This is a genomic window from Pseudoalteromonas sp. A22 (assembly GCF_018141345.1).
GTDB lineage: Bacteria > Pseudomonadota > Gammaproteobacteria > Enterobacterales > Alteromonadaceae > Pseudoalteromonas > Pseudoalteromonas maricaloris.
Window position 1 is genome coordinate 3,628,187 of the sequence record NZ_CP047238.1, and the last position, 81,814, is coordinate 3,710,000.

Here is an 81,814-nt window from a genome sequence, read left to right on the forward strand (position 1 = left end):
GTTAGATCATCAGTGTTCATTTTTAGTGTACTCAAAATAGCCGTTCACTTCATTGCCTACAAACGGATGTTATAGCCCTTCAAAATTCTAAACTAGCCATTTAAGATCAAAGCCTTAGACTTAAAACAGGCACTTCTATTATGACTAAACAAATCGGATACATTCGTGTTAGCTCAGTTGATCAAAACACAGCTCGCCAATTAGTCGACATCAAGCTTGATAAAACCTTCGTTGACAAGTGCAGCGGCAAAGATACTAACAGGCCAGCCCTCAAGCAGTTAATTGAATATGCTCGCGAAGGCGATGTAGTTCATTGCCATGACATAAGCCGTATGGCACGTAATACTGAAGATCTTCTGAGATTAGTCCGCCTATTCACCGAGCAAGGTATTAGTTTGAAGTTCTATAAGGAACACCTTGATTTTGCAGGCACCAATAACCCAACTCAAGAATTGATGCTTACACTATTGGGCGCAATCTACCAATTCGAGCGGTCTATGATACTTGAGCGTCAGCGTGAAGGCATAGCTATTGCTAAAGCTAACGGTAAGTACAAAGGTAAAGGCATTAACAAGGAACTACACGAGCGTATCAGACAGATGCATGCTGAAGGCATGAATAAAATGCAGATAGCAAAAGCCCTAGGCTGTGCTAGAGCTACTGTTTATAAAGCTCTAGCAAAAAGTTAATATTTTCCACCCTCCAAAGGGATTTTTATGTAGAGGTGATCTTTATCTTCGTATTGACCGGGTTCAATAGTGTTTCCATCAAACTCACAGCATGGATTTAAAAACTTAGATTCAATGAAACCAATCTCGCTCAAAACAAATAGGTTGTCGAACACCGTACTTTTGGGCACTCCTATTATATCTACAAAAGTAGAAAAATATTCTGAGAAGTCTTGATATGATTCAACAAGAAATTCAGCCTGACCTTCTTCAAACTGCTCTTTGGTTAACTGAAAGATCAAGTAAAGACCGATTTGATAAGCAAGTAACGGCATATTTACGTGTGACGATAAAGAATTTAACTTAAACACCAAAGGAAGATAATACTCATCAAACAACCTACGGTGAGCTTGACTGCATTGAACCAAATTACCATCATACTCATCACGCAGTGACTTCAAATCAATGTACATTGTCAGGTAAGGCTTCTTCTTCAACTCTAAAACTTCTAACTCCTCTTCATTTGGACGAACAGACTGATGCATCACTACTGCCGCTTTTTCCAACTGATTTAACGCAGACTTTAAAGATGTTCTTGAGCGCACAGATTGCTTGCAATCAAACTGTTTGAAGGCATTCAAAAAGTCAGTAGAAGACTCATATTCGACCAAAAGTTCAGGTTTACTATGTAAGTATTGGGGTAGTGTTTCCAGTAGGAGAAACAAAGCTATCTTATATGCCAGCAGACTTTCTACATCCATCACAGTGAATCGATGGTTTATGTGCCTAATCAATATTTCTCTAATATCTTCCATCTTGCCTCCCAGCTTTTTCGAGACTAAAGCTACCAGAATTCGGTGAATCCATTCAACCAGAATAAATGGTACGAACATTCGGACAAGCCCTCTCCCTCTTGGTCATCCATTAGACAATTGCTTTATCGAATCTAAGCAGCCAGATGCGGTTTCACAGGTTCGTATACCAAGATTACGGGGTGATCAGATAAACGAAAAACGATTCCGCGTATCTGTCTAAAGCCATTTTTAAAATATGAGGATTTATCCCATGAAAAAGAAAGAAAAAGCCAAGAAACTACAGCAAGCGATATTCCGAGCAACTAAAGCAACCCAAAAGCCAGTTTATGAGTTGTGGAAATGCGAGGGGTTTAAGGCATTAGGTTATAACAGCTTCAAGGACTGGGCCAAAGCTAATCAGGATAAGTTCAATCGAAGCTATGACAGTATCAATAATGATCTTCATACAGCCATTATTACAGTAGATATGTGTGGAGAAGAAAGTATTGGAAAGTTCAACACGTACGCTTTGCTTCCTATGAAAAACTTGAGTAAACAAGATCGCAGAGCCCTATATGAGCATGCATTGTCCAAGTTAGAAGTGTCCAAACTAAAAGGCTGTCAGTTGACTCGTAAACGGGTTGAGAAGTATTTGAAAGAACTAAATTTATCAACAAAAAAGGAACAGGAGGATAATGAGCAAACCAACACTAATGCACAAACACCTAAATGCCCGTTGAATTCGGGAGAGCTAAAACTTAGGAAACAGTTCAACGAAGCTCTCAACAACAAAGAAAACCGTCACTTTGCAAAACGTGTTTGTTTAGCTATTTCTGACGCAATTCCTAAAAAGTCTACGTTGTTGATATGCCGTGTTCTCTTAAAAAAACATGACTGTAAAGATGCTGTTCAAGAAGTAAAAAAAGCCCTCAAACAGCTTGAAAGCAAATAGCCAACAAGGCGCATTTGCGCCTTCTACCCACTTTTAGGAGATCATTACTATGAATAAATTTATCAAATCATGCAAAGTTGATTACATGCGTTTATCACTGGACATAACAGATGAAGAGCATCAAGAACTAATAAAGCTAAATATAGAAGATTTGGCCTGCCGCATAGCGAATAAAACAACCGCAGGATTAAAACAGATTATACATCCAAGGTTGGGTTATGCACGTTATACCCGAGTACCATTGTTTGATCCACAATTTAGCTACTCTGCTAGTAACAGAGAAATACCACACCTAGCAATAATGTGCGATCCTTATTCACCTTGCCGAAAGTTTCTGGCTATAGAACTTAAAGGGCACAAGTACACCAAATCACAATGGTATTGTGCGAGGCTCTTTTTAGAGCACATCCTGACGCCAGAACTTTATCTTGATTACTGGCAAGAACTTACGGTTACAAAAGTAGATATAGCATTGGGTAGTGATATACCACTCTCTGAATTGCTTTTTGATAAGCTCCACGCACGCAAGGCCGGTATCTATTTTAATAGTGACGGCGATAATGAGCTTTTCTACTTTCAGCCTAAAAACAGAAGGCAAGAAATCGCTGTATACGATAGAAAGGCTAAGGAAAAGAACTTTGGTTATAAGTTTCAAGCCAATGAATCTACCAGAACCGAATTAAGGCTTGGTAAGCTCAAAATACCGCTGAATAAGTTTCTTACCGAGCATGACTACTTGAAAAAGTTTAATAGTATTAAGTCATATGACTTAAACAAAATAAAGGATACTGGCTGCTTAGGTCGCTACGAATTAATGGCCATTCAAGTAATGGGAATGACACCATTTTTGCGAAAACACAACAAGTATGAGAGAACCAAGTTCAGAAAAGCAATTAAACCGTACCTAGTACCAGTAATTAACATGGATGCAATAAAATCTAAGTGGTTAAAGCAGGTAGATAGCATCTCTACAATGGATCCCTTTACTAACCTAAGTACTAGCCAAAAAACCAAGTACAAGGAGAAGTTTAACCGTACATATATGTAAGTGGTGTAGTTAATAGCTATGTAGCAGTGTAGTAGTTGTTTACCAGTTACCCATCATACTAGCTCAAACCGAAGAGTTGAGACTCTCAACTCTTTCTTTTCACTGTTTCTCACACCAAAAGCCGTTAAAACAGTCAATTTAGCTGCCTACACACGGCCAAGGCTCACCCTAAAACCGTTTAAGCGTTCCTGATACCTTGAATTAAAAGAAACAGGGTATCAACTATGCTAATCATACACTTACAGCAATGCTGTCTTCAGTTGATGGAGGCAGTATGACACGAACATACAACAAACTACTGCCCTCAAATATGTATCAGTCGTACGCCACAGGCTATACATATCGGGCGATGACCTCTGGCTTTATCGATTCTACTGACTTAATGGCGGTCAAAGGTGCCACCATTAAAAGTATCTGTGGTACTTCCTTTAAGTTCACGGGGCAAAATGAAGACTTCGATAACCTAGTCCACCACCTACACCAAAGATTATCTGTGACCAAAGGCTGCGACCTAGGCCATAACTGCCGTGTGTTTGAACATGGCTTGCAGCTACCCGCCAACAGCTGGAAGGTGATTAAGTTAATGGTGGTGCTTAAGGTAAACGGTGGCTTTTATGAGTGGATACACTGCTGTCTTCCTTCGGACATTCATATCAACTCGATGCTTTCTCATATGATTGGTATCACTGAAGAGGCGCTAATTAACATCAACCTTGCCTTGGTGGAAACTGGCCTAGTACAGGGGTCACACTACCTTCAGCTAGACCAATCAGGTATCCCTCATGCCTTGGTGGAAAAGTTAGTAGGTGAAAAGGTTGCAAGTTATACCGAGTTAATTGAACCATTAGTACAGATGCAACCACCATCCACCTTGAAGTTAAGTGACTTTAAGCACCTTGAATTGGAGGACTTAATCGCCTTCCTTGATGTGGCGTTAAATAATTCCATCCAAGGTTGTAACGTGCTTTTGTGGGGCGAGCCTGGCACGGGCAAAACTCAACTAAGTCGCTTTTTGGCTGATATCTTAGGCGCCTCGCTTATTGCCATTAAAGCCTTTGGCTCTGATGTCCACCAGCGGGAGGTGGATTATGACCAAGAGAGATTAAGTTCAAACCTTAGGCTTCAGCACCACCATTTGGTACAGCGAATAGTTAGCCATGACGAGAAGTCTTTTCTTATGTTAGACGAGGCCGAGGATATATTAGTCCAACAGGTGTTTAACCACCGTGCTTCAGGTGGCAAAGATAACCTACATGCCACACTTGAAGCCAACACCGTACCGTGTATTTGGGTGGTTAATTCGGTAGAAAATATTCCTGCCAGTGTCCTAAGGCGGTTCAATTTCGTTAAGCACATTTTCGTACCAGACAACCGTGTTATGGAAGGCATTATCGCCAAAACCACCAAAGGCCTGAGGCTGAGTAAACCATTTAAGGTGCAGCTCGCCACCAAGGACAATGTTACCCCAGCCAATATCGCCAATGCCGCCTTCGTATGCCATACCATAGGCCACCAAGGTAAGCAGGCTGAAGCCTTGGTAGACAGCCTAATTACCGAAGTCCACCAAGCTTGTGGCTTTAAAACGACTACAGCCACCTACAAACCACAAATGGCGTTTTCACTCGATAACCTAAATATCAAAGGTGGCAATAAAGCTTTGGCGGATATTGAGCGCGCTATGAAGAAGCATGGTGGTATACGCGCCCTATTTACGGGGCCAAGTGGCACGGGGAAATCAGCATTAGCCAACCACCTAGCCAAAACAACCAATCAAGAACTTATCACCATCCGTTGCAGTGACGTCCTCGATAAGTATGTGGGTGGCTCTGAGAAGAATATAGCCAACCTGTTTGCCAATGCCACTGAGCAAGGGGCTGCCCTGTTCATTGATGAAGTGGATAGCCTGTTGGCCGATAGGTCTGGGGCATCCCAAAATTTTGAAATACAGCAAGTTAATGAGCTGCTTACTCAGATTGATTGTTTCGAATATCCACTGTTCTTTGCAACAAACTTCGAGAAGCACTTAGATTCAGCTCTAATGAGACGCACAGACTATAAATTAGCTTTTGAGTATCTGACATCAGAACAGCTAAAACGGCTCTTCAAAGAAGCGTGTGGACGCTCTCAGATAACAGATTCCCAGCTTCAGCAGCTCGCAAATCTTAAAAACATAGCTGTCGGCGATTTTGCGATTATCAAACGCAGACAACAATTTTCGACGACTAAGCTATCCGCCCAAGACTGCTTAGACATTCTCATTACTGAATCCAATCACAAGCAAACCACAAGGCCCATCGGCTTTGTAAAGTAACCACAAACCAAAAGGTAAATACCATGACTAAATCAATATTGAGTACGCTCAAGGCCGTTTCACGCCCAGAGAAAAGCACCACACCTGAGGCTAAACGCCGTGACAAGCTAATCAACCGCCTTCAAATCCAATTGGAAATGGCAACAGCATTGATTAACGGTGAATCCTACACCTGTTACAAAGAAAAGTGGCAGAAGAGTGAAGAGACAGGACAACAGGAGAAAGTGAAGGTAGCCAAGAAAGTGAGCCCTTGGTTCTACGCAAAAGACGGCAAGTATTACCTTGAAGTTCGATATGCTAATAAGCCATTGGAGTTGTCCAAAGGACATCATGCTATTGAGGTGGGTGATAAAGAACACCTACCGAAGGTGATTCAGACCGTGATTGATGCCACCACCATTGGTGAACTGGATAAGTCTATAGAGTTGGTTTCCAACAACTTACCAATTAACAAAGCCTAACCCAACTCTCTACGCCAAGGTCGCTTATGACCTTGGCAGCATTGAAGCTCAACCTTACAGAAATAGGGATTGCCCATTTTCACTTCGCCACCATTAGTAATGGTTAAAATAAAGCAAAACCATGTCGTCTAGATACGTGACGCAGATATTAGTAATCTAAATCATTCACGTTGCAGGCACCAATCATTCCTTCTAGTTGGAACTCTCGATTTTATAACGTACAGGGCGATTCAGTTTTTTCACAACCCCTTCATCTTCAGCTCGCTTCAACCAAGCTGTAAGTTGTGACTTATGAAGCTGTGTTTGCTCGATCAAATCTTCTAGCTTAATTGGTTCTTGAGCCAACCTATTAAGCTCTTCAATGAATAATTGATAAAAATCAGTAGGACCAGATTTGGACTCTGAACTACCAGAAACCGTTTCGTTTGAAGAATTGCATTGCTCTTCTACTGCGAGCACTTTTTCTTCTGAAGCATGCTCAGCTTCGAGTTGAACTTGAGCTATTGGAGCCTTGATTTCTGGTTCATCTAGCAACCCAGGCTGCTCAGGCATAGAAAAGAGATCCGCCTGTTCTACTGAGGATTGATCTACATGCTTACTTACAATGTTAAATAAATCTGCGACGGCAAAGTTAGGATATTCCTCTAACCAACGGCCACCTTTACCAACCAAATCAGCATTTGCAGCATCTTTGTCGTTAGTTTGTTTTACCCAAAGTGGCACCCATGCTTTTTTTAAATTTTCTTCAGCCCCATTTAGTGTGCCACCTTTTTTTCCTGAGTGTATAACCAAGGAACTATCAGCCAAGCAATAGATATATTTGTTTCTTGCCATGGCATTGCCAGCACTAAATCCGGCTTCAGGGTAAAAGGGTGATACCAAAACAGCATGACCATCCATCAAACCTCTTCGCCATTTGCTACTTGTGGCTGCTTTTAGAAGGCTATCCGCCATAACGCCAATAACAGCTCCACCAATTCGAATTGCGCCCAACATAGCAGTTTCATCAACACCACGAGCCCCTCCTGATACAATTGCAATATTCTCAAAGGCTGCTTTTGCACCAACTTCATCGGTGAATGCTAACTCACTTTCACTCGCATTACGCGAACCGATAACGGCCAAGCCACCCGCATTTAATAAATCTTTATTACCGCAACCAAATAGGACTGGGGGAGAATCAGTCTTCAAACGTTGTTTAAGCCGTCTTGGGTATTCCGGATCAGAGCGTGTAACCACCCATAAACCTGCACGCTGCCACTTTTCCATTGCAAGAGCTAAGCTGTGGCCTCGATTCAGCAGCTCAATTATGCGCTCCGCACTAATTCGAGAGTCAAACCAACCTTGCAATAAAGGTGCTGGGTCTTGCACCAACAAATCCGCTGGAGTAATGGACTTTTCTTTAAGCCATAAAGCAAATCTACCCCACTCTGCATTTGTCAGCGGTTTAGTTTTTTCACTGCTCGCTTTCGAGAAGTAGCTGGTCAATAACAGCGTTGCTTGCGCTGTTGATGACAACGTTGTGGAAATATTCATGAATCTTTTACCGATGATGAAGCTAAAGCAATCGGATAAACCAAACCACTACCAGCTTGTTGTAATAATGCAGCTACCACTGTTAATGTCCACCCTGAGTCAACTATGTCATCCACTAATAACACAGGTTGACCTTTATAAAGTTGTGTCACTTGAAACGCACCATCTAAGTTACGACACTGGTGAAACCGGTTTTGCTGCCCTTTTTGTTGTTGATTATCTTTAACTTTGCTAACCGCATCTACAAAAGGTAAACCTAATCTTGCGGCTAGCCGTTGAGCAAAGTCTGGAACCAATTCAGGATGGTTCCTAGAAGGTACGCAGCATACCCATTGAGGTGCAGGGTTAGGTTGCCAGCGTTGTTGGATCATTTCAGCCATTGCCGCAACTAACTCATCGCAGAATCGACCTTCATGCTTGTTATCTGCAACCGTTCGCCCCCATCCTGCGTCGCCCCAGCGAGATAAAACACGCCCTTCTTGTGCTCTAATTTGCTGTGGAAGATTTCCTCTGAACCCATATTCTTCAAACGCATTTGCCGCGACCTGAACGTTTGGCTTAATGACCATTTCAGCATGTTTTAAAAATGTACCAGCTCGATGCACTAGAGCTGGTTCAACCGCAACATCGATAACAGCTTGTTCAAGACAAGTAGCACACTTACCGCAAGGAGTAGGATCAAGATCATCTAATGCACGGCGTAAAAATGTCATCTTACAACCAGCATCTTGAATATACGATTGCACTTCTTGCCACTCTTGAACTCTTTGTCCGGTTAAATGAGCAATTCTGGCATGATCCATTTGGTAGCGAATAGGTGTTCTGAACCAGCGACTACCTTCTTTAATTACTGGCGCGGGGTTTTCGACACTAAGCAACTTGAGCACTTTTTCAATCTGGCCATGGCGCAAATTAGTTTGCTCTTCAATATTACGAAGTGAAAGTCCATCACTCTGTTCAAGTACGTTTAATATTTCGTCAACCTGATGGCCTGTAGGGAAGGCTGAATCTCTAAAGAATGCATGAATATCTTGGTCTTCAACTCCCGACATAAGCACGCCTAACGCGTGTTCTATACCACGACCAGCACGCCCAACTTGTTGATAATAAGCAACAATGGAGCCCGGTGCTTGATAATGAATAACGAAGCTTAAATCTGGTTTGTCATAACCCATACCCAAAGCCGTCGTTGCAACAAGTACCTTCAAATCGTTATGTAAGAGTAACTCCTCAAGGTGCTGCCGGTACAAGTTACTATTTTCAAACCCTTCAGCTTCAACGCTACCATGATAAGCTTTTGCATCTATACCATTTTCACACAGCCAATTCGCAACTTGCTCTGCGTCTCGCACCGTTAGGGTATAAACAATACCAGTGCCAGGTAAAGTAGGAATCACTTGTGCAAGCCATGCTAAACGAGATGCTTGATCAGGAAGTGTCATTGCTTGTAACGCTAAACTTTCTCGTATTAACGTGCCTCGGTGGATTTGAATATCACCAAGCTGCGTTTGTATATCTTCAACGACTCTATCATTTGCTGTAGCAGTAGTACCTAACACAGGGGTGTTGGCCGGTAGCTGGCGTAAGATATTAACAATGCGCCTATAATCCGGACGGAAATCGTGACCCCAATCCGATATACAGTGGGCTTCATCAATCACCATCAAGGCGATACGGTCAGCAATCGGTTGCAAAACTGTTTCAATAAAGTTGTCGTTCGCTAATCGCTCTGGTGATATTAATAAACAATCAATCTGATTATTCAGGATACGCTGGGTTACCGCCTGCCAGTCGTTTTGATTGGTAGAGTTCATGGTTTCAGCGACAATACCCAATCGCTGCGCCGACTCAATCTGGTTGCGCATTAAAGCCAGTAAGGGCGAGACAATAATCGTTGGCCCCATACCGCGATCACGAAAGATTTTAGTGCTGATAAAATAAACCGAACTTTTACCCCAACCTGTTCGCTGGACTACTAAGAGTTTCTGACGATAGTTTACGAGTGCGTCAATGGCTTCCCATTGCCCATTACGAAATTCAGCCGTTGGATTTGCTAAAGCTGTTTGCAGTAATTGTTGTGCTTGTGCTCGGTTCATTTTCATTCCCTGATTTATATAGTTAATTGCCGCTCAATGATTTAGAAAACTGTAAACCCCACGTCCTAACAAGCTTATCGTTGTAATACTGCAATTTTTTGCTCTTGTGTAGGTTCATCCTTAGATAAAAATTTCTGGAGATTTTTGCTTTCTGGGTTAAGGATTTATCAGCTACACGCTGCACCTTAGTTTAACCCTTTAAATAGGGTGCCAACTTGCATTTTGCATGTTGGTAGAGATTTTATCAACACCACCCTCCCGCTCTTACCGTATGATACAGGACTCTATTCGGGTCAACGGGCTACTTATTGCCAATTTTATACATATCAACCACCTCAACTAAATTCTTAATACTCGTTGCCTTATGGGTGTAGTTACTAGTGATACCAAACGAGCTAATCTCATGCCCCACAACCTGTTGTAGGTTGTTCACTGGTACGCCGTCATTCATCAACTTGGTAATGAAGGTGTGGCGGAAACTGTGGAACGAGCGTTTATGACCTAGTTCGTTGAAGGTTGGTACACCAATGGATTCCATTAACCTAGGCATCCAACCTGTTACGCGTACCGACTTATCTAATTCATTAAATAGCTTTTCATCACATATGGCTACAAAATCGAGAAAGCCACCAGCAACCAAGGCTGTGTGCATTGGGATCTTGCGCTTGGCATTTTCGGTTTTTAACTTCTGATCTTTGTGTTCGTCGGTGATTAGGATGTAATGACGTTTGGTTTCCTCATCAAAACGAATATCCGACTTTCTCAACTGCACCAACTCACCTAGGCGTGCACCTGTATATATGCCAAGTCGAATAATCCACTGTTTCCACAAGGTACTTTCACCTTTGGCCGCATTAAGAAATTGCACGAGTTCCAGATCAGAAAATGCGCCTCGGGTGTTTGAGGTAAAGTCGCGCTTGATGGAACATGGACTTGAGCTAATGTAGTCCACCGTATCTTTCTTAGCGTAAGCAAAGATGCTTTGCAGCCACTTATAATAGCCTTGAACCGACTTAGGTGAAGTCACATCTTCCTCAGGTACTTCACAATCCAATCGTTCCTGCCATGTCATTTTGTTGTAAGGTGCAATGTTCATGCGTGGGAGTTCAAAACACCTATCAATAAACCGCCCTATGTCCTTAGGCTTGTATTGGTCGATAGGCTTATCATCCATCAATAGCTGCCATATGGTGTAGAACCGTTCATAGTCAGCTTGAATTTTCTCGGTGAGTTTTTCCTTCTTGATTTTAAATTCAAGGAATTCGGAATAGACCTCAGAAAACAGTGGGCTTGTGGGCTCATTATCCACATCGGCAATCGGTGTGTGAAACACAGGTTCAGAAGCACTCACTAATAAGCCTTGGACTTCTCGCTCTCCTAGGAAGTCTTCATTGAAAATGGACGCTAATAACTCATCCCTAACGGCATTACTGGTCTTGAGCTTACTCAGTAGGACTCGGTAAGGCAGGCTTTTTGGCTCAATAGCATAACCATGTTCTGCCAGTAGTTCATTTGCCTGTTGTGGTAGCCCTTCACCTTCTGCCTGATTGATCTCAATTCTTGTAAACAGCTTTATCACCGAGGACATGGATTCTAGGAAAGACCACCTTTCACCTTCAGGCAAACCTTTAATAATCTCAGCAAATCGGTTTATCCGCTCTTCATTTGAGTCTGTATCCGCCATGTGAGTGAACAATTCTTTGAATCGGCTATCCAGTTCCAATATCGATTTATCACCCAAGGCATTAACAGCATGGCCACCATCGCTAAAGCCTTGCTCTAGTTTGGCTATCAATGGATCTATGTCGGCTATGGTTAATTGCTTTTGCATGGCGTTTTTTATCTGCTTTAGCTGTTGGCTTATTAAGCTAGTGTCTAATGTCCTTGAATGAATGACAAGCCCCTTTAGCTGTATTATTAATGGCTTAAGACGCTGCAATATCACCAAGGCGACTTCTAATACTTCCGTTCTTAAACACAACCTGACTTCCCTTACGCCAAGGCGTTTGGGTATTTTAACCCGAAGGTAATACGTGGCCTTACGGCGGTATAAATATTGGCAACCAACTACGGCTCGCATATTCACCTCATTAACCATTGAAGATTCAAGCACCGTGTACCAAAGCCATGTACCACAAAAATTGCGCTTATGAATTGTAAAATCAAACTGTTAGTGAAAAGTGTATCAGGCGAAAAGAAGCACCTAAATCAATATCTTAGGAATTTTTAGCAAGTTGAAATTTGTATTGTGATTTGAGTTTTGAGGCAAAAACTGTGTACCAAACGATACATGGAAATGTGATTTGATGGTGGACAATTTTAGTGTACCGCTTGATCTACATAAGCAAATCAAGCGGTTACTAAAATTAATGAGACAGCCTATAAGCCGGGTTCTGTTCACTCCCGAAGGAGATCGATAATCATTCGTCTAGGCCTAGGATCGCTCCTAGGCTCGAGCAACCTACCCGGTTCCGATGCGGGCCACACCATAAGGAACCCTATTTGGTCTTGCTCCGGGTGGAGTTTACCTTGCAACCAACTGTTACCAGTGGCCCGGTGCGCTCTTACCGCACCCTTTCACCCTTACCGGTCCCGAAGGACTTAGGCGGTCTTCTCTCTGCTGCACTTGTCGTAGGCTCACGCCCCCCAGCCGTTAGCTGGCACCCTGCCCATTGGAGCCCGGACTTTCCTCCCCCTGATCATTTTCGTCACAGGCAGCGATTATCCGGCTGACTCAGGCGGGCGATTATACGCACTTTAATGCAATAACGCACGCGATAAATTGCGTGTATTACGCTTCTCGCTCAGCAATGATAGCCTTATACAAGGCGTTCTTTTTTAGCCCTAAATATTCAGCTGCCACGCCGCAGGCCTTTTTCAATGGCATTTCTGGCTCTAGTAACTCAATCAGCTTTTTCGCTTCTGGCGTTAATGCTTGCTCATCTCTTTGTTCACCGGGTAGCATCAGCACCAGTTCACCTTTTTGCTTTTCAGGTGTTGCGGTTAAAAACTCAATAAGCTCTGTAACCGTGCCACTGAAAAAGGTTTCGTAGGTTTTGGTCAGTTCTTTAGCAAAAACAACTTGTTGTGTTTCGCCCAGCGCGATTTTCATATCTTCTAGACTTGCCATAATGCGGTGGGTGCTTTCGTACAAGATACTGGTGATACCAGAGGCAACTGCATCTTTAAAAAACTGCTGACGTGCTTGGCTTTTTGCAGGTGAAAATCCCACGAATTGGAATTTATCTGTCGGTAAGCCTGAACAACTCACCGCAGCAATGGCGGCACACGCGCCAGGAACGGGAGTCACTGTGGCACCTGCTTCACGGCACAGGTTTACCACGGCATAGCCTGGATCGCTGATAAGCGGCGTACCCGCATCAGACACTAACGCGATGTCTTTACCTTCGTTTAAGCAATCTAAAATTTGCTGCGCTTTTTGCTTCTCGTTGTGATCATGCAGTGCAAAAGTTTTTGCTTTAATGCTAAAGTGGCTCAATAATTTGCCAGTGTGGCGCGTATCTTCGGCAGCGATTAAATCGACCTGACTTAACACTTTCAGTGCACGTTCACTGATGTCATCTAAATTACCTATTGGTGTCGCTACAATATGTAGGGTGCCGATTTTGTTTTCGTTGTGAAGATTAGCCATTGAGCTCTCCAATATCAGTCAGTAAGATATCCACTCAGTCGTGAAAAAGAAGGTTTGCCTGTGCAGTTTAAAAAGATAGCGCTTTTAGTTGCCATATTGTCGGGGTTATCCGCTTGTAGTACAAGCACAAATGTCACCAAATCCGCCCAAGAAACTAAAACAACTAAAGCCTTTAGCCAATCGGATGACAATGCCGCGTCGTTATTTGCAAAGGCGCAGACTAAAGAAGGCGTTGCCAAAATCCAATTGCTATATGCAGCCAGAGACGCTGCTATCTTAGAAAAAGACTGGCAAATATTAGAGCAAATTGGTTTAGCGATGGAAGCTAAAGCCAGTGTTGATCATATTCAAAACAAATTATACATCGCACTTGCTCGCAAAGAATTATCGCAGTATGCCAATGCGTTAGCCATACTAAACACGCTAGAGGGCCGACTCAACACCCCTGAACACCAAGCTTGGTATGAGTATTTACTGGGTAGTATTTATGCCTCTCAGCAACTACCAAAAAAAGCATTGGTTGAATACTTTAAAGCGGCCGATATTGCCAATGAACATAACTTAGCGGTGGCGGGGCTAAACGAAGAGATTTGGCTCGCGCTACAGCAGCTATCAAGTTACGCCCTAGAGCGCTTTGATTCTGGCTCTGTTTTACAGCGTGGTTGGGTGACACTAGCTAAATATCAACAAATTTATTTGGGTTCGAGCGTCCAGCTCGACCAAGCCATGAATAATTGGCGTCGTCGTTTTACTAATCACCCTGCGGTTGCTTTGCTGCCTAAAGATTTGCAAGGCGCTGTTGCGCTTGAACCTTACCAAGTTAAAAGACTTGCGGTGTTATTACCACAATCTGGTGCGAGCGAGCGACTCGGCACAGCCTTGAAAAATGGTTTCTTGGCTGCTACTGACGAAGGGGCGATTGAAAAGGTCTTCTTCATTGATGAAATGGCATCCGAATCTGAAATCGTAACGCAACTTGCTGAGGCAAATGTCGATTTTGTCATTGGTCCATTATTAAAATCCAACGTTGAAAAACTACTCGCAGATAAAGGTTTTGCGGCTTACCCCACCTTATTTTTAAATGCTCGCGAAACCCTTACGCCTAGCAGCAGTGAACAGTACTTTTTTGCGCTTAACCCTGAGCATGAAGTCGAGCAAGCAATGAAGCACTTTCTTGCTAAAGGCTATAAAAAACCCATGTTACTGGCTCCAGCGAACGCCTCTGGTAAGCGTTTAATTGAGTATTTTGATCAAGGTTGGAAACGCTACAGTGAGACCGCACCAGAAGTGGGTTATTATACCAATAGTACCAACATGGCGGATGTCATCACGGATATTTTAGAGGTCGATGCATCCAAAGCACGCACTAGCGTCATCAAAAGTCTATTTCGCAAAGAGGTCAAAAGCGAAACACGCTCTAGACGCGACATTGATGCCATCTATATTTTAGGTGATGCAATGGAAACTAGACTGCTCAAACCTTATTTAGACGTCAATGTCAGTACATTTGCCGATAGGATCCCTTTATATGCAAGCTCTCGCAGTTATAGTAAACAAATTGATGTCACTGATAAGGGCGATTTAGAAGGGCTTTATTTTACCGAGCAGCCCTGGATGCTACCGGGTGCTGTTGAAAAAGCACCGCTTCGAGATGCCTATCAATCTTTATGGCCTGAGCAGGCCGACTTGGAGCAGCGCCTGTTTGCAATGGCATATGACGCCACGAATTTAGTCCCCGAGCTGCGCCAATTGGCTTGGCTCTCGGGGAAAAGTTTTGATGGCTTAACCGGCCAGCTCAGCATCCGCGGTGGCAGTGATGTTGTGCGAAAGCTCAGTTGGGCACAGTATCATAATAAACAAATTCGTTTGGTGAGCTTAGATGAACAGCCTCCACTACCATTATTTATGCAACAAGAGAAACCTGCGGGAGACTCTTTGATCAGATAGGATATCTGGATGTTTAAAGGACTATTTAGCAACACACGGAGTAAAGGCGAGCATTTTGAGGTGATTGCGGAGCAATTCTTGGTAAAACAAGGATTAACCCCCGTTACCAGAAACTATCTCTGTAAATACGGAGAGATAGATCTCATTATGCGAGAGTCGCAAACCTTAGTGTTTATTGAAGTAAAGTATCGCGATAGCAGCCACTTTGGTGGCGCAATTAACGCACTATCAAAAACTAAGCTTCAAAGATTAAAGCGTAGTATTTATAATTATTTAGCACAGCAAAATTTGCATAACACGCAACTTAGAGTCGACTTTGTTGCCATTCAAGGGGCCGATCCCCCTGAAATAAACTGGATTAGAAATATTTTTTAGCATGCAAGAATCTATAAAGTCTATATTTACAGAGTCAATTCAAGCGCAGATAGCGGCAGGCGAAGTATTGCCTAAAGCGCTAGAAACCGCAGCGATGACCATGGCTCAGAGCCTGATCAATGGCAATAAAATCATCTGCTGCGGCGCGCCAAGTAATCATATGTTGGCGCACCACTTCGCAACCATCTTAAGCAACTTTTACGAAACCGAACGCCCGTGTCTGCCGGCGATTGCACTAACGAATGAGCAATATAATTTGGCATCACCAGAAAATGGCAAAGCCAGAGAGCGCTTTGCCAAGCAAATACGCGCATTTGCGCAGCAAGGAGATTTGCTGGTGGCGTATGCCATAAACGGGCAAGAAAAGGCGGTTATTGGCGCAGTGGAAGCAGCCCTTACTAGAGATATGAAAGTCATCGCATTAGTTGGTGATGATGGTGGTGAAATTACCGGTCTGTTGGGCCCACAGGATGTAGAGATCCGGATCCCAAGTAAACGCCCAAGCCGGATAATCGAGTCACAACTATTCAATACTCACTGTTTAAGTGAGCTAATCGACGCAATTTTATTCCCTCAGGACGAAGTATGATGATGAGAATAACCTCTTTACTTGCCGCCATCTTGTTACTACAAGGGTGCGCTGCTGCGGTAGTTGCTGGTACAGCCGGTGCGGTGTCAGCAGCAAATGATAGACGCACTATCGGTGCACAAATTGACGATAACAATATCGAGATCAAAGGCACGCTTGCCATCAAAGAGATTAAGCGCCTTGCTGATCATGCCAATATCACGCTGGTGAGTGTTAATGGCGTAGTATTAATGATTGGTCAGGTCACTAATCAAGAAATGAAAACGGAAGCTGAGCGTGCGCTACAGAACGTTGCAGGGATTAAGCAAGTACATAATCAGTTGAGAATAAGCTCAAACATCGGCATCACGACGCAAACACATGATACGTGGCTGACCTCCAAAGTTAAAACCAAACTGCTGACGGCCGACGAAGTCAATGGCGCAAATATTAAGGTAGTTACCGAGAATGCCGAAGTGTTCTTGATGGGCTTAGTCTCTAAGCAAGAAGCAAACTCAGCGGTAGAAATCGCCAGAAATATTAATGGTGTAAAACGTGTGATCAAAGCCTTTGAGTACATATAAACAATAACGTATAGCCATAAAAAAACCTGCATTCGCAGGTTTTTTTATTTTATCACTCGAAGGTGAGAACCTTTTTTCTTTTCAGGTTCTGGCTTAGTCTCTGGAGATTGTGGGACTTCCGTCTCTTCTACCAAATCAAACTCTTCATCTTCAAAGATTTCTTCTTCAGGTGTAAATACCGTGCCTTCACCATTTTCTCTTGCATAGATAGCCAATACTGCACCATTAGGCACATATACCTGCATCGGTTGGCCACCAAACCGGGCGTTAAAGCTCAGCGCTTGATTATCCATTGAGAAATTCGTCACAGCAGACGGGCTTACGTTCAACACAATTTGCCCTTCTTGCACAAATTGTGTTGGAACCTGTACCGAGGGAAAGTCTGCGTTCACCACTAAATGCGGTGTACATTCGTTATCGACAATCCACTCGTAAAACGCGCGTAGTAAGTAAGGACGATTAGACGTCATTACGATCTGATCTCACGCTCTGCATCCGTTAGCGATGCTTGGAATGAGTCACGCTCAAATAAACGCAGCATGTATTCTTTTAGCTCTTTGCTACCAGCACCATTCAGCTCAATACCAAGCTGTGGTAAACGCCAAAGTAGTGGAGCTAAATAACAATCAACTAAGCTGAACTCTTCACTCATGAAGTAAGGTGCTTCATTAAAGATAGGTGCTACAGCTAGCAGCGCTTCAGTTAACTCTTTACGAGCTTGAGCCGCTTCATCACCACCCGCAGTGATCTTTTCAGCAAGTGAGTACCAGTCAGTTTCAATGCGGTGCATCATTAAACGACTACGACCACGCATTACTGGATATACAGGCATCAGAGGAGGATGCGGGAAGCGCTCGTCTAGATACTCCATAATGATATTCGCTTGGTACAAGCCAAGCTCACGATCGATTAGCGTAGGAACAGTGCCATACGGGTTAATCTCGTGTAGAGCTTCTGGTAAGTTGTCCTTTTCAGCCTGATGAATATCAACACTTACACCTTTCTCAGCAAGTACAATACGTACCTGGTGACTGTACATACAGTTTGACCCAGAAAAAAGTGTCATTACAGGGCGCTTATTGGCAGCAACGGCCATGCCTACCTCCATTAAAAAACTAAAAGTAATTAAATCACTTTAAACAGCAAAAGGGGCGAACGCCCCTATTGCAAAAATTACCTTTGAATATTCAAATTAATGAACATCTCTCCAGTATTCTTTCTTCAAGAAGAATGCCAGGATGAAGAAGATAACTAAGAAACCAATAACCTTAATACCAATAGCTTCTGATTCTAGGCGAGAAGGCTCACCTACATAAGCTAAGAAGTTTGTCAGGTCACGTGCTGCTTGGTCATATTCATCAACACTCATCTCACCGGTACCATCTGTTTCAGTGCCGACAACTTTAGTCACTGTGTGACCATGTTCTTCCACTTCTTCAGTGATCGGTGTTGGCAAGCCTTGTAACTCTTGTAGTACGTGAGGCATACCCACCAATGGGAAAACAACGTTGTTCACACCAAATGGGCGAGACTCATCTTTATAGAATGACTTCAAGTAAGTATAGATGTAGTCCGGAGACTTAACACGAGAGATAAGTGTTAAGTCCGGTGGCGCAGCACCAAACCATTTTGCAGCATCATCTTTAGCCATAGAATTTTTAATATGGCTACCTACTTTTGAACCATCGAAAATAAGCGTTTCTTGACCAATTTCAGTTGGAATACCGATGTCACGGAAAGTACGCTCATAACGCTGATATTGCATTTGGTGACAGCCAAGGCAGTAGTTCATAAATAACTTAGCGCCACGCTGTAGAGATGCTTTATCAGTTAAGTCATTGTTTGCTTCCATCAAAGGCACTGATGGGCCCGCTGCCATCGATAACGTTGGCAACAATGCGAATAAACCGATTACTAGCTTTTTCATCATTTCGTCAACCTCGTTGGTAGTGGCTTCGTCTTCTCGTTTTTACTGTAGAAGAATAGCAACACGAAGAACATAAAATAAGTTACTGTCGTGATTTGCGACAATAGCGTTTTAAAGTCAGTTTGCGGTGTTGCACCAATCCAGCCAAGGATAACGAATGTGACAACAAACTGAGCAATGTTCAACTTATGGAAACCACAACGGTAGCGAATTGAACGAACCGAACCACGGTCAATCCAAGGCAGTAGTGCCAATGCTACGATTGAAGCGCCCATTGCAATTACACCAATTAACTTATCAGGGATAGCACGAAGGATCGCGTAGAATGGCGTAAAGTACCAAACTGGGAAAATGTGCTCTGGTGTTTTAAGCGGGTTTGCCGCTTCAAAGTTTGGTGCTTCAAGGAAGAAACCATTCATTTCCGGTGCAAAGAACACAATGGCACAGAAGAAAATTAAGAAGCCAGCAACACCTAAGACATCTTTTACTGTGTAGTAAGGGTGGAATGGAATTGCATCCACAATATCTTTTTTATCAGTGTAGTATTCATGGAATTTAAACTTAGGTTTGTCTTCCTCAGCTACAGAGCCTTTCTTGCGCTTGATCTCAACACCGTCAGGGTTGTTTGAGCCTACTTCGTGCAGTGCAACGATATGAAGGAATACTAAGATAACCAGTACTAATGGTAGGGCAATAACGTGTAGTGCAAAGAAGCGGTTAAGCGTTGCACCAGAAATAACGTAGTCACCACGGATCCAAAGTGTTAAGTCATCACCAATTACAGGGATTGCACCGAATAATGAAATGATTACCTGAGCACCCCAGAAAGACATCTGACCCCATGGTAATAAGTAACCCATGAAAGCTTCAGCCATTAGCGCTAAGAAGATAAACATACCGAATAACCACAGTAATTCACGTGGCTTTTGATAAGAACCGTAGATCATACCGCGGAACATGTGAAGATAGACCACGATAAAGAATGCGGATGCGCCGGTAGAGTGCAGGTATCGCAATAACCAACCGTATTCAACATCACGCATGATGTATTCAACTGATGCAAATGCACCTTCAGCAGAAGGTACAAAGTTCATAGTCAGCCAGATACCCGTTACAATCTGGTTTACCAGTACTAGAATGGCGAGTGAACCAAACAAGTACCAGAAGTTAAAGTTTTTTGGCGCTGGGTATTGAGCAATGTGCATATTCCAGACGCGAGTCATCGGAATACGAGCATCGATCCAATCAACAACTTTGCCCACAACGCCCGTATTTGCTGCTTTATCTACATTAACAGACATTATGCAACCCCTTCTTCTTCACCTACCAAAATGGTAGTGTCGTCAATAAAGGTATACGGAGGGATCTCTAAGTTTAGAGGTGCAGGTACGTTTTGGAATACGCGCCCCGCCATATCAAACTTCGAACCGTGACAAGGACAGAAGAAACCACTATCAGTGCCTTCTACTTTTTCACCAAAGCTTCCGTTAAGGAAAGATGGTGAACACCCTAAGTGAGTACAAATCCCAACCGCGACGAAAAGCTCAGGTCGCTTAGAACGGTAACCGTTCTGCGCTGATGCCAACTGCTGTGGCTCTTCAGAGTTAGGATCACGAAGTTTGTCTTCGTGTTGCTTCATTTGTTCTAGCATTTTTGGTGTACGATTAACAATCCAAACTGGTTTGCCTCGCCACTCAACACGAATAAGTTGTCCAGACTCAAGCTTGCTGATATCTACTTCTACAGGCGCACCTGCAGATTTAGCTCGCTCACTTGGATTCCAGGACGCAATAAAAGGAACAGCAGCTCCAACCGCACCAACGCCACCTACAACAGAGGTAGCGATAGTTAAAAAGCGACGTCGGCTGTTGTCTACAGGCGCATTGCTCATCCACTTATCTCCACTTGATTCCCAACACTTGCTATATTGAGAACATCAGTTACAGCAGGTTAATTTAAGAAATTACAAAATAGACGCGATCATAAATAAATACCTTGATTAAAACAAGGTTATTCCAGATCCATGCCCGAATAAACCCGCAGAAAATCATCTATGATTACTTCGAGCATGAAACCGAGTATTTATGATATCGCATCTGACACAACAATATACTGACTAAGATCAACCCCCGACTAAGGATACGCACCAAATCGCGTGACTGGATCTCAGGTCTTTCTACTTGCTTCGCCAATTGTAGCAAAAAAAACCGCCAAGTTACCGCTCGAATTGCACTAATTATTATATTTATTGAACTTTTTTAACTCGACGCGATATTTTTGAGCAAATAAGTAGGACAAAACGAATGAGATACCTCGTAAATACGAGAGATTGATGTGCATAGGAGATGCTAAAAACAAAAAACCCAGCATAAGCTGGGTTTTTGAATTCTTGAAACGTAATAAATTAACGCTTAGAGAACTGTGTCTTCTTACGTGCTTTCTTAAGACCAACTTTCTTACGCTCAACTTTACGAGCATCGCGAGTAACAAAGCCAGCTTTACGTAGAGCTGGACGTAGAGACTCGTCAAACTCCATTAGTGCACGTGTGATACCGTGACGGATAGCACCCGCTTGACCAGTTGTACCACCACCTGCAACAGTGATGTATAGGTCAAACTTTTCTGTCATTTCAACTAGCTCTAAAGGCTGACGAACAACCATGCGAGAAGTTTCACGACCGAAGAACTCTTCTAAAGAGCGCTTATTGATTACGATGTTGCCAGTGCCTGGGCGTAGGAATACGCGAGCACTTGAACTTTTACGACGACCTGTACCGTAGTATTGATTTGCCATGATAGTGCTCCTTAAATGTCTAGAACCTGAGGCTGCTGTGCAGCGTGGTTGTGCTCGTTACCAGCGTAAACTTTAAGTTTACGGAACATTTCACGACCTAGAGGACCGCGAGGTAACATGCCTTTAACCGCTTTCTCGATGATCATTTCAGGCTTTTTAGCTTGAAGTTTCTCAAAGTTGATAGACTTAAGGCCACCTGGGTAACCAGAGTGAGCATAGTACATTTTGTCCTGAGTTTTGTTACCAGTTACAGTAACTTTCTCAGCGTTGATTACGATGATGTAGTCACCAGTGTCAACGTGTGGAGTATACTCAGCTTTGTGCTTACCGCGAAGGCGACGAGCGATTTCAGTAGCGATGCGACCTAAAGTTTTACCTTCAGCGTCAACTACGTACCAGTCACGTTTTACAGTTTCTGGTTTAGCAACAAACGTTTTCATTATAAAAATCCAAAGTTTTCAATTTTAAAACCACAGGCAGTCCTTGGACTACCGCTCTACTTGTATTTGCTTTAACCCCTTCGAGTTTAAGACTTTTATGCCGCTCAAGTCAGTGGCTAAGCCGACGAGGGCAATAGAACGCAACGTGGCAGGCCGCGGATTATAGCAAGCCTTCTGGGTGAAAACCAGCGCTTGGTGCTTTTTTCTACAAGAAAATCTGAAGAATTTCGAAAAAAATAGAAAAGGCAAAAAATCCAACGAAATGACGACGTGTGCGTGACAAGGACTCGTTCAAATAGGATATTTACAAACACCCACACCGAACAAGTCCTCTTAACAAAAAAGTAATTGCCGTTAGGCTAAATGCTCTCTTGCTAAATATTCATGGGATTGCATTTCTTGCAAGCGGCTAATGCAGCGTTTGAACTCAAAATTCAATGTACCTTCGGTATAAAGTTCAGTAATAGGCGCTGCAGCCGAGATGATAAGCGTCACATTGCGCTCATAAAACTCATCGACGAGCGCAATAAAGCGCCTTGCCGCATCATCGTTTTGCTGACCCATTTGCTTCACATTAGATAGGATCACTGTGTTATATAAGCGACTGATCTCCATGTAATCCACTTGCGAACGAGCGGTTTCACATAGCGCTGGGAAATCAAACATAACAATACAATCAGACACCATTCGAGTTTGGATCATCCGACCTTCAATCTCAATCGCCTGTTCGGCTTTACCTGGCTCCGGAGAGAGTTTGTTAAAGTAGTCGAATAAGTTTTCATCCGCTTGTTTATCAAGTGGGCTGTGAAAAATTTCCGCTTGTTCCAGCGTGCGCAAGCGATAGTCAATGCCCGAGTCCACATTAACGACCTCAGTATTGGCTTTTACCAATTCAATAGCAGGTAAGAATCGCGCACGCTGCAAGCCATTTTTATACAAATCATCAGGCACAATATTCGATGTGGCCACTAACACGATACCGCGCGCAAACAGCGCCTGCATTAATCCACCCAGTAACATGGCATCAGTGATATCTTGAACGAAAAATTCATCGAAGCAAATAATGTCAGTTTCAGATTTGAAGGTATCAGCGATGCTTTCCAGAGGATTTTTCACTTCATTAAGCTTTTTTAGCTCTGCGTGAACACGATGCATAAAGCGGTGAAAATGCACCCGCATTTTGCGCTCCGTCGGCAACGCATCGAAAAAGGTATCAACCAGATAAGTTTTACCGCGCCCTACTCCTCCCCAAAAGTACAACCCTTTCACTTTTGGCGGCTCAGCTTTACCAAACAAGCGCGAGAGAAAGTTTTGTTTGACCGGGGGCTGATTGATAAGGTCGTCATACAATCGCTGTAAATGCTTTACGGCATTTTCTTGCGCGCTGTCATATTGAAAATCATCACGTTGTAGATCTTGCTGATATTTTTCCCAAGGCGTCATCGACTTAAATATTTTTTTACGATTTGTTTGTAGGTTATATTAACACGACTGTATTCACAGCGTATATTTAACTCTAACAGAGTTTTAATTTTATTTGCCGTTGAGGCACACAGGGAGAAACCTATGACTACCGTTACTTGGCTTGGATTACTGATCATTGTTGCCATTGCTGCATTCTTTTTAGGTGGCTTTGTAACGAAAAAGCAGTTCAAACACGATGAACTGGAAGTGCAAGCACAACAAGCTAAACACGACCTTGAGCAATATCGCCAAGACGTATCAGATCATCTTGCTAGCACCAAAAAACTAGTAAATAAAATGCAGGATAGCTATCAGCAACTGCTTACCCATGTGGAAGAAACCAACCAACTACTGACACAGGATCGTCCATCTCATCCTGCGGATCCTTTTTTCTCGAAAGAAACCACAGAACAACTACAAGCTTCTCTTCAAGCACGCCCAGAGAGAAGACGTAAACAAGATCCAAGTTTTGAGGCTCCACCTAGTGACTATGCCGAAGGTGAAACTGGGTTATTTTCTGGTCAAAAAAAAGAAAGTGAGCAAATTAAAGCCTCTTGATGAAACTTTTTGTTGACCCCATAGTCTTTAAAAGAAGTTATTGATTCTAGGGCCTATTGATCTTTCGAATTTGCTTTTGCAGCAGTTTGATTGGTATTTATACAAGGCAGAGCCTGTGTAGCATAGTTTGTCTATGTAAGTCAGGCGATAACACAGTAGAAATGCCAATCAAACGCTGCCCTTTGGGTTCCCCTGAGTGCGCTTTGTTCATTGTTGCTCAACTTTTGCTTAGATTACTAGGCGGCAAGTCGAGCGCCGCGACCAAAACCCTCTCAGGGGAACAAAAGTCAAACAGCAAAGGTCAACAGGCCCTAATAAGAGGCTAGTTATCAGCCCCTTATGACTTATATTAACGCTAATAGCGGAGTACTTCACGACTATGAAATTTAAACTATCTTTGTTATCGGCCGCTTTACTTTCTTCTAGCTTATTGCTGTTACCGCAGCAAAGCATGGCCAAACTTCCTGTTGCCGTAGACGGCCAACAACTACCAACGCTAGCACCTATGCTCGAAAAGGTAGCCCCGGGCGTTGTTAGTATCCAAGTAAAAGGTGCTAAAGAAGTGCGTCGCCGTGTCGACCCTTTCGACTTTTTCTTTGGACAACCGCAGCCTCGCAGCCAAAAGCGCCCTTTTAGTGGCCTCGGCTCAGGTGTCATCATCGATGCAGATAAAGGCTATGTCGTTACAAACAATCACGTTATTGATGATGCAGACGAGATGCTGGTCACTTTAAAGGATGGCAGAGAGTTTGAGGCCAAATTAATCGGTAGCGACGCCGAATCTGATATCGCATTGCTACAAATCGACGGCGAAGACCTAACAGAAATCAAACTCGCTAATTCAGACAAGTTGAGAGTGGGTGATTTTTCCGTTGCTATTGGTAATCCATTTGGATTAAGTCATACCGTCACCTCAGGCATCATCAGTGCACTAGGCCGTAGCGGCTTAAATATCGAAGGCTATGAAGACTTTATCCAAACAGATGCGGCAATCAACCAAGGTAATTCAGGTGGTGCGCTAGTTAACTTAAACGGCGAACTTATTGGTATCAACACTGCTATTTTAGGCGCGTCTGGCGGTAATGTCGGGATCGGCTTTGCTATTCCGTCAAACATGATGAAAAACCTAGTAGATCAAATTGTTGAGTACGGAGAAGTTCGTCGCGGTTCATTGGGTATATTGGGTCGTACCTTAGATGCTGGTCTTGCTAAAGCACAAGGCTTTGATGTTAAACGTGGTGCTTATGTCATGCGCGTAGTGGAAGATTCTGCAGCGGACAAAGCCGGGCTGAAAGCCAATGATGTTATTGTCAGCCTAAACGGCGACGACATTGAAAGCTTTAATGAACTCCACGGTAAAGTGGCTACCATGGGTGAAGGTCGTGAGGTACGACTTGGTGTCTACCGTGATGGCAAAACCAAGTTTATCGACGTAGAGCTTGGTGGTAAGCAAGAAGAACAGGCGAATGCAGAGGATGTACATCCAAACCTACGAGGCGCAGTACTAGAGAGTGGCGAGCGCAATGGCAATGAAGGTGTCGTCATTACCTCAGTAGAACCTCGCTCACCAGCTGCACGTGTTGGCCTTGAAGAAGGCGATGTGATCATGCAAGTGAATCGCCAACGTGTCACGAGTGTTAAAGATATGTCTAAACTAATTAATGGTATTAAAGGTAATATCGTACTTGGGATTAAACGCGATCGCGAGACGGTTTTCTACCTCATTCAGTAACGAAATAGACAAATATTAAAAATGAAACACAGCGAAACTTGTCGCTGTGTTTTTTTTTGTGTCATTATTAGCAGTATTAGATAACGATAAATATAAGCTCTTGTGTTCAAATTAATTAAATTCATTTTTCCACCGCTGCTTGCCGGACTTGGGATCGCTTTTATCATCATTTGGTTTAATCCTGAGCTAAGGGATAACTTGCCAAAACTTGAGGCCCCACATATTCAGGCCCATCATATGAGTTTTGCTGATGCTGTAGAAAAAACAGCTCCAGCGGTCGTGACGATTTTTTCCGAGGGCTTTAGCAATCAGCCAAGATATCAGCGCCAAAGCACGGTTAGAGAACTTGGCTCTGGCGTAATCATGAGCCGAGATGGCTACATACTGACAAACTATCATGTGGTGAACAATGCCGACCAAATCATTGTCCTTCTTCCTGATGGCCGCCAGTATAGCGATACGCAACTGATAGGCTTTGACACGATTACGGACTTAGCTTTATTAAAAATTCCAGCTGAGAATTTGCCTGTCATTCCTATCGATCATGACTACTCACCACGTGTTGGGGATGTGGTGCTCGCAATTGGTAACCCATTGAACATTGGACAAACCATTACGCAAGGCATTATCAGTGCAACAGGCAAACAGACTCTCACAGAAAGCCAGTTCAACAATTTGCTGCAAATGGATGCCGCGATTAATGTTGGTAATTCAGGTGGTGCCGTTGTCAATTCTAATGGCGCGCTAGTTGGCATTACCTCTGCGCAATTTCGCACGCGTTTGAATATTGATATCCAAGGTATCTCTTTTGCGATCCCTTATGATCTTGCAATGGACGTCATGCATAAACTCATTATGGATGGCAGAGTGATCCGAGGCTACCTCGGCTTTAGAGGCACGCCAGTTGACAATACAGGTAAAAGCGTAACGGATCTCTACACACCAATTGTCGGCCTTGCTGTGAGCGAATTAGACCCGCTAGGTCCCGCCTGGCAAGCTGGCATGAAAGAGCATGATATTGTGGTTAAAGTAGGTGGAGAGCCTGTGACTAATCCGCAAAGGACACTGAAGACGATTGGCAATACCGCGCCTGGTACTAAACTCGAGTTTGAAGTACTCAGAGGTGGTCAGCGCCTCACTATTACGGTGGAAGTCGCTGAACTCGAAACAGGACTGTATTAAGCAAAGCAAAAAGCGTCCAGAGGGACGCTTTTTTGTTTTTTACCAATTCGCTTAATTAAGCTCAGGTTTTACGGCGTTTTATATTTGCACCTAACCGACTTAGCTTATCTTCTATCTTCTGATAGCCCCTATCAACGTGATAGATGCGATCGACTATGGTTTCGCCTGTTGCCACAATACCCGTTAGGATAAGACTCGCTGAAGCGCGTAAATCGGTTGCCATTACCTGCGCACCAGATAACGACTCAGTCTCACCACAGATTGCAGTGTTGCCTTCTAAACGAATATTCGCGCCCATACGCTGTAGCTCTGGTACGTGCATAAAACGGTTTTCAAAGATAGTCTCTGTGATTGTCGCGCTCCCTTCAGCCACCACATTTAATGCGGTAAACTGAGCTTGCATGTCTGTTGGAAAACCAGGATGTGGCATAGTTTTGATATTAACGGCTTTCAAAGCGCGTTGACGCATATCCACGTAAATACTGTCTTCACTTACCTCCACAATCGCATTGGCGGCGCGTAGCTTTTCAAGCACAGGTTCAAGGCTATGATAATCCGTGTTTTTACACAGCACTTCGCCTTTTGCCATTGCCGCAGCAACCAAAAAGGTCCCTGTTTCGATGCGATCAGGAAGGATTTTATGCTCACAACCATTAAGACGCTCAACGCCTTCTATCTCAATTCGGCTCGAACCTGCACCGCTGATCTTGGCACCCATGGCAACTAAGCATTCCGCTAAGTTAATAATCTCTGGCTCTCGCGCAGCATTATCTATCACAGTTTTACCATCGGCGAGGGTTGCAGCCATCAGTAAGTTTTCAGTAGCACCAACGCTGACGGTTTCCATAAAGATCTCGGCGCCACGAAGACGACCCTCGGTTACCGCATGGATATAACCATTCTCAACTTTGATCTTAGCGCCCATTTTCTCAAGGCCTGAAATATGCAGATCGACTGGACGAGCACCAATAGCACAGCCTCCCGGTAGGGATACTTGCGCTTGACCAAATCTTGCAACTAATGGGCCTAACGCCAGTACCGACGCACGCATTTGCTTAACGAGCTCATAAGGTGCAAGCACGCTATTTACCGTTGCACCATTGATTTCTAAGATATCGCCATCCCACTCAACTTCAGCGCCCAGTGTTTTTAATAAGGCTTCAGTGGTACCTATATCGCGTAAGTGCGGTACATTAGAAAAACGACTTTTACCATCGCCAAGCAGAGCGGCGAATAAAATAGGTAGGGCTGCATTTTTAGCCCCTGAAATAGTGACTTCACCGGCTAAAGTGGTGCCACCTTGGATAACAAACTGATCCATTGCGGCACTCCGTTATTGTGGAAGAATAAATTTGCGCTCTTTTTGCCATTCATCAGGTGTGAATGCACGAATACTAACAGCATGGATGGTGCCGTCTTTAATAGTATCCATCAGTGGGCCGTAGATCAGCTGTTCTCTTTTCAGCCTTCTTAATCCGTCAAAACACGTTCCAACAGCAATGACTTCGTAGTGACTACCATTAGCTTTGACGATGATCTCGTCAAGCGATAGTGCATCTCTCAATAAAGTTTCGACTTGATTTGTTTCCATTAGACTCACTCAAATAGGGTTGTCACCTGCCCCAACTCCATTAAATTTTGCAGTTGCTCAGGCGTATTTTTCAGCTCGAGACGAATGTCGCGCTGTTTCAATTGACCTAAAGAGTGAATTAACCAAGCTAAGCCCGCGGTGTCAACCCTTGTCACCTCAGAAAGGTTAAAATAGACGGTTGATTGTGCATTTTTCAGCACTTGAACGATGGTCGACTGTTTCAGTGCGCTTGGTAAACTCGCTCTCGTAAGTTCACCAGTTAACACGATTTCACCTTTACTTTCGGTGAATGAAATACTAGGCGTCACCATCATCCCCTCTAAATTGCACCGGAAGCTTGCTCTTCTTATCTAACAGTTGGATCACATGTTCAATACCCTGCTGGCGTAAAATACCATGTAGCTCCGATTGTTTGGCATCGAGTAAACTAATGCCTTCCGCCATCATGTCAAAAGCACGCCAGTCACCGTCTTGACCGCGTCTAACTTTGAAATCAATTTTGATATCAGGCTTACCAGGCTCTACAATTTTGGTCTTAACAACCACCACACCTTCATTTTCAAATGGGCGATGCTCACCAAACTCTACCTTTTGGTCTTTATATTGAGTAAATACACCAGCATAAGTCGCTACCAAGTAATTTTTGAATACCTCAATAAACTCTCTAATATGCTCGACAGCAGCAGCTTTCTCCTCTTTACTTTCGATGTTGCGAACCTTTTGAATATAAGAACCTAATACACGATACGCAGCATATTTGTAATCAATGTAAGGCAAGAGCTCTTCTTCTACGATAACGCGTAAGTGTTCTTTGTCTTCTTCAATGATGTTTTGCTCTTTCGTAACACGCTGAAAAGTTTGCGCCGCAACTTGCTCAACCATTTTATAAGGATCACTTGAGTCCACTTCTTTCGCCTGAACCAATGCGGTAGCCATCAATGCTACAAGCAAAGTCAGACATTTTGCATAGATGTTTTTTAACATATTTACTCGCTCCCTTGATTAAATAGGAACTGACCAATTAGCTCTTCTAATACCAGTGCCGATTTTGTATCTGTGATCATGTCACCGTCTTTTAGCGCTTTTGTTTCCACACCAAAAAGAGACTCAAGATCAACGCTATCTTCACTCGTTACCTCCTGACCAAGACATTTTTGCTTCGCAGATTCAGCAGCAATAACGGGAGAAATACCTAAGTATTGCTCTCCCAAAATGCCCGAAGTCAAAATCGAAACCGACGACGTATCGGAAAACTGACACTCGTAGTTTTTATCTAAACTCATTGAAACTACCGGCACGAACTCTTGTGGATGGATGTGAATTCCATCAACACGACCAATCACAACCCCACCCACCTTAATTGGGGCGCGGGTTTTCAACGAGCCTATATTTTCGAACTTAGCATGCAAAGTGTAAGTTTCACCATTGCCGCTTAAGCCTGAATTAGCTACCTTTAGCGCCAACATAACAAATGCAGCAATGCCCAATGCCACGAACAACCCAACTAAAATTTCTATTTTCCGTGTATTCATTTTTAAAACCTTTTAACTTGAGAACATAACCGCTGTTAATACAAAGTCAAAGCCAAGTACAGCCAGTGAAGAATGTACTACCGTCTCTGTCGTCGCTTTACTTATTCCTTCAGAAGTGGGAATACAGTCATAGCCTTTGTATAGCGCGATCCAAGTTACTAATAGTGCAAATACGAAACTCTTAATAAGACCATTTAAGATGTCTTGTTGAAACGACACTTGCGATTGCATAATTGACCAGAAGCTACCTGAATCTACGCCTAACCAATCAACCCCCACCAAGTGTGCGCCTAAAATAGCGATCGCAGAGAATATCAATGCGAGTAACGGCATACTAATAAAACCGGCCCAGAAACGAGGAGCAACCACGCGTTTAAGCGGGTCTATCGCCATCATTTCTAAACTAGATAATTGTTCCGTAGCCTTCATCAAACCGATTTCAGCAGTTAACGCACTGCCTGCACGTCCTGCAAATAAGAGTGCGGTTACCACAGGGCCCAGCTCTCTAAGTAAACTCAAAGCAACCAAAGGTCCAAGGCTATCTTCAGCGCCATACCCAACTAACACGGTATAGCCTTGTAATGCCAATACCATGCCGATAAATAAACCAGACACCATGATAATCAACAATGATTGATGGCCAACCATGTAAAGTTGCTTAATCAACAGCGGCGTGCCTTTTCGGAAATTAGGTAAGCTACATAGCGCACCAAAAAGCATTGTTGTGGCACGGCCAAGTGCAGCAAAACGGCTGAGGGTTTTGTGGCCTAGTTTTTGTAAAAAGTCGACCATACTCACTCTCCTTGCAACAGCGCTTGCTGATAATCAGGCGCTTTAAAGTGGAATGGCACAGGCCCATCCGCAAGGCCCTGTAAGAACTGCTGCACTAATGGCGATTCATGTTCAAGCATCTGCTCAGGGGTTCCTGTACCAATCACACCTTGCTCAGCAATAATAACGACGTGATCGGCAATGCTCAGCACTTCAGTAACGTCATGAGTGACTATCAGCGACGATAATCCCAACACTTCATTAAGGGACTTAATCAAGCGAACTAGAACACCCATGGAGATAGGGTCCTGACCTGCAAACGGTTCATCGTACATAATTAATTCAGGATCAAGTGCGATAGAACGCGCTAAAGCCGCGCGTCTTGCCATACCGCCAGAGAGCTCTGCCGGCATTAAATCTTTTGCACCACGAAGACCAACCGCTTGAAGCTTCATTAGCACCACTAAACGGATTAGTTCTTCAGATAATTCGGTATGCTCGCGTAGAGGAAATGCCACATTGTCGAACACGCTCATATCGGTAAACAAAGCACCGCTTTGAAATAACATACTCATGCGCGTTCGAGCTTGATACAAAGCTGCTCGTGACATGTTAGGGATACTGTTTCCAGCAAAAAGAATATCACCGCTATCAGGCTTAAGCTGACCACCGATTAAACGCAGCATGGTGGTTTTACCAATACCACTCGGTCCCATTATTGCGGTAATTTTGCCCTTTGGTACAGAAAAGCTCATGTTTTTGTAGATGATCCTTTCACCCCGAGAGAAGGTTACATCCTTGATTTCTACAATTGACTGCGACAAGTCGCTCTCCAGATCCAGACTATATTCATCCAAGTATGATACTTTTTTTTCAAACAAGATGGAAAATCGTTTTGGTAAAATTTTGTAAGTAGTGAAATGTAACGGTTTGCTTATACTTTCCAGAGCGCTTTTGGTAGTATCTATCGAAATTTTAATCCTATTGGCTAGAGGTTCATGGTTTTATCGTTTGTTATTCTCATTCTTGGCTTTATTGCACTGGTTTGGAGTGCTGACCGCTTTGTTTTTGGTGCGGCCGCTCTTGCACGAAACTTTGGTGTGCCAACATTAATTGTTGGTTTAACTATCGTGGCCATGGGTTCTTCAGCACCAGAAATGATGGTTGCTGCGCAAGCCGCTCTTGCAGATAAAACAGACACCGCCGTAGGCAATGCCATAGGTTCTAACATCGCTAATATCTTACTCGTTTTGGGTCTCACTGCGTTATTAAGGCCACTCTCCGTAGGCTCTGGTATTTTGCGCCGCGAAATGCCGCTGTTAGTCATCGTTTCATTGGCTGCTTGGTATATCGTTAGTGATAACCACTTTAGTTTCGTAGAAGGTGTTTTGTTATTAGTCGGTTTCGCCGCTTTTCTTCTTGCACTTATCATTATCACCAAGCGTGGTGGTGGAGATAATGATGACCCATTTGTCAGTGAAGCCTGTGAAGAAGTGCCAAATAATATTCCAACTCAAAAAGCCGTTTTCTGGTTAATCGTGGGTATGATTTTACTGCCTATTAGCGCGGACTATCTCGTTGGCGCTGCGGTTGACATCGCCAAATATTTTGGCATGAGTGACCTGCTAATAGGATTAACCATTATCGCCGTTGGTACTAGTTTACCCGAGCTTGCGGCATGTGTTGCTGGCGTACTTAAAAAAGAAGACGATCTAGCGCTTGGCAATATTATTGGCTCGAACATCTTTAATATATTGGCAGTGCTATCTATTGCTGGGATTATCAACCCATCTGTCCTCGACGCCAATATTGCGTCACGTGATATCTTTATTATGCTTGGCGCGACACTGCTGCTTATCCTAATGAGCCTCAGCCTAACAGGTCAGCGCCGCATCAACCGCTTGGAAGGTGGCATACTTGTCGCTAGCTTCGTCGGTTATATTTACTACATCATTTAAGGAAGCCTTGTGACAACGAACCCATTTATTGATTCTGCAAATCAAGTTTTTGCTACCGAACTTGCAGCAATAGAAGAAGTGCAACAGTTTGTTGATCAACAATTTGTAAAAGCCTGTGAAATTATGTTTGGCTGCCAAGGTCGCATCATCGTGATTGGCATGGGTAAATCAGGCCACATTGGTAACAAAATCGCAGCGACACTCGCAAGTACTGGCAGCCCCGCATTTTTTGTTCATCCAGGTGAAGCAAGTCACGGCGACTTGGGTATGATCACCAAAGATGATGTGGTTTTGATGATCTCCAACTCAGGGGAAACCCAAGAGGTGATCTCAATCCTGCCTGTGATAAAGCGTTTAGGAGCCCCCGTTATTTCCATGACAGGCAACCCGAGCTCTACAATGGCTCGTAATGCGACGGTTCACCTTTGTGTTAAAGTATCAAAAGAAGCCTGCCCATTAGGACTTGCACCCACGGCTAGCACCACAGCTACACTAGTGATGGGTGATGCGCTCGCGGTTGCGCTACTTGAAGCCAGAGGCTTTACGGCTGATGATTTTGCGCTTTCTCATCCTGGCGGTAGTTTAGGAAGGCGTCTACTACTAACCGTTGCTGATGTCATGCATCAAGGGGATGCAATCCCTATGGTCAATAGTCATTGCACAGTTAAAGAAGCTTTATTTGAAATGTCAGCTAAAAGTTTAGGTATGACGGCAATCGTAGATGAAAGCTCGCAATTACAAGGTATTTTTACCGATGGTGACTTGCGGCGTATTATCGAACAAAAGGTCGATATTCATACCACCCCAATCACGCAAGTAATGACGGCTAAAAGTACGACGGCACGCGCCGATATGCTCGCAGCTGAGGTACTCAATATCATGGAAACCAAACGAATTAATGGCTTGATTGTGGTAAACGAAAACAACATACCGGTTGGCGCCTTGAATACGCAAGATTTACTTAGAGCGGGGGTGCTGTAATGCAATTTGAAGATTTATATCAGACGATTTCACCTGAAGCTTGGGAAAAAGCAAAACAAATCAAATTATTGATTTGCGATATTGATGGCGTATTCTCAGATGGACGTATATACCTTGGTAATAATGGAGAAGAACTGAAAGCATTTAATACCAAAGATGGGTTTGGTATTAAGGCCTTGATTGATAGTGGTATCGAAGTCGCCGTTATCACAGGTAGGCATTCACAAATAGTTCAGCAACGCATGACTAGTTTAAATGTAACTTATATTTACCAAGGCCAAGAAAACAAGTTAGTGGCATATGATGAACTGAAGACTAAGCTCAACCTTAGTGATGACGAAATTGCGTATATTGGTGATGATGGCCCAGATCTACCCGTAATGGAGCGAGTCGGTTTTGCCGTTGCCGTCAATGATGCACATCCTCTTGTTAAACATATCGCCCATTACACGACCTTGATGCCTGGTGGTTTTGGTGCCGTGAGAGAGTTGACTGATCTTCTAATGCTCAGCCAAAATCACTTATTGACTTCCAAAGGATCAAGTACATGACCGTATTACGTGTCATCTTACTCATTGTTTTCGCTTCTTTAATGGTATGGATGTGGTCGCCCATGTTTAATCCATCAGAGGCGGACTCAGCAAAAGAAGATGAACCGTTAGCTAAGCCCGATTATGTTGCAACCACGCTTCAGCAAACGACCTATAGTGAAAATGGCTTATTAAACTATCAGGTAACTGCTGATAAGATGGAGTTGTATCAAGATCTTGGCTTTAGTCACTTTGAAAAGCCTATTTTCACCTTATATAACGGTGAGCAGAATTGGCAAATAAGTGCATTAGAAGCAACACTGTACGAAAACAATACCTTGATATTAGAAGGCAATGTACTGGCAAAGAATTTAACGCCTAACGCCATGATCACCAATATCAATGCCGATAATGTAAGAGTTGAAATTAAGCAAAAATTGATGAAATCGGAACACCCTGTCGTTATCACCGGTCCTAGTCTTAGGATCACGGGTAAAGGGCTGCATGCGGATCTACAAAAGCAAGTGATCGAACTCATCAACCACACAAAGACAATTTATTATGACCAGTAAAATCATTAACAAACTAGTTTTCATCGGCTTGCTTGCAAGTTCTACTTTAGCAAATGCTGCAGAACAAAATGAAGTCATTATTGATGCTGGCCGTCAGCAAGCTCAACTGCAAAGCAACATCGGTATTTTTGAACAGAATGTTGTTATTATTCATGGCAACAGAAAAATAAATGCCGATCGCCTAGAAGTCCACCGCCGCGCGGAGCTTGGTACTAACAAGCAACTGCTTGTTGCAACTGGCAGCCCAGCTATTTTCAGCGAACGTCAACCTGATGGTAATTTGCTAGAAGCCAAAGCAAACGAAATTCGTTACGACGTTGCGAAAGGCACCTTAGTCATTTCTGGCGATGCGGAAATCAATCAAACTGGGCAAAAAATCAATGCGCAAGTCATCACCTATGACATTGAAAAGCAATTGATCAGTGCTGAGCGCTCAGACCAAGAAGATTCTCGGGTAAGAACCATCCTTGTTCCTGTTGATGACAAAAAAAACGCAAAAGATAAAAAAGCGCAGGAAGAAGGTAACAATTAATGAGCGAGCTCAAAGCAACTGGTCTAGCAAAGAGTTATAAAGGTCGTGAAGTCGTCAAAAATGTTGGCTTAAGTGTTAAGGCTGGCAGCATTGTAGGCTTATTAGGACCAAATGGTGCAGGTAAAACCACTACGTTCTACATGATTGTAGGGTTAGTACCAAGCGACAAAGGTTTTATTCAGATTGATGATGAAGATATCACTTTGCTACCGATGCACAGCCGCGCGCGACTTGGTATTGGCTATCTACCGCAAGAGTCTTCAATCTTTAGAAAACTCACGGTCTATCAAAATTTGATGGCGATTTTAGAAACTCGAAAAGACTTATCTAAAGTTGAGAGAGAAGCTGAACTCAATGAGTTACTGGATGAGTTTAATATTCAACACATCCGTGACTCACAGGGCATGGCATTATCGGGAGGCGAAAGAAGACGCGTAGAGATTGCTCGCGCTTTAGCCGCTAATCCTAAGTTTATCCTGTTAGATGAACCTTTTGCTGGTGTTGATCCTATTTCGGTGTTAGATATAAAGACAATCATAGAGCACCTAAAAAACCGCGGTATCGGTGTGCTAATCACCGATCATAACGTTAGAGAAACACTGGACGTATGTGAAAAAGCCTACATCGTTTCACATGGTGAGTTAATCGCTGCAGGCACGCCAGAACATGTTTTGGCAGATCAAACCGTAAGAGATGTCTACCTAGGCGAACAATTCAAGCTATAGTTAAGACGTAGTATTAATAACTGTTAAAAAGGATTGTTAGAGATACATGAGGCAATCATTACAGCTGCGCATGGGGCAGCAACTTACAATGACTCCACAACTGCAACAAGCCATTCGCTTGCTGCAGCTTAGTACATTGGATCTGCAACAAGAAATACAAGAAGCATTAGACAGCAATCCATTGTTGGAAGTGGAAGAAGGTGATAATACTGACGGCGAAAACGCTGACCAACACAGCCAAGAAAAAAGTAGTGCTGACGACAATCAAGATTCAAGCGATGAAGCGCAGGTTAGTGACTATGAAATAGACTCAGATACCGCCATGAGCAAAGACACTGTCAGTGATGACCTTGCCATGGATGTCACTTGGGATGAATATATGAGCGCAGCACCCGCTGCAAGTTCAGGCCCACTTCCTGATGACGATAATGTTTATCAAGGGGAAACCTCTGAATCTCTCCACGACTATCTCATGTGGCAACTTGAGCTGACACCATTTAGTCCAACAGATAGAGCGATTGCGATTGCGATTATTGAAGCGGTCGACCTGTCAGGCATTTTAACACTGTCTTGCGAAGACATTTTAGAAAGCATTAATGACGAGAGTAGCGAAGAGCCTATTGAGCTGGATGAAGTCGAAGCCGTGCTCAAACGTATTCAACTTTTCGATCCTGTCGGTATCGCAGCGCGTAGTTTACAAGAATGCTTGTGTATTCAGCTAAATCAGTTCGCTCCGGATACGCCATGGATTGCCGAAACAAAAATGATTCTGACAGAGCATATCGACTTGCTTGCCAGCCGTGACTATCGAACTTTGGCAAAGAAAACGCGCCTTAAAGAAGCCGATCTCAAAGAGGTCATGACGTTAATTCATAGCCTTAACCCAAAACCAGCGGCAAGCATTATTCATGAAGAGCCTGAATATGTGATCCCTGACGTATCGGTGAAAAAAGTAAAAGGTCGTTGGGTCGTAGAGCTAAATCCTGATGCTATGCCTAAAATAAGAGTAAACGACCATTACGCTGCGATGTCTAGAACAGCGAAATCCAGTACGGATAGTCAGTTTATTCGCTCACATTTACAAGAAGCAAAGTGGTTTATTAAAAGCTTAGAAAGCCGAAATGATACATTATTAAAAGTTACCAATTGCATTGTGCAACAACAACAGGCATTCTTTGAACATGGCCCCGAAGCAATGCGCCCTATGGTGCTAAATGATGTTGCTGAAATGGTTGAGATGCATGAGTCCACAATTTCCCGTGTGACAACACAAAAATACATGCATACACCTCGGGGAATATTTGAGCTGAAGTATTTCTTCTCTAGCCATGTAAGTACAGAAAATGGAGGTGAGTGCTCCTCTACAGCAATTAGAGCACTTATCAAAAAGCTGATAGCTGCAGAAAATACCGCTAAGCCATTGAGTGACAGCAAAATTGCAGATATTTTAGCTGAGCAAGGAATTAAGGTAGCGAGACGCACGATTGCAAAATATCGTGAATCCCTAGCCATTCCACCGTCAAATCAGCGTAAAAGCTTGATATAAGACGTAAAACCCAAGAAGGAAAAATGCTTATGCAACTAAATCTAACTGGTCGCCATGTAGAAATTACTGACTCATTAAGAGACTATGTCACCAACAAGTTTGCGAAGCTAGAAAGGCACTTTGATCATATCAATAACGTGCATGTGATCCTTGATGTCGAGAAACTAGTACAAAAAGCAGAAGCAACATTACACGTAAACGGCGGCGAGCTATTTGCATCAACAGAGCATCAAGATATGTATGCCGCAATTGATGGCCTTATCGACAAGCTAGATCGTCAAGTTATTAAACACAAAGAGAAGCTCACTCGACACTAAGATGAAATTAAGTGAATTAGTGAACAAGGACTGCAGTAAAGCTGCGGTCCTTTTTAATAGCAAAAAACGTATTTTAGAATACATCAGCGAACTGGCTCATAGCCAAATTCCAAATACCAGTCAGCATGCTATCTTGGACGCTTTAATGGCGCGAGAGAAATTAGGCAGCACAGGGATCGGTAAAGGCATTGCCATTCCCCATGGTCGACTTGAAGGTTTGGATAAAATCCTTGCAATGGTGCTTGTCAGCGAGCAAGGGATCCAGTTTGAAGCCATAGATAAGCAGCCTGTCGATATTTTTGTCGCGTTCATCGTACCCGAAGGTGATAATCAACAGCACCTGAAGACCTTAGCGGCGATTGCTGATACACTCAAAGACAAGTCTTTTTGCAAAATGCTTAGACAAGCAAAAAGTGACGATGAGTTATATGCAGTGATCCAAGGTGAACTTGATGAGTGATGAAGAAAAAGGACTCGAGCTTATCATTATCAGTGGCCGCTCAGGCTCTGGTAAATCTGTAGCGCTTCGAGTATTGGAAGACTTAGGCTACTATTGTGTAGATAACATTCCGGTCAATTTGCTGCCGTCTTTAGTCCGCAGCGTTTCGGACAATTATAATAAAATAGCAGTCAGTATTGATGTCAGAAACTTACCTAAAGAACAGGACGAGTTTAATGACATTCTTGAATACTTACCAGGCTTTGCCAAACCTACCCTGTTTTATTTAGACAGTGACGATCAAACCCTGATAAAACGCTTCTCAGAAACACGCCGTTTGCACCCTCTTTCACTGCATAATCTTCCACTAGATGTTGCAATAAAGAAAGAACGGGAATTGTTAGACGTATTGATCACTCGCGCCGATTTTCTCATTGATACTACAGGCCTGAGCGTTCATCAACTTGCAGAAGATATCCGCGAAAAAATCTTAGGTAAAAAAGACAAACAACTCATTATTACCTTTGAATCTTTCGGCTTTAAACACGGTATCCCAAAACAAGCGGATTACGTTTTTGATGCGCGCTTTTTGCCCAACCCACATTGGGAGCCTGAGCTTAAGCCGCTAACTGGCCTAGATCAGCCAGTCAAAGACTATTTGTCGAGTCACAGCATCGTGCAAAAGTTTACTTGGCAGATCCAAACCTTTGTACAAACTTGGTTACCACACTTAGAGCGTAACAATCGCAGTTATCTAACGATTGCAATAGGATGTACAGGTGGGCAACATCGCTCGGTATATTTAGCGCAAACCATTGGTGAGCGTTTTGCTAAAACCCATCCCAACGTCAAAATTCGCCACCGTGAGCAAGAGGGTTAAATGTTAGAAGATACGTTTTTAATCCAGAACAAGCTTGGTCTGCACGCTAGAGCAGCGACGGTTCTTGCACAATTAGCAACCCAATTTGATGCCGAAGTGACCTTATATCAAGGAGACAAAAGTGCAGCTGCTGACAGCGTACTAGCGCTGTTGTTACTTGAAAGCAGCCAAGGGAAAGAAGTCCGAGTGGTTTGTGAAGGTCCTGATGCTCAGTATGCACTAGACGCCATTGGCGGACTAATAGAAAATAAATTTAATGAATCCGAGTAACTTGGGCTACTAGCACCAAAATAGCACTAAGGTCTGATTCATTTAGTCCCTGCTAATCTCCCCCTCCGTAACCAGACTGGTCTAATACCAATTAGTCTTAATACTTACTCAATTTGAAGGAGCAAACCTGACGCTAACTGTGTTAAAAATTTCTCATTTAGAACAACTAAATAGCAAAATTTTCGCCGTGTTATCGACAAGGTTTTCTCGCTTAAAAATAGATCACTTAATTAATCGAATTGGTATAATAAGTCTCTCATAATTAAGCGTAAACCTTGGTAGTTCCCAATAAACTGAGTTACACTGTAATACCAATTTAGGTTTCTCTCGTGCAGTAAAGCGAGTTGCCGAGAAAATCCTACTTTATCGTTGCGTACACCTTTAACGTGTATTAACGATAACAACCCACCAGCAGAAACAACACGAATAAAATTCAAATTAAGAAATTGATTTCTGCGATAAAATAAATGAATAGGGTTAACTTAATCACGTTAGCCAACACTATTATCAAAAAGGATGCCTATGCCTGAAGTATTTGAACAAGACTACACACTGGAACAACTCCAAAAGGTAACTAAAGCCTTAAACAGTGGTCAGTTTGTTCAAGTTAGGCGTATGCTCGCAGAAACAGCTCCTTGTGATACAGCACTGCTTTTAGAATCATCCCCTCATAAAGTTCGCTCTATGCTGTGGCAGCTCGTTGACCCAGATATCCAAGGGGATGTCTTAGAGGAACTGTCAGAGGACGTAAGACTTGGGATCATCGCCCAGATGGAGCCGGAGCTAATTGCTGCCGCTACAGAAGACATGGACGACGATGACCTTGGTGATGTCCTAAGAAGCCTGCCTGATACCGTCTACCAAGACGTTATCGGTGCGATGGATAGCCAAGATAGAGAACGTGCGACACAAGCATTGTCCTACAAGGAACACTCGGCCGGTGCGCTAATGAGCACCGACACGGTCACTATTCGACCCGATGTTACCTTAGAAGTTGTATTTAGATATCTACGTCTTAAAGGCGAATTGCCAGACGGTACGGACGAGTTGTATGTAGTTGATAAAGACAACTGCTTTTTAGGCACGCTGCCTGTCAATACCTTATTAACTAAGTCTCCTGACAGTATGGTTCGAGACTTGATGGATGAAGATAAGGAAACGATCCCTATCTCCATGGATGAGTCTGAAGTGGCGCAGCTTTTTGAGCGTCACAACTGGATCTCGGCTCCTGTAGTTGACGATAACGCCCATTTGCTTGGTCGTGTCACCATTGATGACGTTGTTGACGTCATCCGTGAAGATGCTGAGCACAGCTTGTTAAGTATGGCAGGTCTTGAAGATGAAGAAGACACCTTTGCGCCAGTTCTAAAAAGTAGCCAGCGCCGCTCTATTTGGCTTGGAATTAACCTGTTAACCGCCTTAATGGCAGCGTTTGTTGCAAGCTTCTTCGAAGGTACTCTGGATATTTTACCTATTCTCGCGGTGTTAAATGGCATAGTACCAAGTATGGGCGGCGTTGCCGGTAGCCAAACGCTAACCCTAGTGATTCGTGGTATTGCCCTTGGCCATATTAACCAGACTAACCAAAAGTTTTTAATGGGTAAAGAGCTGGCGATCGGCGCCTTAAACGGCGTGCTGTGGTCAGTATTGATCGCTGGGGTTATTGCTGTATGGCAATGGGACTTCACACTCGGTGCAGTTATTGCCTTCGCAATGTTTATGAACTTAGTCGCAGCAGGTATCGCGGGTGCCAGTATTCCAATTATGCTAAAGAGAATGAATATCGACCCAGCACTAGCTGGTAGTGTGGTACTAACAACGGTTACCGATATTGTCGGGATCTTTGCATTCCTTGGCACCGCAACTTGGTTATTAGTGTAACAGTAAGAGTGTCGAAATGGCGGGAAATGCTGGTCAAAACCAGCATTTCTTGAGCTGATGAAGGGAGTTATTCGCCCGCTATTTGCATATTATTGAGTAGTATAGAGCCGGTTTGTACTGCGCCTCGGCATTCAATATCACCGCCAACGCCTTCAATCCCCATAAACATATCTTTTAAATTACCAGCGATAGTAATTTCACTTACAGGATATTGAAGTTCTCCATTTTCGACCCAAAAACCAGCAGCTCCTCTTGAGTAGTCACCAGTTACCGTATTAACACCTTGCCCCATAAGTTCAGTGACTAATAAGCCAGTGCCCATCGACGCAAGTAGGCTGGTTAAATCGTCGTGTGTTGGTTTTACTAACCAGTTATGGATCCCACCTGCGTGACCTGTCGCTTGCATATTCATTCTGCGTGCGGCATAGCTTGCCAATAAGTAAGTATTAAGCACGCCATCTGTGATAATTTCACGGTCGATGGTTTTTACACCTTCGCTATCGAAAGGACTCGAAGCAAGCCCTCTTAGTAAGTGTGGCTTCTCTTCAATGTTTACGCAGCGATTAAAAATTTGTGTGTCTAAAGAGTCCAACAAGAAGCTAGACTTACGATATAGCGCGCCGCCGCCAATACCTGACACTAAGTGCCCAAATAAGCTGTTCGCGATATCCGCTCGAAAAATAACAGGCACTTTACGCGTCGATAATTTGCGACTGCCTAATTTTGCTAGCGTAGATTGCGCTGCTTCTAAACCAACTTCTTCAGGGGATTTTAGCTCTGTGTGTACGCGAGATAAGGCATATGCTGAGTCCCGCTGCATTTGCTCACCTTCTTTACCAATCACCATGGTGCTTAGGCTGTGTCTGGTACGTGGGAACCCTGCAATTAAGCCATGGCTATTGCCATATACACGGATCCCTTGGTGGCTCGATAAGCTCGCGCCATCAGAATTGACGATTCGAGGGTCGAATTCTAACGCGGCCTTTTCAGCAGCAATACATTGCTCAATGGCTTCATCGGGAGAAACTTGCCAAGGGTGGAAAAGATCTAAATCTGTTGGTGACATCTCTAGCAAGGCTTTATCAGCCACACCATTACAGGGGTCATCCGAGGTAAATCGAGCAATATCTACGGCCTTTTCAACCACAGAGCGTAAGGCGTCAGGACTCAGATCCGCGGTTGATGCTGAGCCTTTATGATTACCCACATACACGCTGATACCAAGACCACCGTCTTGATTAAACTCAATGGTTTCAACCTCTCCCATTCGTGTACTTACAGACAGACCTGAGGTGCTAGACATCGCCGCTTCTGCCGAGGTTGCACCTAGTTTTTTAGCATGCGCTAACACATCGGCAACTGCATTTTTCACATCATCAATTTGATTATATATAGGGTGTTGTTGAGGTTGAGTCATAGATACCTTATCCGCTCGCTCGTCTAACTAAAACATATTAGTTAATATGCTATCACAGCTACTAACTATTGTAGTGATCAATTGTGGTATACTCTAATGTTAGAGACCTTAATATTTACTAGTATAGACAAGAGCAATGGCTAAACACGAGCAAACGACCGAAGAAGAGATTATTTACGTTTCAAAAAGCGAGCTTAAGCGCGAGGCGCTAGAGTTGCATGAACTAGGCTGTGAAATTGCAGGGCTTGCCAAGAAGCAGCGTGAGAAGTTACCTCTAACGGACGAGCTTAAAGAGGCCATGACTGTTGCGGATAGGATCCGTGCTAAAACAGATGCTTACCGTCGTCATATGAACTACATTGCCAAGACATTGCGTAGTACTCCAAATGTCGAAGAGATTCAGGCTGCGATGGATTTGATGCTAAATAAGAACAATAAAGCAGACGTATTGCTGAACAAGATTGAGCTTATTCGCGATGAAGTGATTGCCAAAGGAGATAGCAAGATTAATGAGCTATTGGATAAGTATCCTGAACTTGAGCGTCAAAAAATGCGCCAGATGGCGCGCCAAGCAAGTAAAGAAGTAAAAGCTGAGAAGCCAGGCAAAGCCTACAAAGAGCTGTTCCAGTATTTAAAAGAAGCAATTATGCCGTAACGCTATATTGTGCTCTGATACAATACAAAAAGGCGCTGATGCGCCTTTTTGCTTATGAATAGTTATCGCAGGTAGTATTACGCTGTACCACCGACAGTAATTTCGTCAATCTTCAAACTCGGTTGACCGACTCCCACAGGGACGCTTTGACCATCTTTACCACATACTCCAACGCCTTTATCAAGCGCAAGGTCATTACCTACCATAGAGACCTTTTTCATCACCTCTGGACCATTGCCAATAAGCGTTGCGCCTTTAATTGGTTGGGTTATCTTACCATTCTCTATTAGGTATGCTTCAGATGCTGAGAATACAAATTTGCCGGAGGTAATATCCACTTGACCACCGCCAAAGTTACTAGCAAAAATGCCTTTATCTACGCTACGAATGATCTCTTCTTGACTGTGCTCACCCGCAAGCATGTAGGTATTTGTCATTCTCGGCATCGGTAAATGGGCATAAGACTCACGACGCGCATTACCTGTAGGCGCCAAACCCATTAAGCTCGCGTTTTGCTTGTCTTGCATATAGCCTTTCAAAATACCGTTTTCAATCAGTACATTGTATGCCGCTGGCGTACCTTCATCGTCCACATTCAAAGAGCCGCGACGGTCGGCTATCGTGCCATCATCCACCACAGTACAAAGACTCGAAGCGACTTGTTCACCTATTTTGCCACTGAATGCAGAGGCTCCTTTACGATTAAAATCACCTTCTAGGCCATGTCCAACAGCTTCGTGTAACAAAACGCCCGGCCAACCAGAACCAAGCACCACAGGCATCGCACCTGCTGGTGCATCGATGGCTTCAAGATTCACACGTGCTTGGCGCACAGCTTCTTTGGCAAACTGCATCCATCTCGGTGCACCGTCTACTAATTCTTTAAAGTAACCATAGTCTAAACGCGCACCACCACCGGCACTGCCACGCTCTCTGCGACCATTTTTCTCAAGCAGTACCGAGCAATTTAAACGTATTAACGGGCGAATGTCGGTTGCAAATGTGCCGTCGCTTGCGGCAATTAACACTTCTTCATATACCGCAGACAGCGAACTGACTACTTGCTGCGCCTCAGGTGCTAAATCGCGAATGCACTGTTCAATCTCTCTTAGTAAAGCCACTTTATCCGCATCACTCATGCTGGTAATTGGCTGTGCTGGTTGAAATTGAATGGGTGCTTTTACATCGCTAAATACTTGGACTTTACTGCTTTCGCCAGCTTGCGCGATGCTACGCGCAGCTTCTGCTGCTTTGGTTAACGCTTCAATATTGATGGCATCAGAATAACTAAAGCCAGTCTTCTCACCACTCACTGCACGCACACCAACACCACGTTCGATGTTGTAGCTGCCATCTTTGACTATGCCGTCTTCCAGCACCCAAGTTTCATGGTAGCTTGATTGAAAGTACAGATCGGCATAATTTACTTTGTGCTGATGAATATACTCGAGAGCTTGTGATAATTGCTCACGTGTCAGCTGGCTATTGGTCAGTAAATTCTGCTCTACATTACTCATAAAAACTCACTTTTAAATCGGTTATGATCCGCAACCGGCATTTTTTGCCGGATCGAATCAAGAAACGCGCTATCTAGCTGCTGTGAAATGGGTTCTAAACTCTCACCAGAGTCAATTAAGACTTCACCCCAAGGCGATACAATTAAACTGTGTCCATAGGTTTCTCGGCCATTTTCATGACGACCTACTTGCGCGGCTGCAACTACATAGCATTGGTTTTCTATCGCCCTCGCCTGTAATAATGGCTGCCAGTGTGCCTTGCCCGTTGCACAGGTAAAAGCACTTGGGACTAAAAATAGCTCAGCTCCCTTCGCTCTCATCATTTGGAACAAACCAGGAAAGCGCAGATCATAACACACGCTTAATCCAATTCTGCCAAATGGACTATCCACTACCACGACATCCTGTCCACGCTCTGTTCGCTCAGACTCTCGATATTGTTTAGTTTTGTCACTCACATCGGCGTCAAACAGGTGGATCTTATTATAGCGTGCTACGATTTCGCCACTCGAATTAAATAAGTAACTCGCAGCCAAATATTTATCGTTCTGACTTGGTATCGCGATGGTACCTGCCGCCAACCAAATGTTATGTTGTTGACAAAGCGCTGAGAGCTCTCCAAGCAGCGCTTCATTATACTGCGCGTATTCCCAACTCTGTTGCGCATTGTCGCAAAATGCCAGCCAAGTTTCAGGTAAACAAACTAAGGTTGGCTCTTCAACCACTAACTTAGCCAGCTGGTTTTTAAGGTACTCTATATTTGTTTGGGGTGCTTTAGCCGAGCACATTGGCAATGCAATCACCTTAGCCATTACCACTTTCCTTATTTTGCGACACAAGAGGTTGCTCACTTTGCTTAAGTGTAGCACTTGGATGTGATTCTGAATTCAATGCTGGTGCTTCTTTACTTGTATTCTTATCAGCTCCATCTGGCGTCGCTTCATCACTAGGAGGCACAACCGGTTTAGGTAACTCAATTTCTTTACTCTTACGATCAACCTCGGTAACCACTGGCTCTTGCATCGTTCCGGTGATTTTAAAATTAATCTCAGAGATCACTCGCGCGGAGTGGATAACCTTATCTAATGCTAGTGCAGCTAATCCCGTCACAGGGTTCACCGCCCATGCCATAATCACAGGTAAACTCGACGTGACTTGTGGTGCTACGGCCAAATCATAATTAATTTCGTGAGTATTGAGGTCAGCATAGCCACGTATCGTTAGATCTGCAGGCACGCCATCGAGCTTTGAATCTTCAGTGATCGCAATACCATTCGTTAGTTGTACCGAACCACTCATACTGTTATAGAAAAAGCCTTTAGAAAACACATCTCTAAAGTCCAAGCGTAGCTTTCTGATCAAAGAGTCCAAACTCAGTAGAGAAAAGACGCGTGCCCCTTTATCACTTATTTCTGCCAAATGACCTTCACCTAAGCGCCAAGTCAACTCGCCTCCTAGGCTAGGTAAATCCATTTCGTATGGCGCACCTTGCCAATTGAGGGAAAAATCAATGTTGGCGCGGGAATCTTTGATAGTCGAAGTAATATCAAACTCATCCGTTAGTTCACCAAAATCATCGCTGTTTAACGCGCCACTTAGCGTCGTTTTACCTTGCTCAAAGCGGCCACTGGCATTGAGTTTATGATCTTTTTTGTCAATCACTAACTCTGAGATATTGAGTCTATTACCATCTCCAAACAACGACATATTGACCTGATCTAACTGATATTCACCGACTTTACAGTCACTGCATACAAATTCGGTTGCAGGTAAGCTCAACAACCAATCTAATGAGTGAACGTCTTTTTCCACTGTCTCTTGCGCTTGCGGCTCTGTCTTAGGTAAATTTAGACGTAAATAATCACTATTAATGTGAATAGGCCGGCTTGAGTTTGACGCTGGAATAGCCACTTGTGAGCGCATTTCTTTACTATTGATTTTAAGCTGCATCGCGCCGTCAATCGCGGCCATAGTAAAGTCAACATCATGGAAAGGGATCTCTGAGAACGTTACTTTTGAGAAAGAGCCATTTACCTGATTCAGTGCTGGTAGAAATGTAGGGTCGGAACCTGAACTTGGCGCTTTGATAATGCGGTTGATCAGTGGTAACCAAGGCAGCAGCTCGACTTCTTGTTGTTTGATTGTGATATCAAAACCGGATGTATTTAAGCCTTCATCTTTACTGCCAATTATCAGGTGTGCATTACGCATCGCACCGGATCCATTATCAATGATGCCATTAAAATACAATTGATTATCTAGGCTTGCCGTAACAAGATTCGAAATATCATCCCCTAATACAGTGCCACTTAGCAGTTTAGCTTGATCAGCGGGTTTAGCGAATTGATCGGGTAAGTGACTTGCAATCCCCCGTAAATCACTCGCAAATTTGGCTTTATAGTTAAATCCGGCATCGGAAAAATTAAGGATAAGCTCAGTGCTCAGCACGCTATTGCCTTCAAAGTAGCCGTCAATAATTCCATTTGCGTGCGGTTGCAGTTGCTCAATCCCTGCTTCAAGACTGACCTTGGTCGTTACTTGATAATTTTGCTTATTTCCGCTCCCTGATAAGTCTAACGAAAGGGGCATGTCCAGCCACTTAGCAGACAAATTATTCACTTTGATAGTGTCATCATCGAAGCTAACCACACCTTTCACTTGCTGTAATTGCATCCCAGGCTTTGCCAAAAAAACAGGATTGTTGTCTAGGTAGATGTCACCTTTAGCATGTACGGCACCTGAGTGCAGGTCGACGGCCAATTGCACATCCCCTTTTGCATCACCTTTACCTTGAACAATATCTAATATATTCGCGAGCGGATCTGCGAGCGGTGTTGCCGCAAAGAAAGGCTGTAACGTGCTCGCTTCTGTGGTGTGCTTAATATCAACAATCAGCACATCAGCGTGATTTAAATCCGCAATACTCACAATGACACCCTCATCAATACTTTGATTAACAAGTTCCCCACGGTGTGCGTAGATATCCATTCTTTCGTTTTCGAAGTGTAGTGTGACATCACCTGAAGTAACGCTAGGCCAATCCGGCGCAAAACCAAAAGTAACCTCATTCAAACGTGATTTAACTTCAAACTGACCTTGCTTATCAGCGAATGGAAATTGTGAAAGCGCTCCACTCAGTAAGACTTGAGTCTGCAAGTGCTGACCACCTTGGATCCCTGCTTCTAAATAATCGACTAAGCTTTTACGCATAATACTGACAGGAAAGTACTGTGAAGCGATTTCACCACGCCCACCGAGTAGCTCCGCATATAAATCAAGCCGAGGGTCATCTGATAACTGCAAGGAAAATTCTGTGGCTAACGCTACGTCTTGATTACTAAGCCAAAAGTTGGGACTGGAAACTTGCCAGCCTTGCGTTTGTTGATTGCGAATATAGACATCACCACTGAGCTGCTGGAGCTTAATATTATCTTTGAAAGTCTCTTTTGATAGCAATTCAGTTTGTTCAGCACTTAAATTGAGCCTAACTTGCTCATCAGTCGCACTCACCTCTAATCGAGTACCATAAATTCCAGGGATCCCATGAAATGGCTCAAAAGCTATCTCCTCAATGACCCCCCATGCCGCAAAAGCATTATTAGTACCTAGACTGAATTTCGCTGCGCTCAGTTGACCATTGGGATTCATACCATACAACAAATCTCGTCCAGGGAATTTAGCAAGTTGTGCTAACTCAGCTAAAAAGTTGGCGTTAATATCCTTTAGCCAAAAGGTCTTGTTATCTTTATGCCATTTCGCTTCAAATAAAATAGGAGCAAGCGCTTCTTGATTGCGACTAAACTGGATACCACTACTTTGCACCCACCAACCTTGCTGATCTGGCTTTAACAGAAATTGCGCATCATCTAATGCTAACGTGCGCTGATTTTCATCTTCTTGCCAAGTCAACGTACTGGGTTTGATATCCACGGTGATATCTTGCAATGTACCTTGATCAAAGCCTAACCATAGCTGAGCATTGATGTCTGCTTTTAGGTCTGGATGCGCTAAGGTGATAAGCTCTTCTAGCCAATCAACCGGATTAACCTTATCCGCAGATACATAGATATTCCCCGCCAATTCACGTAGCTTTCGCCCTGATAAAGAAAGACGAGCGTTAAACTGACCTTGAGAAAACCCGGGTAATGCGATTTCTCCCGCCCCCTCATGTAATGCGCTAGAATTTTGCCACACTAAATCTTTCAATAGTAAACTGTGGGTCTTACCACTAGAAAAGGTGATATTTAGACGACTGTTTTGCACCGCAAAATGCCCAACATCGCCTAAGAAAAGGCTTTCAATTAATGCTTGCTGCTCAAAAGCACCTTGATCTTGAGCCGCGTTTAACTTGCTCAGATCTATATCGGCTTCAAACCCTTCCAGTACAAAATAGTTAGATGCGATCTGCATTTGCCGTACAGACTCAAATACATTGAGCTGCAACGAGGTTTTGGCAATATTAATGGAAATTGGCGAGTCTTTATTATCTTTAAAAGAGAGCGATTCCAACACCAGAGCAGGCCCATTGCCCTCCCAACTCGCACTGATCTGGCCAATACTAATATCAACATTCAGTTGCTTTTGGATCAGCGCTTCGATGTTACTTCTATAATCATTTGCATAGGGCAAGGCGTACTTCAGCGCAGACACCAGCACCGCGAGTGTCACTAAAGTGATCGCAAAGATTTGCCACGCTTTACGCAGGCAGAAAAAACAGACGGCCTTAGCCTGCATGTACAGCTACCCTTTACATCATTACTACGTCAAACTGCTCTTGGCTATATAAGCTCTCAGTTTGAATGCTAACCTGCTTACCAATAAATAATTCAAGCTCAGCTAAATTATGATACTCATCGTTGATCAAGGCTTCGCTCACCGCTGGCGAGGCATAAACCATAAACTTGTCGGCATCATAAGCACGATTCACACGCACGATCTCCCGTAGGATCTCATAGCAAACGGTTTCGACCGTTTTTAGTGAACCACGACCGGAGCAAGATGGACACACATCACAAAGAATATGTTCTAGGCTCTCGCGCGTGCGCTTACGGGTCATTTCTACAAGCCCAAGTGCAGAGAGTCCATTGATATTGGCTTTCGCTCGGTCTTTAGACAACGCGGTTTCTAAAGAGTGCAATACTCGGCGTTTATGCTCGTCAGATACCATGTCAATAAAGTCGATAATAATGATACCACCAAGGTTTCGTAACCTTAGTTGCCTCGCAATTGCTGACGTCGCTTCAACATTGGTATTAAAAATCGTCTCTTCGAGATTACGATGGCCAACAAACGCGCCGGTATTAACATCAACCGTTGTCATTGCTTCCGTTTGGTCAATGATAAGGTAGCCACCAGACTTTAACTCAACCTTGCGATGTAGTGCTTTTTGGATCTCAGTTTCAACATCAAACAAGTCAAAAATAGGGCGTTCACCGGGGTAATACTCAAGTGCACTTGCGAGTTGGGGAACAAACTCTTCAGTGAAAAGCTTTAGCTCTTGGTAAGTTAACTTTGAGTCAACACGGATACGTTCCATGTCCTCACCAACATAATCACGCAAGGTGCGAAATGCTAAGGTAAGATCCTCGTGCAAAATTTTTGCTTTGCTCGTTTTACGGCGGCGAGTCACAATTTTTTGCCAAAGCTTTTTCAAAAACTCCGCATCATGCTGTAACTCTGCTTCCGAAGCGCCTTCAGCAGCGGTACGAACGATAAAACCACCGTTTTCGTCATTATATTGTGCGACAATTTCTTTTAATCGGTCGCGCTCTTGTTCGGTTTCAATACGCTGACTCACACCCACATGCGTCGCGTCAGGCATAAACACCAAATAACGTGAAGGAATAGTGATGTCCGTTGTCAGTCTAGCGCCTTTTGTGCCAAGCGGATCTTTGACCACTTGTACCATAATGAACTGGCCTTGTTTAACCAGCTCACGAATATCCTGCACTTTCTTAACTGGGGACTCGGCCACCCCCTCTTCGATGGAAGCACTGTTCACGATATCTGACGCATGTAGAAACGCCGCTTTTTCCAAGCCGATATCCACAAAAGCAGCCTGCATACCAGGAAGAACTCGGCTTACTTTGCCAAGATAAATATTACCAACGATGCCGAGGTTACCGATCCGTTCAACTTGAACTTCTTGCAGCACCCCATTTTCGATTAAGGCTACGCGACTTTCACTTGGGGTGACATTGATTAGTAGTTCGCTACTCATATTTTATTTTAAAAACCGTTGAATTAATTCGTCTGTCTCATATAAAGGTAAGCCGACAACTGCAAAATAGCTACCTTGGATCTCAGTTACAAAGCGTCCACCTACCCCTTGGATCCCGTAACCACCCGCTTTATCTTGCGGCTCGTTGGTGTCCCAGTAGGCATCAATTTCGGTTTCGCTGAGCGTTTTAAAAGTCACATTGGTCACAATCACATCGCTCAGTACTTTGCTTGTATCTGCAAGTGCAATCGCCGTCATCACCTGATGCGTATGACCAGAAAGGCGCTGCATCATCGCTTTGAAATCCGCTTTATCACGAGGCTTACCAAGCGCTTCTCCGTCAATGACAACCACAGTGTCACTGCCAAGAACCGGCTTATCGGTATACCCTAGCGCCACACCTGATTGCGCTTTTAAACACGCTAAACGCTCCACAAGCTGTAATGCGCTTTCATCGTCTAGCGGACTTTCATCAGCATCAACACTAAATTGCTCGAACGAATAGCCAAGCTGAGAAAGCAGCGCTTTGCGACGCGGAGAAGCCGAAGCTAAATATAAAGAAATAGACATTATCTGATCCTAAACTGTCTACGATATTTTCTCAGCAGTGGGAATATCCACAGCCAGCACACCATGCCCGTAACTGCAGGCCAGAGATAATGCGGGTTAAAGTAGATATCAAGCAAGAAATGATTAAGCCAAAATTGTAACAAATGATAGAGCGCGAGAAATAGCCCGATCAGCACTGCTTGCTGCCAGATGGAGAAATTACGAATTTTCTGAAAGTTACTGGCGGTAATATAAATACAAATGGAATAGGTCAACGAGTTCACCCCGAGCGGCGCGCCCATCGCTAAATCAATTATTAGGCCAGTCATCCAAGCCCAACCAATATTCACACGGTGAGGAACGGCCAAAGACCAGTACATCAACACCAACAATACCCAGTCAGGACGAAATGGTTCAAGTGAAAAAGGCAATGGCATAAGTGCCATGATTAACGCAACAAAGACACTTAATGCAATCAATAAGTTGCTATGTTTACTCATGATTAATTGCCTCTTGGCTACGTTTACCTAACACCACGAGTAAGCGAATGCGATCTAGTTGTGCAATCGGCTCTGCCTGTACTTGTGCAAACGGTAGGCCTTCGTCTCTATCTATTTCAGTAACTACAGCCACCGGATAGCCTTCAGGGAAAGTACCACCAAGCCCGGAAGTGACCAACACATCACCAATGCGAATATCCATGCTATGCGGTACATGAGCAAGGCGAACATTATTGATTTTACCCGTCCCCTCTACCACAGTGCGAACGTCATTACGCAATATTCTGACCGGTGTCGCATGGGTGGTATCAGTCATAAGCAGCACTCTTGAGGTCGTTGTACCGACTTGAGTGAGCTGCCCAACAATGCCCATTTCGTCAATAACAGCCTGCCCTTCGCTGATCCCATCAATAGTACCGCGATTAATCACCACCTGATGGCTATAAGGGTTAGAATGAACAGACAACACTTGAGATATTAAACGTTGATTGGTTTCCCTAGCTGAAGCACCTAATAAAGCGCGCAACTCTTGATTTTCTTTTTGCAAAAACTGAAGTTGCTGTAATTGCTCACTCTGTATTAATTGTTTTTCTCTGAGTGCTTGGTTTTCTTGTTGTAGCTTTTCTCTGGTATTAAGGCTTTTCAGGCCCAAGTTGAACGCTTCATAGGGAATATTAGCGACGTACAGTAGCGGACTGACCAAAGTGTTTAAACTGGTTCGCACCATAGTCCCACCAACCGTGTAGCGGTCACCAATGATCAGAATAATACTAAGCACAACTGCGACAGTAAGTCGCAGTTGTAAAGGAACGGTTCGGCCAAATAATAAATTCATCAGTCGTAACTAAATACGTCACCACCGTGCATGTCTATCATCTCTAACGCTTTACCACCACCTCTTGCCACACAAGTTAATGGGTCATCGGCAACCACCACTGGAATACCAGTTTCTTCCATCAACAAACGGTCTAAGTCTTTGAGTAATGCGCCACCACCTGTTAATACCATGCCATGGGCAGAAATATCAGAGGCAAGCTCTGGTGGCGACTGCTCTAGCGCAACCATTACTGCACTTACAATCCCCATCAAAGGTTCTTGTAACGCTTCTAAGATTTCATGTGAGTTGAGTGTGAAAGAGCGCGGCACCCCTTCAGCTAAGTTACGGCCGCGAACCTCAATCTCAATCGGTGTTTCACTCTTAAACGCTGAGCCAATTTCATGTTTGATATGCTCAGCCGTCGCTTCACCAATCAGGCTTCCGAAGTTGCGACGTACATAGTTAATAATCGCTTCATCAAACTTATCACCACCGATACGTACTGAAGACGAATAAACAACACCATTTAGTGAGATAATCGCCACTTCCGTCGTACCACCACCTATATCAACAACCATTGAACCCGTTGCTTCAGATACTGGTAAGCCAGCACCAATTGCAGCAGCCATTGGCTCTTCAATTAAGTACACTTCACGTGCACCAGCACCCATTGCGGATTCACGGATAGCACGCTTTTCAACTTGCGTTGCACCACAAGGTACGCAAATAAGTACACGAGGGCTTGGACGCATGAAGTTATTATTGTGCACCTGTTTGATAAAGTGCTGTAACATTTTTTCTGTTACATAGAAGTCTGCAATCACCCCGTCTTTCATCGGGCGAATAGCTTTGATGTTACCCGGCGTTCGACCTAGCATTTGCTTAGCCGCAGTACCTACTGATGCAACGCTTTTTGGGCCACCAGCTCGCTCCTGACGAATTGCCACCACCGATGGCTCATTCAGTACGATGCCTTCTTCTTTTACATAAATAAGTGTGTTTGCCGTCCCTAAATCGATAGAGAGATCGTTAGAAAATAATCCGCGTAATTTTTTAAACATGAGGCTGGGTGACCTTTCAGAATTCTGTCAAACAAAGCAGCATCACCTGCTGCTCTTAATTTACTACTTATCGCTCTCGAACAAGTCGAAAACCTATATAATTCGCTCTAAAATCTGGCGCTAACGCTAAGCGAGTTGACACTCGAGCCAAACTCGGCGCGAAGTTCCATGCACCGCCACGCACTGTAACATCGCTCTGAGAAGCACGCTTTTGCGTCCACTCCCAGACGTTTCCTACAGTATCATATAAGCCATAGCTATTCGGTGAAAATTGGGCAACTGGTGAAGGACTTTTATTAGACCACTCACTGCCACACCAACCACAATTAGCTAGGTTTCTTCCGATTTCATTACCCCATGGGTACTCAGATGCAGTGCCTGCACGCGCCGCATATTCCCATTCAACTTCATTGGGTAATCTAAATTGTTGTCCTTTTTCGCCAGATAACCAGTTGGCATACGCTTTGGCATCATCATAAGCAACACACACAACGGGAAAATTATCTGATTGCTCGTAACCGGGGTTTTCCCAATTATATTCAAGCTCCCAAACCGGTTCGCCATTTTTATAGTACGCGCAGCCTTTACCTTGTTCGGCTAAGGTTTTATATCCAGTGCTTTGTGCAAAACGGCGAAAAGCCGCCACTGTAACCTCAGTGCTCTGCATGGCATATGAATGACTCAACACTTTTTCAACAATGGGACGCTCATTTGGTAAGCCATTACCCGTCAGGTCGCCCATTTTAAAAGTGCCTGCAGGGATAATAGCTAGCTCATTTTCGGTGGTTGCTACGGCGACCACTTGTGCTTGTTGCGCTTCAGGCTCAGGCTTTTTCGTTACAACAGACGTTACCGATTGGCGTTTCTTCACCAATTTCGCATTAATAGTTTGTGCCGCTCGTAGGTTAATGCGCGCTTTATAAGGTTCATAACCTAATTTTCGGATCTCAACATCATAAAATCCGGCAGGAATTGCTACTGTCGTTTTTGTCGCGCCGTAGCTGACTCCATTAATAAATACTTCGTCGTCGTAAACATTTGATCTTAAAGTTAACTCGACTGTTTTATCAGCCGTTTGTGACTTTTTTACAAGAGGGGTCTCCACGACTGGCTGCTTTGTAATAGTCGCAACTTCAACCGGATCACTTTGCTCGTCCGAAAAAGTCAGTTGATTATCACTGTAGACTGTCGAGTAGTTCGACTGGTAATTTACGGCAAGCGGAGTGCCATACTCAGCACAATAACGATTGTCTAAGCTCAGCAGGTTACATAAGCGGCTGCTATTTACATCACCACGCATCGTCACGCTGAGATTAACGTTGTAGTTGCCTTGTCCACTAAATCCACTATTTACAACATGGCTGCTCACCACTTGAACCTGCGCGCCAGCCATATTGCGTTTTGGCTCGACAACACGGCTCTCGGTTAGGTTAGCAAAAATCTGATCAATAAAGCGCTTAGTTGCTTTTTGAAGCCCCATTTGCTGACCACGCTGTTCGCAAGCCGCCAAGGTTTCTGTGCGCTTACAGTTAATCGTGTGGTCTACCTCTAGCGTACCTTCACGAGTAAACTCATTACGTAGTCGCTCTACTCGCGCTGTGCCAAGCTGATCTTTTAAGTTTTCAAGCGTATTTACTAAGGTGTGCTTAGTTACACGGACCTGCTCAATATCTTTACGCTGTGATGCAATCGCCGCAATCTGCATCGCAATGTCTTCTTTATTCTGCTTGTGATCTGCCACTGCTTGCTGATAACGCGTTTGCGCAGAAGAAATATCAATGGAAGGATCATCAATTAGCCGACGATACAACTCATTCATTGCATCTAAGGCCTGATTTTTTTCTTTGTCTAACTCACCTGAACGTTTTCTCAATAACTCAAGTTGAGACTGCAGACGCGTTTCCTCAGCTAGGTGTTTTTCTAAAACGACCGAGTATCTGTCTAATTCGCTTTGCTTATTAGACAATTCAGACTCGATGGCAGTGACCGTCGCAGTATCTTGCGCCATAGCGCTTTGAGCAACAGTACCCATGGCCAGGATCGAGGCCGAGACAATAAAAGTTAAAGGAGCAATTCGCATATGTTCCATTCCCAACAGCGGCAATTGTTTGGTCTTGTTATTTCTTATAGTTAGGGCTCTATGCTATGTACTTACAAAGTAAAACACAAGCTTTGCACAATTAATATCTGAGTTTACAACTATTAACCAGCGTCTTGCCAGTTTTTAGCTGAGATTTTGTCTATTTTTCTCTAACATCGCGATGTGTTACTAATTCGAGTCCAAAATAGAAGATAGGTAATCAAGGATGTATGATAACCTCTGGAGTGAAACGCTCGGGTTATTTATTATAGTGTGCAAAATATCAGACTGATTTCATCATGCAAACCATCACCAATATCGCCGAGTCACCAATCCAAACTATCCACCACCCGACATTGGATAAATACGGTTTAACGTTGCAGGTTAAGCGTGATGATTTGCTCCATCCTGTGATCCAAGGAAACAAATGGCGTAAGCTAAAATACAACATACTCCACCTAAAGCAAGCTGGCCTTGAAGAGTTAGTCACTTTTGGCGGGGCGTTTTCCAATCACTTATATGCTACTAGCATGGCGTGCAAACTTTTCGCAATCAAAGGTCACTTAATTGTTAGAGGCCCAGAGATTGACCGGCACAACCCAACGCTAAAAATGGCAAGCGCTTGCGGGCTAACACTTCATCCAGTGAGTCGAGTCGAATATCGACAAAGAAATCAACCTGAATACATTCAAACTCTGCAAGCCAAGTTTATTAATGCTTATCTCATACCAGAAGGCGGCACTAATGCACTTGCACTGCAAGGCGTTGAAGAGCTAGCGCATTCCTTGCCTCAAAGTGATTATGTCATGACTGCAGTGGGTAGTGGCGGCACAGTGGCAGGACTAATCTCGGGATTGCCTAACCACACGCAGGTTTTAGGTGTTACGGTACTAAAAGGTGCTGAATACCTAGCACAGGAAATACATGAATTAATCACAATTCAGCGCCGTGCGCCATGGCAGCTACTCCATGATTTTCACCACGGAGGTTACGCCAATACTACACCTGAATTGCTGAGTTTTTGTCATGAAATGAAGGTAAAATATCGTTTGCCTCTTGAGCCTATTTACACTGGTAAACTGTTTTACGCCATTTTCACTTTGGCTCAACAAGGATACTTCAAAAGAGGCAGTGTGATCACCGCAATCCATACCGGCGGCTTACAAGGATTAGATGGTTTGAGATATCTGGCAAATAAAAAGTAGACCTAATCAGCTCATGCGGTTAGCGTTTTAGTGAATATCAGCGAGCTGTTGTAACGGTGCGGAGAAATAATGACCTTGGGCCCCTTTCACTCCAAGCCCTTTGATGCAACTCAGTTCAGCAACGGTTTCAATCCCCACTGCATACACGGGAATACCCAAGCTTCTTGCTTGAGCGACTATTTGCTTTACTGTGCGTTTACGATACGCAGACTTTTCAATGCCGTGTACCAGCTCATAGCTAAGCTTGACAGCTTTTACCAACTCGGCAAGCGGTGAGCGCCCTAGCGTCAGAGCCTGCGTAACATTATCCAAATAAATATCGCACCCAAGTCGGTTCAACCTATCAAAAGCTGCTAGCAATCGCTCTCCATGTTGATAGACCTCTTCTATGCTAAGTTCAAACCCAATTGCCGCACCACTATGAGACGCAATGAGCTGCCCCTCTAGCCAATCAATAAACTGGCTATCCACCCAACTCGAAATATGTAAGTTAATACTTACCTTTCCAAAATTCCTTTCCTGCTCATAAACAGACAACACCTGTTTAACTATCGCTCTATCCAGAAACTGAAATTGCTCTGGGGTATAGAGGTGTTGCATCACCTGCTTGGCCGAAATTCGCCCCATTTCTTTGTGAGTCACTCTTAGTAGCGCTTCGCTTACAATTACGTCTTCGGCTAAAAAGTCGAACAACGGCTGGAAGAATAAGGAAAACTGTCCGGCTTTCAGATAACTCAGCAAAGCCTCACCATCTTCGTTAAGGCGTTTTGCCAATAACTCTGTGAGATGAACTAAATGAGTATGTTGCCACACTTGATTTTGCGCGATCGAAAGCGCTGATTTTGCGCTCTGATAAACCTGTGTCTGTTGTTTATTTTCCTGATAAAAACAAGCGCCAAGTTTCACTTTGCTGCGAGATAAATCCCCCCGAAACTCTAACAGCACTCGATAAACGATTTCGTGCATTTGCTTTACCAAATCCATACCTTTAGTCGCCCCAATCTGCTTTACTGTCACGGCTAATGCCCCAGAAGCTAGATATTTAACTGCCACCGTCCCAAACTCTCCAACGCCTTTAACCAGCGCAAGCTGAAAATGTAACTGCAGATCAACTTCTTTAGGCGTACTGCACTGCCAATGGATTAACGCAAATAGTGCGTACTGCCCTTCAGGAGCGGGGGCTGGTAAAGCCACAGGCTTTTGCGCATGTGAGGTAGACTCAGCCTTACCGTATAAAAACCACCACCGGTGTACGAATAACACCAGCCCAATTGACAACAAATTGAAAAATATCAATATATATCCATGACTTATCCATATAGATTCATGGTACAAGGTAACGGTTTGATCATCGGCAACAAATTGATGTTCTTCTGCATTCGCAATAGGTAACGACGAAAAACCATACTTCGTAGCTATTTCACTTACTCCCATAGCAAAAGCTTCAGCTGATAGCTGCGAAATTTCAGCCGCGGCTTCTTCTCCTTGTGTGTGAACTTGAAGGTGCAATAAATGATTAAGAAGGAAATTTAGACACAACAACACCGCCAAACTTACCGCGACTAGCTTTTTTTGATACTGACGACTAAATCCATCTAACAGCTGAATTGGCATAATGTTTTTATTGGGTGGAAAGATAACTGAAGTGTTGTTCAAAATAGTGCAAAACTCAAGCGAGATGCGGCTTTTAATTGTACAGAAAGGATAAGCAACTGAGCCAAAACTAGAAATGCGTTAAGTTTATTAATCGTACAAGATGGTAAGCTCTATCTAAGCTTACTTGTCACCATTTTCTTAGAGATATTTATACCAGTAAAAAACAAAAACCCCAGCATGATGCTAGGGTTTTCGTAGATGCTACACCAGAAATTAGAACGGAATATCATCATCAAAGTCAATTGGTGGCTCCATAGGATTTGAGCTACCACCTGATTGACCATTGTTTTGGTTCTGTTGTGGTGCAAAACCACCTTGAGACTGGCCACCGAATCCAGAAGACTGCTGAGAATTCTGTTGCGATTGCTGTGGTGCGAATCCACCTTGCTGTTGGTTTGACTGGCTTTGCTGTGGCTGCGAATATTGCTGCTGAGGCGCTTGATTATAGCTTTGCTGGCCATAATTATTTTGCTGCTGTTGACCACCTTGGTACTGGCCGCCACCTTGACCCTGCTGCTCGCCACGGCCACCTAGCATTTGCATTTGGCCACCCATGTCCACCACGATTTCCGTTGTGTACTTTTCTTGGCCGCTTTGATCTGTCCACTTACGAGTCTGTAGACGACCTTCAATGTAAACCTGCGAGCCTTTTCTTAAATACTCACCCGCAACTTCCGCAAGTTTGCCAAACAACACCACACGGTGCCATTCTGTACGCTCTTGCAATTGACCGGTGTTTTTATCTTTCCAGCTATCCGTAGTTGCAATGCTGATGTTAGCCACGCCGTTACCGTTTGGCATATAGCGAACTTCAGGATCTTGGCCCAGATTACCTACCAAAATTACTTTATTAACACCACGTGCCATGGCATTGTCTCCTCACACTATGACAAGCCCAGCACTTGCTTGGCTTGCTTCAAATCAAAAATTTTATCATCTACTTTTAGGTAGCTACGATTCTCATCTCTCACTACCGTGGCCTCAAGTACCCCAGGTAATGAAACCAATTGGTCTGCCAATTCCGTCGCTTGTTGCTCATTTTCTACAGCAGAAACTAAGCTGATCGCTTTGCTCTTAGGTGGCACTTGCATGCCCCATGCGATAACAAACCATATTACCCCAATAATGGCCGTTGCGGCAAATATCGTATCGACCGCAAAATTTTGTGCCAAGATACCACCCAAAGCTCCACCTATAAATGCGCCAAGAAACTGGCCAGATGAAAATACTCCCATCGCCGATCCCTTTTGGTTGGCTGGAGCTATGCGAGAAACCAACGCAGGCATAGTTGCTTCGAGAAAATTAAAGGCAATAAAATAGACCAGCATTGCACCTGCGATCACCCAAAGTGAATCTACAAAGCAATACAAAGTAACCGAGCTTACTACTAGCATTGCAATAGACAACAAGAATGTCTGCTTTTCTTTTTGTTTGCGGATCGCCACTATCATCATCGGTGCCATCAAAATGAAGGCGAGTAAAAATACCGGAATGTAGAGTTGCCAATGCCTATCTGCTGCAAGGCCGTCACGGATCAACTGACCTGGCAAGGCTACAAAAATTGTAGTCAGCGTCAAATGCAATAGCAATACCCCAAGATCAAGCCTCAGTAACTGTGGGTTTTGCACCAAGCGACGAGTATCTGCAAAGCTTGCAATTGTGTCGCCTTTTGGGGCTTTATTTACCGCATTTGGCACCATAAAGGTAATGATAGCGATACCTACAATTGCCAATACCGCCGTCAGCCAGAAGATCCCTGCGATACCAAAAGACGCTGCAATCATTGGTCCTAATAACATGGCTACAGCAAAGCTCATACCAATGCACATGCCGATGACCGCCATAACCTTGGGACGCTGCTCGTCACGGCTCAAATCCGCAGCAAGCGCAAGTAAAGCACTTGCAATCGCGCCCATCCCCTGCAGGGCTCTACCAAATGTCACCCAATAGATTGAATCCGCTAATGCCGCGATAACGGATCCTAATGCAAATACCAACAACCCACCAATGATGATTGGCTTGCGGCCGAACTTATCAGACAACCAACCCATGGGTATCTGGAGTACAGCTTGAGTCAAACCATAAGCACCAATAGCCAAACCAATCCACAGTGGCGAGACATCCTGTAAAGACTGGCCGTAAACAGCTAACACAGGCATCAGCATGAACAAACCAAGCATGCGGAAAGCGAAAACGCCAGCAAGAGAAATCGCGGCGCGCTTTTCAGTTGGATTTAAAGAGTCATTAGACATAAGGCGGTATTCATCACTATCGAAAATCACGCGCAAGTTTAACAAACTCTTTTCTTAACTTACACTAGCGCGAACGGATCTTTGCAATGCGATTGTTACCATCGTGAATTTGAGTGGCTTACTTCGAGAGAGAAAAGCGCTAGTTGACGCCGTACTTGGCCGTGATCTGATCTAATTTTCCGCTACGTTTAACCCGTTCAAATGCTTGACTCAAACGCTGCAAACGCTCGCTCGAGGTGCGTGCCTTGCTAAAGGCAAAATATACTGGGTTTTCGTTAATAACCAACGGGCTAATCGCAAACTTTTCAAAATCAGGGTTATTTTTACTTTGATACAGGATGTTGAATTTTTCTTCTAAAAACCCTGCGATCCGTCCTTTTTTGAGCAAATTCAATTTTACCTGATTGTCGGGTACATAAATAAATTGTGTTTCACTGTCGGTACGACGCGCAAGGCGAGCTGTAAACGCCTCACCGTAATAAGCATTACGCTGAATAGCGATGGGCTTTGACAGATGAAATAACGACTCAAGTGAGTCAAGCTGATGAGGCTCCCCTGAGTTCATAGCAAAAACAATGGTTTCCATGCGTTGGGGACCAATAAAATACGCAAATTGTTCACGTACTGGTGTTTTTGTGACGCTCAAAATAAGATCGATATCACCCTCCTCTAAAAGCTTCAGCGCCCGACCCCAAGGAATACTCACGAAACGATAGCTACACCCAGCTTCATCTAACAAGGCTTTAGCGAAATCAACGTCCATACCGTGCCAAACAAGGTCGTCATTTAACTTAGACTGCGCCGCATAATTCTCAAACCGCACCACCAGCTCACAGGCGAAGACATTTTGGCAAAGCAGCGCCAAAAGCAATAAAAGTCGATACAAAATCAATATCCCAAGTTGATCGGTTTAATAAGTTTAGTTCGTTTAGCAGAGATAACTTAATTTTGTATTCGGGATGCGGTAATCTGTTCACTTCACATCATGCTTTGACTGATCCAGGTTTCAATTTAGTGGATTAGTATCGCGTACTCAGTACAGCGCACGAAAAAACACAAGGGTCGTATGGATAAAATAGAAGTTAGGGGTGCCCGCACCCACAATTTAAAAGACATTTCACTCACTATTCCAAGAGACAAGTTGATAGTGATCACGGGTCTTTCTGGCTCAGGGAAGTCGTCTTTAGCATTTGACACCTTATACGCAGAAGGCCAGCGTCGTTATGTTGAGTCTTTGTCTGCGTACGCGAGGCAGTTTTTATCGCTGATGGAAAAACCAGATGTGGATCACATTGAGGGCTTGTCTCCCGCGATTTCCATTGAGCAGAAGTCGACTTCTCACAACCCTCGCTCAACCGTGGGAACCATTACCGAAATATACGACTATTTAAGGTTACTCTTTGCTCGAGTGGGTGAACCGAGATGCCCTACGCATGATTTACCGTTAGCCGCACAAACTATCAGCCAAATGGTTGATACTGTATTGGCACTCCCAGAGGGTAGCAAACTCATGCTACTTGCACCGGTGGTGAAAAACCGTAAAGGTGAGCACGTAAAACTGTTAGAAGAGCTTGCGAGCCAAGGTTTTATTCGTGCGCGTATTGATGGCGAGGTATGCGATCTCTCAGATCCACCCACGCTAGAGTTACAGAAAAAACATACCATAGAAGTCGTGGTGGATCGTTTCAAAGTCAAAGCAGGGCTTGAGCAGCGGTTAGCCGAATCTTTTGAAACCGCGCTTGATTTGGCTGATGGCATTGCGCAAATCGCCTATATGGATGATAGCGAGGCAGACGAACTGATCTTCTCAGCCAACTTTGCCTGTCCAACTTGTGGCTATGCCATGAGCGAACTTGAACCACGATTGTTTTCTTTCAATAACCCCGCAGGTGCGTGCCAAAGCTGTGATGGTTTGGGGGTAAAGCAGTATTTTGATCCCAAACGTGTGGTGCAAAACCCAGAACTAAGCTTGTCTGGCGGTGCAATCAAAGGGTGGGATAAACGCAGTTTTTACTATTTTCAGATGTTAAGCTCGGTTGCTGAGCAATATGGATTTGACTTAGAAACGCCATTTCAGGATCTGCCGAGTAAGTTTCAAAAAGTGGTATTAGAAGGCTCAGGCAAAACTAAAATCGCGTTTAAGTATCGTAATGACAGAGGCGATCTTATCACTCGCAATCACGAGTTCGAAGGCGTGTTAAACAATATGAATCGCCGTTATCGGGAAACGGAGTCAAGTTCAGTAAGAGAAGAGCTCGCCAAATATCAAACCAGCCAAGCGTGTCCAAGTTGCCATGGCTCACGCCTGCGCGAGGAAGCTCGCCATGTGTTTATCGGCTCGACCAACCTGCCAACCGTAACAACGATGAGTATCGGCGAAGCCAGTCAATTTTTTATCGACTTAGCACTCACAGGCCAAAAAGCACAAATTGCGGACAAAATACTCAAAGAGATCCGCGACCGTTTATCTTTCTTGATCAATGTAGGCCTAAACTACCTCTCTTTGGAGCGTAGTGCTGATACTTTATCTGGCGGTGAAGCTCAGCGGATCCGTCTTGCAAGCCAAATTGGCGCCGGCCTCGTGGGGGTAATGTACGTACTGGATGAGCCTTCAATTGGTCTACATCAGCGCGATAACGACCGTTTACTTAAAACACTCACGCACCTAAGAGATCTTGGCAACACCGTGATTGTGGTAGAGCACGACGAAGATGCCATTCGTGCAGCCGATCACATCATCGATATCGGTCCAGGCGCAGGCGTACACGGCGGCTATGTCGTCGCTGAGGGAACTCGCGATGAGATAATGCAAAGTAAAGACTCATTAACGGGTCAATATCTCAGTGGCGAGAAATGCATTGAAGTTCCAGCGCAACGTCATCAATGTGATGACAAGTGGCTTGAACTTAAAGGTGCAACGGGCAACAACCTAAAAAGTGTCGACTTAAAAGTGCCTGTTGGTCTCATGACCTGCGTAACTGGAGTATCTGGTTCGGGTAAATCTACCCTCATTAATGACACCCTATTCAAGCTTGCCCATCAGGAATTAAACGGTGCAACAACGCAAGAAGCTGCACCATATGAATCAGTTCATGGGCTAGATCACTTTGATAAAGTTATCGATATTGATCAAAGTCCTATCGGTCGCACACCACGTTCAAACCCAGCAACTTATACCGGGATCTTTACTGCTATCCGTGAACTATTTGCGGGGACACAAGAGTCGCGTTCACGCGGTTATAAGGTTGGCCGCTTTAGTTTTAATGTTAAAGGCGGTCGCTGTGAGGCCTGTCAAGGCGATGGGGTTATCAAGGTTGAGATGCACTTCCTACCGGATGTCTATGTTCCTTGCGATGTCTGTACTGGTAAGCGCTATAACCGTGAAACACTGGAAGTGCTGTATAAAGGTAAAAATATCCACGAAGTGTTGGAAATGACCGTTGAGGACGCTCGAGAATTTTTTGATAAAATTCCCGCAATCAATCGCAAACTACAAACCTTAATGGACGTTGGCCTCTCCTACATTCGCTTGGGGCAAGCCGCCACGACCTTGTCCGGTGGTGAAGCGCAGCGTGTTAAGCTCGCTCGTGAACTATCAAAACGAGATACCGGTAAAACACTCTACATTCTCGATGAGCCAACCACAGGTCTACACTTCCATGATATTCAGCAGCTACTCGCGGTATTACACCGTCTACGCGATCATGGTAATACGGTGCTGGTTATCGAGCATAATCTAGATGTCATCAAAACCGCGGACTGGATTGTAGACTTAGGTCCAGAGGGAGGAGCAGGAGGTGGTCAAATACTCGTCTCAGGTACGCCTGAAACGGTGGCTGACTTTGCGGCTTCGCATACGGGTAAGTACCTTAAGCCCTTATTGTCTTAATTTCTAAAAGTCTCTATTATTGGTGCATAATAATTACAAATTCATTTATTATGCACCAACTTCTCGCGCCAAAAAACTTAACCGCATACCTAGCAAGGTTGCGCTTTTCCATCGGCCAATTTTGGCAAAGCCTAACGCTGGCTCAACGCTATTATTTGGTCAGTTTTATCATTTTTATGTTCAGCTTGAGTGAAACTGAAGATAATAACTTCACTGCTTTTTTGATCTTAATAACCACAGTAACGGCGCTATGTTATGAATTCTGGCCAAGGATCATGACCTTTTGGGAAAGTGTGCCTGGTAAAGCACTAATACTGTTATTTTATGCCTTTATCGCCAACTTTGTGTTAGTGCAAGCTGATGGCCGTATCAATGATTTAACTGGGGTCAACACAGATAATTTCCCTTACACACATAATTTGAGTGTGTTGCTGTCGTTACCTACTTGGTTTTTTATTACCAGTACCTTCTTGTTAATTCTCGCGCAACTCTTTATGACCTGCTATGTCGTTGTGCTTTTCCTACTTAAACCATTACGAATAAAGCCTTTTTGGCATCAGAATCACTATCGTTATCCGGCAACAACAGCAATCATCAGGTTGATCATGTGTTTTGTTTTATTGGCTTTTTTGGTGCTTGGCATTGCTAAATCAGGTGCTTCAACCGCATTTACTGAGTTTTCTTCTGATTTCAAAATAGATGAGGACGGAATTTCTTTCCAAGCCAACGCGAAAGAATCGCGCTCTGCAGACTCCACAGAAGAAAACGAAGGAGCATCGGAAACTCAGCCACAAGTGGCCGACATGAGTGGCGATACTCCACAACAAGATGAAGCAAAGTCCACAGCAGATGAGCCGGAGTCGTTAACGGTATCTATTAATAACGATCCCAACCCCGATTTGCACGAGCAAGGCAAAAACTATAACGATGTGCTTAACCAAATACTGGCTTACTTTATCTTTCGCTTTGAGTCTGACGGAAACTCACGTTGTGAACATAGCGAAGGCAGTAATATTGTTGAATTAAACGATTATGAGATCTTAGAGATCATGCCGGATAACGCCGCAGAATACGGCTACACCTATACAGTAAAGCCTTGTATTTCAGCGGCAATTGGTCATCAGTTTAAGCCGCAGCAACCATAAAGGTGCCTAGCGCATCGCGCTCTTGCTGACTCAGCGGTTGAGATTGCTTAACCGCAAAGTCATATCGCACCATAATGGTTTTACCTTCAGCACAGCATTCTCCATGCTGCCAAGCCTGCTGCAAAATGACAAATGAGCTGTTGCCGATATGTTCAACAGCCGTTTTTATTTCGACCTCTTGACCATAAAATAGCTCCCCTTTAAAAGTGACTTCGACTTTAGCAACAATCAATTTCCACTCTTTTGGATTTAAATCTGGTGTAAATATTTTGAAAATAGGTGTGCGCGCGGCTTCAAACCATACAGGGAGTACGGTATTGTTGATATGTCCAAGCACATCTGTGTCGCAAAAACGCGGCATAAGCTTTTCAGACAGCATAATAACTCCAATAAAAACTAGGGAAAAACATGAGTGATTTTATTCGCGTTTACGATAACGCACTCAGTTCAGACTTTTGCGATGAATTCGTAAAGACCTTCGATCAAAGCCCACATTTAAAACAGGGGACTACATCTGGTGGTGTCGACTTGAGTAAAAAAGTCAGTCACGACCTTTATCTAAATTCCTATCCTGACTATGCCAAACAGTTACAACACATTCAACAGGTTACGGCAAAGCACTTATTTGAATATCTTGAAGAACATTTCTTTATGATCATCGGTGCATTTGGGCTTAAAGTGTATCACCCCAAAACTGGTGAGCCTGTCGACCTCACTGTGGATAACTTTGAAGAAGTCGGCAAGCCACAACTCCCGGTCCTTGCTCAGCAGCTATTTCGTTTAGGTGCTATCCAAGCCCAGCGCTATCAAATAAATAAAGGCGGCTACCCCTACTGGCACAGCGAAGTCTACCCTCAACATGACCATAATGAAGCCTTACACCGAGTGCTGTTATTTATGTTCTACCTTAATGATGTCGAGGAAGGTGGCGAGACCGAGTTTTATTATCAGCAGCGTAAAATTGCCCCAGTAAAAGGTTCTATGGTGATAGCACCAGGGTATTTTACACATACACATAGAGGCAATATTCCGGTTTCTAATGATAAGTATATACTCACTTCGTGGGTGTTATTTAATAGAGCAGAGCAACTCTATGGTACGCCCAAATAAGCTATCTCTATACTTCAGGGGCTGTTGAACTCAAGCATGCAAGATCAGCAGACCCCACAGAACTTATTTAGCTTTGGTAAATTCGGCCCACTCTACCAGCATGGGTAAAAAATCTTCATAGCCACACACCGCCATCATACCCGATTCATCTAAAGCCAGCGCGTCTTCTTGATATTGTGCTATGTCATCACTTTCATGAAACAGAGCGTGGCTTTCAAATAATGCTTCTTGCGGCGTGAACGTGGCGCGGATCTCTTTTCCAGCCAACACAAGCTCTTCTTTTTGATTTGGCAGGTTTTCAAGCTGTGTCAGCAGGCTGACAATACACTCATGTGCAAGCTCTTCGCTCAGCCACCGACCTATCAACGCATGCTCGTCATTTAAGCGAGCTCGAAACCCAGAAAGTGGGTCACGAATAAACTGGTATTCCATCTTTACTTCTTAACTAAATCACCTTCTTTTATTATACCTAAGTGGCGTCCGCTAAGCATTCATTGATAGAATTACCTTTTAACCACTCGATTATTGGTCAACGCATGTCGCCTGTTGAGATCTTATTTCCTCTCATCTTTATCGTTATTGCTGGGTTTTTGAGTGCAAAGATAAGCTTTATTGCCATCAATCAGCTTGATGGCTTGCGTACTTTTATCTTTAATTTATGTATTCCTGTGCTGTTATTTAGCAGTATGGTGCAAGCAGATCTGGAAAGCCTTGCGACGGGTCCCTTGTTATTATCCTTTTATCTCCCAGTCGCTCTGACTTATGCAGGCTTATACCTATTTCTCTTTAAAGCGCAACATCGCTCAAAAGCAGACAGTGCAGCATTAGCATTAAGTGGCACCTACTCTAATACCGTGTTAGTCGGATTACCGATTATCCTAATGGCACTCGGTGAGCAAGCCGCTGCCATGGTATTTATGATTATTACATTCCACAGTGCGATGCTGTTTTTTATGACTTTTTTACTGGCAGCAAGACACAAAAATAAGGTAGATATTGTCAAACCCCTGCTGTTAAACCCAATAGTGATAAGTATTACGAGTGGTTTGATATTAAACGTTGTTGGGTTAAAGCTACCAAGCTTAATACTTGAAAGCTTTAGCTGGTTGGCAAAACCTGCCATTCCAGGGGCGCTATTTATTCTGGGTGCGAGCTTGGTACAGTACGGCGTGCGAGGAAAGTTACACGGTGCAATATGGCTAAGTGCAGTAAAACTGACGCTACTACCAGGATTGGTTTATCTCTTTGCCACTTATTTAGGATTGGCAACTCAGCAAGTTCAGGTGGTGACTTTAATGAGTGCCTCTCCTTTAGGAGTCAATGCTTATCTTGTTGCTAGACAGCTCGACAGCCAACAAGCAACGCTTGCGGCTACCGTTGTGCTGTCTACTGTGCTGAGTATGGTCAGCCTGACTGGGTGGTTATACTTTTTGGTATAACCGTTAATACCTAGGCGGCGTATACTTAGCAGCATCAATAATAGCCCACAAATGGAAAACGGCTGCAATCACAGGTGGAACCAATAAAAACCACAGTGCATACCCACCTACAACAACAATTGCGAAGATTAAAGCCGCCAATATACGACCTTGAACCAACTGACCAAGGCCAGGGAAAAAGACGTTACAAATCGCTGCAATTACATTACCACCAGAACCTTGTCCAGACATAGTTACCTCTCTTAGTTACTTAAAGTCTTTCTTTTTAATATATCAGATTTCATGCCAACCCTAATACTTTGATTTTAAAGGAAACCAATGAAACTCATTATTTTCTGTTCACTATAAGTTAGCCTAAACCACTAACTTTTAGCTTAAAGTTTAGCTATATTATGATGCGTAATTCAATCACTTTGATTTGCATAAAATAATAATGAAAACAGGATGTCTTATGCTTGGCAAGTTTACTACCCCGCTAACAAAATTAGTCGACAAGTATCTACCCGATCCATTTGTGATTGTGCTTTTACTCACTTTTTTGGTGATGGTACTCGCTACATTGTTTACTCCAGCAACACCTGTCATGGTGCTTGAGGCATGGGGTAATGGCTTTTGGAAGCTGCTTACTTTTGCGATGCAAATGTTGTTAGTTTTATTATGTGGTCACATGCTTGCTGTTACCCCTCCAATAGCGAAAGCGCTAGACCGTATCGCAGGCCTAGCTAAAACTCCTTCTCAAGCAATTATACTCACCACCTGTGTTGCGATGAGCGCCAGCTGGATAAATTGGGGGTTTGGCTTAGTAGTCGGAGCTTTGTTCGCAAAGGCCATCGCTCGAAAAGTGAAAGTTGATTATCGCCTGTTAGTGGCAAGTGCTTACTCTGGTTTTGTTGTTTGGCACGCAGGCCTATCAGGCTCAGTCCCCCTGACTATCGCAACTCCGGGGCACTTTAGTGAAAAGAACATAGGTATTATTACCACTTCAGAGACAATCTTTGCACCATTTAACCTACTCATCGTACTTAGTATTTTTATCGTTTTACCACTTATAAATAAACTAATGCTTCCCAAAGATGATGACGCAGTTATTGTTGATAAAGAAAAGCTCATTGAACAAAGTAATGATATCAGTACCCGCAATACTCCGGCTGCAAAATTAGAAAATGCCTCATGGCTTGGTATGTTAGGAGGAGCAATCGGTCTTAGCTACTTGGGCTTTTACTTTATATTTAATGCAGGCACATTGACATTGAATATCGTCATAGCCCTGTTTTTGTTCTTAGCCATGCTGCTACACAAAACCCCTGCAAATATTCTCAATAGCCTACAACAAGCAATTCAAGGTGGTGCCGGTATCGTGATCCAGTTTCCTTTTTATGCTGGGATCATGGCTATGATGGTTGAAACAGGACTAGCACAACAAATATCTCAAGGATTTGTTTCTATTAGCAGTCAATGGACATTACCGCTGTGGAGCTTTTTAAGTGCAGGCCTTGTAAATATATTCGTGCCTTCAGGCGGCGGTCAGTGGGCGGTACAAGCACCAATTATTATTCCCGCAGCAGAAACGCTTAATGCGGACATAGCCAGAGTCGCGATGGCAGTTGCATGGGGTGATGCTTGGACTAACCTGATCCAGCCATTTTGGGCACTCCCGGTACTTGCAATTGCAGGTCTTAAAGCCAAAGATATTATGGGATTTTGCCTAGTACAATTGCTGGTAACGGGTGTAATTATCGCAACTTTATTGTTGCTGCCTCTGTAAGAAGGTGCGTAACGCACCTTCTTACACAGATTAACTTGATAAAATTTTCATTGGTAAGCTTAGGATTGGATTCTCTGAATCAGCAAAATGCATCATTACCGCAACATGACCTGTAATAACAACTATATACATAATGGCGCTGACCACTTGCCCATATCGGTCAAGGGGTAATAAGTGACTGTAATTACGGCCACGCCACTCAATCAGGATTTCAAAACTACCAATCAATATGAATATCACCAATAGGATTAAGCCAAAGGTGTAACTTATCCAAAGGCCGAATAATACTCCTGCCATACACGCTAATAACCCCACCCAAGAGCGCATTGAAAAGCTTATACTTTTTAGAACATGCCCACCATCTAACGGCAAAATGGGTAGTAAATTGAATAAGTTCAACAGCGCACTTAATACTGCAACACCAGCAAAGATTTCCATCTCTGTCGCGTAATACAACACCACTCCAAGGATTGAGGTTATCAAACCAAAGGCCGGTCCCATCAACGAAATAACTACATCTTGCCAGCGGGTCGTGATCTTATCGTCACTTACAGCCAGGCCACCAACGAAAGGGATCAAATAGATGCCTTTTGTTTTAATTCCAAAATAGCGCATCGCGCGGACGTGGCCATATTCATGAACGACTAAGCAAGCCACAAGCATAAGCGCAAACTGCCAAGAAAATAGCCATGCGTACCCTGCCACGGATGCGCCAGCCAACGCAGCTTTGACCACCTTGGCACTTTTAAATAACTTTAAGCCCAATGCTGCCAAACCAAATAAGCTGCGTTTTTCTTTAGGTGTCTCGGTGCTCACTTCGAGCCACCGAAGCTCAGATCCATTTACTGCAATACCAAGTAACCCCTGAGGTAACTGCTCTGTATTTACCGCCAGTGCTTGTCCATCAATGGTCGCGAAAATGCCATTATGTTGCTCTTCAAAGGTAATCGCTTGTTGCTCGACAAAAAGCTGTACTACTTGTTGTTGGTTAAAAAAGATAGATACCGCTTTGTCCGCTAGCGAAAGCTCGACTCTATTCATATTCAGATCCAAAGGTCATTTAGGGCATTATCGCTAAAAGCGCCCGCTTCATAAAGTGCTGCCGAAATCTGAATTAGAAAAATGCAGGCAAAGTGTCATTATTGCGCTTCAAATTGAGTAAAAATCACCTTTTAAAGCGTTTTGAGATTTGAGCACTTTAAATTATTTGTACTAGACTTTAAGGAGGTAAGGTATACGAAGGAATTGTTAATGTCATTAGCAAAACATCGGATAATGGTAGTAGATGATTCACCCGCGATCCTCGTCGTAATGCAAGCTATTATGACTGAGCTTGGTATTGAGCATGTCACAACCTGCTCAAGTGCGGTGAATGCTGTAGAAAAAATACGGCAGACTCCTCATCAATTTGACGCCATTTTTACAGATCTCAATATGCCCGAAATGGATGGCATGGAGTTTATTCGCCAACTAGGAGAGCTAAGGTTCTCTGGCGGCATTATTATTATTTCCGAAATGGACGAAAAGATTATTGATCTAGCAACCAACCTTGCCAGACAGTCCAATGCACATCTTATCGGCAATATTTCCAAGCCCGTACAATTGGTTGATGTCGAGCGCATGCTCAAAAAAATGGAGACGTATACCACTGTTAAACGTAGCCGTATTGAAAAGGTGACCGAAAGCGATCTTTTGCACGCCATTAGTCACAATGAAATTACGCCTTACTATCAGCCAAAGGTTCACCGTGGTGACAAAAAGATAAAAAGTGTCGAAGTGCTTGCCCGTATTGTGTCTAAAAATACCGAGCAGGTCATTTTACCAGACCATTTCATTGGCGTGGCCGAAGATACCGATCTAATCAACATCATTACTTTCCAGCTTTTTGAAAAGGCAACGGACGAGTTTAAAGCAATCAAATCTGAACTCAATTATCCGATTAAACTGGCTTTTAATTTATCACCTGTGCAATTAAATGATTTAAGCTGTCCAGATAAATTGGCACTGATTCTAGAAATAAACCGTTTAAAGCCTAGTGATATCATTTTAGAAATTACCGAAAACCAACCGATGAATCAGTCTATTCAACTGGAAACAATGAACCGGTTACGGATCCGGGGGTTTGATATTTCGTTAGACGACTTTGGTACTGGATTTACCAATATTCAGCAATTAAAGTCTTTGCCGTTTACCGAGATCAAAATCGACCGCTCTTTAATAACCCATGTGGAATCCGATCGCTTTTCACAGGTACTTATCGACAGCTTAATCGACATCGCACAAAATCAACAGTTAGACATAGTAGCTGAAGGTATAGAGCGGATTGAAGAGCTACAATACCTTGACCGCTACAAGCATAGCCTGTTAATGCAGGGCTTTTTAATCAGTAAACCTAAACCACTAACAGACCTAGTCGGGTGGATACACTCTTGGCAGCGTATGATTAATTCGAACCCTTAACCTCTGGAGAGGCAGTTTCCTCTCCATCGCTTTGCGTTTCAGACGCTTCTTCAGCTTCGTCGCTGTCTTCAATCAAATTATCATGATTATCAACGCGCTCTCGCCACTTTTGCTTAGCAGCAGCTTGCATATTGGTAGTTTGCTCTCGCTCATCAACAATATCCATTCCCATTAATGATTCAAGCAAATCTTCTAATGTCACTATGCCTTGTACATCGCCATATTCGTCAATGACAAGCGCAATGTGTAGACGCTTTGCCAGTAACGCTTTGAATAGCTCTGGCGCAGCTAGCGTCTCTGGTACGGTATAAAGAGGGCGAGATAGCTTACCAATTTTATATTCTTCTCCAAGTCTATGATAAGCCAGCATAATGTCATTCTTGTGTACAAAGCCGATGATGTCATCTGTGTTTTTATCGAATACCAACACCCGAGAAAAGGCAACTGAACCATGCTCAGACAAATACTCGTGTACTGTCATATCTTTATGCACTTTAAATAGCACCGTTCTTGGTGTCATGATGCTTTCGAGTTTGGCGTGGCGAAAGCGCAACAAGCTGCGAATAGTTTCAGTTTCATCTTGGTGCAACGCGCCTGCTTCAGAGCCTATCTCCGCCATTGCTTCGATTTCTTGACGAATATAGTGAGCCTCATCTTCTTTACGACCTATCACTTTTGTAAGTTGGTCAGACATCCACACAAATGGCTTCAATATTCGAACTAGCCATACCAACACACTGGAAACGATAGGCGTTAATCCGCGCCAATAAGTCGCCCCTAAGGTCTTCGGAATGATTTCTGATAGCACCAAAACCAGTAGCGTCATCACCGCTGACGCAATACCGACAGCTGCATCTGAAAATACCACAGCAGCTTGCGCGCCAACCCCTGCAGCACCGGCGGTATGCGCAACGGTGTTTAACGTTAGAATGGCAGATAAAGGCTGATCAATATTATCTTTAAGGCGTTGAACTCGCGATGCTAGTGCATCATTGTCTTGCTTTAAGATCCCTATATGACTTGGCGTAATACTAAGTAGCACCGCTTCCATCACCGAACAGATAAAAGAGATAGCTATTGCCAAAAACATGTAGGTTAATAATAAAACCAAGTAAGTTCTCCTCTTTATTCAACGCTAAGTGTTTGCTCAACCACATACGTTATGTTGCTCATCAACACAGACTATTAAATTTAGGACGTCTATCGCAGCAATACAACCGGTTCAAAATACTATGATATAGTTTTATCGTATAATTACCTACAATAGGCGCACATAAATGAAACTACGTACAGCTGTCACTCTACTATTTACGGCAGTCTCAACACAACTTTCAGCAAGCCCATTAGACGAATCAAAAATACAATTTTTGGGTCCCATCGCAGGCGAATCAACAATAAAGCCAGTGGATACAGCTCATCGTGATGCAATTATTGAAAACCTGCTACCATCATTACAACAAGACGCTAAACAGGTAACGCTATTCAATAATGAAAGCAAATGGCAGCCTCTAAACAAAACAACACAATTAACAATACCTGGACTGCAGGCTCTAAAGTTTAATTTCACTACTGAACGTTTTGTTTCAGGTAAACTCAAGCTTGAGGGCGTCGAGAAAGCCAAAGTATTTCTAAATGGAGAGCCAGTCGCCGGTGTTAAAGAAGTTCAGCTTGATGTAGTCAAGGGCGATCATCAAATCCTCGTAATCGCTGAGCAGGTAAATGACTGGAATAAAGTTGATCTTAGCTTTGAAGGTGAAGCAGCGCATGACGTTATCACGCTAACAGAAAAACAAACCAAAGCGCTGTCTGCAAAGCAATTGTTTGATGCTCCAACAGTGAGTGCTATCTCACTTGCACCTAACGGCGAATATTACATTTCTACCGTACGCCACTATGATGATGAAAAAGGCAACGCAGCAATCACCGAAACAGCTTTATACAATGAAGATGGTGACATGCTTTACAGTTTCGATGGCATGACTGCAACTGGCTTTGCATGGCGTGATGACAGCAGCAAACTCACCTATTTAGAAGACAATAAAGCTTACGTCCTAGATGTAAAAACCTTTAAACGTACTCAAGTTGCTACTAAGCTCAATGGCGCGAATAGTATAGAGTTTTTTGATAATGACACGCTTATTTTTACTTGGACCAACAGCGGCAAAGAAGAAGGCAAACTGACTAAACATTATCAAGGTTTAGAAGATAGATGGTCATATGCTCGCACCCAATCGCAAATCTTCTTACTCGATATCAAAAGTGGGCTACTTAATCCTGTGACCGTTGGCGCACAAAGCCACAGCTTGGCCGACTTTGACGCACAAGCAAACACGGTTTTAGCAACGCGTAATAAGCAAGACTACGCGCAACCTCCTCACATGTTGACAGAGCTAATAGAAATCGATCTAACAAACAATCAGCAAAGTGTCATTGGCCAGTATCGTACATTTAGTGGCGCGCAATACACTAAAAATGGTATTTATGTAACTGCAGGTCCTGATTTTGCCGAAGGTGCGGGGCGCAACTTACCTGAAGGTATGCTCGCGAATAACTATGATGGCCAACTTTATTGGATAGATCGCAAAGGCCACAATGTAAAAGCACTGAGTAAAAACTTTGATCCAGCCATAAGCAGCTTTACCGTACTCAGTAATGGCGATGTGGTACTGAAAGCGACTGACCAAGATCGTCAACAGCTTTTCTTCTTCGACGAAAGTAAGTCCACTTTCAAACGCTTAAATACCGGACTGGATGTTGTCACGAATTATTCAGTGTCTAGTGAACGTAATCCAGAGATCTTATTCACAGGAACTACTGCGTCAACTCCACAGCAGTTAAAAACCATGTCTGCCTCAGATAAGCGAGCTGACACGCTCTGGGACTCAACAAATATCGCATACCAGAATGCGGAAATTGCCAACCTAGAAGAGTTTAATTTTACTAATACTGAAGGCGTGGAGATTAAAGGCCGCGTGTATCTACCACACGATTTAGACAAAGCTAAAAAATACCCAGCTCTCGTTTATTACTACGGTGGCACTTCTCCAGTGACTCGTGGCTTTACAGGGCGTTACCCATTTAACTTATGGGCAGCAAAAGGCTATGTTGTTTATGTCTTGCAACCAACTGGTGCGACAGGTTTCGGTCAGAAATTCTCAGCAGAACACGTTAATGCTTGGGGTGAACACACCGCTAACGATATCATCATGGGTACCAAAGAGTTTGTGAAAGCCTACCCTTTCGTTGATGACAAGCGTTTAGGTAATTTAGGTGCTTCTTACGGCGGCTTCATGACTATGCTGCTGACAACAAAAACTGATTTATTCTCAGCTTCTATCTCACATGCTGGTATTTCTAATATTACTTCATACTGGGGCCAAGGCTGGTGGGGTTATTTGTATTCTGGCGAGGCCTCAAAAGGAAGTTTCCCCTGGAACAATCCAACGCTTTACTCACAACATAGCCCGGTATTTAATGCAGACAAAGTAACAACGCCATTATTGTTAATTCACGGTGACGCGGATACCAATGTGCCGCCAGGTGAAAGTCACAATATGTATACCGCATTGAAGATCCTTGGCCAAGATGTTGAATTGGTCGAATACAAAGGCGCAGATCATCAAATTTTGGCTCGCGACCAGCGTTTCCATTGGTGGAACACCATGCTGGCTTATTTCGACAAACATTTAAAGCAAGAGCCACAATGGTGGGAACATCTATACGGTAAGTAATCAACGCTAGGCGGCACTCTGTGTCGCCTTTTTGTTTAGCGAAGCAGCAATCAAACACATCATTGTATATAATTTAATAATAAAGCTTGATTTCCCCTTGATCGAACTAGGTTGTCAGGTTAACGTGCCAGATACAGAGTTGTAAGAATTCGTTTCATGCACTTCCAAGCAGCGATCTCTCAGTGTTATATTAACGACAATTAAACAACAATTAACAGTGAAAACATGAGCATAAAGGTTTTATTAGTTGAAGATGATGAACTCTTAGCAAAGCGACTGTGTAGTCACTTTGAAAATACCGAGTTCAGTATCACTGTAGACAATACGGGTGCTACTGCGCTTGAGCTTATTCAAGCTCAAACCCAAAACCCATTTGCACTTGCTATTGTTGATGTTGTTTTACCCGCCACTGATGGCCTGCAACTTGCGAAAGAAATTAATACCTTATCAGACCTTGGTGTCATCATGCTTTCCAGTCGAGACTCTCAAGCCGACAGAATCGCAGGTCTTGCGCAAGGTGCTGATGACTACGTCTGTAAGCCTGTTGATACGCTTGAGCTTGAACTGCGTATGCGTGCCTTATACAAACGTTTAGTTGGTAATAAAGACGATGAATCGGAAGAGTTTATCGAATATGCTGACTTTAAACTACACCCTGATAACCGTACCTTAATCAATCAACATGGTATTGAGTCTCGACTTACCGAAGCAGAGCATAAAGTATTGATTTGTCTTATTTCCAATGCTGGAAGGGCAACATCCAGAGAGCGTATTTCAGAAGACATTGGGCAACCTGATTGGAGCCCAAGTGACAGAACGGTTGATGTATTAGTTGGCCGACTACGCAAAAAACTCGGCGATGAAAAAGAGCAAAAACGCATTGTGACGGTTCGTGGTAAAGGTTATATGTTGTCAGCTTAATCTTTACCAATAATACGCCCCCTCTCTATTGAAATGCCGCTGGCTACTACTGTGTTAACTGAGCTAACAGCCTCTCCAACGCGCGATAACTAAGCGCTTCCTTTAAATGTGATAAGCCAATATTAGGTGTAGAGCTCAGATCTGCAATGGTACGTGCAACCTTGATTATTCGATGATATGAACGTGGTGATAGCTTTAGTTTTTCTGCAGCCTTTGCTAGAAATAAACGTTCAGCATCAGCAAGATAGCAGATATGATTTAGCTCTTTTACACTCAATTGGTCATTACACTTTCCCTGACGTGCTAAAGCTGTTTTATAGGCCTGCTCCACTCTAGCCCTTATTGTCGCGCTAGACTCTCCATCACTCTGGGATTGTAGCTCTTCCGTTTTTAGACGAGGTAATTCTACTTGTAGATCTATTCGGTCTAAAAATGGACCTGAAATCTTAGCCAAATAGCGCAATACTTGATCTGGAGACGCTCTTTTGTCAGTGTAGCAACCTGTTGGACTGGGATTTAATGCTGCGATCAGTTGAAAGTTTGCAGGGTAATCAACTTGCCGAGCTGCGCGCGAAATCGTTACCATGCCCGTTTCCATCGGCTCACGTAATGAGTCCAGTACCTTCCTATCAAATTCTGGCAACTCGTCCAAAAATAGAACGCCATTATTTGACAATGATATCTCCCCAGGCTTTGGGTTCGACGAGCCTCCAACCAAGGCTACCGCAGAGCAAGTATGATGTGGAGCTCTAAAAGGCCTTGTTTTCCAGTTTGATTGGCTGATTGTTTTTCCCAGTATGGAATAGATAGAAGCTGTTTCTAATGCCTGATTATCAGTCATTAATGGCATTATCGTGGGTAGGCGCTGAGCAAGCATCGATTTTCCAGTGCCAGGAGGACCAAGAAATAAAACGTTATGCCCACCTGCCGCGGCTATTTCTAGTACTCGCTTCGCCCCCTCTTGCCCTTTCACCTCAGCCATATCCAGCAAGCTCCCACCTGAAGCTTCAATATTTAAATTATCTGGGTAGAGTTGATTAAACCTGAGTGATTGCTGGCCGCTTAAGCCTAACCAAGCTGTACGCAAGCAGCTTATGGCAACACGATTGGCATCAGCGGCGAGGCTCGCAACTGCATCGTTACCAATTGGTAGGTAAGCAGTTCGCCCCTCCTTCGCTGCTGCAATAACAGATGGCAAAATCGCTGTGACCGTCCTCAGCTCACCATTTAACGCAAGCTCACCATAAAACTCTTTATCAGCAATAGCATGGCTATCTAACTGCCCTGATGCGACGAGAACACCGAGTGCGATTGCAAAGTCAAAGCGGCCACCGTCTTTGGGTAGATCTGCTGGTGCTAAGTTTACTGTAATACGCTGTTCTGGAAATAAAAAGCCAGCATTCACAAGCGCACTACGAACGCGTTCTTTGGCTTCTTTAACTGAGGTTTCGGGTAATCCAACAATACTAAAGGCAGGTAAACCATTGCTAAGGTGTACCTCAACAATTACCTCGGGTGCGGTAATACCAACTTGTGCTCGAGTGAAGACTCTTGCTAAAGACATCCATGTCTCCTGCTTACTTAATATTTATAGTTAAATACGTGTAACACCAAGTGGTATCGCATAGCCGCTAATCTCAATAACAAGGTTGCCGCCATGGACAATACCATTACGTATTCTGTTGCCATGCCCAATTTAATTGCTTGAGTATAGACTACCCCGCCAAAAATGCAGGTGATCGCGTATAACTCTCCTTTTAGAAGAAGTGGGATTTCTCGGGCCAATACGTCTCTGATGACTCCACCAAAACACCCAGTCAATACGCCCATGATCACAGCTGTAGTGTCAGGCATCCCAATACTTAAAGCCTTTTGTACTCCCATTACAGCGAAAAAAGCAAGCCCAATAGCATCAGCAACCTGCAGTACAGTTCTTGGAATATTTTGATGCTGATTTAGCCACCATATACTCACAGCGACAGCAAATAAAATAGCGTAAATATAGCTAGTATCATGAAGCCAAAAAACGGGTTGATCTAAAATCAAATCTCGTAATGTTCCCCCTCCGATACCAGTCACCGTCGCAAGGACAATCACACCAAAGCCATCCATATGTTTACTATGCGCAATTAAGGTTCCCGAGATTGCAAAAACCATAACACCCAAGAGATCAAACCAATGATAGAGTTCTGACATTTCGTAATTAGTTGTGAAACAAAAGCAAAATCATAACGAAGATCTCACACAAAAGGTAGTAGCATCGCCGATATTTACAGCTATCAATGTGGTGAGAAAATTGACTTTATGAAATGTTTAGGATGAATGCTTGCGGATAAACGATCTACCATGTTGCACTATGATTATACTATGGTGGGAGCGAGTTCACCTCGCGATGTGTTGATTGGCTTGCGAGGGTTTTATATCTTATACCAATTGCACTAAGTCTCCAATCAATTTGAAGGGTGAAATACCATATTAGCGTCGTTAAAAATTTCTCATTTAGAACAACTAAATAGCAAAATTTTTGCCTAGCTACTAAAGCTATTTCTCCGCTTCAAATAGCTCATTTACCTAATACAATTGGTATTAAATCTCTATACCCCAAACAGCAAAAAACTATCACATTGCTGAAACAGATTTTGATGTACATGGTTTTTTTGCCGAAACTTACATTGCAACCTATCGGCGGGTAAACCAGCTCCTACCATGTTGCACTGTGCTGATACTGTGGTGGGAGTAGGAGCGAGTTTACCTCGCGAGGTTTTCAAATCACACATAGCAAAAAACCCGCTGCATTACTGCAACGGGTTTCTCTTATTTGTCCCTGGCGATGTTCTACTTTCACATGGGTAATCCACACTATCATCGACGCTGTTTTGTTTCACTTCTGAGTTCGGCATGGGGTCAGGTGGGTCCAAAACGCTATAGTCACCAGGAAATTCTGTTCATCAATGAAGTCTCCCTCATCAATGTAAATCCGGAAAAAGCTATTAAATTCTTTGTCTACTTTAGTCTATTAACTTCTGTCGCTTATAAACCACTTTGGCGTTGTATGGTTAAGCCTCACGGGTAATTAGTACGAGTTAGCTTAATGCCTCACAGCACTTCCACATCTCGCCTATCAACGTTGTAGTCTTCAACGGCCCTTCAGTTGACTCTAAGTCAAAGTGAGAACTCATCTCGAGGCCTGCTTCCCGCTTAGATGCTTTCAGCGGTTATCAGTTCCGAACGTAGCTACCGGGCAATGCAATTGGCATCACAACCCGAACACCAGCGGTTCGTCCACTCCGGTCCTCTCGTACTAGGAGCAGCCCCTCTCAATTCTCAAACGCCCACGGCAGATAGGGACCGAACTGTCTCACGACGTTCTAAACCCAGCTCGCGTACCACTTTAAATGGCGAACAGCCATACCCTTGGGACCGACTTCAGCCCCAGGATGTGATGAGCCGACATCGAGGTGCCAAACACCGCCGTCGATATGAACTCTTGGGCGGTATCAGCCTGTTATCCCCGGAGTACCTTTTATCCGTTGAGCGATGGCCCTTCCATTCAGAACCACCGGATCACTATGACCTACTTTCGTACCTGCTCGACGTGTCTGTCTCGCAGTTAAGCTTGCTTCTACCATTACACTAACCGTACGATGTCCGACCGTACTTAGCAAACCTTCGTGCTCCTCCGTTACTCTTTGGGAGGAGACCGCCCCAGTCAAACTACCCACCAGGCACTGTCCTCAACCCCGATTCAGGGGCCTAAGTTAGAACATCAACACTACAAGGGTGGTATTTCAAGGTCGGCTCCACAGAAACT

75 protein-coding genes, 2 rRNA genes and 1 other RNA gene (1 of these 78 only partly in view) are annotated in these 81,814 nt (G+C 43.7%); 34 read left to right on the forward strand and 44 right to left on the reverse strand.

The window, feature by feature from the left end; genetic code table 11:
* The first annotated feature begins 140 nt into the window (after positions 1–140).
* Positions 141–689: a recombinase family protein gene (locus GSF04_RS21245; protein WP_211858741.1), complete on the forward strand. Its 549-nt coding sequence runs from the start codon at positions 141–143 to the stop codon at positions 687–689.
* Here the strand turns inward: GSF04_RS21245 and GSF04_RS21250 are convergent.
* Positions 686–1,483 carry a hypothetical protein gene (locus tag GSF04_RS21250; protein WP_211858742.1) on the reverse strand — a complete coding sequence of 266 codons (798 nt, stop codon included), beginning with the start codon at positions 1,481–1,483 and terminating at the stop codon, positions 686–688. The two genes, GSF04_RS21245 and GSF04_RS21250, sit on opposite strands and share 4 nt — an antisense overlap.
* Positions 1,484–1,733: 250 nt before the next feature.
* Here GSF04_RS21250 and GSF04_RS21255 point away from each other — a divergent pair, with 250 nt between their 5' ends.
* The 4 genes from GSF04_RS21255 to GSF04_RS21270 all read left to right on the forward strand — a co-directional run bounded on the left by GSF04_RS21255 (position 1,734) and on the right by GSF04_RS21270 (position 6,234).
* A complete protein-coding gene (locus tag GSF04_RS21255; protein WP_211858743.1) occupies positions 1,734–2,414 on the forward strand; it encodes a hypothetical protein in 681 nt (226 codons plus the stop codon).
* A 49-nt stretch (positions 2,415–2,463) separates the two neighbouring features.
* Positions 2,464–3,462, forward strand: a complete 999-nt coding sequence (locus tag GSF04_RS21260; protein WP_211858744.1) for a hypothetical protein — start codon at positions 2,464–2,466, stop codon at positions 3,460–3,462.
* Between the two features lie 274 nt (positions 3,463–3,736).
* Positions 3,737–5,773, forward strand: coding sequence for an AAA family ATPase (locus GSF04_RS21265; RefSeq protein ID WP_211858745.1), 2,037 nt, complete (start codon positions 3,737–3,739; stop codon positions 5,771–5,773).
* Positions 5,774–5,796: 23 nt separating this feature from the next.
* Positions 5,797–6,234: a DUF6641 family protein gene (locus GSF04_RS21270; RefSeq protein ID WP_211858746.1), complete on the forward strand. Its 438-nt coding sequence runs from the start codon at positions 5,797–5,799 to the stop codon at positions 6,232–6,234.
* Between the two features lie 192 nt (positions 6,235–6,426).
* Here GSF04_RS21270 and GSF04_RS21275 read toward each other — a convergent pair whose 3' ends face one another.
* From GSF04_RS21275 to rsmI, 5 genes are all read right to left on the reverse strand, one after another.
* A complete protein-coding gene (locus GSF04_RS21275) occupies positions 6,427–7,770 on the reverse strand; it encodes a DNA-processing protein DprA (RefSeq protein WP_211858747.1) in 1,344 nt (447 codons plus the stop codon).
* Complete coding sequence (locus GSF04_RS21280) at positions 7,767–9,866, reverse strand: RecQ family ATP-dependent DNA helicase (RefSeq protein ID WP_211858748.1); 2,100 nt, start codon at positions 9,864–9,866, stop codon at positions 7,767–7,769. Before GSF04_RS21280 ends, GSF04_RS21275 begins: the two co-directional genes overlap by 4 nt.
* A 301-nt stretch (positions 9,867–10,167) precedes the next feature.
* Positions 10,168–11,946 (reverse strand): DUF3258 domain-containing protein, encoded by a 1,779-nt coding sequence (locus GSF04_RS21285; protein WP_211858749.1) that lies wholly within the window; start codon positions 11,944–11,946, stop codon positions 10,168–10,170.
* 286 nt (positions 11,947–12,232) lie between these two features.
* An RNA gene (gene rnpB / locus GSF04_RS21290) (RNase P RNA component class A) lies at positions 12,233–12,603 on the reverse strand.
* Positions 12,604–12,657: 54 nt separating this feature from the next.
* Positions 12,658–13,518, reverse strand: coding sequence for a 16S rRNA (cytidine(1402)-2'-O)-methyltransferase (rsmI, locus tag GSF04_RS21295; RefSeq protein WP_211858750.1), 861 nt, complete (start codon positions 13,516–13,518; stop codon positions 12,658–12,660).
* 60 nt (positions 13,519–13,578) lie between these two features.
* On the opposite strand from rsmI, the gene GSF04_RS21300 reads away from it, so the two are divergent.
* Genes GSF04_RS21300 through dolP form a run of 4 tightly spaced genes read left to right on the forward strand, consistent with a single transcriptional unit; the run spans position 13,579 to position 16,992 of the window.
* The gene (locus GSF04_RS21300) at positions 13,579–15,465 is read left to right on the forward strand and encodes a penicillin-binding protein activator (RefSeq protein ID WP_211858751.1); all 1,887 of its coding nucleotides are present in this window, start codon (positions 13,579–13,581) and stop codon (positions 15,463–15,465) included.
* Between the two features lie 9 nt (positions 15,466–15,474).
* Positions 15,475–15,840, forward strand: a complete 366-nt coding sequence (locus GSF04_RS21305) for a YraN family protein (RefSeq protein ID WP_069020035.1) — start codon at positions 15,475–15,477, stop codon at positions 15,838–15,840.
* A gap of 1 nt (position 15,841) precedes the next feature.
* Positions 15,842–16,429, forward strand: coding sequence for an SIS domain-containing protein (locus GSF04_RS21310; protein ID WP_010376705.1), 588 nt, complete (start codon positions 15,842–15,844; stop codon positions 16,427–16,429).
* A complete protein-coding gene (gene dolP / locus GSF04_RS21315; RefSeq protein WP_211858752.1) occupies positions 16,426–16,992 on the forward strand; it encodes a division/outer membrane stress-associated lipid-binding lipoprotein in 567 nt (188 codons plus the stop codon). Before GSF04_RS21310 ends, dolP begins: the two co-directional genes overlap by 4 nt.
* A gap of 44 nt (positions 16,993–17,036) precedes the next feature.
* Here the strand turns inward: dolP and GSF04_RS21320 are convergent, their stop codons facing one another.
* The 8 genes from GSF04_RS21320 to zapE all read right to left on the reverse strand — a co-directional run bounded on the left by GSF04_RS21320 (position 17,037) and on the right by zapE (position 23,596).
* Entirely contained in the window at positions 17,037–17,462 is a 426-nt protein-coding gene (locus tag GSF04_RS21320; RefSeq protein WP_211858753.1) for a ClpXP protease specificity-enhancing factor, read from the reverse strand.
* On the reverse strand, positions 17,462–18,088 hold the full coding sequence (gene sspA / locus GSF04_RS21325; protein ID WP_017219052.1) for a stringent starvation protein SspA: 627 nt from the start codon (positions 18,086–18,088) through the stop codon (positions 17,462–17,464). Before sspA ends, GSF04_RS21320 begins: the two co-directional genes overlap by 1 nt.
* Before the next feature lie 96 nt (positions 18,089–18,184).
* On the reverse strand, positions 18,185–18,922 hold the full coding sequence (locus tag GSF04_RS21330; protein WP_029215832.1) for a cytochrome c1: 738 nt from the start codon (positions 18,920–18,922) through the stop codon (positions 18,185–18,187).
* Entirely contained in the window at positions 18,919–20,220 is a 1,302-nt protein-coding gene (locus GSF04_RS21335; RefSeq protein ID WP_045987630.1) for a cytochrome b N-terminal domain-containing protein, read from the reverse strand. Before GSF04_RS21335 ends, GSF04_RS21330 begins: the two co-directional genes overlap by 4 nt.
* Complete coding sequence (gene petA / locus GSF04_RS21340; protein ID WP_039492902.1) at positions 20,220–20,810, reverse strand: ubiquinol-cytochrome c reductase iron-sulfur subunit; 591 nt, start codon at positions 20,808–20,810, stop codon at positions 20,220–20,222. Before petA ends, GSF04_RS21335 begins: the two co-directional genes overlap by 1 nt.
* A 513-nt stretch (positions 20,811–21,323) precedes the next feature.
* Positions 21,324–21,716, reverse strand: coding sequence for a 30S ribosomal protein S9 (gene rpsI, locus GSF04_RS21345; RefSeq protein ID WP_161796706.1), 393 nt, complete (start codon positions 21,714–21,716; stop codon positions 21,324–21,326).
* A gap of 8 nt (positions 21,717–21,724) precedes the next feature.
* Positions 21,725–22,153, reverse strand: a complete 429-nt coding sequence (rplM, locus tag GSF04_RS21350; protein WP_010376694.1) for a 50S ribosomal protein L13 — start codon at positions 22,151–22,153, stop codon at positions 21,725–21,727.
* A 354-nt stretch (positions 22,154–22,507) separates the two neighbouring features.
* Positions 22,508–23,596: a cell division protein ZapE gene (zapE, locus tag GSF04_RS21355; RefSeq protein WP_211858754.1), complete on the reverse strand. Its 1,089-nt coding sequence runs from the start codon at positions 23,594–23,596 to the stop codon at positions 22,508–22,510.
* 123 nt (positions 23,597–23,719) lie between these two features.
* Between zapE and GSF04_RS21360 the strand changes: the two genes are divergently transcribed.
* From GSF04_RS21360 to GSF04_RS21370, 3 genes are all read left to right on the forward strand, one after another.
* Complete coding sequence (locus tag GSF04_RS21360) at positions 23,720–24,175, forward strand: YhcB family protein (RefSeq protein WP_010376689.1); 456 nt, start codon at positions 23,720–23,722, stop codon at positions 24,173–24,175.
* 379 nt (positions 24,176–24,554) lie between these two features.
* On the forward strand, positions 24,555–25,907 hold the full coding sequence (locus GSF04_RS21365; protein ID WP_010376687.1) for a DegQ family serine endoprotease: 1,353 nt from the start codon (positions 24,555–24,557) through the stop codon (positions 25,905–25,907).
* 102 nt (positions 25,908–26,009) lie between these two features.
* Positions 26,010–27,089 carry a trypsin-like peptidase domain-containing protein gene (locus GSF04_RS21370; RefSeq protein ID WP_039492907.1) on the forward strand — a complete coding sequence of 360 codons (1,080 nt, stop codon included), beginning with the start codon at positions 26,010–26,012 and terminating at the stop codon, positions 27,087–27,089.
* Positions 27,090–27,150: 61 nt separating this feature from the next.
* Here GSF04_RS21370 and murA read toward each other — a convergent pair whose 3' ends face one another.
* Genes murA through GSF04_RS21405 form a run of 7 tightly spaced genes read right to left on the reverse strand, consistent with a single transcriptional unit; the run spans position 27,151 to position 31,807 of the window.
* Positions 27,151–28,410 carry a UDP-N-acetylglucosamine 1-carboxyvinyltransferase gene (gene murA, locus GSF04_RS21375; RefSeq protein ID WP_017219046.1) on the reverse strand — a complete coding sequence of 420 codons (1,260 nt, stop codon included), beginning with the start codon at positions 28,408–28,410 and terminating at the stop codon, positions 27,151–27,153.
* A gap of 12 nt (positions 28,411–28,422) precedes the next feature.
* Positions 28,423–28,680 (reverse strand): BolA family protein, encoded by a 258-nt coding sequence (locus tag GSF04_RS21380; RefSeq protein WP_039492911.1) that lies wholly within the window; start codon positions 28,678–28,680, stop codon positions 28,423–28,425.
* A gap of 5 nt (positions 28,681–28,685) precedes the next feature.
* Positions 28,686–28,991 carry an STAS domain-containing protein gene (locus GSF04_RS21385; RefSeq protein ID WP_039492913.1) on the reverse strand — a complete coding sequence of 102 codons (306 nt, stop codon included), beginning with the start codon at positions 28,989–28,991 and terminating at the stop codon, positions 28,686–28,688.
* Positions 28,978–29,664 (reverse strand): ABC transporter substrate-binding protein, encoded by a 687-nt coding sequence (locus GSF04_RS21390; RefSeq protein ID WP_130127095.1) that lies wholly within the window; start codon positions 29,662–29,664, stop codon positions 28,978–28,980. The genes GSF04_RS21385 and GSF04_RS21390 overlap by 14 nt, the downstream gene beginning before the upstream one ends.
* 2 nt (positions 29,665–29,666) lie before the next feature.
* Positions 29,667–30,212: an outer membrane lipid asymmetry maintenance protein MlaD gene (gene mlaD / locus GSF04_RS21395; protein WP_010376676.1), complete on the reverse strand. Its 546-nt coding sequence runs from the start codon at positions 30,210–30,212 to the stop codon at positions 29,667–29,669.
* A gap of 12 nt (positions 30,213–30,224) precedes the next feature.
* The gene (gene mlaE, locus GSF04_RS21400; RefSeq protein ID WP_010376675.1) at positions 30,225–31,004 is read right to left on the reverse strand and encodes a lipid asymmetry maintenance ABC transporter permease subunit MlaE; all 780 of its coding nucleotides are present in this window, start codon (positions 31,002–31,004) and stop codon (positions 30,225–30,227) included.
* 2 nt (positions 31,005–31,006) lie between these two features.
* The gene (locus GSF04_RS21405) at positions 31,007–31,807 is read right to left on the reverse strand and encodes an ATP-binding cassette domain-containing protein (RefSeq protein ID WP_010376674.1); all 801 of its coding nucleotides are present in this window, start codon (positions 31,805–31,807) and stop codon (positions 31,007–31,009) included.
* A gap of 174 nt (positions 31,808–31,981) precedes the next feature.
* Here GSF04_RS21405 and GSF04_RS21410 point away from each other — a divergent pair, with 174 nt between their 5' ends.
* The 12 genes from GSF04_RS21410 to mgtE all read left to right on the forward strand — a co-directional run bounded on the left by GSF04_RS21410 (position 31,982) and on the right by mgtE (position 41,614).
* Positions 31,982–32,941, forward strand: coding sequence for a calcium/sodium antiporter (locus GSF04_RS21410; protein ID WP_010376669.1), 960 nt, complete (start codon positions 31,982–31,984; stop codon positions 32,939–32,941).
* 9 nt (positions 32,942–32,950) lie between these two features.
* Positions 32,951–33,922 carry a KpsF/GutQ family sugar-phosphate isomerase gene (locus tag GSF04_RS21415; protein ID WP_010605930.1) on the forward strand — a complete coding sequence of 324 codons (972 nt, stop codon included), beginning with the start codon at positions 32,951–32,953 and terminating at the stop codon, positions 33,920–33,922.
* Complete coding sequence (gene kdsC / locus GSF04_RS21420; protein WP_211858755.1) at positions 33,922–34,473, forward strand: 3-deoxy-manno-octulosonate-8-phosphatase KdsC; 552 nt, start codon at positions 33,922–33,924, stop codon at positions 34,471–34,473. The genes GSF04_RS21415 and kdsC overlap by 1 nt, the downstream gene beginning before the upstream one ends.
* The gene (lptC, locus tag GSF04_RS21425) at positions 34,470–35,024 is read left to right on the forward strand and encodes an LPS export ABC transporter periplasmic protein LptC (RefSeq protein ID WP_211858756.1); all 555 of its coding nucleotides are present in this window, start codon (positions 34,470–34,472) and stop codon (positions 35,022–35,024) included. Before kdsC ends, lptC begins: the two co-directional genes overlap by 4 nt.
* Positions 35,014–35,556, forward strand: coding sequence for a lipopolysaccharide transport periplasmic protein LptA (gene lptA / locus GSF04_RS21430; RefSeq protein WP_211858757.1), 543 nt, complete (start codon positions 35,014–35,016; stop codon positions 35,554–35,556). Before lptC ends, lptA begins: the two co-directional genes overlap by 11 nt.
* Positions 35,556–36,281 carry an LPS export ABC transporter ATP-binding protein gene (lptB, locus tag GSF04_RS21435; protein ID WP_039492925.1) on the forward strand — a complete coding sequence of 242 codons (726 nt, stop codon included), beginning with the start codon at positions 35,556–35,558 and terminating at the stop codon, positions 36,279–36,281. The genes lptA and lptB overlap by 1 nt, the downstream gene beginning before the upstream one ends.
* Positions 36,282–36,327: 46 nt before the next feature.
* Complete coding sequence (locus GSF04_RS21440; RefSeq protein ID WP_039492928.1) at positions 36,328–37,827, forward strand: RNA polymerase factor sigma-54; 1,500 nt, start codon at positions 36,328–36,330, stop codon at positions 37,825–37,827.
* Between the two features lie 29 nt (positions 37,828–37,856).
* Entirely contained in the window at positions 37,857–38,144 is a 288-nt protein-coding gene (gene hpf / locus GSF04_RS21445; RefSeq protein WP_010376661.1) for a ribosome hibernation promoting factor, read from the forward strand.
* Between the two features lies 1 nt (position 38,145).
* Positions 38,146–38,604: a PTS IIA-like nitrogen regulatory protein PtsN gene (ptsN, locus tag GSF04_RS21450; RefSeq protein ID WP_010605936.1), complete on the forward strand. Its 459-nt coding sequence runs from the start codon at positions 38,146–38,148 to the stop codon at positions 38,602–38,604.
* Positions 38,597–39,463: an RNase adapter RapZ gene (gene rapZ / locus GSF04_RS21455; RefSeq protein ID WP_010605937.1), complete on the forward strand. Its 867-nt coding sequence runs from the start codon at positions 38,597–38,599 to the stop codon at positions 39,461–39,463. The genes ptsN and rapZ overlap by 8 nt, the downstream gene beginning before the upstream one ends.
* Positions 39,464–39,733, forward strand: a complete 270-nt coding sequence (locus GSF04_RS21460; protein ID WP_010376658.1) for an HPr family phosphocarrier protein — start codon at positions 39,464–39,466, stop codon at positions 39,731–39,733.
* 522 nt (positions 39,734–40,255) lie between these two features.
* Positions 40,256–41,614 carry a magnesium transporter gene (gene mgtE, locus GSF04_RS21465; protein WP_039492930.1) on the forward strand — a complete coding sequence of 453 codons (1,359 nt, stop codon included), beginning with the start codon at positions 40,256–40,258 and terminating at the stop codon, positions 41,612–41,614.
* Between the two features lie 67 nt (positions 41,615–41,681).
* On the opposite strand, the gene pmbA is transcribed toward mgtE, so the two are convergent.
* The gene (pmbA, locus tag GSF04_RS21470; RefSeq protein ID WP_211858758.1) at positions 41,682–43,031 is read right to left on the reverse strand and encodes a metalloprotease PmbA; all 1,350 of its coding nucleotides are present in this window, start codon (positions 43,029–43,031) and stop codon (positions 41,682–41,684) included.
* 136 nt (positions 43,032–43,167) lie between these two features.
* Here pmbA and yjgA point away from each other — a divergent pair, with 136 nt between their 5' ends.
* Positions 43,168–43,686 (forward strand): ribosome biogenesis factor YjgA, encoded by a 519-nt coding sequence (yjgA, locus tag GSF04_RS21475; RefSeq protein ID WP_010376654.1) that lies wholly within the window; start codon positions 43,168–43,170, stop codon positions 43,684–43,686.
* Between the two features lie 77 nt (positions 43,687–43,763).
* Here the strand turns inward: yjgA and tldD are convergent, their stop codons facing one another.
* From tldD to GSF04_RS21520, 9 genes are all read right to left on the reverse strand, one after another.
* Positions 43,764–45,203 (reverse strand): metalloprotease TldD, encoded by a 1,440-nt coding sequence (gene tldD, locus GSF04_RS21480; protein ID WP_211858759.1) that lies wholly within the window; start codon positions 45,201–45,203, stop codon positions 43,764–43,766.
* A complete protein-coding gene (locus tag GSF04_RS21485) occupies positions 45,200–46,015 on the reverse strand; it encodes a carbon-nitrogen hydrolase family protein (RefSeq protein WP_211858760.1) in 816 nt (271 codons plus the stop codon). The genes tldD and GSF04_RS21485 overlap by 4 nt, the downstream gene beginning before the upstream one ends.
* Entirely contained in the window at positions 46,008–49,937 is a 3,930-nt protein-coding gene (locus tag GSF04_RS21490) for a YhdP family protein (protein ID WP_211858761.1), read from the reverse strand. The genes GSF04_RS21485 and GSF04_RS21490 overlap by 8 nt, the downstream gene beginning before the upstream one ends.
* Before the next feature lie 13 nt (positions 49,938–49,950).
* On the reverse strand, positions 49,951–51,423 hold the full coding sequence (gene rng / locus GSF04_RS21495; RefSeq protein ID WP_010376650.1) for a ribonuclease G: 1,473 nt from the start codon (positions 51,421–51,423) through the stop codon (positions 49,951–49,953).
* A 3-nt stretch (positions 51,424–51,426) separates the two neighbouring features.
* Positions 51,427–51,993: a Maf family protein gene (locus GSF04_RS21500; RefSeq protein WP_039492943.1), complete on the reverse strand. Its 567-nt coding sequence runs from the start codon at positions 51,991–51,993 to the stop codon at positions 51,427–51,429.
* On the reverse strand, positions 51,993–52,475 hold the full coding sequence (gene mreD / locus GSF04_RS21505; RefSeq protein WP_026001073.1) for a rod shape-determining protein MreD: 483 nt from the start codon (positions 52,473–52,475) through the stop codon (positions 51,993–51,995). Before mreD ends, GSF04_RS21500 begins: the two co-directional genes overlap by 1 nt.
* Positions 52,465–53,307: a rod shape-determining protein MreC gene (gene mreC, locus GSF04_RS21510; protein ID WP_010376644.1), complete on the reverse strand. Its 843-nt coding sequence runs from the start codon at positions 53,305–53,307 to the stop codon at positions 52,465–52,467. The genes mreD and mreC overlap by 11 nt, the downstream gene beginning before the upstream one ends.
* Complete coding sequence (locus GSF04_RS21515) at positions 53,307–54,350, reverse strand: rod shape-determining protein (protein ID WP_010376642.1); 1,044 nt, start codon at positions 54,348–54,350, stop codon at positions 53,307–53,309. The genes mreC and GSF04_RS21515 overlap by 1 nt, the downstream gene beginning before the upstream one ends.
* A gap of 67 nt (positions 54,351–54,417) precedes the next feature.
* Positions 54,418–56,430 (reverse strand): formylglycine-generating enzyme family protein, encoded by a 2,013-nt coding sequence (locus GSF04_RS21520; RefSeq protein WP_010376640.1) that lies wholly within the window; start codon positions 56,428–56,430, stop codon positions 54,418–54,420.
* A 299-nt stretch (positions 56,431–56,729) separates the two neighbouring features.
* On the opposite strand from GSF04_RS21520, the gene GSF04_RS21525 reads away from it, so the two are divergent.
* Positions 56,730–57,635 (forward strand): pyridoxal-phosphate dependent enzyme, encoded by a 906-nt coding sequence (locus GSF04_RS21525; RefSeq protein WP_211858762.1) that lies wholly within the window; start codon positions 56,730–56,732, stop codon positions 57,633–57,635.
* 27 nt (positions 57,636–57,662) lie between these two features.
* Here the strand turns inward: GSF04_RS21525 and GSF04_RS21530 are convergent, their stop codons facing one another.
* The 4 genes from GSF04_RS21530 to GSF04_RS21545 form a co-directional block, all read right to left on the reverse strand.
* The gene (locus GSF04_RS21530; RefSeq protein WP_211858763.1) at positions 57,663–59,249 is read right to left on the reverse strand and encodes an EAL domain-containing protein; all 1,587 of its coding nucleotides are present in this window, start codon (positions 59,247–59,249) and stop codon (positions 57,663–57,665) included.
* 255 nt (positions 59,250–59,504) lie between these two features.
* Positions 59,505–60,158 carry a single-stranded DNA-binding protein gene (ssb, locus tag GSF04_RS21535; RefSeq protein WP_010376633.1) on the reverse strand — a complete coding sequence of 218 codons (654 nt, stop codon included), beginning with the start codon at positions 60,156–60,158 and terminating at the stop codon, positions 59,505–59,507.
* Between the two features lie 17 nt (positions 60,159–60,175).
* Positions 60,176–61,543, reverse strand: a complete 1,368-nt coding sequence (locus GSF04_RS21540; protein WP_211860103.1) for an MFS transporter — start codon at positions 61,541–61,543, stop codon at positions 60,176–60,178.
* A 139-nt stretch (positions 61,544–61,682) separates the two neighbouring features.
* Positions 61,683–62,429 (reverse strand): transporter substrate-binding domain-containing protein, encoded by a 747-nt coding sequence (locus GSF04_RS21545; protein ID WP_010376631.1) that lies wholly within the window; start codon positions 62,427–62,429, stop codon positions 61,683–61,685.
* A 180-nt stretch (positions 62,430–62,609) separates the two neighbouring features.
* On the opposite strand from GSF04_RS21545, the gene uvrA reads away from it, so the two are divergent.
* A complete protein-coding gene (gene uvrA / locus GSF04_RS21550; RefSeq protein ID WP_211858764.1) occupies positions 62,610–65,432 on the forward strand; it encodes an excinuclease ABC subunit UvrA in 2,823 nt (940 codons plus the stop codon).
* 50 nt (positions 65,433–65,482) lie between these two features.
* Positions 65,483–66,577 (forward strand): hypothetical protein, encoded by a 1,095-nt coding sequence (locus GSF04_RS21555; RefSeq protein WP_211858765.1) that lies wholly within the window; start codon positions 65,483–65,485, stop codon positions 66,575–66,577.
* On the opposite strand, the gene GSF04_RS21560 is transcribed toward GSF04_RS21555, so the two are convergent.
* The gene (locus tag GSF04_RS21560; RefSeq protein ID WP_010605953.1) at positions 66,558–66,956 is read right to left on the reverse strand and encodes a thioesterase family protein; all 399 of its coding nucleotides are present in this window, start codon (positions 66,954–66,956) and stop codon (positions 66,558–66,560) included. The genes GSF04_RS21555 and GSF04_RS21560 overlap by 20 nt on opposite strands.
* 29 nt (positions 66,957–66,985) lie before the next feature.
* On the opposite strand from GSF04_RS21560, the gene GSF04_RS21565 reads away from it, so the two are divergent.
* On the forward strand, positions 66,986–67,687 hold the full coding sequence (locus GSF04_RS21565) for a 2OG-Fe(II) oxygenase (protein ID WP_088531994.1): 702 nt from the start codon (positions 66,986–66,988) through the stop codon (positions 67,685–67,687).
* 63 nt (positions 67,688–67,750) lie between these two features.
* Here the strand turns inward: GSF04_RS21565 and GSF04_RS21570 are convergent, their stop codons facing one another.
* Positions 67,751–68,119 (reverse strand): YacL family protein, encoded by a 369-nt coding sequence (locus GSF04_RS21570; protein ID WP_211858766.1) that lies wholly within the window; start codon positions 68,117–68,119, stop codon positions 67,751–67,753.
* Positions 68,120–68,181: 62 nt separating this feature from the next.
* On the opposite strand from GSF04_RS21570, the gene GSF04_RS21575 reads away from it, so the two are divergent.
* Complete coding sequence (locus GSF04_RS21575) at positions 68,182–69,126, forward strand: AEC family transporter (protein ID WP_249122424.1); 945 nt, start codon at positions 68,182–68,184, stop codon at positions 69,124–69,126.
* Between the two features lie 3 nt (positions 69,127–69,129).
* On the opposite strand, the gene GSF04_RS21580 is transcribed toward GSF04_RS21575, so the two are convergent.
* Entirely contained in the window at positions 69,130–69,357 is a 228-nt protein-coding gene (locus GSF04_RS21580) for a hypothetical protein (RefSeq protein ID WP_010376621.1), read from the reverse strand.
* Between the two features lie 220 nt (positions 69,358–69,577).
* On the opposite strand from GSF04_RS21580, the gene GSF04_RS21585 reads away from it, so the two are divergent.
* The gene (locus GSF04_RS21585) at positions 69,578–70,891 is read left to right on the forward strand and encodes a TIGR00366 family protein (protein ID WP_211858767.1); all 1,314 of its coding nucleotides are present in this window, start codon (positions 69,578–69,580) and stop codon (positions 70,889–70,891) included.
* Between the two features lie 30 nt (positions 70,892–70,921).
* Here the strand turns inward: GSF04_RS21585 and GSF04_RS21590 are convergent, their stop codons facing one another.
* On the reverse strand, positions 70,922–71,932 hold the full coding sequence (locus GSF04_RS21590; RefSeq protein WP_102055963.1) for a site-2 protease family protein: 1,011 nt from the start codon (positions 71,930–71,932) through the stop codon (positions 70,922–70,924).
* A 210-nt stretch (positions 71,933–72,142) separates the two neighbouring features.
* On the opposite strand from GSF04_RS21590, the gene GSF04_RS21595 reads away from it, so the two are divergent.
* Positions 72,143–73,351, forward strand: coding sequence for an EAL domain-containing response regulator (locus GSF04_RS21595; RefSeq protein ID WP_045990536.1), 1,209 nt, complete (start codon positions 72,143–72,145; stop codon positions 73,349–73,351).
* Here GSF04_RS21595 and GSF04_RS21600 read toward each other — a convergent pair.
* On the reverse strand, positions 73,335–74,462 hold the full coding sequence (locus GSF04_RS21600; protein ID WP_211858768.1) for a hemolysin family protein: 1,128 nt from the start codon (positions 74,460–74,462) through the stop codon (positions 73,335–73,337). The genes GSF04_RS21595 and GSF04_RS21600 overlap by 17 nt on opposite strands.
* 166 nt (positions 74,463–74,628) lie before the next feature.
* Here GSF04_RS21600 and GSF04_RS21605 point away from each other — a divergent pair, with 166 nt between their 5' ends.
* Both GSF04_RS21605 and GSF04_RS21610 read left to right on the forward strand, forming a co-directional pair.
* Positions 74,629–77,082: a prolyl oligopeptidase family serine peptidase gene (locus GSF04_RS21605; RefSeq protein WP_211858769.1), complete on the forward strand. Its 2,454-nt coding sequence runs from the start codon at positions 74,629–74,631 to the stop codon at positions 77,080–77,082.
* A 225-nt stretch (positions 77,083–77,307) separates the two neighbouring features.
* The gene (locus tag GSF04_RS21610; protein WP_010605961.1) at positions 77,308–78,003 is read left to right on the forward strand and encodes a response regulator transcription factor; all 696 of its coding nucleotides are present in this window, start codon (positions 77,308–77,310) and stop codon (positions 78,001–78,003) included.
* 46 nt (positions 78,004–78,049) lie between these two features.
* Here the strand turns inward: GSF04_RS21610 and GSF04_RS21615 are convergent, their stop codons facing one another.
* From GSF04_RS21615 to GSF04_RS21630, 4 genes are all read right to left on the reverse strand, one after another.
* On the reverse strand, positions 78,050–79,567 hold the full coding sequence (locus GSF04_RS21615; RefSeq protein ID WP_211858770.1) for a YifB family Mg chelatase-like AAA ATPase: 1,518 nt from the start codon (positions 79,565–79,567) through the stop codon (positions 78,050–78,052).
* Between the two features lie 17 nt (positions 79,568–79,584).
* Positions 79,585–80,199, reverse strand: a complete 615-nt coding sequence (locus tag GSF04_RS21620) for a trimeric intracellular cation channel family protein (RefSeq protein WP_211858771.1) — start codon at positions 80,197–80,199, stop codon at positions 79,585–79,587.
* Positions 80,200–80,825: 626 nt separating this feature from the next.
* Positions 80,826–80,939, reverse strand: a 5S ribosomal RNA gene (gene rrf / locus GSF04_RS21625).
* Positions 80,940–81,055: 116 nt separating this feature from the next.
* Positions 81,056–81,814, reverse strand: a 23S ribosomal RNA gene (locus GSF04_RS21630) (it continues 2,126 nt past the right edge of the window).

Excerpts from the sequence above, each read along its gene's own strand:
- GSF04_RS21245 (WP_211858741.1), top strand. The coding sequence starts at position 141 with ATGACTAAACAAATCGGATACATTCGTGTTAGCTCAGTTGATCAAAAC.
- GSF04_RS21250 (WP_211858742.1), bottom strand. The coding sequence starts at position 1,483 with ATGGAAGATATTAGAGAAATATTGATTAGGCACATAAACCATCGATTC.
- GSF04_RS21255 (WP_211858743.1), top strand. The coding sequence starts at position 1,734 with ATGAAAAAGAAAGAAAAAGCCAAGAAACTACAGCAAGCGATATTCCGA.
- GSF04_RS21260 (WP_211858744.1), top strand. The coding sequence starts at position 2,464 with ATGAATAAATTTATCAAATCATGCAAAGTTGATTACATGCGTTTATCA.
- GSF04_RS21265 (WP_211858745.1), top strand. The coding sequence starts at position 3,737 with ATGACACGAACATACAACAAACTACTGCCCTCAAATATGTATCAGTCG.
- GSF04_RS21270 (WP_211858746.1), top strand. The coding sequence starts at position 5,797 with ATGACTAAATCAATATTGAGTACGCTCAAGGCCGTTTCACGCCCAGAG.
- GSF04_RS21275 (WP_211858747.1), bottom strand. The coding sequence starts at position 7,770 with ATGAATATTTCCACAACGTTGTCATCAACAGCGCAAGCAACGCTGTTA.
- GSF04_RS21280 (WP_211858748.1), bottom strand. The coding sequence starts at position 9,866 with ATGAACCGAGCACAAGCACAACAATTACTGCAAACAGCTTTAGCAAAT.
- GSF04_RS21285 (WP_211858749.1), bottom strand. The coding sequence starts at position 11,946 with ATGCGAGCCGTAGTTGGTTGCCAATATTTATACCGCCGTAAGGCCACG.
- rsmI (WP_211858750.1), bottom strand. The coding sequence starts at position 13,518 with ATGGCTAATCTTCACAACGAAAACAAAATCGGCACCCTACATATTGTA.
- GSF04_RS21305 (WP_069020035.1), top strand. The coding sequence starts at position 15,475 with ATGTTTAAAGGACTATTTAGCAACACACGGAGTAAAGGCGAGCATTTT.
- GSF04_RS21310 (WP_010376705.1), top strand. The coding sequence starts at position 15,842 with ATGCAAGAATCTATAAAGTCTATATTTACAGAGTCAATTCAAGCGCAG.
- dolP (WP_211858752.1), top strand. The coding sequence starts at position 16,426 with ATGATGATGAGAATAACCTCTTTACTTGCCGCCATCTTGTTACTACAA.
- GSF04_RS21320 (WP_211858753.1), bottom strand. The coding sequence starts at position 17,462 with ATGACGTCTAATCGTCCTTACTTACTACGCGCGTTTTACGAGTGGATT.
- sspA (WP_017219052.1), bottom strand. The coding sequence starts at position 18,088 with ATGGCCGTTGCTGCCAATAAGCGCCCTGTAATGACACTTTTTTCTGGG.
- GSF04_RS21330 (WP_029215832.1), bottom strand. The coding sequence starts at position 18,922 with ATGATGAAAAAGCTAGTAATCGGTTTATTCGCATTGTTGCCAACGTTA.
- GSF04_RS21335 (WP_045987630.1), bottom strand. The coding sequence starts at position 20,220 with ATGTCTGTTAATGTAGATAAAGCAGCAAATACGGGCGTTGTGGGCAAA.
- petA (WP_039492902.1), bottom strand. The coding sequence starts at position 20,810 with ATGAGCAATGCGCCTGTAGACAACAGCCGACGTCGCTTTTTAACTATC.
- rplM (WP_010376694.1), bottom strand. The coding sequence starts at position 22,153 with ATGAAAACGTTTGTTGCTAAACCAGAAACTGTAAAACGTGACTGGTAC.
- zapE (WP_211858754.1), bottom strand. The coding sequence starts at position 23,596 with ATGACGCCTTGGGAAAAATATCAGCAAGATCTACAACGTGATGATTTT.
- GSF04_RS21360 (WP_010376689.1), top strand. The coding sequence starts at position 23,720 with ATGACTACCGTTACTTGGCTTGGATTACTGATCATTGTTGCCATTGCT.
- GSF04_RS21365 (WP_010376687.1), top strand. The coding sequence starts at position 24,555 with ATGAAATTTAAACTATCTTTGTTATCGGCCGCTTTACTTTCTTCTAGC.
- murA (WP_017219046.1), bottom strand. The coding sequence starts at position 28,410 with ATGGATCAGTTTGTTATCCAAGGTGGCACCACTTTAGCCGGTGAAGTC.
- GSF04_RS21380 (WP_039492911.1), bottom strand. The coding sequence starts at position 28,680 with ATGGAAACAAATCAAGTCGAAACTTTATTGAGAGATGCACTATCGCTT.
- GSF04_RS21385 (WP_039492913.1), bottom strand. The coding sequence starts at position 28,991 with ATGGTGACGCCTAGTATTTCATTCACCGAAAGTAAAGGTGAAATCGTG.
- GSF04_RS21390 (WP_130127095.1), bottom strand. The coding sequence starts at position 29,664 with ATGTTAAAAAACATCTATGCAAAATGTCTGACTTTGCTTGTAGCATTG.
- mlaD (WP_010376676.1), bottom strand. The coding sequence starts at position 30,212 with ATGAATACACGGAAAATAGAAATTTTAGTTGGGTTGTTCGTGGCATTG.
- mlaE (WP_010376675.1), bottom strand. The coding sequence starts at position 31,004 with ATGGTCGACTTTTTACAAAAACTAGGCCACAAAACCCTCAGCCGTTTT.
- GSF04_RS21410 (WP_010376669.1), top strand. The coding sequence starts at position 31,982 with ATGGTTTTATCGTTTGTTATTCTCATTCTTGGCTTTATTGCACTGGTT.
- kdsC (WP_211858755.1), top strand. The coding sequence starts at position 33,922 with ATGCAATTTGAAGATTTATATCAGACGATTTCACCTGAAGCTTGGGAA.
- lptC (WP_211858756.1), top strand. The coding sequence starts at position 34,470 with ATGACCGTATTACGTGTCATCTTACTCATTGTTTTCGCTTCTTTAATG.
- lptA (WP_211858757.1), top strand. The coding sequence starts at position 35,014 with ATGACCAGTAAAATCATTAACAAACTAGTTTTCATCGGCTTGCTTGCA.
- lptB (WP_039492925.1), top strand. The coding sequence starts at position 35,556 with ATGAGCGAGCTCAAAGCAACTGGTCTAGCAAAGAGTTATAAAGGTCGT.
- GSF04_RS21440 (WP_039492928.1), top strand. The coding sequence starts at position 36,328 with ATGAGGCAATCATTACAGCTGCGCATGGGGCAGCAACTTACAATGACT.
- hpf (WP_010376661.1), top strand. The coding sequence starts at position 37,857 with ATGCAACTAAATCTAACTGGTCGCCATGTAGAAATTACTGACTCATTA.
- ptsN (WP_010605936.1), top strand. The coding sequence starts at position 38,146 with ATGAAATTAAGTGAATTAGTGAACAAGGACTGCAGTAAAGCTGCGGTC.
- rapZ (WP_010605937.1), top strand. The coding sequence starts at position 38,597 with ATGAGTGATGAAGAAAAAGGACTCGAGCTTATCATTATCAGTGGCCGC.
- GSF04_RS21460 (WP_010376658.1), top strand. The coding sequence starts at position 39,464 with ATGTTAGAAGATACGTTTTTAATCCAGAACAAGCTTGGTCTGCACGCT.
- mgtE (WP_039492930.1), top strand. The coding sequence starts at position 40,256 with ATGCCTGAAGTATTTGAACAAGACTACACACTGGAACAACTCCAAAAG.
- pmbA (WP_211858758.1), bottom strand. The coding sequence starts at position 43,031 with ATGACTCAACCTCAACAACACCCTATATATAATCAAATTGATGATGTG.
- yjgA (WP_010376654.1), top strand. The coding sequence starts at position 43,168 with ATGGCTAAACACGAGCAAACGACCGAAGAAGAGATTATTTACGTTTCA.
- tldD (WP_211858759.1), bottom strand. The coding sequence starts at position 45,203 with ATGAGTAATGTAGAGCAGAATTTACTGACCAATAGCCAGCTGACACGT.
- GSF04_RS21485 (WP_211858760.1), bottom strand. The coding sequence starts at position 46,015 with ATGGCTAAGGTGATTGCATTGCCAATGTGCTCGGCTAAAGCACCCCAA.
- GSF04_RS21490 (WP_211858761.1), bottom strand. The coding sequence starts at position 49,937 with ATGCAGGCTAAGGCCGTCTGTTTTTTCTGCCTGCGTAAAGCGTGGCAA.
- rng (WP_010376650.1), bottom strand. The coding sequence starts at position 51,423 with ATGAGTAGCGAACTACTAATCAATGTCACCCCAAGTGAAAGTCGCGTA.
- GSF04_RS21500 (WP_039492943.1), bottom strand. The coding sequence starts at position 51,993 with ATGTCTATTTCTTTATATTTAGCTTCGGCTTCTCCGCGTCGCAAAGCG.
- mreC (WP_010376644.1), bottom strand. The coding sequence starts at position 53,307 with ATGAATTTATTATTTGGCCGAACCGTTCCTTTACAACTGCGACTTACT.
- GSF04_RS21515 (WP_010376642.1), bottom strand. The coding sequence starts at position 54,350 with ATGTTTAAAAAATTACGCGGATTATTTTCTAACGATCTCTCTATCGAT.
- GSF04_RS21520 (WP_010376640.1), bottom strand. The coding sequence starts at position 56,430 with ATGCGAATTGCTCCTTTAACTTTTATTGTCTCGGCCTCGATCCTGGCC.
- GSF04_RS21525 (WP_211858762.1), top strand. The coding sequence starts at position 56,730 with ATGCAAACCATCACCAATATCGCCGAGTCACCAATCCAAACTATCCAC.
- GSF04_RS21530 (WP_211858763.1), bottom strand. The coding sequence starts at position 59,249 with ATGCCAATTCAGCTGTTAGATGGATTTAGTCGTCAGTATCAAAAAAAG.
- ssb (WP_010376633.1), bottom strand. The coding sequence starts at position 60,158 with ATGGCACGTGGTGTTAATAAAGTAATTTTGGTAGGTAATCTGGGCCAA.
- GSF04_RS21540 (WP_211860103.1), bottom strand. The coding sequence starts at position 61,543 with ATGTCTAATGACTCTTTAAATCCAACTGAAAAGCGCGCCGCGATTTCT.
- uvrA (WP_211858764.1), top strand. The coding sequence starts at position 62,610 with ATGGATAAAATAGAAGTTAGGGGTGCCCGCACCCACAATTTAAAAGAC.
- GSF04_RS21555 (WP_211858765.1), top strand. The coding sequence starts at position 65,483 with ATGCACCAACTTCTCGCGCCAAAAAACTTAACCGCATACCTAGCAAGG.
- GSF04_RS21560 (WP_010605953.1), bottom strand. The coding sequence starts at position 66,956 with ATGCTGTCTGAAAAGCTTATGCCGCGTTTTTGCGACACAGATGTGCTT.
- GSF04_RS21565 (WP_088531994.1), top strand. The coding sequence starts at position 66,986 with ATGAGTGATTTTATTCGCGTTTACGATAACGCACTCAGTTCAGACTTT.
- GSF04_RS21570 (WP_211858766.1), bottom strand. The coding sequence starts at position 68,119 with ATGGAATACCAGTTTATTCGTGACCCACTTTCTGGGTTTCGAGCTCGC.
- GSF04_RS21580 (WP_010376621.1), bottom strand. The coding sequence starts at position 69,357 with ATGTCTGGACAAGGTTCTGGTGGTAATGTAATTGCAGCGATTTGTAAC.
- GSF04_RS21585 (WP_211858767.1), top strand. The coding sequence starts at position 69,578 with ATGCTTGGCAAGTTTACTACCCCGCTAACAAAATTAGTCGACAAGTAT.
- GSF04_RS21590 (WP_102055963.1), bottom strand. The coding sequence starts at position 71,932 with ATGAATAGAGTCGAGCTTTCGCTAGCGGACAAAGCGGTATCTATCTTT.
- GSF04_RS21595 (WP_045990536.1), top strand. The coding sequence starts at position 72,143 with ATGTCATTAGCAAAACATCGGATAATGGTAGTAGATGATTCACCCGCG.
- GSF04_RS21605 (WP_211858769.1), top strand. The coding sequence starts at position 74,629 with ATGAAACTACGTACAGCTGTCACTCTACTATTTACGGCAGTCTCAACA.
- GSF04_RS21610 (WP_010605961.1), top strand. The coding sequence starts at position 77,308 with ATGAGCATAAAGGTTTTATTAGTTGAAGATGATGAACTCTTAGCAAAG.
- GSF04_RS21615 (WP_211858770.1), bottom strand. The coding sequence starts at position 79,567 with ATGTCTTTAGCAAGAGTCTTCACTCGAGCACAAGTTGGTATTACCGCA.
- GSF04_RS21620 (WP_211858771.1), bottom strand. The coding sequence starts at position 80,199 with ATGTCAGAACTCTATCATTGGTTTGATCTCTTGGGTGTTATGGTTTTT.